Origin of the sequence: Rhodococcus sovatensis (genome assembly GCF_037327425.1) — a bacterium.
In the GTDB taxonomy this organism is placed as follows: domain Bacteria; phylum Actinomycetota; class Actinomycetes; order Mycobacteriales; family Mycobacteriaceae; genus Rhodococcoides; species Rhodococcoides sovatense.
This window is the reverse complement of record NZ_CP147846.1, coordinates 1149994-1265336: the sequence shown is the minus strand read 5'-3', so window position 1 is coordinate 1265336 and position 115343 is coordinate 1149994. Positions and strand designations below refer to the sequence as shown.

The 115343-nt window shown below is 63.1% G+C and carries 98 protein-coding genes, 4 tRNA genes and 6 pseudogenes (2 of these 108 only partly in view); 45 read left to right on the top strand and 63 right to left on the bottom strand.

Annotated features, from left to right (window positions below):
- Both WDS16_RS05845 and WDS16_RS05840 read right to left on the bottom strand, forming a co-directional pair.
- On the bottom strand, window positions 1–1050 hold the start of the coding sequence (locus WDS16_RS05845) for an FAD-binding and (Fe-S)-binding domain-containing protein (RefSeq protein ID WP_338891202.1). Its footprint begins 1914 nt before the window's first position; only the first 1050 of its 2964 coding nucleotides appear in the window; it begins with the start codon at window positions 1048–1050; the stop codon falls past the left edge of the window.
- A complete protein-coding gene (locus WDS16_RS05840) occupies window positions 1047–2312 on the bottom strand; it encodes an aspartate aminotransferase family protein (protein ID WP_338891201.1) in 1266 nt (421 codons plus the stop codon). The genes WDS16_RS05845 and WDS16_RS05840 overlap by 4 nt, the downstream gene beginning before the upstream one ends.
- A gap of 76 nt (window positions 2313–2388) precedes the next feature.
- On the opposite strand from WDS16_RS05840, the gene WDS16_RS05835 reads away from it, so the two are divergent.
- Entirely contained in the window at window positions 2389–3249 is an 861-nt protein-coding gene (locus WDS16_RS05835) for a ribokinase (RefSeq protein ID WP_338891200.1), read from the top strand.
- Window positions 3250–3291: 42 nt separating this feature from the next.
- Window positions 3292–4188 carry a LysR family transcriptional regulator gene (locus WDS16_RS05830; protein WP_338891198.1) on the top strand — a complete coding sequence of 299 codons (897 nt, stop codon included), beginning with the start codon at window positions 3292–3294 and terminating at the stop codon, window positions 4186–4188.
- 6 nt (window positions 4189–4194) lie between these two features.
- On the opposite strand, the gene crcB is transcribed toward WDS16_RS05830, so the two are convergent.
- Window positions 4195–4566 carry a fluoride efflux transporter CrcB gene (gene crcB, locus WDS16_RS05825; protein WP_338891197.1) on the bottom strand — a complete coding sequence of 124 codons (372 nt, stop codon included), beginning with the start codon at window positions 4564–4566 and terminating at the stop codon, window positions 4195–4197.
- Window positions 4563–5066, bottom strand: coding sequence for a CrcB family protein (locus tag WDS16_RS05820; RefSeq protein ID WP_338891195.1), 504 nt, complete (start codon window positions 5064–5066; stop codon window positions 4563–4565). Before WDS16_RS05820 ends, crcB begins: the two co-directional genes overlap by 4 nt.
- An 89-nt stretch (window positions 5067–5155) precedes the next feature.
- On the opposite strand from WDS16_RS05820, the gene WDS16_RS05815 reads away from it, so the two are divergent.
- The 6 genes and pseudogenes from WDS16_RS05815 to WDS16_RS05790 all read left to right on the top strand — a co-directional run bounded on the left by WDS16_RS05815 (window position 5156) and on the right by WDS16_RS05790 (window position 11671).
- Complete coding sequence (locus WDS16_RS05815; protein ID WP_338891193.1) at window positions 5156–7261, top strand: RecQ family ATP-dependent DNA helicase; 2106 nt, start codon at window positions 5156–5158, stop codon at window positions 7259–7261.
- A 239-nt stretch (window positions 7262–7500) separates the two neighbouring features.
- A pseudogene (ectA, locus tag WDS16_RS05810) lies at window positions 7501–8001 on the top strand (diaminobutyrate acetyltransferase); the annotation flags it as partial.
- Between the two features lie 48 nt (window positions 8002–8049).
- A complete protein-coding gene (gene ectB / locus WDS16_RS05805; RefSeq protein ID WP_338893257.1) occupies window positions 8050–9324 on the top strand; it encodes a diaminobutyrate--2-oxoglutarate transaminase in 1275 nt (424 codons plus the stop codon).
- 47 nt (window positions 9325–9371) lie between these two features.
- The gene (locus WDS16_RS05800) at window positions 9372–9770 is read left to right on the top strand and encodes an ectoine synthase (RefSeq protein WP_068378612.1); all 399 of its coding nucleotides are present in this window, start codon (window positions 9372–9374) and stop codon (window positions 9768–9770) included.
- A 36-nt stretch (window positions 9771–9806) separates the two neighbouring features.
- Entirely contained in the window at window positions 9807–10739 is a 933-nt protein-coding gene (locus WDS16_RS05795; protein ID WP_338891190.1) for a D-isomer specific 2-hydroxyacid dehydrogenase family protein, read from the top strand.
- Window positions 10740–10756: 17 nt separating this feature from the next.
- On the top strand, window positions 10757–11671 hold the full coding sequence (locus WDS16_RS05790; protein WP_338891188.1) for an NAD-dependent protein deacetylase: 915 nt from the start codon (window positions 10757–10759) through the stop codon (window positions 11669–11671).
- Between the two features lie 7 nt (window positions 11672–11678).
- Here the strand turns inward: WDS16_RS05790 and WDS16_RS05785 are convergent, their stop codons facing one another.
- The 13 genes from WDS16_RS05785 to WDS16_RS05725 all read right to left on the bottom strand — a co-directional run bounded on the left by WDS16_RS05785 (window position 11679) and on the right by WDS16_RS05725 (window position 29707).
- Window positions 11679–13376, bottom strand: coding sequence for an MFS transporter (locus WDS16_RS05785; protein WP_338891186.1), 1698 nt, complete (start codon window positions 13374–13376; stop codon window positions 11679–11681).
- 105 nt (window positions 13377–13481) lie between these two features.
- A complete protein-coding gene (proB, locus tag WDS16_RS05780) occupies window positions 13482–14618 on the bottom strand; it encodes a glutamate 5-kinase (RefSeq protein WP_338891183.1) in 1137 nt (378 codons plus the stop codon).
- Window positions 14619–14624: 6 nt separating this feature from the next.
- Window positions 14625–16073, bottom strand: coding sequence for a GTPase ObgE (gene obgE / locus WDS16_RS05775; protein ID WP_338891182.1), 1449 nt, complete (start codon window positions 16071–16073; stop codon window positions 14625–14627).
- Window positions 16074–16256: 183 nt separating this feature from the next.
- Window positions 16257–16520: a 50S ribosomal protein L27 gene (gene rpmA / locus WDS16_RS05770; RefSeq protein ID WP_068378603.1), complete on the bottom strand. Its 264-nt coding sequence runs from the start codon at window positions 16518–16520 to the stop codon at window positions 16257–16259.
- A gap of 66 nt (window positions 16521–16586) precedes the next feature.
- The gene (gene rplU / locus WDS16_RS05765) at window positions 16587–16898 is read right to left on the bottom strand and encodes a 50S ribosomal protein L21 (protein WP_032394581.1); all 312 of its coding nucleotides are present in this window, start codon (window positions 16896–16898) and stop codon (window positions 16587–16589) included.
- 221 nt (window positions 16899–17119) lie between these two features.
- A complete protein-coding gene (locus tag WDS16_RS05760; protein WP_338891174.1) occupies window positions 17120–20851 on the bottom strand; it encodes a translation initiation factor IF-2 N-terminal domain-containing protein in 3732 nt (1243 codons plus the stop codon).
- 530 nt (window positions 20852–21381) lie between these two features.
- Window positions 21382–21795, bottom strand: coding sequence for a nucleoside-diphosphate kinase (gene ndk, locus WDS16_RS05755; protein WP_338891173.1), 414 nt, complete (start codon window positions 21793–21795; stop codon window positions 21382–21384).
- Window positions 21796–21862: 67 nt separating this feature from the next.
- On the bottom strand, window positions 21863–22273 hold the full coding sequence (locus WDS16_RS05750) for a DUF4233 domain-containing protein (protein WP_338891171.1): 411 nt from the start codon (window positions 22271–22273) through the stop codon (window positions 21863–21865).
- On the bottom strand, window positions 22270–23694 hold the full coding sequence (gene folC, locus WDS16_RS05745; RefSeq protein ID WP_422395759.1) for a bifunctional tetrahydrofolate synthase/dihydrofolate synthase: 1425 nt from the start codon (window positions 23692–23694) through the stop codon (window positions 22270–22272). Before folC ends, WDS16_RS05750 begins: the two co-directional genes overlap by 4 nt.
- Window positions 23694–26363: a valine--tRNA ligase gene (locus WDS16_RS05740; RefSeq protein WP_338891169.1), complete on the bottom strand. Its 2670-nt coding sequence runs from the start codon at window positions 26361–26363 to the stop codon at window positions 23694–23696. The genes folC and WDS16_RS05740 overlap by 1 nt, the downstream gene beginning before the upstream one ends.
- A gap of 56 nt (window positions 26364–26419) precedes the next feature.
- On the bottom strand, window positions 26420–28381 hold the full coding sequence (locus tag WDS16_RS05735) for a S9 family peptidase (RefSeq protein WP_338893255.1): 1962 nt from the start codon (window positions 28379–28381) through the stop codon (window positions 26420–26422).
- A 118-nt stretch (window positions 28382–28499) separates the two neighbouring features.
- Entirely contained in the window at window positions 28500–29210 is a 711-nt protein-coding gene (locus WDS16_RS05730) for a SigB/SigF/SigG family RNA polymerase sigma factor (RefSeq protein ID WP_338891168.1), read from the bottom strand.
- Between the two features lie 74 nt (window positions 29211–29284).
- The gene (locus tag WDS16_RS05725) at window positions 29285–29707 is read right to left on the bottom strand and encodes an ATP-binding protein (RefSeq protein WP_338891167.1); all 423 of its coding nucleotides are present in this window, start codon (window positions 29705–29707) and stop codon (window positions 29285–29287) included.
- Window positions 29708–29958: 251 nt separating this feature from the next.
- On the opposite strand from WDS16_RS05725, the gene malQ reads away from it, so the two are divergent.
- Window positions 29959–32145 carry a 4-alpha-glucanotransferase gene (malQ, locus tag WDS16_RS05720; RefSeq protein WP_338891165.1) on the top strand — a complete coding sequence of 729 codons (2187 nt, stop codon included), beginning with the start codon at window positions 29959–29961 and terminating at the stop codon, window positions 32143–32145.
- Window positions 32146–32163: 18 nt separating this feature from the next.
- Window positions 32164–32988 carry a formate dehydrogenase accessory sulfurtransferase FdhD gene (fdhD, locus tag WDS16_RS05715; RefSeq protein ID WP_338891164.1) on the top strand — a complete coding sequence of 275 codons (825 nt, stop codon included), beginning with the start codon at window positions 32164–32166 and terminating at the stop codon, window positions 32986–32988.
- On the opposite strand, the gene WDS16_RS05710 is transcribed toward fdhD, so the two are convergent.
- Window positions 32978–33622: a CoA transferase subunit B gene (locus WDS16_RS05710; RefSeq protein WP_338891163.1), complete on the bottom strand. Its 645-nt coding sequence runs from the start codon at window positions 33620–33622 to the stop codon at window positions 32978–32980. The genes fdhD and WDS16_RS05710 overlap by 11 nt on opposite strands.
- On the bottom strand, window positions 33619–34365 hold the full coding sequence (locus WDS16_RS05705; RefSeq protein ID WP_338893254.1) for a CoA transferase subunit A: 747 nt from the start codon (window positions 34363–34365) through the stop codon (window positions 33619–33621). Before WDS16_RS05705 ends, WDS16_RS05710 begins: the two co-directional genes overlap by 4 nt.
- 183 nt (window positions 34366–34548) lie before the next feature.
- On the opposite strand from WDS16_RS05705, the gene pcaH reads away from it, so the two are divergent.
- Genes pcaH through WDS16_RS05675 form a run of 6 tightly spaced genes read left to right on the top strand, consistent with a single transcriptional unit; the run spans window position 34549 to window position 40498 of the window.
- Window positions 34549–35295 carry a protocatechuate 3,4-dioxygenase subunit beta gene (gene pcaH / locus WDS16_RS05700; RefSeq protein ID WP_338891162.1) on the top strand — a complete coding sequence of 249 codons (747 nt, stop codon included), beginning with the start codon at window positions 34549–34551 and terminating at the stop codon, window positions 35293–35295.
- A complete protein-coding gene (gene pcaG / locus WDS16_RS05695) occupies window positions 35288–35920 on the top strand; it encodes a protocatechuate 3,4-dioxygenase subunit alpha (protein ID WP_338891160.1) in 633 nt (210 codons plus the stop codon). Before pcaH ends, pcaG begins: the two co-directional genes overlap by 8 nt.
- Before the next feature lie 16 nt (window positions 35921–35936).
- On the top strand, window positions 35937–37274 hold the full coding sequence (pcaB, locus tag WDS16_RS05690; protein WP_338891158.1) for a 3-carboxy-cis,cis-muconate cycloisomerase: 1338 nt from the start codon (window positions 35937–35939) through the stop codon (window positions 37272–37274).
- Window positions 37271–38455, top strand: coding sequence for a 3-oxoadipate enol-lactonase (gene pcaD, locus WDS16_RS05685; RefSeq protein ID WP_338891157.1), 1185 nt, complete (start codon window positions 37271–37273; stop codon window positions 38453–38455). Before pcaB ends, pcaD begins: the two co-directional genes overlap by 4 nt.
- Window positions 38452–39282, top strand: coding sequence for an IclR family transcriptional regulator (locus WDS16_RS05680; protein WP_338891155.1), 831 nt, complete (start codon window positions 38452–38454; stop codon window positions 39280–39282). The genes pcaD and WDS16_RS05680 overlap by 4 nt, the downstream gene beginning before the upstream one ends.
- Window positions 39275–40498: an acetyl-CoA C-acetyltransferase gene (locus WDS16_RS05675; protein ID WP_338891153.1), complete on the top strand. Its 1224-nt coding sequence runs from the start codon at window positions 39275–39277 to the stop codon at window positions 40496–40498. Before WDS16_RS05680 ends, WDS16_RS05675 begins: the two co-directional genes overlap by 8 nt.
- Before the next feature lie 10 nt (window positions 40499–40508).
- Here WDS16_RS05675 and WDS16_RS05670 read toward each other — a convergent pair whose 3' ends face one another.
- From WDS16_RS05670 to WDS16_RS05645, 6 genes are all read right to left on the bottom strand, one after another.
- Window positions 40509–40793, bottom strand: coding sequence for a SelT/SelW/SelH family protein (locus WDS16_RS05670; protein WP_338891152.1), 285 nt, complete (start codon window positions 40791–40793; stop codon window positions 40509–40511).
- A 323-nt stretch (window positions 40794–41116) separates the two neighbouring features.
- On the bottom strand, window positions 41117–42397 hold the full coding sequence (clpX, locus tag WDS16_RS05665; protein WP_068378592.1) for an ATP-dependent Clp protease ATP-binding subunit ClpX: 1281 nt from the start codon (window positions 42395–42397) through the stop codon (window positions 41117–41119).
- 321 nt (window positions 42398–42718) lie between these two features.
- Window positions 42719–43360 (bottom strand): ATP-dependent Clp protease proteolytic subunit, encoded by a 642-nt coding sequence (locus WDS16_RS05660; protein ID WP_068378558.1) that lies wholly within the window; start codon window positions 43358–43360, stop codon window positions 42719–42721.
- Window positions 43361–43405: 45 nt separating this feature from the next.
- Window positions 43406–44056, bottom strand: a complete 651-nt coding sequence (locus WDS16_RS05655; RefSeq protein WP_338891149.1) for an ATP-dependent Clp protease proteolytic subunit — start codon at window positions 44054–44056, stop codon at window positions 43406–43408.
- 81 nt (window positions 44057–44137) lie between these two features.
- Window positions 44138–45514 (bottom strand): trigger factor, encoded by a 1377-nt coding sequence (gene tig / locus WDS16_RS05650; protein WP_338891147.1) that lies wholly within the window; start codon window positions 45512–45514, stop codon window positions 44138–44140.
- A gap of 149 nt (window positions 45515–45663) precedes the next feature.
- Window positions 45664–45737, bottom strand: a tRNA-Pro gene (locus WDS16_RS05645).
- Between the two features lie 185 nt (window positions 45738–45922).
- Between WDS16_RS05645 and WDS16_RS05640 the strand changes: the two genes are divergently transcribed.
- A tRNA-Gly gene (locus WDS16_RS05640) sits at window positions 45923–45993 on the top strand.
- A 228-nt stretch (window positions 45994–46221) separates the two neighbouring features.
- On the opposite strand, the gene WDS16_RS05635 is transcribed toward WDS16_RS05640, so the two are convergent.
- The gene (locus WDS16_RS05635) at window positions 46222–46974 is read right to left on the bottom strand and encodes a maleylpyruvate isomerase family mycothiol-dependent enzyme (RefSeq protein WP_338891145.1); all 753 of its coding nucleotides are present in this window, start codon (window positions 46972–46974) and stop codon (window positions 46222–46224) included.
- A 137-nt stretch (window positions 46975–47111) separates the two neighbouring features.
- On the opposite strand from WDS16_RS05635, the gene WDS16_RS05630 reads away from it, so the two are divergent.
- Window positions 47112–47945 carry a DUF1542 domain-containing protein gene (locus WDS16_RS05630; protein ID WP_338891143.1) on the top strand — a complete coding sequence of 278 codons (834 nt, stop codon included), beginning with the start codon at window positions 47112–47114 and terminating at the stop codon, window positions 47943–47945.
- On the opposite strand, the gene WDS16_RS05625 is transcribed toward WDS16_RS05630, so the two are convergent.
- Both WDS16_RS05625 and WDS16_RS05620 read right to left on the bottom strand, forming a co-directional pair.
- Window positions 47942–48739: an Fpg/Nei family DNA glycosylase gene (locus WDS16_RS05625; protein ID WP_338891141.1), complete on the bottom strand. Its 798-nt coding sequence runs from the start codon at window positions 48737–48739 to the stop codon at window positions 47942–47944. The genes WDS16_RS05630 and WDS16_RS05625 overlap by 4 nt on opposite strands.
- Window positions 48740–49219 (bottom strand): ribose-5-phosphate isomerase, encoded by a 480-nt coding sequence (locus tag WDS16_RS05620; protein ID WP_032379225.1) that lies wholly within the window; start codon window positions 49217–49219, stop codon window positions 48740–48742.
- A 16-nt stretch (window positions 49220–49235) separates the two neighbouring features.
- On the opposite strand from WDS16_RS05620, the gene WDS16_RS05615 reads away from it, so the two are divergent.
- Entirely contained in the window at window positions 49236–49913 is a 678-nt protein-coding gene (locus WDS16_RS05615; RefSeq protein WP_338891129.1) for a DUF429 domain-containing protein, read from the top strand.
- A 73-nt stretch (window positions 49914–49986) separates the two neighbouring features.
- On the opposite strand, the gene WDS16_RS05610 is transcribed toward WDS16_RS05615, so the two are convergent.
- Window positions 49987–50604, bottom strand: a complete 618-nt coding sequence (locus WDS16_RS05610; protein ID WP_338891128.1) for a DsbA family protein — start codon at window positions 50602–50604, stop codon at window positions 49987–49989.
- A gap of 162 nt (window positions 50605–50766) precedes the next feature.
- Between WDS16_RS05610 and pepN the strand changes: the two genes are divergently transcribed.
- Window positions 50767–53340 (top strand): aminopeptidase N, encoded by a 2574-nt coding sequence (gene pepN, locus WDS16_RS05605; RefSeq protein ID WP_338893253.1) that lies wholly within the window; start codon window positions 50767–50769, stop codon window positions 53338–53340.
- A 69-nt stretch (window positions 53341–53409) separates the two neighbouring features.
- On the opposite strand, the gene WDS16_RS05600 is transcribed toward pepN, so the two are convergent.
- From WDS16_RS05600 to WDS16_RS05590, 3 genes are all read right to left on the bottom strand, one after another.
- A complete protein-coding gene (locus WDS16_RS05600) occupies window positions 53410–53886 on the bottom strand; it encodes a DUF5130 family protein (protein WP_338891127.1) in 477 nt (158 codons plus the stop codon).
- Complete coding sequence (locus WDS16_RS05595) at window positions 53873–54124, bottom strand: hypothetical protein (RefSeq protein WP_338891126.1); 252 nt, start codon at window positions 54122–54124, stop codon at window positions 53873–53875. The genes WDS16_RS05600 and WDS16_RS05595 overlap by 14 nt, the downstream gene beginning before the upstream one ends.
- 127 nt (window positions 54125–54251) lie before the next feature.
- The gene (locus tag WDS16_RS05590) at window positions 54252–54899 is read right to left on the bottom strand and encodes an HNH endonuclease (protein WP_338891125.1); all 648 of its coding nucleotides are present in this window, start codon (window positions 54897–54899) and stop codon (window positions 54252–54254) included.
- 194 nt (window positions 54900–55093) lie between these two features.
- On the opposite strand from WDS16_RS05590, the gene WDS16_RS05585 reads away from it, so the two are divergent.
- On the top strand, window positions 55094–56065 hold the full coding sequence (locus tag WDS16_RS05585; protein ID WP_338891124.1) for a mechanosensitive ion channel family protein: 972 nt from the start codon (window positions 55094–55096) through the stop codon (window positions 56063–56065).
- Window positions 56066–56125: 60 nt separating this feature from the next.
- Window positions 56126–56521 (top strand): globin, encoded by a 396-nt coding sequence (locus WDS16_RS05580; RefSeq protein WP_338891122.1) that lies wholly within the window; start codon window positions 56126–56128, stop codon window positions 56519–56521.
- Window positions 56522–56524: 3 nt separating this feature from the next.
- Here the strand turns inward: WDS16_RS05580 and WDS16_RS05575 are convergent, their stop codons facing one another.
- Complete coding sequence (locus WDS16_RS05575) at window positions 56525–56986, bottom strand: cupin domain-containing protein (RefSeq protein WP_338891120.1); 462 nt, start codon at window positions 56984–56986, stop codon at window positions 56525–56527.
- Window positions 56987–57391: 405 nt separating this feature from the next.
- Here WDS16_RS05575 and WDS16_RS05570 point away from each other — a divergent pair, with 405 nt between their 5' ends.
- Window positions 57392–58999 carry an alpha-amylase family glycosyl hydrolase gene (locus WDS16_RS05570; RefSeq protein ID WP_338891119.1) on the top strand — a complete coding sequence of 536 codons (1608 nt, stop codon included), beginning with the start codon at window positions 57392–57394 and terminating at the stop codon, window positions 58997–58999.
- 4 nt (window positions 59000–59003) lie between these two features.
- On the opposite strand, the gene WDS16_RS05565 is transcribed toward WDS16_RS05570, so the two are convergent.
- From WDS16_RS05565 to WDS16_RS05530, 8 genes are all read right to left on the bottom strand, one after another.
- Window positions 59004–59690, bottom strand: coding sequence for a hypothetical protein (locus WDS16_RS05565; RefSeq protein ID WP_338891117.1), 687 nt, complete (start codon window positions 59688–59690; stop codon window positions 59004–59006).
- Window positions 59683–60147, bottom strand: coding sequence for an acyl-CoA thioesterase (locus WDS16_RS05560; RefSeq protein WP_338891116.1), 465 nt, complete (start codon window positions 60145–60147; stop codon window positions 59683–59685). Before WDS16_RS05560 ends, WDS16_RS05565 begins: the two co-directional genes overlap by 8 nt.
- Window positions 60148–60191: 44 nt before the next feature.
- A complete protein-coding gene (locus WDS16_RS05555) occupies window positions 60192–65051 on the bottom strand; it encodes an NAD-glutamate dehydrogenase (RefSeq protein ID WP_338891115.1) in 4860 nt (1619 codons plus the stop codon).
- Between the two features lie 121 nt (window positions 65052–65172).
- Window positions 65173–65592 carry an acyl-CoA thioesterase gene (locus tag WDS16_RS05550; protein WP_338891114.1) on the bottom strand — a complete coding sequence of 140 codons (420 nt, stop codon included), beginning with the start codon at window positions 65590–65592 and terminating at the stop codon, window positions 65173–65175.
- A 4-nt stretch (window positions 65593–65596) separates the two neighbouring features.
- On the bottom strand, window positions 65597–67276 hold the full coding sequence (ettA, locus tag WDS16_RS05545) for an energy-dependent translational throttle protein EttA (RefSeq protein ID WP_338891113.1): 1680 nt from the start codon (window positions 67274–67276) through the stop codon (window positions 65597–65599).
- A gap of 102 nt (window positions 67277–67378) precedes the next feature.
- Window positions 67379–68542 carry a lipase family protein gene (locus WDS16_RS05540; RefSeq protein ID WP_338891112.1) on the bottom strand — a complete coding sequence of 388 codons (1164 nt, stop codon included), beginning with the start codon at window positions 68540–68542 and terminating at the stop codon, window positions 67379–67381.
- Window positions 68543–68624: 82 nt separating this feature from the next.
- Window positions 68625–69134 (bottom strand): single-stranded DNA-binding protein, encoded by a 510-nt coding sequence (gene ssb, locus WDS16_RS05535; protein WP_338891110.1) that lies wholly within the window; start codon window positions 69132–69134, stop codon window positions 68625–68627.
- A gap of 216 nt (window positions 69135–69350) precedes the next feature.
- Window positions 69351–71162 carry an ABC transporter ATP-binding protein gene (locus WDS16_RS05530; RefSeq protein WP_422395814.1) on the bottom strand — a complete coding sequence of 604 codons (1812 nt, stop codon included), beginning with the start codon at window positions 71160–71162 and terminating at the stop codon, window positions 69351–69353.
- 103 nt (window positions 71163–71265) lie between these two features.
- Between WDS16_RS05530 and WDS16_RS05525 the strand changes: the two genes are divergently transcribed.
- Window positions 71266–71691, top strand: a complete 426-nt coding sequence (locus WDS16_RS05525; RefSeq protein ID WP_338891108.1) for a MarR family transcriptional regulator — start codon at window positions 71266–71268, stop codon at window positions 71689–71691.
- 10 nt (window positions 71692–71701) lie between these two features.
- On the opposite strand, the gene WDS16_RS05520 is transcribed toward WDS16_RS05525, so the two are convergent.
- The 4 genes from WDS16_RS05520 to WDS16_RS05505 form a co-directional block, all read right to left on the bottom strand.
- Window positions 71702–73735 (bottom strand): cytochrome c oxidase assembly protein, encoded by a 2034-nt coding sequence (locus tag WDS16_RS05520; protein WP_338891106.1) that lies wholly within the window; start codon window positions 73733–73735, stop codon window positions 71702–71704.
- A gap of 92 nt (window positions 73736–73827) precedes the next feature.
- A complete protein-coding gene (locus WDS16_RS05515; RefSeq protein WP_338891104.1) occupies window positions 73828–74946 on the bottom strand; it encodes an XdhC family protein in 1119 nt (372 codons plus the stop codon).
- Between the two features lie 60 nt (window positions 74947–75006).
- Complete coding sequence (locus tag WDS16_RS05510; RefSeq protein ID WP_338891102.1) at window positions 75007–76110, bottom strand: hypothetical protein; 1104 nt, start codon at window positions 76108–76110, stop codon at window positions 75007–75009.
- Entirely contained in the window at window positions 76107–77231 is a 1125-nt protein-coding gene (locus tag WDS16_RS05505; protein WP_338891100.1) for a hypothetical protein, read from the bottom strand. The genes WDS16_RS05510 and WDS16_RS05505 overlap by 4 nt, the downstream gene beginning before the upstream one ends.
- Before the next feature lie 232 nt (window positions 77232–77463).
- Here WDS16_RS05505 and WDS16_RS05500 point away from each other — a divergent pair, with 232 nt between their 5' ends.
- Window positions 77464–78102 (top strand): cutinase family protein, encoded by a 639-nt coding sequence (locus WDS16_RS05500; RefSeq protein ID WP_338891098.1) that lies wholly within the window; start codon window positions 77464–77466, stop codon window positions 78100–78102.
- Between the two features lie 77 nt (window positions 78103–78179).
- On the opposite strand, the gene WDS16_RS05495 is transcribed toward WDS16_RS05500, so the two are convergent.
- A tRNA-Arg gene (locus WDS16_RS05495) sits at window positions 78180–78252 on the bottom strand.
- A 164-nt stretch (window positions 78253–78416) separates the two neighbouring features.
- Between WDS16_RS05495 and WDS16_RS05490 the strand changes: the two genes are divergently transcribed.
- A complete protein-coding gene (locus WDS16_RS05490) occupies window positions 78417–79559 on the top strand; it encodes a N(5)-(carboxyethyl)ornithine synthase (protein ID WP_338891096.1) in 1143 nt (380 codons plus the stop codon).
- A 159-nt stretch (window positions 79560–79718) separates the two neighbouring features.
- On the top strand, window positions 79719–80387 hold the full coding sequence (locus tag WDS16_RS05485) for a YdcF family protein (protein ID WP_338891094.1): 669 nt from the start codon (window positions 79719–79721) through the stop codon (window positions 80385–80387).
- Between the two features lie 45 nt (window positions 80388–80432).
- Here WDS16_RS05485 and WDS16_RS05480 read toward each other — a convergent pair whose 3' ends face one another.
- From WDS16_RS05480 to WDS16_RS05465, 4 genes are all read right to left on the bottom strand, one after another.
- Window positions 80433–81515 (bottom strand): helix-turn-helix domain-containing protein, encoded by a 1083-nt coding sequence (locus tag WDS16_RS05480; protein ID WP_338891092.1) that lies wholly within the window; start codon window positions 81513–81515, stop codon window positions 80433–80435.
- 363 nt (window positions 81516–81878) lie between these two features.
- Entirely contained in the window at window positions 81879–82106 is a 228-nt protein-coding gene (locus WDS16_RS05475; protein ID WP_068378511.1) for a hypothetical protein, read from the bottom strand.
- A 45-nt stretch (window positions 82107–82151) separates the two neighbouring features.
- Entirely contained in the window at window positions 82152–83330 is a 1179-nt protein-coding gene (locus tag WDS16_RS05470; protein WP_338891090.1) for an acyl-CoA desaturase, read from the bottom strand.
- 67 nt (window positions 83331–83397) lie between these two features.
- Window positions 83398–84510 carry a ferredoxin reductase gene (locus tag WDS16_RS05465; RefSeq protein ID WP_338891088.1) on the bottom strand — a complete coding sequence of 371 codons (1113 nt, stop codon included), beginning with the start codon at window positions 84508–84510 and terminating at the stop codon, window positions 83398–83400.
- A 187-nt stretch (window positions 84511–84697) separates the two neighbouring features.
- On the opposite strand from WDS16_RS05465, the gene WDS16_RS05460 reads away from it, so the two are divergent.
- Window positions 84698–85348, top strand: coding sequence for a TetR family transcriptional regulator (locus WDS16_RS05460; protein WP_231912666.1), 651 nt, complete (start codon window positions 84698–84700; stop codon window positions 85346–85348).
- Window positions 85349–85360: 12 nt separating this feature from the next.
- On the top strand, window positions 85361–86188 hold the full coding sequence (locus tag WDS16_RS05455) for an alpha/beta hydrolase (RefSeq protein WP_338891084.1): 828 nt from the start codon (window positions 85361–85363) through the stop codon (window positions 86186–86188).
- A gap of 12 nt (window positions 86189–86200) precedes the next feature.
- Here WDS16_RS05455 and WDS16_RS05450 read toward each other — a convergent pair whose 3' ends face one another.
- Entirely contained in the window at window positions 86201–87523 is a 1323-nt protein-coding gene (locus WDS16_RS05450; RefSeq protein ID WP_338891083.1) for an MFS transporter, read from the bottom strand.
- A 133-nt stretch (window positions 87524–87656) separates the two neighbouring features.
- Between WDS16_RS05450 and WDS16_RS05445 the strand changes: the two genes are divergently transcribed.
- Genes WDS16_RS05445 through cmrA form a run of 3 tightly spaced genes read left to right on the top strand, consistent with a single transcriptional unit; the run spans window position 87657 to window position 91045 of the window.
- The gene (locus tag WDS16_RS05445) at window positions 87657–88184 is read left to right on the top strand and encodes a PadR family transcriptional regulator (protein WP_338891082.1); all 528 of its coding nucleotides are present in this window, start codon (window positions 87657–87659) and stop codon (window positions 88182–88184) included.
- Window positions 88181–90217, top strand: coding sequence for an NADPH-dependent 2,4-dienoyl-CoA reductase (locus WDS16_RS05440; RefSeq protein ID WP_338891080.1), 2037 nt, complete (start codon window positions 88181–88183; stop codon window positions 90215–90217). The genes WDS16_RS05445 and WDS16_RS05440 overlap by 4 nt, the downstream gene beginning before the upstream one ends.
- Before the next feature lie 24 nt (window positions 90218–90241).
- Window positions 90242–91045 (top strand): mycolate reductase, encoded by an 804-nt coding sequence (gene cmrA / locus WDS16_RS05435; protein ID WP_338891079.1) that lies wholly within the window; start codon window positions 90242–90244, stop codon window positions 91043–91045.
- Between the two features lie 5 nt (window positions 91046–91050).
- Here the strand turns inward: cmrA and WDS16_RS05430 are convergent, their stop codons facing one another.
- Window positions 91051–92820: a helicase HerA-like domain-containing protein gene (locus tag WDS16_RS05430; RefSeq protein ID WP_338891078.1), complete on the bottom strand. Its 1770-nt coding sequence runs from the start codon at window positions 92818–92820 to the stop codon at window positions 91051–91053.
- A gap of 85 nt (window positions 92821–92905) precedes the next feature.
- Between WDS16_RS05430 and orn the strand changes: the two genes are divergently transcribed.
- From orn to WDS16_RS05415, 3 genes are all read left to right on the top strand, one after another.
- Complete coding sequence (orn, locus tag WDS16_RS05425) at window positions 92906–93508, top strand: oligoribonuclease (protein WP_338891077.1); 603 nt, start codon at window positions 92906–92908, stop codon at window positions 93506–93508.
- Between the two features lie 87 nt (window positions 93509–93595).
- A tRNA-His gene (locus WDS16_RS05420) sits at window positions 93596–93671 on the top strand.
- A gap of 332 nt (window positions 93672–94003) precedes the next feature.
- Entirely contained in the window at window positions 94004–94750 is a 747-nt protein-coding gene (locus WDS16_RS05415) for a M23 family metallopeptidase (RefSeq protein ID WP_338891076.1), read from the top strand.
- A gap of 3 nt (window positions 94751–94753) precedes the next feature.
- Here WDS16_RS05415 and WDS16_RS05410 read toward each other — a convergent pair whose 3' ends face one another.
- The 8 genes and pseudogenes from WDS16_RS05410 to WDS16_RS05375 all read right to left on the bottom strand — a co-directional run.
- Complete coding sequence (locus WDS16_RS05410) at window positions 94754–95947, bottom strand: L,D-transpeptidase (RefSeq protein ID WP_338891075.1); 1194 nt, start codon at window positions 95945–95947, stop codon at window positions 94754–94756.
- Window positions 95948–96138: 191 nt separating this feature from the next.
- Window positions 96139–97623, bottom strand: coding sequence for an NAD(P)/FAD-dependent oxidoreductase (locus tag WDS16_RS05405; RefSeq protein ID WP_338891073.1), 1485 nt, complete (start codon window positions 97621–97623; stop codon window positions 96139–96141).
- 28 nt (window positions 97624–97651) lie between these two features.
- Window positions 97652–98518, bottom strand: a complete 867-nt coding sequence (locus WDS16_RS05400; RefSeq protein ID WP_338893251.1) for an SDR family oxidoreductase — start codon at window positions 98516–98518, stop codon at window positions 97652–97654.
- A gap of 120 nt (window positions 98519–98638) precedes the next feature.
- Window positions 98639–99400, bottom strand: a complete 762-nt coding sequence (locus tag WDS16_RS05395; RefSeq protein ID WP_338891072.1) for an IclR family transcriptional regulator — start codon at window positions 99398–99400, stop codon at window positions 98639–98641.
- Between the two features lie 150 nt (window positions 99401–99550).
- Window positions 99551–100942, bottom strand: a complete 1392-nt coding sequence (locus WDS16_RS05390) for a nucleobase:cation symporter-2 family protein (RefSeq protein WP_422395758.1) — start codon at window positions 100940–100942, stop codon at window positions 99551–99553.
- 9 nt (window positions 100943–100951) lie between these two features.
- A pseudogene (pucL, locus tag WDS16_RS05385) lies at window positions 100952–101593 on the bottom strand (factor-independent urate hydroxylase); the annotation flags it as partial.
- Between the two features lie 16 nt (window positions 101594–101609).
- A pseudogene (locus WDS16_RS05380) lies at window positions 101610–102537 on the bottom strand (IS5 family transposase).
- Between the two features lie 47 nt (window positions 102538–102584).
- Window positions 102585–102830, bottom strand: a pseudogene (locus tag WDS16_RS05375) (urate oxidase); the annotation flags it as partial.
- A gap of 52 nt (window positions 102831–102882) precedes the next feature.
- Here WDS16_RS05375 and WDS16_RS05370 point away from each other — a divergent pair.
- Window positions 102883–103810: pseudogene (locus tag WDS16_RS05370) on the top strand (IS5 family transposase).
- Between the two features lie 10 nt (window positions 103811–103820).
- Here the strand turns inward: WDS16_RS05370 and uraH are convergent.
- Together uraH and uraD are read right to left on the bottom strand one after the other, a co-directional pair.
- Window positions 103821–104150, bottom strand: a complete 330-nt coding sequence (gene uraH / locus WDS16_RS05365; protein ID WP_338891071.1) for a hydroxyisourate hydrolase — start codon at window positions 104148–104150, stop codon at window positions 103821–103823.
- Window positions 104143–104673 carry a 2-oxo-4-hydroxy-4-carboxy-5-ureidoimidazoline decarboxylase gene (gene uraD, locus WDS16_RS05360; protein ID WP_338893249.1) on the bottom strand — a complete coding sequence of 177 codons (531 nt, stop codon included), beginning with the start codon at window positions 104671–104673 and terminating at the stop codon, window positions 104143–104145. The genes uraH and uraD overlap by 8 nt, the downstream gene beginning before the upstream one ends.
- Window positions 104674–104915: 242 nt before the next feature.
- Here uraD and WDS16_RS05355 point away from each other — a divergent pair, with 242 nt between their 5' ends.
- The 8 genes from WDS16_RS05355 (at window position 104916) to WDS16_RS05320 (ending at window position 114561) form a co-directional block, all read left to right on the top strand.
- Window positions 104916–105305 (top strand): allophanate hydrolase-related protein, encoded by a 390-nt coding sequence (locus tag WDS16_RS05355; protein ID WP_338891070.1) that lies wholly within the window; start codon window positions 104916–104918, stop codon window positions 105303–105305.
- Window positions 105306–105332: 27 nt separating this feature from the next.
- On the top strand, window positions 105333–106175 hold the full coding sequence (locus WDS16_RS05350; protein ID WP_338891069.1) for a hydroxypyruvate isomerase family protein: 843 nt from the start codon (window positions 105333–105335) through the stop codon (window positions 106173–106175).
- A gap of 8 nt (window positions 106176–106183) precedes the next feature.
- Window positions 106184–107065, top strand: coding sequence for a 2-hydroxy-3-oxopropionate reductase (locus tag WDS16_RS05345; protein WP_338891067.1), 882 nt, complete (start codon window positions 106184–106186; stop codon window positions 107063–107065).
- Window position 107066: 1 nt separating this feature from the next.
- Window positions 107067–108866 carry a glyoxylate carboligase gene (gene gcl, locus WDS16_RS05340; protein ID WP_338891065.1) on the top strand — a complete coding sequence of 600 codons (1800 nt, stop codon included), beginning with the start codon at window positions 107067–107069 and terminating at the stop codon, window positions 108864–108866.
- A 2-nt stretch (window positions 108867–108868) separates the two neighbouring features.
- Window positions 108869–110017, top strand: coding sequence for a glycerate kinase (locus WDS16_RS05335; protein ID WP_338891063.1), 1149 nt, complete (start codon window positions 108869–108871; stop codon window positions 110015–110017).
- Window positions 110014–111060, top strand: a complete 1047-nt coding sequence (alc, locus tag WDS16_RS05330) for an allantoicase (RefSeq protein WP_338891062.1) — start codon at window positions 110014–110016, stop codon at window positions 111058–111060. Before WDS16_RS05335 ends, alc begins: the two co-directional genes overlap by 4 nt.
- Window positions 111057–112364, top strand: a complete 1308-nt coding sequence (gene allB / locus WDS16_RS05325) for an allantoinase AllB (RefSeq protein ID WP_338891061.1) — start codon at window positions 111057–111059, stop codon at window positions 112362–112364. The genes alc and allB overlap by 4 nt, the downstream gene beginning before the upstream one ends.
- A 925-nt stretch (window positions 112365–113289) precedes the next feature.
- Window positions 113290–114561: a glutaminase gene (locus WDS16_RS05320; protein WP_338891059.1), complete on the top strand. Its 1272-nt coding sequence runs from the start codon at window positions 113290–113292 to the stop codon at window positions 114559–114561.
- A gap of 72 nt (window positions 114562–114633) precedes the next feature.
- On the opposite strand, the gene WDS16_RS05315 is transcribed toward WDS16_RS05320, so the two are convergent.
- Window positions 114634–115272, bottom strand: coding sequence for an SDR family oxidoreductase (locus tag WDS16_RS05315; RefSeq protein WP_338891058.1), 639 nt, complete (start codon window positions 115270–115272; stop codon window positions 114634–114636).
- On the opposite strand from WDS16_RS05315, the pseudogene WDS16_RS05310 reads away from it, so the two are divergent.
- Window positions 115154–115343 (top strand): annotated as a pseudogene (locus tag WDS16_RS05310) (IS5 family transposase) (it continues 738 nt past the right edge of the window). The gene WDS16_RS05315 and the pseudogene WDS16_RS05310 sit on opposite strands and share 119 nt — an antisense overlap.

Genomic DNA, 115343 nt, shown 5'->3' with positions numbered 1-115343 from the left:
CTCCTTCAGACGAGCCAGCAACCGCTCGGCCTTCTCTTCCACCTCTGCGGGATCGTCGCCGTCGAGATCGACGTACAGCCATGCGTTGCCGGCTGGAAGTCCACGGACCGAGTCGATTCCGCGACGAGCCTGCATTGTCTCGACGATTTTCTCGTCGATGCCCTCGATTGCGGCCGGTGAGAACTCGAGGATCGTCATGACATCCTGCGCAGCTTCGACGACATCCGAGTAGCCGAGACTGAGCAGCAGGGCCGCCTTCGGCACCGGCACGAGCGCGACGGTCGCCGCGACGACGATCGCACAGGTACCCTCGCTTCCCACCAGGGCCCGGGCAACGTCGAACCCGTTCTCCGGGAGAAGATTCGACAGATGAAAGCCCGACACCTGACGCGGGATGAGGCCGAGTTCGAGGCGAAAGTCCGCCATGTTGTCTGCCACGAGTGCTGCCAGTTCGGCACCGATGCGGGCCGCGGCGTCCACGGAGCCGGAATCGCTCGGATCGACTGCGTGGATACCGGAACGTGTCGCCCGCAGCAGATGACCATCGGCAGTGACGATATCCAATGCGATCGTGTGATCTGCCGTCCGGCCGTATCGCACCGAGTGATTGCCGCAGGCGTCGTTGCCGATCGCGCCGCCGACCGTTGCGCGCGTCTTGCTCGACGGATCCGGCGCATACGTCAACTGACCGTCCGTGGCGGCCGACACGGCCGCAGCGAGCTCGGAGATCACAATTCCTGGCTGCACGACCGCGGACTTCTCGGACGCATCGACCGAGATGACCTTGTTCATGTAGCGCGAGAAGTCGAGCACGACGCCGGTACCGATCGCGTTGCCTGCCATCGAGGTTCCGCCCCCGCGGCTCACGATCGTCACTCCGGTCCGGGCGCATGCCTTCACTGTGGTTCGGACGTCGTCCGCAGTGCGCGGAAACACCACAGCCGACGGCGGAACCCGATAGTTCGATGCGTCGTAGGAATACTCGGCGAGCCGTCGTGGCGAGTCGTCGACCTCGATGTCTGCCCCACGCAGCAGGTCGAGGACTGTCACAGTGCTCGCTTCAGTGTTCGCCCGATGGCGTCCAAACCCTCCGCCATCTCGTCATCCGTGACCACCAGAGCCGGGATCACCCGAACGACGTTGCCGAGCGCACCGCAGGTCAGCAGCAACAGGCCCTCCGAAATGGCTGTCTGCTGTACGCGCGCTGCGGCGGCAGCGTCGGGCTTACCATTCTCGTCGACGAATTCGAGGGCCTGCATGAGGCCCAGGCCGCGGGCGTCGCCGATCGCCGAATACTGCTCCTTCAACGCCTTCAGCCCGTCGAGCAGAACAGCACCCTGCTTGGCAGCGTTCTCCACCAACCCTTCGTCTCGCACTACGTCGAGGGTGGCGACGGCTGCGGCCGCCGCTACGGCGTTGCCTCCGTAGGTTCCGCCTTGAGAGCCTGGCCACGCCTTGGACATCAATTCCGTCGACGCGGCGATCGCCGAGATCGGGAACCCGGACGCGAGTCCCTTGGCGGTGATGACGATGTCGGGCTTCGCGGCCGAATGCTCGTGGCCCCAGAACTTTCCGGTGCGGCCGACGCCTGCTTGGACTTCGTCGACGATGAGCACGATGCCATGCTCGTCCGCGCGGCGCCGAATACCCTCGAGGAATTCCGGCGGAGTCGGGAGGTAGCCACCGTCGCCGAGAACGGGTTCGATGATGAACGCGGCGGTGTCGGCGGGGCTGGACATCGTGGCCAACAAGTAGTCCAGCTCCTGCAGCGCGAACGCGACTGCGGTGTCCATGTCCCAGCCGTACCGGAATGCGTAGGGGAACGGTGCGATATGTACGCCGCCCATGATCGGCGAGAACCCGGATCGAAACTTGGTCCCCGCAGTCGTCAGCGAGGCTGCGGCGACAGTGCGTCCGTGGAAGCCGCCGTGAAATGCGACGATGTTCGGGCGACCGGTGGCCATGCGTGCAAGTCGGATCGACGCCTCGACGGCCTCGGATCCGGAGTTGGCGTAGAAGACGCTGTCGAAACCGTCAGGGAGAAAGTCACCGAGCTTCTCGGTGAGCGCGAGAAGGGGCTTGTGCATGACGGTCGTGTACTGCGCATGGATGATCTTGCCGACCTGCTCGCGAGCCGCTTCCACGACTCGGGGGTGACAGTGGCCCGTGCTGGTGACGCCGATGCCCGTCGTGAAGTCGAGGTATCGATTTCCGTCCGTGCCGTAAATCCAGCTACCGGCCGCGTAGTCGACGACAACCGGGGTGGCTTGCTTGAGTGCAGGGCTGAGGTGTGTGCGAGTCGACGCTGTCATGCAAGTCATCGTTGTCGAGGACTTGCAGATTGTCAACAATCTGCAACAAACGATTCACCTCCCCTAAGGTTGGGGCATGGCAGCAACACGGGTAGCCGTTCTCGGCAGCATCAACATGGATCTGACCACCCACACGGAACGGTTGCCTCGACCGGGCGAGACGGTGCTCGGCGACAGTTTCGAGAACTCGCAGGGAGGTAAGGGTGCAAACCAGGCGCTCGCTGCTGTCCGGTCCGGCGCCACTACGACGTTCCTCGGAGCGGTGGGCGACGACGCTTTCGCCGGGGAATTGCTACGCACTCTCACCGATTCGGGAGTCGACGTGCAGTTCACACGACGCACGACGGGCCCCAGCGGAATAGCCGCAATCGCCGTGGACGCGGCAGGCGAGAACACCATCGTGGTGGTCGCCGGGGCCAACGGTGCGATGCGTGACCTGACAGACGCCGAACGCGCAGTCATCGCGGACGCCGACATCATGCTGTGCCAATTGGAAATCCCTGTCGAGACCGTGCTCGCGGGCGCCACCCACGCACGCGCGAACGGCACTCTCGTCGTACTCAATCCGTCACCCGTACAGAAGCTGCCCGACGCCCTCGTCGATGCCGTCGATCTCCTCGTCGTCAACGAAGCCGAAGCAGCAGCGATCGGCAGCGACGTCACCGATCGCATTCCGCATGTCGTGACGACTCTCGGTGCAGCGGGTGCTCGGTACCGCGGACCGCAGTCTTCGGCCGACGTCGCTTCTCCCACAGTCGACGCCGTCGATACGACCGGAGCAGGTGACGCGTTCGCCGGCGCGTTGGCGGCGGAATGGTCCACCGGCGCCGAAGCGGCGGTTCGGTGGGCTTGTGCCGCAGGAGCATTCGCAGCCACCCGGCGCGGCGCTGGATCTTCCTCAGGACGCCGCGGCGACATCGAGCCTCTGCTCGCTTGATCGTGTCCACGCCCCAACCCCGTCCTTCGATACGGTGTGTCGATGACGCTCTCGCCTCGGGTACCCGACCTCGCCGCACTCGACGTCATGGTGTCGGTTGCGAGGCTCGGCAGCATGAGCGCCGCTGGACGTGAGCACGGGCTGAGTCAGCAGGCGGTCAGCGCGCGAGTACGCGCAGCCGAGCGCGACATCGGACTCCGGGTTTTCTCGCGAACCAACACCGGCGTAGGACTCACGCCCGAGGGTGTCGCCGTACTCGAATGGGCCGAGAATGTTCTGAACGCTGCGCAGAAATTCGCCACCGGCGTCGATTCGCTCCTCCGGGAAGACATCGCACACCTGACGGTCGCCGCGAGCATGACCGTCGCCGAGCACCTCGTCCCGGGCTGGATCGTGTTGATGCGAACCCGCCACCCAGCAGTCCGAACCCAGATGAGATTGATGAACTCTGCTGAAGCAGCTCAGCACGTGCTCGACGGGCGCGCGGACATCGGTTTCGTCGAGGGCCCGGACATCCCGAGCGGACTCGGCGTTCGCGTCGTCGCCACGGACGAGCTCGTCGTCGTGACCGGTCCTGAACACCGCTGGGCGACAACCGCATCCGTCACCGTGGAGGAATTGGCGTCTACGGCGCTCGTGCAACGCGAACCCGGGTCGGGAACCAGGACGACATTCGAGAACATCATCCACCCGACCGAACCGCCCTTGTTGGAGCTGGAATCGGTGACTGCGATCAAATCGGCGGTCGTAACTGCCGATGCGCCGAGCGTCCTGTCGTCGATGGCCGTGGAGGGAGATATCCGAGACGGACGATTGGTCCGTATCGACGTCGAAGGAGTGACGATGCCTCGTCAGCTCCGCGCGATCTGGAATCAGCAGGAGCAGCTGCGGGGCCCGAGCCGGGATTTCCTCGACATCGCACTCTCCCAACGCACGTAAGCGACGTCAGACAACGCTTGCAAGCGCGAATCCCGCAGCGCACGCCCCGCCCGCCACCACAAGCGTGCCGACGAGGTTGATCAATGCAAGCGAATGCCTACCGGACTGTACGAGGCGAACAGTCTCGACGCTCGCCGTACTGAATGTCGTGTACCCACCGCAGAACCCCGTTCCGATCACCATTTGCAGATCGGTCGAACCATCCTGCAGCACAACCAGTCCCGCGAGGAATCCGAGCAGCAACGATCCGGTGATATTGATGCCTACCGTCCCCCACGGAAACACCGCATTCTTCAGCTTCGATTTGACGAACGAATCGATCACGAACCGGCTTACCGCTCCGAGTGCGCCTGCGACCGCCAGGAGGACGACGATCATCGAGCGGTCCGGTTCCTGCGGGCACCGACGACGATTCCTGCCCACGCTGACAGCGCACCGAACACGACGGTCGACATCGTGTACGCGAAAGCCGTCGTCCAGTGACCATCCCTGGAGAGCACTACTGCCTCCAACGCGAATGTGCTGTATGTGGTGAATGCACCGCAGAAACCGGTGCCTGTAAGCAAGCGAACCCGTCGACGCGCGCCGACGTCGGGTCCGCGTCGCATCAGATGCTCGAGTACCAGACCCAGCAGAAACGCGCCGACCAGGTTGACCATGAACGTGGCGACAGGCCAGCCCGAACTGCGAAAAGGAATTGCAACTTCGAGGCCGTACCGCGCCAGGGTTCCGCCGACTCCCCCGACGAACACCAAAGCCAGCGCCGACGGTTGCAGATGTAGCGGCCTGGTCGGGTCGCCGACCATCGCTAGGTCGTCGACGTCCGGGTCCATCGGCAACTCGGCGAACGGATCACCGGCGTTGGGACTATCGGCCATGTCGCCTCTCCACTGAAGGTGTGCTCCTCGGACAGGCTAGCGGTCTCCGCGGAGCCGACGGTGTCGGAGGTATGCGGCACCATGGACCCATGACCACCGCATCGGAAGCTCCGACAGACCTGCGTACCGACGCCGAGCGCCTGCTCCGCGAACTCGCAGGCCCGGTTGCCCGCCTGCGGGAAGACCAGTGGATCGCCATCGAGGCCCTCGTTGTGCACCGGCGGCGCGCTCTGGTGGTCCAACGCACCGGTTGGGGAAAGTCCGCTGTCTACTTCATTGCGGCAAAGTTGCTCCGGCAGCAGGGCCTGGGCCCCACCGTCATCGTGTCGCCTCTGCTTGCACTGATGCGGAACCAGGTTGCCTCCGCCGAACGAGCAGGCGTCAAGGCGGCGACCATCAACTCCGGCAACATGACGGAGTGGGAAGACGTGCACGCCGATGTGGCGGCAGGACGGCTCGATGTTCTTCTCGTCAGCCCAGAGCGATTGAACAATCCCGACTTCCGCGACCAGGTACTCCCGTCGCTGGCAGGCGACGCCGGTCTGGTCGTGGTCGACGAGGCGCACTGTGTGTCGGACTGGGGTCACGACTTTCGTCCGGACTACCGGCGAATACGAACTCTCATTTCCGAGTTGCGTGAAGGGATCCCCGTCCTGGCGACCACTGCTACAGCCAACGATCGTGTGGTGTCGGACGTCGCAGCCCAACTCGGCGTCGGAGGCGGCGACACTCTCGTACTCCGCGGCGGCCTCGAACGTGAGTCGCTGCACCTGTCGGTGGTGAAGATCGAGAACTCGACCGAACGCGCAGCGTGGCTGGCTTCCCACCTCGCGCAACTACCCGGATCGGGAATCATCTACACGTTGACCGTCTCCGCGGCACGTGACCTCGCGAGTTTGCTGTCCGACCAGGGGCTCGCGGTGTCGGCGTACACCGGCCAGACCGACACGACCGAGCGAGAGACCCTCGAAGCCGAACTGCTCAACAACGACGTGAAAGCCCTGGTCGCGACGTCTGCGCTCGGCATGGGGTTCGACAAGCCGGATCTGGGTTTCGTCGTGCACATGGGGGCGCCGTCCTCCCCCATCTCGTACTACCAGCAGGTCGGCCGTGCAGGTCGTGCGACCGAGCGCGCAGAAGTGATTCTTCTCCCCGGCCACGAGGACAGGCAGATCTGGAGCTACTTCGCCTCCGTGGCGTTCCCGCGTGAGCATGTCGTCCGGCAGGTCATCGACAACCTGGACCCGGTCAAGCCGCAATCGACGCCAGCTCTGGAACCCTTGGTCGATCTCAATCGAAGCCGCCTCGAGATGGTTCTGAAAGTTCTCGACGTGGACGGAGCCGTTCAGCGCGTGCGTGGCGGCTGGATCTCGACTGGTCAGCCTTGGACCTACGACGCAGACCGCTACGAGCGCCTCGAGCAAGCCAGAGACGCGGAACAGCAGGCGATGCTGGACTACCAGCGAACCGATGGCTGCAGGATGGAATTCCTCCGTCGCCAGCTCGACGATCCGAACCTCGGCGACGGTAAGGCCGAGTGTGGCCGATGCGACAATTGCACAGGGCAGTCTTACTCTTCCCAGGTCGACGCCACTGCGGTCGAATCCGCGAAAGCCAGGCTCGACCGGCCCGGACTGGACCTTCCGCCGCGTAAACAGTGGCCCAGCGGGATGAAGAAGCTCGGAGTCTCACTCTCGGGGAAGATTGCCGACGGGCCCGAACCAGGACGGATCCTCGGGCGGCTCACCGACCTCGGATGGGGTGGCCGGCTGCGTGCTGTCCTCGACGGCCCCGACGGTCCAGCGCCGTCGGCCCTAATCGACGGGTGTATCGCGGTGCTGGCATCCTGGGACTGGAAGTCACGGCCGACGGCTGTGCTCGCCCTGGAGTCGGATACGCACCCCAAATTGGTCCAGTCGGTGGCGGGTGAACTTGCGCGCATCGGCAAGCTGACCGACCTGGGCGTGCTTCGACGGAGGCCGGACCACCCGCGCGTCACGGCCGCCAACTCCGCGTTCAGGGTCGCCGGTCTCGTCGACTCGTGGGACGTACCGGATCTGAGCGGCACAGATGGCCCGTTGTTGCTTGTGGATCTGACGACCGACACCGGCTGGACGTTCACCTGCGCCGCGGCGGCGCTCCGGGGCGCAGGGGCGGACGCGGTGCTCCCGTTTGCCCTGGCCACCCCCAAGTAGTCCGTAACCCCGAAGTCCACGCCCTTCAGAGGGGTGACGCTCGACGTTAAGTCCAGACTGTCCATCGGGAACGGAAGTGTCGCGAAGAATCACCGAATCGGTCCCGCTTTTACCACACGGCAGCAATTTGTGACCAGCGTCACAATCACCCTGTCACCTGCGCAAGCACGGGGGTTTCGGCAACCAATCTCGGAAGCTACGTGAAAAGCCATGCCCACCTTGTTACGTTTGTATTTCCTATGAAGCCTGCACAGCTGAGAGCGACCCCAGTCACTGCGCCGGACGCAGTGAACTTTCGTAGTCCCAAGATTTCCGACGGAGTCCGGCTCTGGGAAATTGCAAGAGATTCGAGAGTGCTCGATCTCAACTCGAGTTACTCGTACATATTGTGGTGCAGAGATTTTGCGGCCACATCCGTCGTCTCCGACGTCGATGGACGAGCAGTTGGTTTCGTCACCGGTTACCTCCGGCAAGACTCCCCCACAACGTTTTTCGTGTGGCAGGTTGCGGTCGATGCCGATCAACGAGGCAAGGGCCTCGCCGGACGGATGTTGAACGAACTGCTCGACCGCCTTACCCCGCAGGGCATCACGCACCTAGAAACGACGATCAGCCCGGACAACGAAGCATCCATCGCGTTGTTCACGGCCCTCGCCCGAACACGAGGGACCGAAATAAGAAGATCAGATCTGTTCGCGCCCAACGATTTCCCTGATAGCCACGAGGCAGAAGAGCTCTACACAGTAGGCCCAGCCGCCGTGCGCACAGACGAAAGGAACACGCAGAACATGACCGAGAAGACGAAAACCACAGAGAAGCCCGACATCTTCGAGACCGTCGAGTCCGCCGTCCGTAGCTACAGCCGCCAGTGGCCGGCCGTTTTCACGACCGCGAAGAACTCCACCATCGTCGACGAAACCGGCCGCGAGTACCTCGACTTCTTCGGCGGCGCAGGTGCGCTGAACTACGGACACAACAACCAGATCCTCAAGGACGCACTGGTCGACTACATCCAGAGCGACGGCATCACCCATGGACTGGACATGTCCACTGTTGCCAAACGCGAATTCCTGGAGTCGTTCAAAAAGAACATCCTCGATCCGCGTGGCCTGAACTACAAGGTTCAGTTCCCCGGACCCACCGGCACCAACACCGTCGAAGCCGCACTGAAGCTCGCTCGCAAGGTGACCGGTCGCGAAGCGATCATCAACTTCACCAACGCATTCCATGGCATGACACTCGGTGCGTTGTCGGTTACCGGCAACTCGATGAAGCGAGCTGGCGCCGGAATCCCGCTGGTACACACCACGCCGATGCCGTACGACAACTACTTCGGTGGAGTCACCGAGGACTTCCAGTGGTTCGAACGTGTCCTCGACGATTCGGGCAGTGGATTCAACCGTCCGGCCGCCGTGATCGTGGAGACCATCCAGGGCGAGGGCGGAATCAACGTTGCACGCCCGGAATGGTTGCGCGCCTTGGCCGAGCTGTGCTCGCGTCGCGACATCCTCCTGATCGTCGACGACGTCCAGATGGGCTGCGGCCGCACCGGTCAGTTCTTCTCCTTCGAGGAAGCCGGGATCGTTCCCGATATCGTCACGCTGTCGAAGTCGATCGGTGGATACGGCATGCCGATGGCGCTCACACTGTTCAAGCCCGAACTCGACGCCTGGTCCCCGGGTGAGCACAACGGAACCTTCCGCGGATTCAACCCGTCGTTCGTCACCGCGAAGACCGCGATCGACACCTACTGGTCCGACGACAAGTTCGAGAAGGAGGTTCTCGCCAAGGGCGAGCACATCCGGGACCGATTCATCAAGCTCTGCGCCAAGTTCGACGGAGTCTCGACGCGTGGACGCGGCATGGTTCAAGCCCTGGTCTTCGACGAGCCCGAGATGGCAAGCAAGGTCGCGGCGCTCTGCTACGACGAAGCACTGCTCGTCGAAACCGCAGGACCGTCCGACGAGGTCGTCAAGCTGCTTCCGCCGCTGACCACGACCATCGAAGAACTCGATCGCGGACTGGACATCATCGAAAACGCGACAGTTAAAGTGTGCTCCTGAGCCACTTCTCGTACGTTTGAGACAACGCCAGCCGAAGGGAGCAGCACATGATCGTACGCACCACCGAAGAAATCACCGGAACAGACCGCGACATCAGCAGCGAGGACGGAAACTGGCGCAGCAAGCGCATCATCCTCGGCGGCGACAAAGTCGGTTTCTCATTCCACGAAACCACGATCAAAGCCGGCACGGTGAACAACTTTCACTACGCCAACCACATCGAAGCCGTGTGGCTCATCGAGGGCGAAGGCACGCTCACCGATCGTGAGACCGGTGAGACCTACGAACTCGGAGCTGGGTCCATGTACCTGCTCAACGGCAACGAACGCCACACCGTCGAACCTCGGACCCAGATGCGCATGCTGTGCGTATTCAATCCACCCGTGGTGGGCAACGAGACCCACGACGAAAACGGTGTCTACCCCCTCGTCGAGGTGCCTGCCTAAACCTCGCAGGCTCCCGCAACGCGTATCCTCGAGAGCGTGACTTCGCCCCGTTCGAAAGCCATAGCCATCGGTCCCGAAGAAGACCGAAAGTTGGTGAAAGCGATCGAGCGGGGTGGAGCCGTCTCTACGCCCTTGTCCGATGCCTCCGCGTTGATCTGGTCGGCTGGTCCGTCCGATTTCCCCGCGTCACTGCCGGACGGTGTTCGCTGGGTGCAGCTCCCCTCGGCCGGTGTCGAGTCCTGGTTCGACGCGCGAGCCTTCGAGGCCCATCCCTCTGTGGAATTCACCTCTGCTGCAGGCGCTTTCGCGGCGACCGTTGCCGAACACGCGCTGGCCTTGCTGCTTGCCGGAGTGCGCGCGCTCCCTGAGCATCTCCAAGCGCGCAGCTGGGAGCAAGAGCACCTCATTGGCCGAGTGGGAACTCTGCGCGGCGCAACGGTCACCATCGTGGGCGCCGGCGGAATAGGTCGCGCGTTGATTCCGATGCTCGCTGCACTCGGCGCCGAGGTCGTTGCTGTGAATCGCTCCGGCCGCCCCGTTCCGGGAGCGATACGAACCCTGCCGGTGTCGGCGCTCGACGAAGTGTGGTCGAATACCGATCACGTCGTCGTCGCGGCACCCGCCACCCCCGCCACGCGGCACCTCGTCGGCTCTGCCGAGCTTGCAAGACTGCCGAGGCACTCCTGGGTCGTCAACGTCGCACGCGGATCGCTCGTCGATACCGACGCTCTGGTCGAGGCGCTGAGAACCGAATCGATCGCCGGGGCAGGACTCGACGTCACCGACCCCGAACCGCTTCCTGACGGCCACCCGCTGTGGAGACTGACCAACGCGATCATCACCCCGCACGACTCGAACCCCACCGTGCTGCGCGAGAACGCGTACGCCGAGCATGTGGCCGCGAACGTGGCACGCTTCGTCGCTGGTGAGGCCCTCATCGCTCGTGTGGATCCGACTCAGGGATATTGAGCGCTAATCTGGAGTGCGTGGCTTCACCCGTCCGCCCTGACGTTGCCTCAGCGCATGTCCAACCCTCGGCGCATGTCCAACCCTCGGCGCATGTCCAACCCTCGGCGCAACTGACTGCCATTGCGCGGTTGTTGGAGGGCAAGCGAGTTGCGGTCGTGTCCGGCGCCGGGATGTCCACCGATTCCGGAATTCCCGACTACCGCGGACCGGACTCTCCCCCGCGCAACCCGATGACCTATCAGCAGTTCGTCGGCGACGACGAGTTCCGCCGCCACTACTGGGCTCGCAACCACGTCGGCTGGCGTCACATGGATGCAGCGCGGCCGAACGACGGCCATCGTGCTCTCGCCGCTCTCGAACGCCGGGGCATCGTCACCGGGATCATCACCCAGAACGTCGACATGCTGCATACCAAGGCTGGGAGCAGACAGGTGATCGACCTGCACGGAGTCTATGCCCGCGTCCGATGCCTCGACTGCCAGCAGTTGATGTCACGCTTCACGCTGGCTCGGCGGCTCGATGCGAAGAACCCGGGATTCCTGGACAGTGTCGCCCCTGCCGAGGGGGTGGAGATAGCGCCGGACGCCGACGCGATCATCACCGATACGGCGCACTTTCACATGGTCGATTGCGAGCACTGCGGAGGGATACTGAAACCGGACATCGTCTATTTCGGCGAGAGCGTACCCAAGCCCCGTGTGGCGCAAGCCTTCGATCTGGTGGACAGCTCGGATGCGCTTCTGGTGGTGGGATCGTCGTTGACGGTGATGTCCGGGCTACGGTTCGTCCGTCGAGCAGCAAAGGCGGCGCTTCCGATCGTCGTCATTAATCGCGGCCCCACCAGGGGCGACGAGTTCGCGACGATCACGACCCAGGCAGGCTGCTCGGAGACCCTGGCCGCGCTGGTGGACGCGCTGCCGCCCCTCGACTAGACCTCGTTCACACTGAAACTTCCGCCTCGTCCTCCACCCGCAGCCTGCCTGGGAGCAGTGTGAATGCAGCGATGGCGCCGAGGAAGGCGCTCCCCGCAGCTGCGACCGAGGACACATGCATGCCGTGCACGAAGGCCGCTTTGGACTCGGCGACGAACGTCGTCAGCGTCTCCTCGGCGTTCTGCTTCTGCTCCGCCATGACATCGGCGGGAATCCCACCCGCCTGCGGCAGTGCGGCACGCGCTGTCAGCGCCTCCGCGGACCGGCCCGCAAAGTCGAGTGCACCGCCGATGGACTCACTCGCGTCGGCGGTCGCCAGCGGAGTGACCTGGACTTCGGTCGGCAGCTGAGAGACGATCTGCGACGGCTGATCCAGTGCGGACGCCACGTCGCTGGGGGTCGTGGCCCCCAGGTCCGCGCGGAATGCCACTGCGAGCAGTGACCCGAGCACCGCCACACCGAGCGCGCCTGCGACCTGCCGGACGGTGTTGTTGACGGCCGATCCCGCTCCAGCCTTGTCGCGTGGAACGGCCCCCATGATCGCGTTCGTCGCCGGAGTCATCGTCAACCCCATGCCGGAGCCGAGCACGAACATCTGAACCTCGACGATCCACTGTGGCGTGGTCTCTCCTACCAGTCCGTAGGACAGCATCGCCAGCGCGAAGAGGGTGAGCCCGCTGCCTGCTACGTACCGCGCGCCGAACCGGTCGGACAGCTTGGCAGCTTGACTGGCCGAAATCATGACACCCGCGGCGACTGCGATCAGTGCAACACCGGCAGCGAGCGGGGTGTACCCACGAATGGCCTGCAGATAGTAGGCCAGGTAGAAGGTGGCACCCATCAACGAAAAGAACACGAGCGCAATCGAAATGGTGCCCGCGGAGAACTGTCGGTTCTTGAACAACGTCACGTCGATCGTCGGGTGCACACTTCGACGCTCCAGCACTACGAACAGGGTCAGCAGGATCGCCCCGAGGACGATTGCACCCAGCGACCGCCACTGCAACCAGTCGTTGGTGTTGCCGCCCTCGATGATTCCGAAGACGAGCACCACCAGGGCCACGATGGACAGGATCACTCCGAACGGGTCGATCTTGCCTGGGTTCGGATCCTTCGACTCTGGAACCAGCACGAAGATCAATGCGACACCGATGATGACGATCGGCACGTTGACGAGGAAAACCGATCCCCACCAGAAGAATTCGAGCAAAGCACCACCGGTGATCGGACCGAGTGCAATGGCGATTCCCGACGCCGCAGCCCAGATGCCGATTGCCTTCGGCCGCTCGTCCGGTTCGAACACGTTCTGAATAATCGACAGCGTCTGCGGCTGAACGGCCGCCGCGCCGATACCCATGAGCGCCCGGTAGACGATGAGCTCGGTCGCACTGTCCGCCGTCGAGCACAGCGCTGACGTGATGCCGAACAGCACCATTCCGATGACAAGGGTCCGTTTACGCCCGATCCGGTCACCGGTGACACCCCACACGATCAGCAGTCCCGCGAAGACGACCGCGTAGCTGTCCACGGCCCATTGCATCGCGCTCTGCGACGCATCGAGGTCGGACTGAATAGTCTTCAGTGCGACGTTGAGGATGGTGTTGTCGAGGATGACGACCAGCAGGCACACGACCATGACCGCGAGAATGAGCCAGCGCCGCCGGAACACTGCATCCGCGTCGGTCGAGAAGTCGGTCCGGTCCATAGCGCTCCTAGATCACCTTCGGTGCACACCATCGAACTGCCGATTCATGTGCAGCGCAACACCTACGACCGAAAACGAACCGCTTTGTCCGGTATGGGCGGAAATCTAGGTTGCGACCGATACCAGGTCGTCGGCGTGAACGACGGGACGCTGCAATTCCGGCGAAAGATCGGAGCTGGACTTTCCGAGCATTCCGGTCAGCTCGGAGGCATCGTATGCGGCGACCCCACGAGCAACGACGAGTCCGTCGGGATCGCGCAGTGCAACGACATCGCCTCCGTAGAAGCGTCCGGAAATTCCGGTGATTCCCGCGGACAACAACGACCGCCGACCGCCGACCACCGCAGTGACCGCACCCGCGTCCAGATGGAGATCGCCCTGCACGTCGGCGGCGTGACGAACCCAGAATCGCCGCGAGGACAGCCGTACCGGTCGACCGGCGAAAGCCGTCCCGACGTGCGCTGTCGTCAATGCGACGTCGGCGTCCGCTGCCGCTGCGAGTAGGACGGGAACACCGGCGTCCGCGGCCAGGCGCGCAGCGGACAATTTGGATGCCATTCCGCCGGTACCGAGGGCTCCCCCGGACCCGGCCACGACTCCGTCGAGGTCTTCCGGGCTGTTCACCTCGGGAATCAGCACGGCGTGGCCCTTGCGGGGATCACCGTCGTAGAGACCGTCGACGTCGGACAGAAGTATCAGGGCCTCGGCGCCCGCGAGGTGCGCGACGAGTGCAGCCAGTCGATCGTTGTCGCCGAAGCGGATCTCGGCCGTGGCCACCGTGTCGTTCTCATTGACCACGGCGACCGCGCCGAGGGACCGCAAACGATCGAGGGTGCGTTGCGCATTGCGATGGTTGGTACGACGAGCGATGTCCTCGGCTGTGAGCAGCACCTGCCCGACGGTCCGTCCGTACCGCGCGAACGACGTCCCCCACGCATGTGCCAGTGCGAGCTGCCCGACGCTTGCGGCAGCCTGCTTCGTCGCCAGATCCCGTGGCCTCTTGGTCAGTCCCAGGGGCGCGATCCCAGCGCCGATAGCTCCGGAGGACACCACGATCACGTCGGTACCTGCCCGCATCCTGGCCTCGACGGCATCGGCAAGGAGGTCGAGGCGTCCGACGTCGAGACCACCGACGAGCGAGGTCAACGCGGAGGAGCCGATCTTGACCACGATCCGTTTGGCATCGGCAATGGTTGCCCTGGTCGCCGATACCCCGACAGCAGAATCGGATTCAGCAGTCACGTCCACTCACTCTTCGGTGTCGAGTCCGCGGCGGACTCGACGAGCATGCTTGCGTTCCTCCGCACCGATGCGCTCGACCTGATCGAGTCGAATATCGGTACCGCGACCCGTACGGGTGATCTCCACGCCGGCGGTCGTCTGTGGCTCCCAGTCGAACGACACGTCGCCGATGGTCACAGAGGCGCCCGGCTGAGCTCCCAGCTTGATGAGAGCGTCCTCGACGCCGAGGCGCGCCAGACGGTCCGCGAGGTACCCGACCGCTTCGTCGTTGCTGAACTGCGTCTGACGTACCCAGCGTTCCGGCCTGGTGCCCAGTACGACGAATCCACCCGGCACATCGGGATCCTTGATGACCTGGAAACCCTCTTCGTTGCGGGCAACGGGCCGAAGGACCGGTCGACGAGGTTCTGCCGGCGGGTGCGCGATGCGGTAGTCCTCGACCATCTTGCCGAGGGCGTAGATCAGCGGCTTCAGGCCTTCGTGACTCACAGCGGAGATCGTGAAGACAGGCCAGCCGCGAGCTTCGAACTCGGGGGTGACCATCTCTGCCAACTCGGCGGCTTCGGGGATGTCCGCCTTGTTGAGAACGACGATCCGCGGACGGTCGGCGAGGTCACCCAAGCTTGCGTCACCGAGCATCGCAGGCTTGTAGGCCGCGAGCTCGGCTTCGAGAGCGTCGACGTCGGAGACCGGGTCGCGGCCCGGATCCAGTGTGGCGCAGTCGACTACGTGAGCCAGGACCGCGGTTCGTTCGAGGTGCCGCAGAAAGTCGAGACCAAGCCCCTTGCCTTGGCTCGCACCGGGGATCAGGCCGGGGACATCGGCCACCGTGTAGGTCGTATCGCCGCTGGAGACGACACCCAGGTTCGGCACGAGCGTGGTGAACGGGTAGTCGGCGATCTTCGGCTTGGCGGCGGACAACACCGACACCAGCGAGGACTTGCCTGCGGAAGGGAACCCGACGAGGCCGATATCGGCAACCGACTTGAGTTCGAGTACCAAGTCGCGCTCGATGCCCTCCTCGCCGAGGAGGGCGAATCCGGGCGCACGACGAGCCTTCGACGCCAGCGCTGCATTGCCCAGTCCGCCGCGACCTCCCGGTGCAGCGTCGAATCGGGTGCCTTCGCCGATCATGTCGGCGAGAATGCGGCCGTTCTTGTCCAGGACGACCGTTCCGTCGGGGACCTTGAGGATCAGATCCTCACCGTTGGCCCCCTCTCGGTTCCCGCCCATTCCCTGCGTTCCGTTGCTCGCCTTGGCGTGCGAGTGGAAGTGGAAATCGAGAAGCGTATGGACGCTGCTGTCGACGACGAACACGACGCCGCCACCCTGACCGCCGTTGCCGCCGTCGGGGCCACCGAGCGGTTTGAACTTCTCGCGATGAACCGAAGAGCAGCCGTTGCCGCCTTTACCGGCACTGACATGCAGTACCACGCGGTCGATGAATCGTGACATAGCTGCCTTCGATCCTTCCTCGGTCGTTCTTACCGACCGAAATGTTCGATGCCCTAGGAAAGACGATAAGGGCGGACCCGGGTTGAATGACCCTGGTCCGCCCTTATCGACTGGCTTGGGCGCGTCGCTTGGTAGGTCGGACTTCTCCAACCTACGTATCGACGCAGATGATGCAGTGTAGGACTAGACCTCGACTGCGACCGGAACGATGTTCACGGTCTTGCGTCCACGCTTGGCGCCGAACTCGACTGCGCCTGCGGACAGAGCGAACAGAGTGTCGTCGCCGCCACGGCCGACGTTGACGCCGGGGTGGAAGTGAGTGCCACGCTGACGAACCAGGATCTCGCCTGCGCTGACCGTCTGGCCGCCGAAACGCTTCACGCCGAGGCGCTGAGCATTTGAGTCGCGACCGTTACGGGAGCTTGATGCACCCTTCTTATGTGCCATGTGCGTACCCTCCTCGGGTAAGAAGAACGCCAGCTCCGCGAGCAAAACCGGCTGTGAGAGAACTGGTTACTTGATACCGGTGACCTTGAGGACAGTCAGCTTCTGCCTGTGTCCCTGACGCTTGTGGTAGCCGGTCTTGTTCTTGAACTTGTGGATGCGGATCTTCGGGCCCTTGGTGTGCTCGACGATCTCACCGGCGACGGAGATCTTCGCCAGCTTGTCTGCATCTGTGGTCAGGTCGGATCCATCAACGACGAGGACCGGAGCAAGCGAGACAGCAGTGCCGGGCGCTCCCTCGATCTTCTCGACCTTGACGAGGTCACCAACAGCGACCTTGTACTGCTTTCCGCCGGTCTTGACGATCGCGTACGTTGCCATCGGAGGGCTACCCCTTGCTTCTTCGAACTTGCTCGCGCTGCCCACGGCAACACGACTGGTCTGATCTTGCATTGTTTCTTGCTACCGGGTGTGAACGTTTGCGTGGCACTCGAACTGGACCGCGAACGGAGTCAAGGCATAGCAGAACACTGTCACCGGGAGCGACTTATCAAGGTTACGGCAGACGGGCGGCCATGGTCAAACCGCCCGTCTCCGGCCCCCTACGCGTCGACCGGAGGCCCGGCCGGTCGCGCTGCGGCACGACGTCGACGAGGCTTGGTCACCGGCACCTCTTGGACAGTTTCAACGCTGTCCACCTGCGTGAAAGCCGGAGCAGTCACCGGTGCCGGCGCCGGCTCGTCGGCGTCCGTGCCAGCGTCCGAGGTAGCCGGAATCACGAACACGGTTCCTGCGTCGGGCGCTTCTGCAGCGGGTGCAGCCGCTTTCCTGGCTACACGCCTACCGCGTCTCGCCTTCACGACAGGCTCGGCTGCCGGCGAACCGGAGGGATCCCCCGCACTCGATTCCGACGCTGCAGAATCCGGCTCAGCAGAACCTGCCACCGCATCGGACACCGTAGGTTCGGGCGTCGTGGAGTCCTGAGCGACATCCGAGGGGACCTCGCCAGCGACTTCCGAAGAAACCTCGCCAGCGACATCCGAGGGGACCTCTACAGCGACATCCGAGGGAACCTCTACAGCGGGTTCCAGCGGCGCACCTGCGGGGGCCGCTGCGGCAGGCCTGGACGCCTTACGACGTCCGCTCCTACCGCCGCGGCGGGCAGGAACTTCGCTCGGCTCCGGTGCAGACGCCGTGCCGGCGGGTGCAGAGGACGAATCGGTCGCGTTCTCCTCGGGAGTGTCCGGTGAACTGTTGCCCTGGGCAGCAGCAACCTCCGAGGCGCCGATGATCTGCGGAGTCGACTCCGAGGCGGAGTCGGCCCCGTTGTCGATGGTCCCGTTGTCGATCACATCGGCAGGCGTGACATCGGCGACGACGTCGTCGTGATGGGCGGCCATGGCGAGTGCAACCGGATGCGCACGCTTGATCGAGGGGTCTGCCGTAGTTTCGGAATGCTCGGAGGAGCCCGCACTTCCGCCGGAACCGGCGTTGTCGGACTTGTCGCGACCACGCCGCTTGCGTGGAGTACTCGAGTCGCCCCGCGAAGAGTTGGACCGCGAACCGTCGTCCGGCTTGCTCTCGACCGGGAACGGATGAACGATGATTCCTCGGCCCTGGCAGTGCTCACAGTTGGTCGAGAACGCTTCGACCAGACCAGTTCCCAACTTCTTTCGTGTCATCTGGACCAGTCCGAGCGACGTCACCTCGGACACCTGATGACGCGTCCGATCGCGTCCGAGTGCTTCGGTCAGCCTGCGGAGCACAAGATCACGATTCTGCTCGAGAACCATGTCGATGAAGTCGACGACGATCATCCCGCCGATGTCGCGCAAGCGCATCTGTCGAACGACCTCTTCGGCAGCTTCGAGGTTGTTTCGGGTGACCGTCTCTTCGAGATTTCCACCTGCGCCGGTGAACTTGCCGGTGTTGACGTCGACGACGGTCATAGCCTCTGTGCGATCGATGACGAGGGTTCCGCCCGAGGGCAACCAGACCTTTCGATCCAGTGCCTTCGCTAGTTGCTCGTCGATCCGATGCGCCTCGAAGACATCCGGCTGGCCGGGCTCCACGACGTGCCGCTGAAGCTTCGGCAGCATGTCTGCGGCAACGGTTTCGATGTAGTTCGACGTCGTCGTCCAGGCCTTCTCACCCTCGATGACAAGCTTGACGAAGTCCTCGTTGAACAGGTCACGGATGACCTTGACGAGAAGATCGGGCTCTTCGTACAGGGTCTGTGGCTGGCTGCCCTTGCTCGACTCGGCCTTGGCCGATGCCTCTTCGATCGTCGCCCACTGCGCCTGCAACCGCGTGACGTCGCGTGCGAGTTCCTCCTCGCTGACCCCCTCGGCGGCGGTCCGAATGATGACCCCGGCCTCCGCAGGCACGATCTCGCGCAGGATTTCCTTCAGGCGCTTGCGTTCGGTGTCCGGAAGCTTGCGGCTGATGCCCGTCGAACTGCCACCGGGGACGTAGACGAGGTAGCGACCTGCCAGCGAGAGCTGGGTCGTCAAGCGGGCGCCCTTGTGCCCGACAGGATCCTTGCTCACCTGAACCAGTACCTGGTCACCCGGCTTGAGCGCCTGCTCGATCTTGCGCGAGTTGCCGCCCAGACCTGCGGCGTCCCAGTTGACTTCACCGGCATACAGCACGCCGTTACGACCACGGCCGATGTCGATGAACGCCGCTTCCATGCTCGGCAGCACATTCTGCACCCGGCCGAGGTACACGTTTCCGACCATGGAGGCCGACGCGCTGCTCGTGACGAAGTGCTCGACGAGCACGCCGTCTTCCAGGACAGCCACCTGAGTGGTATCACCGTGATCAGGGAACGACTTCTCGCGGACGACCATTACACGGTCGACGGATTCACGACGAGCCAGGAACTCCGACTCGGTCAGGATCGGCGGACGACGGCGACCGGCGTCTCGCCCGTCGCGGCGCCGCTGACGCTTCGCTTCCAGGCGGGTGGACCCGCTGATTCCCTGAACCTCGTCTTTGGTACGCGGCTTGTTGCGGGGCTCCCGCTCGTGGACCACCGTGTTCGGCGGATCATCCTCGGACGACGCAGCATCGGAGGACGCCTCTCCAGAACTGCGACGACGACGGCGCCGACGCCTGCGACGGCTCGAACCATCCGACTCGTCCTGGTCGTCGTCGGTGTCGTCGGCAGACGCGTCTGCCGCGGAATCCTCGGCGTCCGTCTCGGCGGGCGGAGTCGACTCATCCTCGGAGGACGAGTCGGCCGCTCTGGACCCCCCGCGCGATCGACTACGCCGACGCGAGCGGCGTTCACCACTGGGCTTGTCCTCGCTACCGGACTCCGAATCGGTCGACGAATCCCCGTCGGCCGATGATTCTTCGTCCGACTCCGAATCTGCATTCTCGACGGACGACTCCTGGCCGTCGGAACTTGCCTGACTCTCGTCGTCGCTGTCGCCGTCCTCGGAGGTTCCATCGCTCGACTGGTCGCCGCGACCGCGACCGCGGCCACGTCGTCCTCGCCTGCGACGTCGAGGCTGTGACTGATCGTCGCCGTCGTCACCCTCGTCGCCCTGACCCGAGGAATCCGACTCGGCACGGGCGTCGTCGGTATCGACGAGCTCATTGCCGGAACCCGTCTTCGAGTTCTCGTCGCTGGACTTCTTCGCGTCACTGCCTACCGTTTCGGGCGTAGCGGTGACCGCTGCGTCCGCAGTAGCGCCTGCGGACTCGGACGTGACACTTCCGGTCGACTCGGACATACCGTCGGTCGCATTGGCGTCGACTGCAGGGCCTGCAGCCTTCTTACTGCGCCGACGTGCACGTGGCGCCTCGGCGACAGCCTCGGGCTGCAAGAACAACGGTCCGGTGAATGCGGGACGGTCGCCTGGAGCACGCTCGGTGGCTACGGCGACGTCTTCGGTGGAGAACAACCCGGTCGGCTCGGCAACTGCCTGCGTGGGCTCTGCTGGCTTCGACTCTGCTGGCTTGTCGACAGCAGGTTCCTGAGCAGCAGGTTCCTCCCCAGCCTTCTCCTCTCCAGCCTTCTCCTCCACAGCCGGTGCATCGACCGCTACCGGCGCAGCCGCAGTGTCTTCAGGCGTCGTGAAGGCCGCATGCACGGTCTCGGCGACGTCGCGGCCGAGGCTGGATTGCGCGCTGCGTGCTTCGATGCCAAGGTCACCGAGCTTGGCGAGCACCTGCTTGCTGGTGACACCGATGATCTTGGCCAAAGCGTGCACACGCAGGCGGTCGGGGAACGACGGAGTTGCCACAGCGGACGCATCTGCGCCACCTGCAGAACTTCCCGTGTTCGAATTCTGTACATCTTCGGGCGGGGCTTGATCGGCCACGTATGTCTCCTCGGGCCCCCGGGCGCGTCCACCTGAAGTGTGACGCGGCCACGCGAGGGCAATCCTTGTGTCCTGACGAAAGGTTTGACGTCAGTGTCGTCTGGTCTTGCTCCGCACCTGGTGCACTGTCCACGGCAAGTGGCCGGTGCGCCGAGCGCGGTGCCTGGCTGGATGGCTTTTTGTGTCCTTCGAGTACGAGCGCCTGATCATCAAGCATGCCTGAGGCGGCAAGGGTGTCCCCTCGCCGTCGGCAGCGATGACGGGCATCGCACACTCCGGAGTCATCCGGTTGCTGTCACGAGAACGCCACTGTCGTGGCGTTCGATCGTCCTGCTGGTGTAGCAATCCTGCGGGTCTAGAAGTCCTGATTGTCTAGCGGTACTGGGCTGAAATTACTGCTGAAGCGTGTCCTTCGGTGGAACTCGAACTGTGAAGCAACCTTCACGAGTATCCCACACCGGAGTAGTGGTCCCGCCATACCGCCGAAGAAAGCACCATCGGCGGCGTGGCGGGCTGTGCCGTCCGCGGGATCAGGACAGGCCGGGGAACCAGAGAGATATCTCGCGTTCCGCGGACTCGACCGAATCGGACCCGTGCACGAGGTTCTGCTGACCGTCGAGGGCGAGGTCGGCGCGGATTGTGCCCGGCACCGCTTTGCCCACCGGGTCGGTACCACCCGCAATCTGACGGAACGCTGCGATGGCACGTGGGCCTTCCAGCACTGCGGCTACGACCGGGCCCGAGGTAATGAACTCGAGCAGGTCCGGAAAGAACGGCTTGCTCTCGTGTTCGGCGTAGTGGGCACTGGCCAGCTCGCGCGGAACGGACTTGAGCTCGAGTGCTGCGATGCTCAGTCCCTTCTTCTCGATGCGGCCGAGGATTTCTCCCACGTAGCGGCGGGCAACTCCGTCGGGCTTGATAAGTACAAGGGTGCGCTCAGTCACGACAACAGACAGTAGTAGACGGTCGGTCAGCGTCGCTCGTCAGTATCACTCTTGATCACTCTTGCTATCACTCTCGCTGGCCGTACAGCTGGCCACGCTCGATCCGACGGGTGATGTCCCGGCGCAAGTACAGAAGGTACAACCACACCGCCCCGAAGATCAGCCCGACGATTCCTATCGACAGATGGATGAACACCCCGAGCAACACAAGCACCTGAATTACGAGATTGATCTGCATGCCTTGTGGGCGACGCTGCATTCCGCTGGCCAGGACCATCAACACGGCAAGCCCGACGATGTAGAGAGTGGAGAACCAGCTCAGACCGCCTCCGACCGTCGACACGACGGGCAATGCCAGCAGCACGACGATCATCTCGAGTATGAGGGTGCCCGCGCAGACACCTCGGAATCCCTTCCACGGGTCGTTGATCGGCGGTTTGAACCTGGGGGCGTCGGTCTCCGAGCCGTCCTCACTCATACGGGTTCCTTTCCGAACAAACTCCTCGCAGCGCCGGCCGTCACGACCGAACCGGTCACGATCACTCCAGCACCCGATACAGCTTCGCCTGGGTCGCCCACTTCTTCGGCCAGCCCGATCGCCGTCTCCACGGCATCGGCGAGCGTCGGAGACACGACGACGCGTTCGTCACCGAATTTGGCCACCGCAATGTTGGCCAGCTCCTCGACGTCCATGGCCCGCGGTGATCCGTTGTGCGTGACCACTATCTCGTCGAACACCGGCTCGAGGACGGTAAGCATGGCATCGACGTCCTTGTCGCCCATGACGCTGACGACCCCGACAAGCTTGCGAAAGTCGAATTCCGCAGCCAAGGTTGCCGCGAGTGCCCGCGCCCCGTGCGGATTGTGGGCCGCATCGACGAATACCGTGGGCGCGTTGCGAACCCGTTCCAGCCGACCGGGATTGACGATCGATGCGAATGCTGCCTGCACGGTCTCCACGTCGAGTTGTCTGTCTGCGCCTGCCCCGAAGAACGCTTCGACGGCAGCGAGCGCCAGAGACGCATTGTGCGCCTGGTGCTCGCCGTGCAGCGGCAGAAAGATATCGGTGTAGACACCGCCGAGACCCTGCAATTCCAGCTGCTGACCGCCGACTGCGATTCTGCGGGCGAGCACCCGGAACTCCGAACCCTGGCGCGCAACAGCAGCATCGGCCTCGACGGCAGCGCGAAGGAGAACCTCGGCCACCTCAGGCTTCTGCTCGGCGATGATCGCGACAATATCGCGGGGCACAAGTCGTTCGGGAGCCTTCTTGATGATCCCGGCTTTCTCCCCTGCGATGCCAGCGAGATCCGAGCCGAGGAATTCGACGTGGTCGACGTCGATCGGCGTGATCACCGCAACTTCACCGTCGACGACGTTGGTGGCGTCCCAGCGCCCGCCCAAACCCACCTCGACGACGGCCACCTCGACCGGAGCCTCGGCGAACGCTGCGAAGGCCATCGCAGTGGTCACCTCGAACTTGCTCATCCTCGGGCCGCCTGCGGCCTCGGACTGCGCATCGATCATGTCCACGAACGGCGCGATCTCGTTGTAGGTATCGACATAGAGCCGAGGCGAAATCGGCTTGCCGTCGATACTGATGCGCTCGGTCGCCAGCTGCAGGTGCGGGCTAGTCGTGCGTCCTGTCCGACGGTGGAAGTGCGTCAGCAAGGCATCGATCATGCGTGTCACCGAGGTCTTGCCGTTCGTACCCGCGACGTGAATCGACGGATACGCCTTCTGCGGCGAACCGAGCAGATCCATCAACGCTGCGATCCGCGAGATGCTCGGCTCGATCTTCGTCTCGGGCCAACGCTTGTCGAGTTCCGCTTCGACGAGCGCCATCTCGGCGAGATCGACCGGGCCCGGATCGACGCTCGGTGTCTCGAATTCGCTCACTACTGGCCCATCGCTTCGAGGCGGGCCTGAATGCGCGCGATCTCCTCGGTGGCGATCTGCTGACGCGAACGGATCTTGTCGACGACGGCATCCGGCGCCTTGGCGAGGAACGCATCGTTTCCGAGCTTGCCGGTCGTCTGGCCGAGCTCCTTCTCCGCAGCCGCGAGGTCTTTGACCAGCCTCGCCCGTTCGGCGACGAGATCGACCGTTCCCGAGGTGTCGAGTTCCACCGTCACGGTTGCCTGAGACAGACGGACCTCGACCGAGGCCGTGGCATTGAAGCCGTCAGCGGGTTCGGTGAGTTTCGCGAGCGCACGGGTCGCGGGAACCTGCGCGACGAGGTCAGCCGCCTCGATCCCGATGAGCGTGGCAGCGACCTTCTGCGACGGCTTGAGGCCCTGGTCGCTACGGAATCGACGGACCTCGGTGATGAGCTTCTGCATGTCGGAAACACGTTGCGCAGCAAGTGCATCGGCATCGACCTCAGAGGCTGTCGGCCAGGATGCGACCACGATGGACTCTCCCCCGGTCAACACCTTCCACAGCGTTTCGGTGACGAATGGAATGACGGGGTGCAACAGCCGGAGCAGTGCGTCGAGCACGTTACCGAGCACTGCCCGGGTCGGTGCCGCCTGCGCCTCGTCGGAGAACTGCACCTTCGCGATTTCGAGGTACCAGTCGCACACCTCGTCCCAAGCGAAATGATAGAGAGCCTCGCATGCCTTGCTGAACTCGTATCGCTCGAACGCCGTATCGACCTCTGCCCGAACGTGATCGAGACGATCGAGTATCCACCGGTCGGCGTCGGTGAGCTCCACGCGCGCCGGAAGCTGCTCCGGCGCAGCGCCGTTCATGAGCGCAAACTTCGTCGCATTGAACAGCTTGTTGGCGAAGTTGCGGGAGGACTGCGCATGATCCTCGCCGACCGACAGATCCGCTCCCGGATTGGCTCCGCGCGCGAGGGTGAATCGCAGTGCGTCCGCACCGAAACGGTCGACCCAGTCGAGCGGATCGATGCCGTTGCCTCGCGACTTGGACATCTTCTTGCCGTGCTGGTCTCGGACGAGGCCATGCAGGAAGATGTCCGTGAATGGAACCTGACCGCCGCCCTCTCCGGCGGTGACCGACGCGTCGGAGGACACGTAGGTACCGAACATCATCATCCGCGCCACCCAGAAGAACAGAATGTCGTAACCGGTGACGAGAACAGACGTCGGATAGAACTTCGCGAGATCGTCGGTAGCTTGCGGCCATCCCATCGTCGAGAACGGCCACAGTCCGGACGAGAACCAGGTGTCGAGGACGTCCGGGTCCTGTTCCCACCCTTCCGGAGCAGTTTCGTCCGGACCGAGACAGACGGTTTCGCCGTCGGGTCCGTACCAGATCGGGATGCGGTGTCCCCACCACAGCTGGCGTGAGATACACCAGTCGTGCATGTTGTCGACCCAGGCGAACCAACGTGGTTCCTGACTTGCCGGGTGAATGACCGTGTCGCCATTGCGAACTGCATCGCCCGCAGCTTTGGCCAGACCGTCGACCTTGACCCACCACTGCAACGACAGTCTGGGTTCGATCGACTCACCGCTTCGCTCGGAGTGACCGACACTGTGCAGGTACGGTCGCTTCTCCGCCACGACCCGGCCTTGCTCGGCGAGAGCTTCGCGGACCTTCACCCTTGCCTCGAAGCGATCGAGACCGTCGAATTCGGTTCCGGTATCGGCGATTCGGCCGGCCTTGTCCATGATGGTCGGCATCGGCAGGTTGTGCCGCACGCCCATCTCGAAGTCGTTCGGATCGTGGGCAGGGGTGATCTTGACTGCGCCGGTACCGAACTCGGGGTCGACGTAGTCGTCGGCGATGATCGGGATCTGTCTGCCGGTGAAGGGGTGCTCGAGAGTTGTGCCGACGAGATGGCGGTATCGCTCGTCCTCGGGGTGCACAGCCACCGCGGTATCGCCGAGCATGGTCTCCACGCGAGTGGTTGCGACGATGACGTGCGGCTCGTCATCCTTCAGCGATCCGTAGCGAAGCGAGACGAGCTCGCCTTCGACGTCCTCGAACTTGACTTCGATGTCGGAGATCGCCGTCTGCAACACCGGGGACCAGTTGACGAGCCGCTCGGCACGGTAGATGAGACCGTCGTCGTACATCCGTTTGAACATGGTCTGCACGGCCTGGGACAATCCGTCGTCCATGGTGAAGCGCTCGCGGTTCCAGTCGACACCGTCACCGATGCGTCGCATCTGGCCCAGAATCGTCCCACCCGACTCGTGCTTCCAGTCCCAGACCTTGTCGACGAACAGTTCGCGGCCGAAGTCCTCTTTGGTCTTGCCGTCCACCGCGAGCTGCTTCTCGACGATGGTTTGCGTCGCAATGCCCGCGTGATCCATCCCGGGAAGCCACAGCACCTCGAAGCCGAGCATCCGCTTGCGGCGGCTCAGCGCATCCATCAACGTGTGGTCGAGTGCGTGGCCCATGTGCAGACTGCCCGTGACGTTCGGGGGCGGCAGGACGATCGAGTACGCAGGCTTGGTGCTGGACGGATCGGCCTCGAAGTAACCGGCGTCGACCCAGCCCTGATACAGCTTCGCCTCTACCTCGCTGGGGTCCCAGCTCTTGGGTAGGCGGTCTGCTGGGTTGTCTGGGGTCTCTGGCGCTGAACTGGTCACCGGTCGATTCTAGTGGTCCCCTCCGACCGCCCCGACACGCCCTTTTCTCGGCCGACTCAGCCCAGCGCCTCCGGCAACGTCGTTGGCTCGCCCAGAACGTGTTCGGACAGGAACGAAAAAACGACTTGGTACCAGATCTTCGCGTGCTGCGGCGTCAGCACCCAGTGGTTCTCGGATGGGAAGCAAAGCAGACGGTGATCGGTCTTTCCCTCGTCGTCGGCGGGCAGACCCGACTCGCTGAGCAGCTCGTACCAGAGCCGAAGACCTTCACCGATCGGTACTCGGTAGTCCTTGTCACCATGGATGACGAGCATCGGGGTGGTGATGTCGGCGACGTAGAGGTGCGGAGAATTCTCGACGGCCATCTCCGGCGACATCTCTCGGCCCCAGTAGTACGCGACGTCCGTGGTCGGCCCGAACTGATCGAGGGCCCACAGACCGGCATGGGTGACGATCGCATCGAATCTATCGGTATGCCCGGCGATCCAATTGGCCATGTACCCGCCGAACGATCCGCCCATGGCCGCGGTCTTCGTCGAATCGATCTCCGGCAGTTCGACGGCGGCGTCGGTGATCGCCATCAGGTCGGTGAACGGCTCCTTGCCCCATCTCCCCCAGCCTCGCTGCACGAAATCCTGGCCGTATCCGGTGGACAATGCGGGGTCAGGGAGCAACACCGCATACCCTCTCGCGACGAGCAGCCAGGGGTTCCATCGCCACGACCAGGTGTTCCACGAGCCCAACGGCCCGCCGTGCACCCAGAGCAGCAGTGGGGCCTTCGCTGCATCACCTGCGCCGGCCGGGAGCGCGAGCCATGCCCGGATCCGTCTGCCGTCAGCGGCGACAGCCTCGATCTCGGTGAGGTTTCCCGGCAGTTCCGGAAGCTCGTCGGCAAGGCGAAGCTGCCGAATACGCCCTGAGGACAGATCGATGCGCACTGGATGCGGCGGCTGCAGATACGACGCTTCGAGCGCGAAGATCGAACCGTCGGTGCAGGCATGGACGTGGGTGTACGCGGCATCGGTGTCGGTGATGCGTGTGGGCACACCGTCGCGTACCAGAAAAATCGGGGCGCGGCCGTTCTCGTCGGCTACGACGAGTATTCCGCTTCCGTCGGCCAACCACACCGGGTTCGTCGGCCACCGGTCCCATCCTGGCGCGGCGTCGACGACCGAACCGGTGGCGATATCGAGTTGCTGCAGGGTCATCCTGGGCGCCTCGTCGGGAGTGGACAGCGACTCCCTGACGAACGCGACCCGACGGCCGTCGGGTGAGATCGCGGGCGATCCGAGGTCGGCACCGTCGTCGTCGACCAGCACGGTCCGCTCATCGGTCGCGACATCGATCCTGACCAGCACCGCCCTGGATGTAGCGAGCGCACCGGGCACCGTCCAGGTGGACACGACGAACGAGCCGTCGGAACTGATGTCGTACGACGCCTCCCGCAGCGCACTCCCGGCGCCAGCCGTGATCCGACGGACCGCCTCTGTTTCGGGCGAATCGGATTCGCCAGCGAACAGTTGTGGAACGGCTGGACCGAGGTCATGGTCCCAGTACCGGATCGGGTACCCCGTGTGCAGAATCGCCGAGACCTTACCGTCCTTGCGCAGCAAACGGATTCGGTCGTCGTCGCCCTCTGTGTCGGCCGATGGGTGGACGTCGGATACGGCCACGAACACGCGAGCACCCGTTGCGGCTCGGATTCCGGCGAAGCCGGCCCCCCGGGAGGCGAGGACTCGTGCCTCGCCGCCGTTGCTGGGCAACGACCAGACTGCACTGGACTCGTCATCTTTGGTTGCACGCCGCAGAAAGAGCAGATCACCCATCGAGTCGAATGCGGGCCCACTCACCCCACCCTCGTCGAAGGTGAGCCGGCGGGCCGAATCGACCCCGGCCACATCGATGTCCCACAGCGCGGCGACATACTTCGTTCCGTCGGCGTTCGGCTCGGCAATCGCGACGACCGCCCTCGAACCGTCCCCCGAGACAGCGAAGTCGTTGACCCGCGGCGAGGACATGTACCTGTCGAGGTCGTCGAAGATTGCTGTTGACTTCTCTGACACTGGCGTTGCTCCTGGGATGAGAAGAGTCCGACGTTCGCTGTCGCGAATGCTACGGCGGGCCGACTCTCCTCGGTCAGCTCGGCCCGAGGTCCTCTCGCAACTGAGACAGCGTGCGCGCCAGAATTCGGGACACGTGCATCTGCGAGATGCCCATCCGATCGGCGATCTGCGTCTGAGTCATCGATCCGAAGAACCGCAGAATCACGATCTGCCGTTCACGCTCCGGCAGCTTCTCGAGAGCAGGGCGAACCGTCAGGTAGCTCTCCATCTTCTCGAGCTCCGGATCGTCCGCACCGAGCGTGTCCATCAGCGGAAGTCGATCGTCACTGACAACCGAGTCGACCGACACGGTCTGGTAAGCGCTCCGAGCGAGCAACGCCTGCGAGGCTTCCTTGACGTCGATGTCGAGCTCGGCTGCGATTTCGCTGGCCGTCGGTGCCCGACCGAGCTTCTGCGACAGCGTCCCCACAGCGCCGGAGATCATCGAGTTCAGTTCCTTCATCCGTCGAGGCACCCGCACCGACCACCCGGCGTCGCGGAAGTAGCGTCGCGCCTCACCCATGATCGTGGGTACGGCGAAGGACACGAAGTCCGATCCGCGCTCGATGTCGAAGCGATCGACGGCATTGACAAGGCCCAGTCTCGCTACCTGCAGTAGATCCTCGTGCGCTTCACCACGGCCTCCGAATCGCCGGGCAATGTGCTCGGCGAGCGGCAGACACCGAGTGATGATGCGATCCCTCAGCACCTGTCGCTGTGGTGAACCCACTTCCAAGGCCTGCATCTGCTGGATGAGAGGTACAACTTCGCTGTAGTCGTCCGATTGACGCCGCGTTGGTTTTTCGTACGGCACGGGCACTAGAGGTTGCTCCTCCGCTTGACCGCGTCGACGACCACGGCCGATCCGTCGTCGACCGACGATGCACTCAGAGAGATCGAGTCGGTCAACGTGTGCAGCACGTGCCATCCGAAGCTGTCCGACCTCGGAACGCGACCGGTATGCACCACCGACGTCGTCGTGATCCGCATACCCGCGTCACCGACCACGAACGAACAGCTCAGCTCGGCACCCTCGACGGCACCCGCGATCAACTCCGAGCACACCTCGTCCACCACGAGCTTGATGTCTGCAATGTCGTCGAGCGTGAAGTCCCCCAGCACTGCAAGCGTCTCTGCTACTGCGCGCACTACCGGCAACTGATCGGCGTCCGCGACCACTCGCAGCTCGACCGGTGCGCCGGAATTTCTTTCCAGCTCTTCGATCTTGCCAACGCCAGTCATTCGCGCTCCCTATCCGTTGTCTCGACTCTCCTCGTGGCTCACGCGTTCGTGCACCACCCTGCATTTCAAAACTTCGGGTCCGGCAGCGACTTCGCCACCGTGACCGCGATCAGACTACCCGGGCCCGTCCAAGTTCAATCCCAGCTGTCACCAGCGGCAAGTCGCTCGCGGCACTTGTCGTCCGGGCCTGCTGTCACCGCCCGAAACTCCTGCGAGTGACGTGAGCGAGTACGCCTGGCACGATCATTGGAGTGACCTACACTTCGCTACTGCGCGAGCTTGCTGGAAAATGTGGCGTGTCCACGTCGTACCGCGGATGGGACCACACCGAACACGAAGTGTCCGATTCGACGCTTCACCGCATTCTCGCCGCACGCGGGATCGACGCGGACACCGAAGACGACGTCGCCGCCTCGTTACGCGACCTCGACCAGGCGCCGTGGCGACGTACGCTCCCGCCAGTCGTCGTGATCGTGCAGGGCGAGTCCGATCGAGTGGAAGTCCATGTCCCGCATGGCGATCCGGTATCGGTTCATGTCACGACCGAGGACGGGGACCACGTCCCGCTCACACAGGTCCAGGTGTGGGTCGATCCTCGCGAGATCGACGGAGCCCTGGTGGGGCGCGCGACGTTCGGTCTGCCCGCCGATCTGCCGACTGGTTGGCACACCTTGACCGCGGACAGCGAGCTCGACTCCGCACATCGGACTCGTGCCCAGTGCCCCCTTGTCGTCACGCCGAGGCGCCTGTCCGCCAACGATGGACTGCTCGGCAAGCAGCGGAGCGGTCTCGCAACGCAGCTGTACTCGATTCGGTCGGACAGATCGTGGGGAGTCGGTGATTACGCCGACCTTGCCGACCTGTCCGCGATCGCAGGCGGAACCCACGGGTTCGACTACGTCCTCGTCAATCCCCTTCACGCTCAGCGTCCCGAACCCCCGGTCGAGGCGTCGCCGTACCTGCCGACGACGAGACGGTTTTTCGACCCGATGTACATCAGGGTCGAGGACATCCCGGAAACCTCCTACCTACCTCGTGACCAGTACGCGAAAGTGCGAGAGTCGGCGCGCCGCTTTTCGAAGGCGAACAAGCGCACGAGGAAGATCGATCGAGACCCATCGTTTCGCGCCAAACTTCGGGCACTGTCGAGGATTCACCGCGTGGCGTTGCCTGCGGCCCGGCAGGCCGAATTCGACGCCTTCTGCCAGCGCGAGGGGCACGGGCTCGACGATTTTGCCCTGTGGTGCGCTCTCGCCGAGAAGTTCGGCCCGGAAGACAAGATATGGAACGCAGAAGCAGCGCATCCCGGCACCGACTTCGCCACTGAATTTCGCGCGACCGCTGCCGATCGAATCGCGTTCCACAAGTGGCTGCAGTGGATCTGCGACCAGCAACTCGAGCGCGCCCAGCTGGCAGCGCGGCGCTCGGGCATGGACATCGGAATCATGCACGATCTCGCCGTCGGTGTGCATCGGCACGGCGCCGATGCGTGGACCCTCGGGGATGCGCTCACAACCGGGGTGACTGTCGGCGCTCCGCCCGACAATTTCAACCAGCAGGGCCAGAACTGGAACCAGCCGCCGTGGAATCCGGATCGCTTGCGGGAGTTGGGATATGGCCCCTATCGCGACATGCTGCGCACCATCCTTCGGCACGCAGGCGGCATACGTGTCGACCACATTCTCGGATTGTTCCGGCTGTGGTGGATTCCGCAGGAGGCGTCGACACCGGGCGAAGGCGCCTACGTCGAGTACGACCACGAAGCACTCATCGGCATCCTCGTGCTCGAGGCCGAGCGGGCGGGAGCTGTCGTGGTGGGAGAAGACCTCGGTGTGTTCGAACCGAGAGTTCAGGAGTACCTCGGTCAACGCGGCGTGTTCGGTACCTCGATTCTGTGGTTCGAGAACGATGGAGACGCGCCCATCCCACCCGAGAACTACCGGGAGCTGTGCCTGACATCGGTGACCACTCACGATCTACCACCGACCGTGGGGTACCTGCGCGGTGAGCACATCGCGCTGCGCTCGCGCCTCGGATTGCTCGAACGGGACGTGGACGCCGAAACTGCGCAGGACGCGGCAGGGCGCGAAGCAGTGCTCGACCTCGCGCGGACCCGAGGACTACTGCCGGCTGACGCCTCTGAGAAGGCGACCGTCGAGGCGCTGTACCGGTTGATTGCGCGGAGCCCGTCGAACCTCCTCGGCGTTGCGCTCGTGGATGCCGTGGGCGAGAACCGTATTCAGAATCAACCGGGAACGGACGAGACCCAATACCAGAACTGGCGGATACCGTTGGCCGACCACAAGGGTCGAGCGGTGTGGGTCGACGATCTCGTCGATCATCCGCGGATGGTGTCGTTGGTCGCGGCCCTGAACGCGGCCGCCCTGAACGCAGCGGCCCTGGACGCGAGATCGTCGCCGGCGTCGCCCATGGCGTAAGAGGCGCATAATCGATCCATGGGACGAATCACCGCTCGGCGTCCGGTCGTCAGAATCCGTGGACCACACGAGACGACTCGACCGGACACTCTCGTCGTCGAGGAACCACTCGAGATCCGAGTGAACGGATCGGCGCTTGCCGTGACGATGCGAACTCCAGGCCACGACATCGAACTCGCGCACGGATTTCTCCTCACCGAGGGTGTCATCGTCAGGCGCGAGGACATCTCGGTGGCCAGGTATTGCGACGGCGTCGACGACGACGGCCAGAACACCTACAACGTCCTCGACATCACGCTTGCACCTGGAGTGGCGCCGCCGGAGCCAGGGGTCGAACGCAACTTCTATACGACATCGTCGTGCGGAGTATGCGGCAAAGGCTCACTCGATGCTGTTCGACTGAAGACTCGTCACTCCCCCGCCGCCGACAAGACCGAGGTCAAAGCGTCGGTGCTGACTACCATGCCAGGCACACTGCGCGAGTCACAGAAGGCGTTCGACTCGACCGGCGGTCTGCATGCCGCTGCATTGTTCGATGTCGACGGCACGATGCTCGTCTCCCGTGAAGATGTCGGTCGGCACAACGCGGTGGACAAGGTAGTCGGGTGGGCGACGGGTGAAAGTCGGATTCCGCTCGCCGGCACGGTTCTGATGGTCAGTGGCCGCGCCTCGTTCGAGCTTGCTCAGAAGGCCGTGATGGCAGGCATTCCGATACTTGCGGCCGTTTCTGCACCGTCCTCGCTCGCCGTCGATCTCGCCGGGGATTCGGGATTGACCGTCGTCGGATTCCTACGCGGCGAGGACATGAACCTGTACTCGCATACGCACAGGATCACACGCTGAGTGCGGCGCCCGTCGCCGCCACGACCTGCTCTACGGTGATGCCGGGTGCGGTCTCGACCAATCTCAGGCCGTGTTCGGTCACGTCCAATACCGCCATATCGGTGATGATGCGCTGAACGCATCCGACGCCGGTGAGCGGAAGGGTGCACGACTGAAGAATCTTGGGCTCCCCCTTCTTCGACACGTGTTCCATCATCACGATGACTCGACGCGCACCGTGGACCAAATCCATTGCGCCACCCATGCCTTTGACCATGTGGCCGGGAATCATCCAGTTGGCGAGGTCACCCGTCGCGCTCACCTGCATGGCACCGAGTACCGCCACGTCGACCTGCCCACCACGGATCATGCCGAACGACTGCGAGGAATCGAAGTACGAGGCGCCGGGCAGAACAGTGATCGTCTCCTTGCCCGCGTTGATGACCTCGGGATCGAGCTCGTCCTCGGTCGGGTAAGGCCCTACTCCCAACACTCCGTTCTCCGAGTGAAGAATCACGGTGATATCGGTCGGCAGGTAGTTGGGTACGAGAGTGGGCATACCGATACCGAGGTTGACGTATTCGCCGTCCCCCAGTTCCAGTGCGACCCGCGCCGCCATCTGCTCCCGCGTCAGTTTGGGAATGTTCTCGCTCATGCTCGCACCGTCCGCTGCTCGATTCCTACGGTCACCTTGCCGACGTGCACAAGTCGCTGCACGTGAATCCCCGGCGTGTGTACGTCGTCGGGTCCGATCTCTCCGGGTTCGACCAAGTGCTCGACCTGAGCAATGGTGATTCGCCCCGACGCAGCGGCCGGAGGGTTGAAATTCCGTGCACTGGCGTGGAATACGAGGTTTCCATGCCGGTCGCCCTTCCACGCATGTACGAGCGCGTAGTCCGCGACGATCCCACGCTCCATCACGTAGGTGGTGCCGTCGAATTCACGCGTCTCCTTCGGTGGGCTCGCCAGCGCGATGCCGCCGTTGCCGTCGTAGCGCAGCGGTAAGCCGCCGTCAGCCACTTGAGTTCCAACGCCCGCAGGCGCGAAGAAGGCCGGAATACCCGCGCCGCCGGCACGCAGGCGTTCGGCGAGAGTGCCTTGCGGGGTCAGCTCGACCTCTAGTTCGCCGGCGAGATACTGCCGCGCAAACTCCTTGTTCGACCCGACGTAGGAGCTGATAGTTCGGCGGATTCGACGCTTCTCCAGGAGCACGCCGAGGCCGAAGCCGTCGGTTCCGCAGTTGTTGCTGACGATCTCGAGATCGGTCGCCCCCTGCGCCAGCACCGCGTCGATCAGAACTTCCGGAACTCCGACAAGACCGAAGCCACCGACCGCGACGGAAGCCCCGTCCGGCATGTCGGCCACTGCTTCGGCAGCACTCGTCATCACTTTGTCCATCATGCCGACGACCATACCGAACTTTGTGCGCATTGTGAACACATCGCCACTATACGAACATTCTGGCCGATTTCGTTGCTTGAAGCCCGTCGTGAACGTAATGTGGTTCGTATAGCGGCTAATTGTCCACATGACGAACACTCATACGCCGAAAACACGTAGCTCGAACGTGAGGAACAACCGATGCTCCAACTACCGCCAGACTTCACCGTCATCGGCGACAAGAACCGGCCGTACCGCGACCAGTCCGGGGTCAACGCACCCCGCGACTTCGACGAGTACCGCACCACCACACTGCGGCACCCGAAGCAGCCGCTCACCCTCCTGCCCCAGCGCCTGACCGAGATCACCGGGCCGGTCCTCGGCGAAGGCCGGGTCACTGCTGCGGACGCAGACCTCACGCTCGCACACGGCGGCGAAGCCCAGGGGCAGCGCATCATCGTCCATGGGCGCGTCCTCGACAGTGACGGACGAGCAGTACCGAACACGCTCATCGAGGTGTGGCAGGCGAACGCGGGCGGACGGTACCGTCACGCAGGCGACACCTGGCCCGCGCCACTGGATCCGCACTTCGACGGCGTCGGCCGAGTGCTCACCGATGCCACGGGCAACTACCGATTCACGACGATCAAGCCCGGCGCATACCCATGGGGCAATCACACCAACGCGTGGCGGCCGGCGCACATTCACTTCTCGCTCTTCGGTCAGGCGTTCACGCAGCGCCTTGTCACTCAGATGTACTTCCCGGACGACCCGATGTTCTTCCAAGATCCCATATTCAACTCGGTTCCCAAAGAGGCCAGGGGTCGCATGGTCAGCGCGTTCGACTACGAGGCCACACAGGACAACTGGGCCCTGGGCTTCCGCTTCGACATCGTCCTGCGCGGCCGCAACGCAACTCCCTTCGAAGGCGACGACCACGATGACTGACTTCGCTCCGAGATACCCTGTCACCCCGGGGATCGACTTCACGAAGGTTCCGTTCGGGCAGACACCGTCGCAGACCGTCGGCCCTTACCTCCACATCGGGCTGCCCTGGCCCGACGGCCCCGATGTAGTACCCACCGGCACAGAAGGTTCGATCGACATCACTGTCACCGTCTACGACGGACATCGAACCCCTATCGCCGACGCCATGATCGAGACCTGGCAGGCCGACGCTGCCGGGCGTTTCGACCACCCGGACGACCCGCGGGGCCGTGCCGAGCCGACGCCGGCTCGATTCCGTGGATTCGGCCGCGCCGTAGCGGATTCCACTGGAACTTCGACCGTGCGCACCGTCAAGCCCGGCCCTCTCTCTGCCGAGGACGGCTCGATCGAGGCACCCCATATCGATGTCGGCATCTTCGCCCGCGGCATGCTGGAGCGCCTGGTCACCCGGATCTACTTTCCGGACGAGACCGAACGGAACTTCTCCGACCCAGTGCTGTCGGGAATGGACCCACGGCAGCGCGAGAAGTTGATCGCAAAAGCAACACCCACCGGCTACCACCTCGATGTGGTAGTCCAGGACAGTGACCCGAACGGCGACGAAACTCCGTTCTTCGATCTGTGACGAACGAAAGCGATCGATGACGAACACCCGCGGATCCCTGTTCGACCCCACGTTCGGTAGCGGCGATGCTGCAGCACTCGTATCCGATCAGGCCTGGGTCGCGGCAATGCTCGACGTGGAGGCCGCGTTGTCACGGGCTGCAGCCCAGCACGGTCTGGTCGACGCAGCCCACGCCGAGATCGTGTCCGCAGTGTCGACCGAGCTCGGTGCACCTGGCGGCGTCGACATTGCCGAGCTGGGCGAACTCTCGGCTGCGGGCGGGAACCCTGTCATCCCACTGGTCGAGATCATTCGACGGGCGGTTGCGCCTCAGGGCGTCCCCCGAACCGCCGTACACCCGGGGGCGACGAGTCAGGACATCGTCGACACCGCTCTGATGCTGCTGACTCAGAGATCGCTGACGGCGATTCGATCCTCAATAGGCGACGCGATCACTGCAGGCGCGCATCTCGCTCAGGTGCACCGAGACACCCCGACTGCAGGTCGCACCCTCGGCCAGCAAGCCCTGCCGACGACGTTCGGTGCCGTCGTCGCCGGCTGGGTGGCGGGCTTGACCCGAGCCGATGATGCACTCGCACGGGCAGAAGACTCACTCGCAGTTCAATTCGGCGGCGCCGCAGGGACTTCAGCAGCATTGTTCCCCCACGGCCCGAACGTTGCCGACGCACTGGCCGACGAACTGGGGCTTGCACGTCAGGGGGTTCCCTGGCACACCGAGCGCACTCGGATGGGCGAGATTGCAGGCGCCCTCGGCGTAGTGGCCGGAGCAATCGCAAAGCCGGCCCTCGACGTCACACTCCTGGCCTCGACCGAAGTCGGCGAAGTCGAAGAAGCCGCCCCCGGCGGATCGTCTGCGATGCCACACAAGCGCAACCCGGTCGCTGCCATCACGGCACGTGCGGCAGTCAAGCGCGTCCCCGGTCTCGTCGCCACCCTCCTGAGTTCGATGGAGCACGAGCACCAACGAGCGGCAGGTGCGTGGCATGCGGAGTGGGAAACTCTCACCGATCTGCTCCGACTCGTCGGCGGTGGCGCCCACCAGGTGGCTGTCAGCATCACCGGGTTGACAGTGCATGTCGACGCCATGGCCCGAAACCTCGATATCACCCATGGACTCCTGCTGGCCGAACGCGTCACCACCGCGCTGTCCAGCCAGACCGACTCGGCCCGCGAGATCGTCACGGTCGCCTGTGCCTCGGGTCGCCCACTCGACGAGGACCCTTCGATCACCGAATTTCTCGATCCCAGCGTGGTTCGTGAACTACTCGATCCCGCACAGTATCTGGGCCACGCAGGCGACATCGTCGACCGCGTAGTTGCCGACGTCCACGCTCGAAGCAAAGGAAGATCATGACCGTCGAACTGTCCTACGACCTGGTAACCGGCTCATCGGGTGATTCGACCGTCGTGCTGATCGGATCGCTCGGATCGGACCGTTCGATGTGGGACCCTCAGATCCCGGGACTCTCCGGCGTCGCGGATGTCATTGCGGTCGATCTTCGCGGGCACGGAACGTCACCGGTTCCCCAAGGCCCGTACTCCGTAGCGGACATGGCCGAAGACGTTCTTGCCGTGCTCGACTCACTTGGTCGCGATCGCGTGCACCTCGTCGGGCTCTCGCTCGGCGGCGCGATCGCGCAGTGGATCGCCGTACATCGACCTGCCCGCGCACTCACACTCACGCTGCTGTGCACGTCCGCACGTTTCGGCGAACCGCAAGCATGGCTCGACCGCGCCGCAGCAGTGCGCGCGGACGGCACCGAGTCGCTGGCCGATGTCGTGCTCTCCCGCTGGTTCACGCCCGAACTGATATCGCGCGACAGCGAACTCTCGGCGCGACACCGGGCGATGGTCAGCGCGACTTCCGACGAGGGCTACGCCGCGTCGTGTGAAGCGTTGTCCCAGTGGGACAACAGAGCCGACCTGGGCCGAGTCAGCGTTCCGACGCTGGTCGTCGCCGGCGAGCAGGATCCGGCAACGACGCCCGCCGACATGAAAATCATCGCCGACGGTATTGCGAGGTCACGCTTTCACGTTCTGCCCAAGGCCGCACATCTCGCCAACGTCGAACAAGCAGGTCGCATCACCGCGCTTATCGTCGAAATGATCTCGGGCAGTCTGTACGACGCCGGCCGACAGGCCGCGCACGATGCGGGAATGGCTACACGTCGGTCGGTACTCGGCGACGCCCACGTCGAGCGCAGCATCGCGCGCACCACGGAGTTCACCGCACCTTTCCAGGACTTCATCACGCGGACGGCCTGGGGCGACGTGTGGACCAGAGAAGGACTCGATCATCACACCCGACGACTGCTCACCCTGGCGATTCTGACCGCAGTAGGCAACCAGCACGAACTGGACATGCACATACGTGCAGCGCTGCGAGCGGGACTGGACCCCAACGAGATGGCCGAGGTGTTCCTCCACACCGCGATCTACGCGGGTGTTCCCAACAGCAACTCCGCGTTCGCGATGGCCGACGTCGCTCTGAAAGAGACCCTGCCGACCGAGACCGTGCGATCGGAGACGTCATGAGCGAACGGCACGCACCTGAACCGCAGGCCCCGTCGCCTGACTACGTCCAGTCGCTCGCCCGCGGCCTCGCGGTCATCAGAGCCTTCGACGCCGAGCACCCCCGCCGAACGCTCTCCGACGTTGCCAAGACCACCGACCTGACCCGCGCGACTGCACGACGCTTCCTGCTGACGTTGGTCGAACTCGGGTACGTCCGAAGCGACGGGTCCATGTTCTGGTTGACTCCACGTGTCCTCGAACTCGGCTACAGCTACCTGTCGTCCCTCACCCTGCCGGACGTTGCAGGTCCGCACCTGGAATCCCTGGCGGAACAGGTCCGCGAGTCCTCCTCGGTGTCGATCCTCGACGGCGACGACGTCGTCTACGTCGCTCGTGTTCCCGTCAGCAGAATCATGACCGTGGCGATCACCATCGGAACTAGATTCCCGGCGTACGCGACATCGATGGGCCGCGTTCTGCTTGCTGGGTTGACCCCGGAGAAACTCGAGGACTACCTCGGCCGCGTCGAGCTCGCAGCGCTCACCGGGAATACGATCACCGACCCGGAATCGCTTCGCGCGGAACTGGATGAGGTACGAACACAGGGATACTGCCTCGTCGACCAGGAACTCGAGGAGGGGCTGCGGTCGATCGCAGTCCCGATTCGCGATCACACGGGCGAAGTCGTGGCCGCTGCCAACGTGTCGACGCAAGCCGCGAGACACAGTGCCGCCGCCGTACGCGAACACCTGCTGCCCGCGCTTCTGCAGGCGAGCAGCGCCATCGAAGCAGACCTCGATCGCGTGCACTCGCAATCGACCGACCACAAAGGAAGTCTTCATGCCTGACGCCGTCATCTGTGAGCCGCTACGCACGCCGATCGGGCGTTTCGGCGGGGTGTTCCGCGACATCACACCCGAGGCGCTCGCCGCCGCCGTCATCACCGAACTCGTTGACCGCACCGGCATTTCCGGTTCCGACATCGACGACGTCATCCTCGGTCAGGCGTCTCCGAACGGCGACGCTCCCGCCATCGGCCGAGTCGCCGCCCTCGATGCCGGCCTCGGCGTCGAAGTGCCGGGCCAACAGATCGATCGTCGCTGCGGGTCCGGGTTGCAGGCGGTGCTGCAAGCATGCATGCAGGTGCAGTCCGGCGGCAGCGACCTGGTTCTGGCCGGTGGTGTCGAAAGCATGAGTCAGGCCGAGTTCTACGCAACCGGAATGCGGTGGGGCGTCAAGGCCGAGGCCGTGGCGCTGTCCGACCGCCTCGCACGCGCCCGAGTCACCGCCGGCGGTAAGAACTATCCGGTGCCCGGCGGCATGATCGAGACCGCGGAGAACCTGCGTGCCGAGTTCGCCATCACTCGGGCCGATCAAGACGCACTCGCCGTTCAGTCCCACCAGAAAGCCGTCACTGCCCAGAAGAACGGTGTTTTCGCCGAGGAGATCGTCGGCGTCTCGGTTCCCCAGCGCAGATCCGACCCTCTGATTGTGGACACCGACGAACACCCCCGCGCCGATACCAGCGTCGAAACCTTGTCGAAGCTACGGGCTATCCGCGCGAAGATCGACCCCGAGTCCACGGTCACCGCAGGCAATGCCAGCGGACAGAACGACGGCGCCGCTCTGGCGATCGTGACCACGCCGGAGAAGGCCGCCGAACTCGGATTGCGTCCGATCGCCAAGCTCGTCAGCTGGGCAGTTGCCGGGGTTCCGCCGCGCACCATGGGTATCGGACCGGTCCCCGCGAGTGAGAAAGCGCTCGGTCGAGTCGGCCTCACACTCGCCGACATGGACGTCATCGAACTCAACGAGGCATTCGCTGCTCAGACTCTGGCGGTGCTGCGCACGTGGGGCATCGATCCCGACGATTCTCGTCTGAACCCCAACGGCTCCGGAATCTCGCTCGGACACCCGGTCGGAGCAACCGGCGGCCGGATCCTTGCGACGCTGCTGCGCGAAATGAGACGTCGCGACGCTCGCTACGGATTGGAAACGATGTGCATCGGCGGTGGCCAGGGACTCGCTGCAGTCTTCGAAAACCTAGGCAGTGGAACGTCCTAGCGAGACCCCGCTAGGACGTACGGTCGACGTGGCCGAGATCGCGCTCAGGCGCTACTCGGTCACGAACCAGCTGCTTCAACACGGTTATCTCGGGAAAACCACCGCGCTGCTTACGGTCCCAGATCACCTCGCCGTCGGCCTCGATACGGAAGACGCCTCCCGTACCCGGGATCAACGCGACTTCGGATAATTCCTGACCGAACGTGTTGAGCAGTTCCTGAGCCATCCATCCTGCTCGCAGCAGCCACTGGCATTGCGTGCAGTACTCGATCGTGATGCGGTTCGGCGAGGTCATACTCCAAGATTGTGCCCGGTGTACGCGACACTCGCGCTACGGCTGCAGCTGCCGTTGCTATGTGTCGTCGCTTCGCACGCCGATCTGCGCCAAGGCCGCGGACTACGTGTGGCTGGCGGTACCGAAGACCCACACGGTGCTGATCGATGCCGGACTCACCCCCGATACCGCAGCGAACATGAACGGTCTCGAGTACAACGGGTCTCCCATGGATCTCGTTGCGGCTCTTGGCATCTCCTCAGCAGATCGCCTGACTTTCGCCATCAACTGCAAAAAGACCCGGTCATCGACTTCGATGACCGGGTCTTTCGTGAGCTGTCTTGCTACGCCGACTTGTCTCGACGCTCCGGGCGCTCAGGCTTCCGCGGAACGATCGTGGGCAACACATTGTCGTTGACGGTCTCGGATGTCACGACGACCTTGGCCACATCGTCACGGCTCGGGATGTCGAACATCACCGGGTTGAGAACCTCTTCGAGGATCGCGCGGAGACCGCGAGCACCGGTGCCACGAAGAATCGCCTGATCGGCGATAGCCTCCAGCGCGTCCTTGGTGAACTCAAGCTCGACGTTGTCCATCTCGAACAACCGGCTGTACTGCTTGACCAGTGCGTTCTTCGGTTCGGACAATATGGTGACGAGCGATTCCTTGTCCAGATTGGTCACCGACGCGACAACCGGCAGACGACCGATGAACTCCGGGATCAGGCCGAATTTGATCAGATCCTCCGGCATGACCTCGGCGAAGTGGTCCTGCGTGTCGATTTCCGCCTTGGACCTGACCTCGGCACCGAATCCGAGCCCACGCTTGCCGACGCGATCGGACACGATCTTTTCGAGTCCGGCGAAGGCGCCTGCAACGATGAAGAGCACGTTCGTCGTGTCGATCTGGATGAACTCCTGATGCGGATGCTTGCGGCCACCCTGCGGCGGGACGCTTGCCTGGGTGCCTTCGAGAATCTTCAGCAGAGCCTGCTGCACTCCCTCACCGGAGACGTCGCGGGTGATGGACGGGTTCTCGCTCTTACGAGCGATCTTGTCGACCTCGTCGATGTAGATGATGCCGGTTTCGGCGCGCTTCACGTCGTAGTCCGCAGCCTGGATGAGCTTCAGGAGAATGTTCTCGACGTCCTCACCGACATACCCGGCCTCGGTCAACGCTGTGGCGTCGGCGATCGCGAACGGGACATTGAGCATCTTGGCCAACGTCTGTGCGAGGTAGGTCTTGCCGCAGCCGGTCGGTCCGAGCATCAAGATGTTCGACTTCGCGAGCTCGACGGTTTCCCCACGGGCGTCCCGTGCCTTGTCCCCGGCTTGAATACGCTTGTAGTGGTTGTAGACGGCCACGGCCAGCGTCCGCTTAGCGGTGTCCTGCCCGATCACGTAGTTCTCGAGGAAGTCCCTGATCTCGGATGGCTTCGGCAGATCGTCGAGCTTGACCTCGCTCGACTCCGCGAGCTCCTCCTCGATGATCTCGTTGCACAGGTCGATGCACTCGTCGCAGATGTACACACCTGGACCTGCAATGAGCTTCTTCACCTGCTTTTGGCTCTTGCCGCAGAACGAGCATTTCAGCAGATCGCCACCGTCACCGATGCGTGCCATGTTCGAGGTTCCTACTTCCTTGTCCGCGTCTGGTCGACGGACACCCAGCAGATGTCAATACGACCGTGAGCAACTTCTCGATCGACAGCGTTCGAGTCCTGATGCGACCGTACCCGTGTTCCGAAGAACCGGGCGAGTTGTTTCCGGTGATTCGTCGCCCGAATTCTTGACAATTCGAGCCCCGATCACCGAACTACGCCGCCTCCGTAGTCGCTCCGATGGCATCGAAGCGGTGCGGCTGTCCGTCTCCGAAGGTGTCGAGCGCTGGCGTGCGCCGCAACCCGACACCTTCGAGCGGTCCTGCGAAGATACCCGCTTGGGCTACTTCTGTGCCGACAACTTGCGGTACTCGAAGACAGTATCGATGATTCCGTAGTCTTTTGCCTGCTCGGCAGTCAGGATCTTGTCGCGATCGGTGTCCTTGCGGATCACCGCGGGGTCCTTGCCGGTGTGGCGTCCCAGCGTCGTCTCCATGAGTCGACGCATGCGCTCGATCTCTGCCGCCTGGATCTCGAGGTCGGACACCTGGCCCTGGATTCCACCGCTGGACGGCTGGTGAATCAGCACCCGGGCGTTCGGCAGAGCGGCGCGCTTGCCGGGGGTACCGGCCGCGAGCAGAACAGCCGCTGCCGATGCAGCCTGTCCGAGGCAGACGGTTGCGACATCGGCGCGGACGTACTGCATCGTGTCGTAGATCGCCATCAGCGAAGTGAACGATCCGCCGGGCGAGTTGATGTACATCGTGATGTCGCGATCGGGGTCGAGCCCCTCCAGCACGAGCAGCTGAGCCATCACGTCGTTGGCGGACGCGTCGTCGACCTGCACGCCGAGGAAGATGATGCGCTCCTCGAACAGCTTGTTGTACGGGTTCGACTCCTTGACGCCGTAGCTGGAGTGCTCCACGAAGGACGGCAAAATGTACCGCGAGGACGGCATCTGATTCGGTTCGAACAAGTTTGTCATCGTTTCTCCAAGAAGTGGGTTTTCGAGGTTCGGATACCGGGCGATCTACTCGCCGATGCCGCCTGCCTGCCGTGCCCGCGACACCACGTGGTCGACGAAGCCGTATTCCTTGGCCGCTGCTGCCGTGAACCACCGGTCACGATCGGAATCCTCGGTGATCTGCTCCACCGTCTGGCCGGTGTGCAGGGCGATGAGCTCGGCCATCTCGCGCTTGGTGTGCGCGAACTGCTCCGCCATGATCGCGATGTCGCTGGCGCTACCACCGATACCAGCGGACGGCTGGTGCATCATGATCCGCGCGTGCGGCAGCGCATAGCGCTTGCCCTTGGCGCCTGCCGAGAGCAGAAACTGCCCCATCGACGCTGCGAGGCCCATTGCGTAGGTCGCGATGTCGCACTCCGCGAACTCCATGGTGTCGAATATGGCCATGCCCGCAGTGACCGAGCCACCGGGTGAGTTGATGTACAGCGCGATGTCACGGTTCGGATCTTCGGCGGAGAGCAGAAGAATCTGCGCGCACAACTTGTTTGCGATGTCATCGTCGACTTGAGTACCGAGGAAGATGATGCGGTTTTGAAGCAGACGCTCGTACACGGAGTCGCTGAGATTCAAGCCGGAAGCGGCCGAAGTCATGACGGGACTCTGCTGTTGCGAAGCCGCCGGATTCTGAACAGTCACGGTACCTGCCTTTTCCATACGATCGTTGGTTCCTGATACAGACACTAACGAAAGACGGCGGCCCCGGAGTCCCGGAACCGCCGTCGTTCGCTGTCAGCGTTACTTCTCTTGTTCACCCTCGGCAGAATCGCCTGCTGCAGGCTCTTCCGTGTCTGAGGGACTACCGAAAAGCTCGGACGTGTCGACGGCTGCACCGGTGGAGTCGGTGACGTTCACGCGGTCCACGACCGAGGCAAGAGCCTTGCCGCGACGCACGTCCGCGAACACGGCACCGAGCTGGTTGGCCTGCTGCACCTGCTGGATGAACTCTTCCGGCGAGATGCCGTAGCGCTGTGCCTGGAAGATGATCCGCTCGGTGAGCTCGTCCTGGCCGACCTGGGTGCCCTCGGCCTCGGCAATAGCGTCGAGGAGCAGCTGCGTACGTACCGACTTCTCTGCCGTGTCCTTGATGTCCTTGTCGAACTCTTCGCGGCTGGAGCCCTGCGACTCGAGCAACTCGGCAAGCTTGGCTTCGTCGTGGTCCAGACCATGAATCGCCTCATGAATCTGCGAGTCGACCTCGGCCTTGACGACGGCCTCGGGAGCCGGAATCTCGAGCGTCTCGAGCAAGGTCTCGAGCACCTTGTCGCGGATCTGACCGGCCTGCTCGACCTTCTTCACACGCTCGACGCGGGTCTTCAGATCGGCGAGAAGCTCGTCGATCGTGTCGAACTCGCTTGCAAGTTGCGCGAACTCGTCGTCGGCCTCGGGCAGCTCGCGCTCTTTCACGGAGACGACCTTGACGGTGACGACCGCTTCCTTGCCGGCGAACTCGCCTGCAACGAGGGTGGAGGTGAAGTCCTTCGACTCGTCGACGGACACACCGACGATGGCGTCGTCGAGGCCCTCGATGAGCTGACCCGATCCGACCTCGTGCGAGAGCCCGTTTGCGGACGCTTCCTCGACGGTCTCACCGTCGACGGTGGCGGACAGATCGATCGATACGAAGTCCCCATCCTGAACCGGACGGTCGACACCGGTGAGGGTCCCGAACCGCTGACGCAGGGACTGAAGCTGCTCGTCCACTGCTTCGTCGGTGATCTCGAGCGGATCGACGGTGACGTCGATGGTCGAGTAGTCGGGAAGCGCGATCTCGGGGCGAATGTCGACCTCGGCGGTGAACGTGAGTTCTTCGCCGTCCTCGATCTTGGTGATCTCGATGTCGGGCTGGCCGATTACCTTGATCTTCTCGTTGGAGACAGCCTCGGAGTAGCGCGTGGGAAGGGCATCGTTGACGACCTGCTCGAGCACGGCGCCGCGTCCGACGCGGGCCTCCAGTAGCTTGGCCGGTGCCTTGCCCGGACGGAAGCCAGGCAGACGGATCTGCTGCGCGAGTGCCTTGTAGGCGCGGTCGAAATCAGGCTTGAGCTCCTCGAAGGGCACCTCAACGTTGATACGGACTCGCGTCGGGCTGAGCTGCTCGACGGTGCTCTTCACGGGACATGCTCCTTCTGGTGGTCGTGCCTTGCTGTCGGTCCGATTCACTCGTCACTCGCGGTAAGCCGCACGGTGACCGTCGGCGAATCCGTGGCGAAGTGAATCCTTCGCACGAAACCGGACCCGATGGATCCGGCTTCGTTCTTTTGTCGGGGTGACAGGAATTGAACCTGCGACCCTCCGCTCCCAAAGCGGATGCGCTACCAAGCTGCGCCACACCCCGTCTTACCGACGCCATTCAACGTACATGCACCATTGAACAGCAGACACTAGCGGTACCCGTAGCCGGGCCACCGCTGCCGTCTTCGAAGACTGTACATGCAGGCAATTTGTAATCCCGAACCGAGGTTATGTAGAGTTTCGAACTGCACGCGGCGCTGATGGCGATCCCATCGTTGTCGTGGGCACGCCGATGTAGCTCAATGGTAGAGCCCCTGTCTTCCAAACAGGCTACGCGAGTTCGATTCTCGTCATCGGCTCACAACAAAGCCCGCCCCGCATCACGCGGAGGCGGGCTTTGTGCTGTGTTGGGTGTGCGGCCAGCCCTCGTGGTGACCGAATGTCCGGTTCGGTCCCAACACAGGCTGACTGCGCACCTTCCAGCCCACGCGCAAGTTGCAACGTGCGCCCTCGCTGCAACCTGCGCGCCGGGCCGGTTCGCTCACCCAAAGGTGACCGAAAGGCTCATTCGGTCCCAATCAGGGCTCTCAGATCCGAACCCCGTCGTACAACGCCTCGGCTACCGACACGTCGCCGATGATGTCGAGGACGGCAAGCGGACGTCTGCGCCACACCGCGAGCAGCATGTTCTGGGCCGACCCACGCAAGGCCACGTCACCCTTGCGGTGTTCGCGCGTCACCGAGATCTCGGAACCGCCGAAGTCCACGAACAGCTCCAATCCGGTTCCGTCGTCGGTGTGCACGTGGACTGTTCTTCCGGCCAGTTGCGGAAGTTGTTCGAGCGGCACCCTCGTCAGGAACGATTCCGCCCATTCGGCGACGCCGTCTGCTGCACCGGCCGGGTCAGCGGGGTCCGGCTCGGCACCTCCCCGTGCATGCACCGCATCCTGCGCGTCGAAGCGGTGCACTGTGAGTTCGTGGAGCTGCCGACGAATCCAGTAGTCAGCCGTTCCCACTCCTGCCCACGTCGCGACTTCCTGCGCGGGGTCGACCGCAGAGTAGGCACCGAACATGACGTCAGCAGATTCGCGGTAGTCGTCGAACACGCGCGGTCCACGCTCCGGCCTCTCCACTCGTGCAATCACTTTCGCCATCCCATCAGCCGCGGGCGTATCGAGTGCAGCCAGCGCCATCCGGTGCACGAACGTGACGTGGCGGACCAACTTCTCCACCGTCCAGTCCGGCATCGACGGGATTGGGCTACTCGCATCGTCGAGAGTGAGCGAGCTCATCAAATTGCATTCGGCGGACAGAAGCTGCAACTGCTCGTCGGGAGTCATACCCGCGATCTTGCACCTGCCGAGCGTGGTTCACCGACTGATCGGACGCGTATCGTGAATCTATGTCCGATTTGTCCGCAGATCGGACATATCGGAAGTCCAGAATCTCGAAACGCGTCCAAAGGAAGCGGTAACCAGTGGAAGCACTCTTACTCGTTGTCATCATTGTTGCTGCGGTTGTATTTCTGGTCGTTCGTAGCCAGAAGAACAACGCGGCCAGATCCGCAAGTTCTTTGGAGGACGCAAAGGCGGATGCTCGCCAGTCAATCGAGCGACTAGCCGGTCAGATCTACAACCTCTCAGGAACCGACACCGCATCGAAGCAAGCACTCGCCGACGCGTCGGAACGCAACATCGCCGCCGGGTCGCAGATCGACCAGGCAAAGACCGTCGAACAGGCGCGGTTGGCCAAGCAGACTGCGCTGGAGGGCCTGTACTACATTCGGGCCGCACGACTGGCGATGGGGATGGACCCAGGACCGGAGATCCAGGGCATCACAGGCCAGAAGTCGGCCGGCCACGTCACGGAGGACCGCAAGGTCGATTTCGAAGGCCGACAGGTCGAGGCATCACCGAATCCGTCCGACCGCACCCCCAACTATTACCCCGGCGGACGGGTCGCCGGCCGGCCGGTCCCCGCCGGCTGGTACTCCGAGCCATGGTGGCGCCCAGCGCTTGTCGCAGGCGCGTGGGGTGTCGGTTCGATGTTCCTGTTCTCGGCGATGTTCTCCGGCATGGCAGGAGTCGGGTACGGCGAACAGGAGTTCGCCAGTGGGTCCGGTGACGGTTCCGAAGGCGGCGACATGAGTGGCGACGCAGGCAGCGACATGGGCGGCGGCGACGCAGGCAACGACATGGGCGGCGGTGAGGAATACGGCGCCATGGGTGACAGCGGCGGCGATTGGGGCGGCGGTGGAGACTTCGGTGGCGGAGGGGACTTCGGCGGCGGAGGGGACTTCGGCGGCTTCTAGGTCGCCTGACAGACCGGACACCAGAACAGGTTCCGCGCCTGCATTACCGAATGCAGGATCTCGGTTCCACAGATGCGACACGGACGCCCCGCCCTGCGGTACACGTAGGTGCGGGGTCGTCCGGCGCCGTAGCTCCCGTCACCGTGATCGTCCTCTGGGCGGATGGTGATGATCTTTCCCTTACGGACGCCGATTTTCATCAGGTCGACCAGATCGATCCACAGTGCATCCCACTCTGCGTGGTCGAGGTCTTTGCCTGGACGCATCGGGTTGATCCCGTGCCGGAACAAGATCTCGGCGCGGTACACATTCCCCACACCCACGAGCACCTTCTGATCCATCAGTAGTGTGCCGATAGCGGTGCGCGACTTACTGATTCGCTTCCAGGCCTGTTCCGGGTCTGCGTCCTTGCGAATCGGATCGGGGCCGAGCCGCGCAAGGAGAGAGTCGACCTGCTGATCGGTGTAGATCTCACATGCGGTGGGACCACGGAGATCGGTTCCGTACTTCTCCCCGACCATCCGCAGACGCACCGCCCCGACTGGCTCGTCCATCGGAACGGTCTGATCCGAGAACTTCCCGTACAGCCCCAGATGGATGTGCACGATCAGATCCGACTCGTATCGGTGCAGCAGATGCTTGCCCCACGCCTCGGCTCGTTCGAGCACCAGCCCATCGATCAGCGCGGCGCCGGAGGTGAAGCGTCCCTGTGGACTGCTCACTTCTACCGGTGCCCCGCCGAATCGTCGTTGATGAAGACGAGCCAGTCGATGCAGGGTGTGACCTTCGGGCACCTACGCGGGCTTTCCCGGCACCTCGGGAGCCTCACCGCTGCGCTCGTACTCGGACAGGATGTCGATGCGGCGCTGATGGCGTTCTTCCCCGGAAAAGGGAGTGCCGAGGAACGCATCGACGATGGCGAGGGCCTCGGGAAGCGTGTGCATGCGCCCGCCGATTCCGATCAGCTGCGCGTCATTGTGCTCTCGGGCGAGCTTGGCCGTTTCCACACTCCAGGCAAGAGCGCATCGGGCGCCCGGCACCTTGTTCGCGGCGATCTGCTCACCGTTGCCGGAGCCCCCGAGGACGAGGCCTCGGCTGCCTGGATCGGCGACGACGCGGCGGGCGGCGTCGATGCAGAACGCGGGGTAGTCGTCGACGGGGTCGTAGTCGAAGGCACCACAGTCGACGGGCTCATGCCCGGTGGCTGTGAGGTGTTCGATGATTTGATTCTTGAACTCGAGACCAGCATGGTCTGCACCCAGGTATACGCGCATGCATAGAGTCTGACAGGTGAGTTCGCGCACGGAAAATACGGTGGCCGGAGTCGACGGAGCGAAGGGCGAGTGGGTGATCGCTCGGTTCGACGGAGTTCGGGTGGACTGGACGGTCGAGCACGATCCCGAGCTGGTTCTCGCCGCGACTGCGTCGTGCAGAACGGTCGGCGTCGACATGCCCCTTTCGATGCCGACCAGCGGATACCGTGCCAGCGAAGTGGAGGCCAAGAGATTCCTCGGACCCGCCCGGTCGTCGATCTTCCATACCCCGGTTCACGCCGCGCTCGAGGCGACGTCCTACGCGGACGCTTGTGCGATCTCACGAGAGATCACAGGCAAGGCGATCAGCAAGCAGACGTGGTATCTGATGCCCGCGATTCGTTCCTGGCGGGCGAGTTCGTTCGACGCGGATCGAGTGGTGGAGGTTCATCCTGAGTGTTCGTTCCGGCTGATGACCCCGGATGTCACGTTCGCGTCGAAGAAGTCAGGACGCGGGGCAGGACAGCGAATGGCGGCACTGAGCCGATGGATCGACCCGCGCAACCTCGCTGACGGGCTGGCGGATCTGCCCTCCGGCCCAGCTCTCGACGATGCCCTGGATGCGGCGGCAGCGGCGTGGTCGGCGTGGCGATTCAGCCGCAGCGAACATCGGTCGTTCGGGACCGCGGACAGCTCGGATCGCATCGTCGCCTAAGAAGTCGGCTCCGCCTCCAGTGGCACGGATAAGCGCATTCCAATGCACTTTTCCGTGCCACTGGCGAGGAGCACTAGTCGAACTGCGGATCCTCGTTGCGGCTGCGCTTGAGCTCGAAGAAGTGCGGGTACGACGCGAAAATGACCGACGCATCCCACAGCTTGCCGGCCTCTTCGCCGCGCGGGATACGTGAGAGGACCGGGCCGAAGAATGCGACGCCGTTGACGTGGATGGTCGGCGTTCCGACGTCGGGGCCGACTTTGTCCATGCCGGCATGGTGGCTCGTCCGGAGGGCTTCGTCGTATTCCGAACTGTCCGCGGCCTTGGCAAGCTCGGCGGGCAGCGAAAGCTCGGCGAGCGCCTGCTCGATGACCTCAGGGAAATTCTTGTTGTCCTCGTTATGAATACGTGTACCGAGCGCGGTGTACAGCGGCGGCAGAATCTCGTCACCCTCGGACTGAGCGGCTGCGATTGCGACGCGCACCGGACCCCACGCCGTCTTCATCATTTCCGCGTAGTTCTCGGGCAGGTCGCGGCCCTCGTTCAGAACCGCAAGAGACATCACGTGGAAGTTGACGTCGATGTCGCGGACTTTCTCCACCTCGAGGATCCACCGTGAGGTGATCCAGCACCAGGGGCAAAGGGGGTCGAACCAGAAATCCGCAGTGTCCTTCTGCGCGCTGCCACTCACGTGAGGCTCCTTCGTGTTCGAGCGAATAGGTGTCCTGTCCGCACAATCAACCGCAGACACCGACGAAGCATTCCACGGTCTCCCTTGACCGGCATGCCGAACCCCAGACGTGATGGGATGGTGGCATCAAACGTTTCCTACTGGAGAAGGTGCTTGACTGACGTGGTTGCTCCCAACCTGACTCGCGATGACGCTGCAGCACGATCCGCCGTGCTCGGCAACCCCACCTACTCGATCGTTCTGGACCTGACCGACGGTTCCGGCAAACCGAGCGAAAAGACCTTCCTGTCGACGACGACCATCTCGTTCACGGCGACTCCCGGATCCTCGACATTCGTGGACATCGTCGCCGACGGCATCAAGTCGGCCGTTCTCAACGGAGCCGAACTCGACGTGTCCGGGTACGACGAGGAGACCGGTATCACCCTCGAGAACTTGGCCGAGAACAACGAGCTGACTGTCGTCGCCGATTGCCTCTACTCGCACACCGGCGAGGGACTGCACCGTTTCGTCGATCCCTCGGACGGTTCGGTCTACCTGTACTCGCAGTTCGAAACAGCCGACGCCAAGCGCATGTTCGCCTGCTTCGACCAGCCGGATCTGAAGGCGACGTTCGACCTGAAGGTGACTGCGCCCGACAGCTGGAAAGTCATTTCCAACTCGGCACATGCAACGGAACCCGCTGCAGGGGAACACGTCTTCGACACAACCCCGCTGATGAGCACCTACCTCGTCGCGTTGATCGCGGGGCCGTATGCCGAGTGGACCGACTCGTATTCCGACGATCACGGCACGATCCCCCTCGGCATCTACTGCCGCGCATCTCTCGCCGAGTACATGGACGCCGAGCGTCTCTTCACCGAAACCAAGCAGGGTTTCGGCTTCTACCATGCTAATTTCGGCACTCCGTACGCATTCGGGAAGTACGACCAGCTCTTTGTGCCCGAGTTCAACGCAGGCGCAATGGAAAACGCTGGTGCGGTCACCTACCTGGAGGACTACGTCTTCCGTTCCAAGGTCACCCGCTACTCGTACGAACGCCGCGCCGAGACCGTTCTCCACGAGATGGCACACATGTGGTTCGGCGACCTGGTGACCATGACGTGGTGGGACGACCTGTGGCTCAACGAGTCGTTTGCGACGTTTGCCTCGGTGTTGTGCCAGTCGGAGGCAACGGAATACACCAACGCATGGACGACGTTCGCCAACGTCGAGAAGGCATGGGCGTACCGACAGGACCAGCTTCCCTCCACACACCCGATCGCAGCAGACATCCCCGATCTCGCAGCAGTCGAGGTCAACTTCGACGGCATCACCTACGCGAAGGGCGCGAGCGTTCTCAAGCAGCTCGTGGCGTACGTCGGTAAAGAGGACTTCCTCGCCGGCCTCCGCAGCTACTTCGTCGACCATGCCTTCGGAAACGCCACCTTCTCGGATCTACTTGCAGCACTGGAGAAGTCGTCGGGCCGTGATCTTTCGGACTGGGGAAACCAGTGGTTGCGCACCACCGGCTTGAACACGCTGAGCCCGGACTTCGACGTCGACGCCGACGGCAAGTTCACCCGGTTCGCGGTGAAGCAGAGCGGCGCGGCACCGGGTGCAGGCGAGCATCGAGTGCATCGCATCGCCGTCGGCATCTACGACGACGAGTGCGGCAAACTGGTGCGCACCGAACGCGTCGAGCTCGATCTGGACGCAGCCGACAGCACCGACGTACCGGCTTTGGTCGGCGTGTCGCGCGGCAAGCTGGTTCTCGTCAACGACGACGATTTGACCTACTGCGCCGTTCGGCTCGATCCCGACTCTCTGTCGGTGCTTGTCGCGCGGATCGGCGATATCGCCGAGTCCCTCCCCCGCACCCTTGCCTGGTCGGCGGCGTGGGAAATGACCCGACAAGCCGAGATGAAGGCCCGTGATTTCGTCGCTCTCGTCCAGCGCGGAATCGGAGCGGAGACCGAGGTCGGGGTCGTTCAGCGACTCCTGCTGCAGGCTCAGACGGCGATCACCAGCTACGCCGAGCCCGGCTGGGCCGCTGAGCACGGTCAGCCCGAGTTCGCCGACACACTGCTCGAATGCGCGCGGGCCGCGGAGCCCGGTTCCGATCACCAACTGGCGTTCGTCAATGCACTGGCAGGTTCGGCATTGTCCGACCGCCATGTGGCCGTCCTGCAGGCGCTGCTCGAAGGTGACGTTGCTCAGCAGGGACTCGACGGTCTCGACGTCGACACCGATCTGCGCTGGCGGCTGGTGTCCGCACTCGCAGCAGCAGGCGCCATCGACAGCGACGGTCTGAGCTCCCCCGTCATCGACGCCGAGGCCGCCCGTGACAACACCGCCGCGGGCGCCCGTTCGGCCGCAGCGGCGCGGGCTATACGCCCAAACAGCGAGGTCAAGGAACAAGCGTGGACGACGGTGATCGACGACGACTCCGTTCCCAACATCACGGCCCGTTCGATCGTCGGCGGTTTCACGGGCCCCGGTCAAGCGGAGCTGCTGGCACCGTACGTGGACCGCTATTTCGCCGCGATCGAAGAGGTCTGGGCTCGGCGATCCAGTGAAGTCGCGCAAACCGTGGTGATCGGCCTATACCCCTCGTGGTCGATCGACGCCGATTCCGTAGCCGTTGCGGACAGGTTCCTGGAGAAGGATCTGGCACCTGCGCTACGTCGTTTGGTGATCGAGGGCCGCGCGGGAATCGTCCGTGCACTCGCGGCGCGAGAGTTCGACGCGAGCTGACCTACCGCAGAAACAAGAAATGCGCCGTTCGATTCGAACGGCGCATTTCTTGTGGGTCGGTGTGAGTATCTAGGGACTGACGATCGCCGCAGCCATGACGCGTACCGAGCTGACGAGCCCGTCGATCAGGTTTCCGTCGCGGAAGGGCCCGACGGCGGCAGTGATGCCCAGCTGCGCGACGCGATCGGTCGCGCGGTCGGACACTCGACGACCGGTGCGGATCTCGATCGCCTTGTTGTTGGGATCCACTGCGATCAAAATCGATCGGATCGCGTCCGGGGTACCTGGGAACACCTCGTTGGCACCGGCCGCGACATCGTCACCGAGATCGCCGACGTACACGTTGAAGCGAATCTGCGTCGCACGCGTCGCCTCAGCGAGAGCGTCGTCGAGGGCAACGAGATCTTGCGTCGCGAACGGAAGATGCGTCGGACTCGCGGTTCCGAACTCGTGCGCTGCCGATACTCGTCCGCTCGAGGTCAACGCAGACCCGTAGGGCAGGTTGTCGACATCGACGTGACTCTTGACCAGTTCACCACTTGCCACTTGCCGACCCTCCGATCGAATCCGCGGTGGATGCATGCGAACCGCCGTGCCCACCGTGCGGTGTCACCTCGTCGGTCGCGCTCCACAGCATTGGTTCACGTGTCCATTTCTCCGACAGCGTGTACGGCGTGACGTTCATGCCGGGCTGCCTGTCGGCGACGTAGGACAGTGCGCCGATGATTCCGACCAACGCGGCCGGTATCACGCCGAATAACACCAGTGTCTCGAGAATGCTCACAGGGTGTGACGTTAGCCGACTTTTCGCCGCAGGGCGACGCCGGGTCAAGTTCTGCGGCGAAGTCCACCGCACGCGGCGTGCATCGGACAAAACGGGCGCCGATGAATCGGGGACATACAGGCCCCGATCAGGCCGCACCTTCACCCAGGTAGGCCAACCACGACGGATCGAGTTCCTTGTTGCTCGCCAGCAGTCGCCAGTGTGGCCCTTTCGGCGGAACGAGTTGCGCGCGGAGCGCCCAACCCAGCTCACTGAGCATCTTGTCGGCTTTGCGGTGGTTGCACGGGGCACAACACGCAACACAGTTTTCCCATGAATGCTCGCCCCCTCGACTACGTGGAATCACGTGGTCGACGGTCTCCGCCTTCGCGCCGCAGTACGCGCATCGGAATCGATCGCGGTGCATGAGCGCGGCCCGGGTCATCGGGACTCTCGCCCGGTACGGCACACGGACGAAGGTTCTCAGTCGGATCACCGACGGCACCTGGACCGAGAAGTCGGCCGAGCGGATGTATGGCCCCGACGGGTCGTCGTGGACGACATCGGCCTTGTTGCAAACGAGCAGAACCACTGCGCGACGCATCGGCAGGGCGGTCAGCGGCTCGAAGGTGGCATTCAGAAGCAGCACCCGGCGCTTGACCCAGGCAGGAACGGAGTCCTCGCCAGGAGATACAACGTGCAGTGGAGAAGCCCCCGATATCCGTTCCCGCTGGTCTGCGGTGTCGTGAACATCGGTGGGCAGGAGTTGTCGATGACGGTGTTGCTTGTTCTTCATGGGTGTTCTCCCAAAAGATGTCGGCGTCCGCGCATGGCTTGCGTGGAACACGTGAGACAGTGGAACACGAAAACGCCGCGTCTGCACACCCCTTTCCGGCGCAATTGCGTTTGCCGAACCGTGAACTTCGGGCCAACGGAGCATCCGTCGGTCACGAAGGTGGCGAGATCGCGCGTCGTCCGTAGAATTTGGAAGTGTCTGTTTTTGCTTCGAGCTCATCCGTCCACCTGTCATCACTCGCCCTCGACACACGGGCGTTCGAACTGACCGAAACAGGCCGGGACTGGTTGGTGGACAGACCTTTACAGATCGCCGGCTATCTCGTACTCGCGATCGTGCTCCGGGTACTGCTGCACCGACTGATCACCCGCTTCACTCGGCGGACCGTCGTCGAATCCGGCAAACCGCCTCTGCTGCGCCCCTTGCGCGAACGCGCACCAGCGTCCATGCGAGGGGCGATTCTGTCGGAACGACGCAAGCAACGCGCCGAAACAATCGGTTCGGTCCTCAAGTCCGGCGTGTCCGTCATCGTGCTGACGTGGTTCGTACTGTCCGTGCTTGCCGTGGTCGGGGTCAATGTGACCCCCTTCATCGCCTCGGCAGGAATCGTCGGCGTTGCCCTCGGTTTCGGCGCGCAGAATCTCGTCCGCGACTTCCTGTCGGGGATATTCATGCTCTTGGAGGACCAATACGGAGTCGGCGATGTCGTGGACCTGGGTGAAGCAATCGGAACCGTAGAAAGCGTCGGACTGCGCGTGACGACCATTCGCGACGTCAACGGCACGGTCTGGTACTGCCGCAACGGCGAAGTTCTTCGGGTGGGAAACATGAGTCAGGGGTTCGCCGTCGCCGTTCTGGACCTACCGGTAGCCCACACTGCCAATCTCGACGAGGCATGCAAGGTAGCCGAGAAGACCGCACTCGACGTTGTCACGTCCGGTGCTTTCGAGGGTGACTTGTTGGGCGACCCGGAGATGCTGGGCGTCAACGCCGTGAGTTCGGATACCGTCACCATTCGAATTACTGTCAAGACGAGGCCTGGTGTGCAGTGGGCGGTACAGCGACGTTTGCATCGCGAAATTCTCCAGGCGTTCGACGACGCCGGAATCAAAGCACCGTATCCACAAGGCCGACAGGGTGGCGTCGTTGCCGACCTGGCAAAGTAGGACTGCTCGTACCGGCCGTGTAGTTCCCTGTTCGACAATTGCGACTGGAGAGAAAAGACGATGACCGAACCGCAGCAGACCTTCTATGACGCGGTCGGCGGCGCGGACACGTTCCACAAGCTCACGGCCAAGTTCTACGAGGAAGTGGCCAAGGACGAGATTGTTCGACCGCTGTATCCGGAGGAAGACCTGGCACCCGCCGAAAGGCGAATGCGGATGTTCCTCGAACAGTACTGGGGCGGTCCCCGCACGTACTCCGACGAGCGCGGACACCCCCGTCTCCGCATGCGACATGCGGGCTTTCAGATTGGTCCGATCGAACGCGACGCGTGGTTACGATGCATGCACATCGCCATCGCGTCGATCGACGACACGGTTCTCGATGAGACTCACCGCGCGCAGCTGGTCGACTACATGGAGATGGCAGCGAATTCGATGGTGAACTCGGCCTTCTGAGCGTCAGAGGCCTGACGGCACCGGCTCTTTCCGCCCGAGCCCCTTGGCCCGACGAAGAGCACCACGCACGTTGCCGGAGAACTTCAGAGCGAGCAGCAGCGAGGGCGGGAGGTGCTGGCGCAGTATTGCGTGCTTGCGCACGTAGTTTTCGACGTGCCATTCCGACCATGTACTGGCACGAAACAGGGCCGCGTCGCCCGCGACAAGCGTCCGCGCAGGATGATCGTCCGAGGACACAGTCACCGAGCCGTCCATGATGTGCACAATTTCGTCGACGGCGAAGAACCACCGGAACCGGCCCGCTGTGCAATCCCAGACGTTCGTGGTGGTGGTTCCATCCACACTGCGTGACCACTCGGCCATGCGGGCCTCCGGTTCACCGTCGAGGATCCAGTCCGGGTTGATGGGACTGGGCTGCAGCATCACTTCACTCAGGCGTACTGCCTCGATCGACTGTTCGGTCATTGTCTGTCGTACCCCTCGCTCCGGTTTCGTCCGAAACGGTACCTCATCTTTCGGACAAAGCGACTGTTTTTCCGTGCAAAACCGGCAGCGCGGTGTGTAATTGCGCACTTTTCAGCGCAGGCGTGCGTTGCAACCTGCGCACCCGCTGCAACCTGCGCTTTCGTCGCTCGAAGTGACCGAATGAGTCATTCGGTCTCAACCCCAGCCCAGCGCGCACTTTTCAGCGCAGGCACGCGTTGCAACCTGCGCACCCGCTGCAACCTGCGCTTTCGTCGCTCGAAGTGACCGAATGAGTCATTCGGTACGGCACGAGCCCTACGAGCACCATCCAGCCCGCTCGAACACCGAGGTCGCTCCGCCCATCCGAAGGCGTGACGAACATCAAGACGGTCCCTCATCGAGGCAATGGGTGATCGTTTGGCAGACTTGGCCACTGTGGCCGACCGACTCGAAACCGAACCATGGTGGAAAGATGCTGTCTTCTACCAGATCTACCCGCGTTCGTTTGCAGATTCCAACGGTGACGGCGTCGGTGACCTGGGCGGAGTACGCGACAAGCTCGGCTACCTCGAGTTGCTCGGTATCGATGCGATCTGGTTGAGCCCCGTGATGCGCTCGCCCATGGCCGATCACGGATACGACGTGTCGGATCCGCGCGCGATCGATCCACTGTTCGGCGACCTCGACGTCATGGACGCACTGATCGAGGAAGCGCATGCGCGCGACATCAAGGTCACGATGGACCTGGTTCCGAACCACACCAGCGATCAGCACCCGTGGTTCGTGGCCGCGCTCGCAGCGGCGCCGGGTAGCCCCGAGCGCGCGCGGTACATCTTTCGCGACGGCACCGGGCCCGACGGCGGCGAGCCGCCGAACAACTGGCCGAGCATCTTCGGCGGTCCGGCGTGGACACGAGTACGCGAGTCCGACGGGTCCCTGGGTCAGTGGTACCTACACATCTTCACCGCCGAGCAGCCCGATCTGAACTGGGACAATCCGGAAGTATTCGAGGATCTGACGAAGACACTTCGGTTCTGGCTCGATCGGGGCGTCGACGGTTTTCGTATCGACGTCGCTCACGGGATGGCCAAACCTGCGGGCCTGCCTGACATGAATCTCGAGCTCAACGCTCTGATGAGGAACGACGACGACGATCCGCGATTCAACAACGACGCGGTACACACTATTCACCGCGGAATTCGGAAGGTGATGGACGAGTACGAGCACTCGACCACCGTCGGGGAAATCTGGGTACAGGACAACGAGAAATTCAGCGAGTACATCCGACCCGACGAGTTGCATCTCGGCTTCAACTTCCGCTTGGCCGAGGCCGCATTCGACGCCGTGGCGATACGCGACGCGGTGTCCAACTCACTCGACGCAGTGTCGCGGGTGGATGGGACACCGACGTGGACGCTCTCCAACCACGACGTCGTGCGTGAAGTCACCCGCTACGGCGGTGGCAAGCGCGGAACAGCCAGGGCGCGGGCGATGATTCTGCTCGAATTGGCGCTTCCGGGTGCAGTATTCGTCTACAACGGCGCAGAGCTCGGTCTGCCGAACGCCGATCTACCCGACTCCGCTCTGCAGGATCCGGTCTGGGAGCGCTCGGATCACACCGAACGCGGCCGTGACGGTTGCCGAGTGCCGCTGCCGTGGGAAGGCTCGACACCTCCGTTCGGCTTCAGTACATCTGCCGACACTTGGCTGCCGATGCCCGCGGAGTGGGCGTCGCTGACGGTCGAGGAGCAACTGGAAGACGTCGATTCGATGCTCAGCCTGTACCGTTCGGCGTTCGAACTTCGAGCGTTGCGACCGGAGTTCGCCGGTCCGGGCCTCGATTGGTACGGGAGCCCTCCCGGTTGTCTTGCGTTCCGTCGACGCGGCGGACTGATCTGCGCACTCAACGCGACCGACGTACCCATACCGCTGCCTCCTGGCGAGCTGCTGATGTCGAGCGCCCCCGTGGTGGACGGCCAGTTGCCTGCCGACGCCGCAGCGTGGCTGGTCTGAGCCCTCAGCGCTCGACAGTCAACGAAAGCGGATTCCCACGTCGGCTGAACACCGAGCCGTAGCGGGCGTCGAGCCGCAACCACACCTTCGTTGCACGTACCCGCACGATTTCGTCCGCATCGATACGAGTGAGATCGACGGTTGCCGTCAACGGGTCTTGACCCGTGTGCGGAACGAAACCCATTGCGGTGAGGGCGAATACCGTCCTCATCGTGATCGACACTCCGTTGGCACCACCGTCGACGTGCAGGACCTCCTGATCGAGCAACGACACCGGTGGTCCGTGACTGCTTCCGTGCTCCTTGGCCAGCACTGCTCCGCGCTGCGCCAGATCGATCAGAACCCGAGCGGGCACGTCGTCGACGTGCTCGAAACCGTGCTCAGGCGGAAGCGCGCCGCGCCACGCAGAATCCATCGAGAAACCCGGATCCACTGCACCGTCGACGACGGAGGCGAGCGCCGCGAGCAACTGATCGGCGGCAGCGGACGTGTCGTCGGGTGAAATCGACCCTGACACGACCCGAACGGCAAGGGCGTCGAACCCCGTCGATGCCCACACCGCGAGTCTGCCGTCCGATCTCGTACGCATCCGCACGACCGCAGCATCGTCGAGCCTCACCGCCTTGCTCAGGAAGGCAGTGAGGTTTTCGCGTTCCACCGCGTCCGGAACGGTGAGGACTCGTTCAAACACGCTGCCAGCTCTGAAGGTATTCGCGTTCCTCGGCGGTGAGCCGCCGTAGCCGCTGCGCGTCGATATCGAACGCGGCGATCTGCGTCGACGCGACGATCGCCGCGGGCGTATCCAAGGACTGTCCTTTCGCACGAACCTCGTACCCGGCGACGAAGTCGACTGCCCGCACCTTGTCGACCCACATGAACACGTCCAGCGGCCCGTCCTCATGACGAAGCTGTCCGCGATATTTCACGTGTAGGTCGGCGATCACCGCCCCGTGGCGCAGATTCGCAGTCGGCTTGCCGTCGATCAGGAGCCACGGTATCCGCGCCTCCTCGAGCAGTGTCACCATGCGGGCATGGTTGATGTGCTGGTAGACGTCCATGTCCGACCAGCGCACTTCGACGCTGGTATGAAAACCGATGCGGCTCTCCGGATCTCGCCTATCGGACAGGTGGTCGGTAGGGACACTCACTACAGATGTCTCCTTTCGTTCGCGGTCGGAGTTTTTCGAGAACTCTAGGGAACCATGCTGCGAACCTGGCGTGCAGCGACGGACAGTGTCGCCAGATCCAGGGTGCCGGAATCGGCGATCTCGCCGAGCGCCGCACGGGCCCGGGCCAGCCGCGACGCATTGGTCGTTTCCCACTCCGCGATCTTCTCGGCCGCGCTCTCGTGCGGTTCACCTCCGAGTAGAACTTCCTTGGTGATCGCGCGTAGCGATGAATACAGGTCGTCGCGCAACGCCAGACGCGCCAGCGAATGCCAGCGATCCCCTCGTGCCAGTCCGGACACCGAGGTCAGCAGCCAGTCGACACCGATGTGTGCATCGAGTGCGAAATACAGTTCCGCAACTTCGTCCGGTTCGTGGTCGGTGATGTCCGCGACATCGATGACGTCGAGAAGGCAGAACACGTCGAGCAGCCGATACACCTTCGAAGCAAGCGCTCTCGGAGCGCCCCTGCTGACCGAGGACTCGACACGGCCGTCGAGATCTCGCGCTTGGTGACCGTCGATCCATCCTCCGACCAGGCCACTGAGTGCCGCGACTTTGCCTGCGTATCTGCTGATTTCGGCGCCCACTGCAAGCGGCTGCGGCCGATTTGTCAGCAGCCAACGGGCCACCCGATCGAGAACCCTCCTGGACTCGAGGAGCAATTCGTCCGACGACGCAGTGGGAATACCCGCCGATCGTATGTCCTCCCAGAGGTTTTCGAGGTCGAAGATCGCCGTCGCAGCAGCGAAAGCACGCACGGCATCGGTACCGGTGGCGCCGGCGTCCTCGGCCAATCGGTAGACGTAGGTGATCCCGCCTCGGTCGACGGTTTCGTTCGTCAGCGTCGTCGCCACCAGTTGCCGACGAAGCGCGTGCGAGGTGATCGCGTCGCGAAACGGCTCGCGTAGTGGCGCTGGGAAATACTTCGGCAATCTCGGAGCGAACGCGTCACTGTCGGGAAGCTCGCTGGCCAGAAGATCGCTCTCCAAACTCAGCTTCACATGCGCCATCAGTGTTGCGAGTTCGGGGGACGTCAGTCCGCGGCCCTCGCCTTTCCTCTTGCGGATCTCGGCTTTGCTCGGCAGAGCCTCGAGTTCGCGGTCCAAACCACGCCGAGCTTCCAGGTCGTCGATGACCCGGCCGTGGACAGTGAGCAACGCAGACGCATCGGACCGCGACGTGCCGAGCAGTTCGTTCTGCATGAAGTTGTCCCGCAGCACCAAGCGTCCGACCTCGTCGGTCATCGATGCGAGCAGCTGGTCGCGATCGCCGCGATCGAGCGTACCGTCGGCGATTGCTGCTTCCAGCAGAATCTTGATGTTGACCTCGTGGTCCGAGCAATCGACACCGGCCGAGTTGTCGACGGCGTCGGTGTTGATTCGCCCGCCGGACATGTCGTACTCGATTCGGCCGAGTGCCGTGGCACCCAAGTTGCCGCCCTCGCCCACCACCGTTGCTCTGATCTCGTTGCCGTTCACCCGAACAGCATCGTTCGACTTGTCCCCCACCTCGGCGTTCGATTCGCTCGACGCCTTGATGTAGGTCCCGATCCCGCCGTTCCACAACAGGTCAGCAGGTGCCATCAGAATGGCTCGGACGAGCGCGGGCGGCGACAACGACGTGACGCTCTCGCCCAGCCCGAGGGACGCACGGGCCTGGGGACTGATCGGAATCGATTTGACGGTCTTGTCCCACACCCCGCCGCCGGCGGAGATCAGTGAGGTGTCGTAGTCCGCCCACGACGACCGAGGCAGCGCGAACAACCGCTCACGTTCGGCGTATGCGCGCGGCCGGTTCGGGTTCGGGTCCAGAAAGATGTGTCGGTGATCGAACGCCGCGACGAGCCCGATGTGCCTGCTCAGCAGCATTCCGTTGCCGAAGACATCGCCACTCATGTCGCCGACACCGACGACCGTGAAATCCTGGGTCTGCGTGTCGACCCCAATCTCACGGAAGTGGCGTTTGACGCTCTCCCACGCACCCTTGGCGGTGATCCCCATTGCTTTGTGGTCGTAGCCTGCTGATCCGCCCGAGGCGAAGGCGTCTCCCAGCCAGAAACCGTATTCTGCGGCAACCGAATTGGCCATGTCCGAGAAGGTCGCGGTGCCTTTGTCCGCGGCGACGACGAGATAGGTGTCGTCACCGTCACGGCGAACGACCCGCTCGGGAGGGATGACGGACCCACTCGCTCGATCCAGATTGTCGGTCACGTCCAACAGACCCGCGATGAACAACCGGTAGCAGGCCTGGCCCTCCTGTGCCGTCGCGCTCCGATCCGCCGCCGCATCGCCCGTCACTGCGGGAGGCCGTTTGACGACGAATCCACCCTTGGCCCCCACCGGCACGATGACGGCATTCTTGACCATCTGCGCCTTGGCCAATCCGAGGACTTCTGTTCGGAAATCCTCACGACGGTCGGACCATCGCAATCCGCCTCGAGCGACCTCACCGAAACGCAGATGCACGCCCTCGACCCGAGGTGAGTACACGAAGATCTCGAACGTCGGTTTGGGCTTGGGCAATTCGGCGATCTGCTGCGGATCGAACTTGAGCGAGAGGAATTCGCGGCCGGTACCGGAGCTGTCGACGACGTAGTAGTTGGTCCTCAGCGTTGCGCGGATCAGTTCGAAGATCGCGCGCAGAATACGATCGGCATCGAGGCTGATCACCTCGTCGATCAGGGACCTCAACTCGGCATCGAGTGCATCGGACCGTTCGTCGGAGGCGCGCTCCGGGTCGAACTGCGCTTCGAACAATCCCACCAACAGCCGTGAGGTGCGCGGATGGGCCAGCAACACCCCTTCGATGTTGAACTGACTGTAAGGGAAAGCTGCCTGCCGCAGGTACTTTGCGTATGCCCGCAAAATCTGCGCCTGACGCCAATCCAGTCCGGCACGCATGACGAGCTCGTTGAACCTGTCTGCCTCTGCGCGCGCCTCCCACACTGCAGTGAACGCGTCGGTGAATCGAAGTTGTACGCGGGACTCGCGATCCGCCGAACCTGCGGCCTGCAATTCCGAATCCAGGTCTCCGTCGATCGCCGCCAACAACATCTCGCGCGATGCCGAGACTCCGAAATCGTATATCCAGCATTGCATTCCGTCCGGCCGAACAACCGGGTACGGCCGCTCGTCGTCCACCTCCACCCCGAGGCTCTGCAGAACCGGAAGGACCTGACTCAGGGACACCCCGCGTCCTCCGATGTACAGGCTGAACCGCCAGCTTCCGACCTCCGAATCGACATTTCGGTACAGCTGCATGTCGATGGCGCCGTCCGCCAGCTTCTCGAACCGTGCAATGTCGGACACGGCGCGCTCAGGGCCGAAGTCCTGCTTGTAGGCCTCCGGTAGGGCTTCTGCGTATCGCGAGGCGACTACGGAGTCGATAGCCTCGTTCTGTGAGACTGCTTCGGCAAGACCGTCTTCCCACGTTCTGATCGCCTCGGTGAGCAAGGATTCGATCCGAGCAATGTTGCTCCGCGAGAGATCCACCGTATCCGAACGGTCCTGATCGCGTCGCACCGTCACATGCAGCAGAGCGAGGTCCGATTCGGTCACGCGGGCGGTGTAGTCGATGCCCGAACCATGCAGTTCTGCCAGCAGGCGATTCTGGACTGCCAGCCGCACACGCGTCGTGTACCGGTCTCGGGGCAGGTACACCAACGCCGACACGAAGGCCCCGCCCGAATCCTCGCGGAGAAATATCTTCACTTTGCGCTTGCGGCCCAGGGCCAGCACGGCGGTCGCAGTCTCGTACAGCGCATCGACGCCGGTGGCGAACAGTTCCGAGCGCGGCATCGACTGAAGAACTTCGAGCATCGCCTGGCCGGAGAAGGATCCGAGGTCGTAGCCTGCGCGATCGATCACCGACCGCACCCGCCGTTCGATGACGGGAATATCGAGGACGTTCTCGTGTAGTGCCGTCACGGTGAATACCCCGACGAAACGGTGCTCCCCCAGTTCGGGCGCAGCGGAATCGAACAGTGTCACGAAGTAGGGGTAGACCGCGCGATGCACCGTCGCCGGGCTCGATCCCTGTGTGAGGGTGACAAGTTCCGTGTGGTCGTCCAAGGTCCACGAATCGGAGACACCCTGACGCTCCTGCCTCAATACGCCGAGACCACTGCCCTCCTCGGGCGCTGCCGTCACGGCACCGTCAGAGGACCTCGTCACGGTGTAGCGGCGATACCCGAGCAGTGTGTAGTGGCCGTCGGCGAGCCACCTCAGCAAGTCGGCTGCATCGCGCAGTTCGGCGGCAGCGCTCCCCTCTCGTTCGGCTGCCGCGTTCTCGAGAGTGTGCGCGACGGTCGTCTGGTTCTCCCGCATCGCGTCGGTGTCCCCGACGACTTCGCGGACGTCGGTCAACACTCGCGAAATCGCATCTTCGATCGAGTCGCGAACAGAGTTCGACACCGCAGGGTTGAGCTGCAGATGCATCCAGGATTCACGGATGGTTCCGGGCGTCGAACGCCCGTTTCCCGGCCCTACGTTTTCCAGCTTGCCGTTCACATCCCGCGATACGGACAGGATCGGGTGAACGATCTCGGTGACGTCGACACCGAGTCTCGACAGCTGTGACACGACCGACTCGACGAGCAGAGGCATGTCATCGGTGACGATCTGCAGCGCGAACCCCGCCGCGGTATTCGCGCCGTCGCCGTCGGGAACATGCAACCGCACGTTGGCCTGGCCTGGTTGTCGCAACGCTCCGAGTTGCAGGTGCAATCGGAACATCGTCTGTTCAGGCGCGACGACCGTGCCGTCGAGATCGGCGAGGTCGACGTGCGCAAAATATGCCGATCTCACCTCCGGCAACTTGGAGGAGAGCTCCCCCGGCAGTTCGTTCGTCCAGTCGATGTCCGTCGTACCCGCCGAGTTCGGCATGTGTTGAACCACTCCCTTGTGAGGATGATCGCGCCTGACGTGTGTTCGGCAGGCTCTTGACGACGAGACTAACGCCGGAACTGCTTCACAGGTGGCCAGCTGGGCCATCTGTCTGTCGACGTCACGACTGACCGGTGTCGGGGTACTCGGCAAGAACTGTCTTTTCCCGCTCGGTGAGCGCTCGAGACGCCTGCGTATCGAGATCGAACGCCACCATCACTGCCGAGGCGTCGGCGCACAACGAGCCGTTTCTGTCGCGCACGCGATGTCGAACGTCGAACGACGTTCGACCGATACGAGAGACCGCCACCTCGATGAGCAAGGGACCCGATTCGTCGAAAATGGGACGCAAGAAGTCGACGGTCAGCTTTCGCACGACTGTCGCTCCCCTGCTCCCCTCTGCTTCCATCAGGACCTGCGTGATGAAGAGTGCCCGCGCTTCCTGCAGATACTCGACGAATCGGGTGTTGTTCACGTGCCCGAGTCGGTCCGAGTCACCCCACCGAACTTGGAGGAGATGCTCGAATTTCTTACCGGTCAAGAACTCAGTCCCTGGTCAGCTTGCGGTGCGTGACGCGGTGAGGTCGAGCAGCATCCGGTCCGAGCCGCTCCACCTTGTTGGCCTCGTAGCCTTCGAAGTTTCCTTCGTACCAGTACCAGGCCGCTTCGTTGTCGCCGAAGCCACCTTCCCACGCCAGAATGTGAGTACAGGTCCGGTCGAGGAACCACCGGTCGTGCGAGATGACCACGGCGCAACCGGGGAACTCTTCCAGCGCGTTCTCGAGCGATCCGAGAGTCTCGACGTCGAGGTCGTTGGTCGGCTCATCGAGCAGGATCAAGTTTCCACCCTGCTTGAGCGTCATCGCCAGGTTGAGGCGGTTGCGCTCACCACCGGACAACACTCCGGCCGGCTTCTGCTGGTCGTGGCCCTTGAATCCGAACGAGCTGATGTACGCCCGCGACGGGAACTCGGAACTACCGACGGTGATGAAGTCGAGTCCCTCGGACACCGTCTCCCACACGGTCTTCTTCGGGTCGATTCCCGATCGGTTCTGGTCGACGTAGCTGAGTTGGACCGTCTGGCCGATCTTGACCTCGCCGCCGTCCGGTTCCTCGAGGCCGACGATCGTCTTGAACAGCGTCGTCTTACCGACACCGTTGGGTCCGATCACGCCGACGATGCCGTTGCGGGGCAACGTGAACGACAGGTCCTTGATCAGTACGCGGCCGTCGTATCCCTTGTCGAGGCTCTTGACCTCGACGACGACGTCACCCAATCTCGGCGGATTCGGGATCTGGATCTCGTCGAAGTCCAACTTCCTGGTCTTCTCGGCTTCCGCCACCATCTCGTCGTAGCGGGCCAGACGCGACTTGCTCTTCGCCTGACGTGCCTTGGCGCCGGACCGAACCCAGGCGAGCTCGTCCTTGAGACGCTTCTGCAGCTTCTGGTCCTTCTTGCCCGAGACCTCGAGGCGTGCAGCCTTCTGCTCCAGGTATGTCGAGTAGTTGCCCTCGTAAGCGTGGAGTCGACCGCGGTCGACCTCACAGATCCACTGTGCGACGTGATCGAGGAAGTACCGATCGTGAGTCACGGCGAGAATCGCGCCGGCGTACGCAGCGAGGTGCTGCTCGAGCCACAACACCGATTCGGCGTCGAGGTGGTTGGTGGGCTCATCGAGGAGGAGCAGATCCGGCTTGCTGAGCAACAGCTTGCAGAGCGCGACGCGGCGCTTCTCGCCACCGGACAGATTGGTCACCGGAGACTCGGGTGGCGGGCAGCGTAGGGCGTCCATCGCCTGTTCGAGCTGGGAGTCGATCTCCCAGGCGTCGGCGTGGTCGAGCTTCTCCTGGAGTTCGCCCATCTCCTCCATGAGTTCGTCGGAGTAGTCGGTTGCCATCAGCTCGGCGATCTCGTTGTACCGCTTGAGCTGGACCATCGTGTCGCCGAGACCGTCCTCGACGTTCTCGCGAACTGTCTTGGCGTCGTCGAGGACCGGTTCCTGCATGAGGATGCCGACCGAGGCGCCGGGATCGAGGAACGCCTCACCGTTTCCGGGTTGATCGATCCCCGCCATGATTTTCAGGATGCTGGACTTGCCGGCGCCGTTGGGGCCGACGACACCGATCTTGGCTCCTGGGTAGAAGCTCATCGTGACGTCGTCGAGGATGACCTTGTCGCCGTGCGCCTTGCGCACCTTCTTCATGGTGTAAATGAATTCCGCCATGCGGGCCAGCTTATCGGTCGGCGGCCCTGCCGACACCATCGCCCGAATCGCAGGCGGATGCCCCTGTCCTCGAAGTCGGCCCGCCCGGCTTTCAGGCGACCGCTAGCCCGCTGCGATCGGGTCGAGCAGGCGGTGGACGAACGGCGTGGAGTCGACCGTGGACGCAATCATCGTCCCCTCGTGGCCGATGAATTCACCGCCCGAGAACAGGTAGGGGATGTAGGTGACGTCCTGGCCGTTGTGGAGCAAACCGGCCAAGAGTGGCACCGACAGAGGTGACGGAACCATCGTGTCGATGACGCCTTGCCCGATGAAGATCGGCCTGTCGTATCCGTCGACAGGCACCGCGAGGTACTGCGTCAACGCATCGAACATCTCGGTTCCGGCTATCGGGCGGGCCAGCAGTGCGCCCACCGACCCGTGGTGCGTGCGCAGATCTCCCGGGCAGGTGCTCTCGACGCCATCCACCTCGGCCCGGCCGAGCGGCGTCAGGTAGCTGTCGACGTCCAGGTCCGGCTGCGATTGACGAAGTCCTGCCAATACGTAGGTAGCGAAGACATCGAGGCCGTCCAGACCTAGATCCGGAAGGAACGGCCCACCCAGTTGGAACGCGTACTCGAGGTTGGACGGTGCGCCGGTGGCCACCGCCCCGCGATAGTCGAGCTCCGGCGCATAGCTGGTTGCGATGTGTGCGGCATGGAGTACTGCATGGCCACCTTGAGATTGACCGATCGCCAGCCATCGATCCGCCAGTGTGGGCTCGACCGCACGCGCAGCGCGGACCATGTCGATCACGTTGCGGGCCGCCGACGACTTCTCGAGATACGCGTGCGCCCCGGGAGTTCCCAGCCCGGCGTAGTCGGTAGCGACGATGGCATATCCCTCGGACAACCAATGGGTGAGGTAGTCACGGGTGCGGCCCTCGTACGGGGTACGCGAGGGCGCACACTGATCTCCGACGCCGACTGTTCCGTGTGCCCATGACACGACCGGCCAGCCACCAGCGGGGGGCTCACCGGAAGGGACGAACACGGCTCCGGAGCTGAGCGCAGGGTCCTCGGTGGGGCCTGCCGACCAGTAGGTGATCCGGTGCGCCCCAGCGGTTCCGGGCAGACCGAAATCAGCAGCAAGCGGTTCCGCCGTTACGACGGTGCCCGGCACGGTGTCGACGGAATCAGGCTGCTGCGCGGTTGCAACTCCGGCAGTAGGGATCCCGATGAGGAGCGCCATCACCAGAGTCGTCCATGCACGTGATCCGCCTCGCATGCGATCACGATAGCGATGCGCATCGAGCGATGCCGAACCCGAGCCACAGTTGTTCGGGCCCGGCATACACTCCCCTGGCCTGCTAGACGGCCACGCCGACCGTCTCGGTGGTGTCGGACTCGATGTTGTGGGAGTCGATGGTGTCGGGCTCGGTGGAGTCGTCCGTGTCGTCGAACACGTCGTTCGCTTCGTCCATCTGATCGGTCGAATCCACCTGAGAGACCGGCACAGGACGTCCGCGCTCGAGCTTGACGATGCAGCGAGCGAGGTCCGGTCCGATCGCGCTCGCCGTCATCTCGACCCCGGATCGTTCGACACCTTCTCGTGTCGTGTACTCGTTGGTCTTCAATTGGCCATATGCGATGACCGGGTCGCCTTTCATCAGCGAACCACCGACGCCCTTGACCAGTCGGCGCCAACACGTCACCGTCAGGAACAGTGTTCCGCCATCCGTCCATTCCCCTGTGTTTCGGTCCTGTCGGCGAGCGTTGCTTGCCATCCGGAAGTTCAGCACTTCCTCTCCGGACGGCGTCTGCCGCTTGATCGGATTGGTGATGACGGTTCCCACCACTGCACATTGCGCTTCGTACATCTTCTGCCCCTTTGTCGTCGAGTGAACGAGTCGTCGGGTGACACGAGTCATTCGGTGAAACGGGCCGGCATCGCCGATCCGATGAGCCAAGTGTCTCGTGAAACGACGGCCTGAAATGGTGCCGATCGACATCTGTGGATGAACCGGTTTGCTGTGGATAACCCTGTTCCGGAGGAAGATTCGAGCGCGAGTGCGTCGGTGGGTTGTGCTAGGGCGCTACGCCGCGATCCGATCTGTGGTCGCGTTCGCTTCCGACGCGCGAATCAGCTCCGCATAGTGACCGTCGAGCGCCATCAGCTCGTCGTGGGTACCTGTTTCGAGAACGCGACCGCTGCCGAGAACGGCGATTCTGTCTGCCGATCGCACAGTCGAGAGCCGGTGTGCGATGAGGATTGTCGTGCGGCCGGCCATGAGCTCGTCGAGTGCATCCTGCAGCGCACGCTCGGTCCTGTTGTCGAGCGCACTGGTTGCCTCGTCGAGAACGAGCACCGGCGGGTTGCGCAGGACAGTCCTGGCGATCGCGAGCCGCTGCTTCTCGCCGCCGGAGAAGCGGTAGCCGCGCTCGCCCACGAGCGTGTCGTATCCGTCGTCCAACGCCGTGACGAAGTCGTGGATCTGTGCGATTCGCGCAGCATTTTCGATCTCCGCATCCGTCGCATCCGGTTTGGCGAACCTCAAGTTCTCGCGGATCGTTGCATGAAAGAGGTAGGTCTCCTGCGAGACGACACCGACGAGATCGGCGACCGTCGTGGTCTCCAGATCCCGAAGGTCGACTCCGTCGATGGTGATTCGCCCCGACGTCGGATCATGCAGCCTGGCAGCGAGATATCCCAGGGTCGTCTTGCCGGAACCGGTCGCACCGACGAGCGCCAAGGTGCTGCCTGCGGGAACGACGAGGTCGATATTTCTCAGTGTCGGAACAGTCGCCTCAGCGTAGGAGAAGTCGACATGGTCGAACTCGACATCGCCGCGTACGTCCGTGCGTGAGAGCGCCGTCGGGTCGAGCGGTTCGGCGATGTCGATCGGTAGATCCAGATACTCGAAGACCCGTCCGAACAGCGCCAGTGAGCTCTGGACTTCGACACCCGTGCCGAGCAGCTGCATGGTCGGCCGGAACAACTGGGTCTGCAATGTCGTGAAAGCGACGAGTGTTCCCACGGTGAGTGCACTGCCGTTTCCGATGGTGACGCCGGCGAACCAGTAGACGAGAGCGGGCATGATCGCGAAGCTGATCTGCATGCTGGCCATGCGCCACTTTCCCGCCATCATCGCTTTCAGCTCGACGTCGGCGACTTCGTCGGATCGTGCTGCGAAGCGATCGGTGAGTACGTGCGCGGATCCAGTGGTCTTGCCGAGCAGAATCCCGCTGACCGACAGCGATTCCTCGATCTGAACCGACAACTCCCCCAGCAGCTTCTGCCGCGTGGTGGAAATCCTGCGACGTTCGTTGCCGATCCGGCGTGCAATCCTGACGAAGACCGGCAGGATGGCGAGCGAGAACAAGGCCAGGCGCCAGTCGAGCAGGAACAGAGCGACCACGGTGGCGGCCACGGTCGTAGCATTCTGGGCGATCGAGGTCGCGGTGTTGGTGACCACCGATTGCATTCCGCCGATGTCGTTGGCAATGCGTGATTGCACCTCACCGGTGCGGGTTCGGGCGAAGAAGCCGAGCGATTGCTTCTGCAGGTGGCTGTACACGGCGACTCGAAGATCGTGCATGAGCTTCTGACCGACACCGTTGGACATCCAGGTCTGTACCACGCCGAGAGCATTGGTGATGATGGCGACTGCAATCATGCCCACCGCGATCAGCGTGACGAGTGTGACGTCGCGATCAGGGATGGCATGGTCGAGCAGTTCACGGAGAAGAAGGGGCGAAGCGAGCGCGATGATCGCGCTGAAGACGATGATGGCGGAGACCGCGGCGATTCGCGCGCGGTACGGATGGAAGAGTGCGAGAACTCGGCCGACTGGTGCTGGATCGGCGGCGGGTGCCGGCTTACTCGTGCGAGACGCAGATTCGGTGATGTTGTCGAGTGGGCTTTCCAAGTAGACCTCCAGGTTCGATGAACGACATAAAGCAGAGGTTACCTCATTATGAGGTACCGCGCAATGCAGCTATGCTGCTGTCATGCACACGGGAGACAGCCCGAATCTCGCCGACTCGTTCATGGCTGTTGCGAGACGGATACGCCACATACACATGGGCGCGCTCGAGCCGTTCGGTCTCAATCCGTCCCAAAGTCGGGCACTGCACGTTCTCGCTCGAGAAGAGCGTCCGATGCGACTCCGCGCGCTCGCCGACCACCTACGCATCGTCGCTCGCTCGGCCACGGACATCGTCGACTCCCTCGAAGCCGCGAATCTCGTCACCCGCGAAGACGATCCAGCGGACCGCCGGGCGGTTCTCGTATCACTGACCGACGAAGGCCGCACTCGACTGGACGCGATCGATTCTGCTCGCCGCGCTGTCGCGTCCGAATTGTTCGACAACCTCGACTCCGCCGAACGCGCCGAACTGCAGCGCATCCTCGGAAAGATCACGACCGAGAGATGACGGCTCCCGGCTACCGCTCCCCTTCGCGATCTCGACGGGCCAACTCGGCGAACATTGCGTTGTGCGCTGCGAGGTCCGCGTCGTGGTCACGATCAGCAGCCCGGTCCGTCCGCTGTGCGTTCCGATCGTCGCTGCGCGACCACTGAATCAGGAGCGCAAGCATGACGAGCACGAGCGGAATTTCGCCCGTCGCCCACGCGATGCCACCGCCCAGCTTCTGATCCCCCATCAGATCGCCGTTCCAGTCGAGGCCGAGTGTGCGGTAGTACCAACCGCCCATCACGGTGTTCATGCTCATCAATGCGACACCGAAGAACGCATGGAACGGCAGCGATCCGAACACCATGGCCAACTTGGTGATCGGTTCGATGTGACGCGGAGACGGATCGACGCCGATGACCACCCAGTAGAAGAGGTATCCACTGAGAATGAAGTGCGCATTCATCAATAGGTGCGCGGTGTGGTTGTCCAGAATCGCACCGAAGACTCCGCCCAGGTACAACGCGTAGAAACCACCGACGAACAACACTGCTGCGACGATCGGGTGCGTGAGGAATCTCGATACCGGGCTGTGCAGAGCTTGTAGCAGCCACTCACGTGGTCCGGGCACGCCGCTCTTGCCCGCCGCGGGTAGTGCCCGCAACGCGAGAGTGAGCGCTCCGCCGAGGGCGAGCAGAACGGGCACCAGCATCGACAGAGCCATGTGCGCGCCCATATGCACGCTGAACACCGCCGGCGAATACTTCCCGACGCCCGAGGAGGTCGCAACCAACATGGTCACGCATCCCAACACGAATGCCACTGTCCGGCCGACCGGCCACGAGTCGCCTCGTTTGTGGAGTCGACGAACTCCGAGCAGGTAGACCACGGCCAGAACGATCGACGCAGTCCCGAAGATGAGGTCGAACCGCCAGTCGAACATCAGGCGTGCAAGAGTCGGCGGCCCATCGAGGTCGTACCCGAGTGCCGCCTCGGTCAGCGACAGGTCAGGGTTCACATTGGACGGTGGCGGTGTACGTCCGAGTCCGACGGCCAATCCGATGGTGGCTGCCATGACCAGAACTTCGCCGCCGGCGAACCGGATGAGTGCGCCACGCGATTCGGGGTTCGCAGCGAGCGCAGGCAGTGATCGCCGCCGCTGCATCCATCCGAAGAGACCGAGGACGACGAGTGCAACGATCTTCCCCAGGATCAACCGTCCGTACAAGGTTCCGAACAAGTCCGAGACCGATACCCTGACGAGAGCGTTGATCACTCCGGACGCTGCCATGACCACGAAACACACGGTCGCGATCGACGAGAACCGCCTCGTCGCCACGTCCGTATAGGCACCTCGGCGACGTGCGTGCGCGAGCACCGCGAACAGGCCACCCGCCCAGAGCGTCGCGGCCGTCAAATGCAAGATCAGACTGTTGGTCGCGACGTCGTGGGATCCCCCCGAGGACGAGTGCCCGGTCACCGCGATCGGCATCAGCGTGCCGAGCGCGAACACCAGGAGCAGGGGGGTCCACGACCACCGCAACACCGCACGCGAGGCAATCGCGAGAACGACCGCGAGGATTGCCGTCCAACGCCAGGCGCTCGCGATTTCCACCTGGTCCAGAGCTACCCACAGATTGCTGGGTTGGATCGCCACGGTGAACGGCTGGCCGGACGTGTCCGACAGCGTGAGGGGAACCAGAACCAACGCACACGCTGCCCACACGATCACAGCTACCGATCCTGTTCGCACAGCTCGATAGCCGTCTACGTCGAGCACGCCACTCTTCTGCGGCGGAACCAGAAATGCAGCGAGAAGGAAGGAGCCGATGGCGATCGACACAGCGATTTCACCGATGGCGCGCACCGCAGGCAGGCCGTAGGTCGTTGCCGGGCCGGGGTCGGGAATACCGAGCAGGACCAGGGCGTCCGACGCGGACAGGCTGATGATGAGAGCAGCGACGACGGCCGCGATCAGACCCGCCGTCGCGAACACGGACGTCGACGCCGTGGGCGCGGGCTCAGTCGACGACGGTTCGATTGTCCCCACATCAGGTGCTGCCATGACAACCAGAGTAAGAGGTGTCTGGACTGGTGGGATACGCAGCATCCCGTAGTCCTACAGGTCGTCGTAGATGATGTGGTGTTGCACACCCGTCAATCGTGGTGGATGCGGCCTTGCTGACCGGCGAGCGGCTCACCTGATCCGCCCCATCGCCTCGCGACGATTTCCGCGGCGATGGACACCGCAGTCTCCTGCGGTGTGCGCGCCCCCAGGTCGAGCCCGATGGGACTCGACATACGGGCGAGTTCTACGTCGGTGAGACCGGCCTCCTTCAACCGCGCAACTCGGTCCTCGTGCGTTCGACGTGAGCCCATGGCTCCGACAAATGCGAAGTGCTCCTGGCGGAGCGCGATATCGAGTAGCGGCACGTCGAATTTCGGATCGTGTGTCAGTACACACACGATCGTGCGGTCGTCCAATGCCCCGGCGGCCAGTTGCTCAGCGAGATAGCGGTGGGGCCAATCGACGACGACGTCAGCTGCGGACGGAAACCGCTGCGACGTCGCGAATACCCCGCGTGCGTCACACACGGTCACTCGATAGCCGAGGAATGTCCCCTGCTCCGCGACGGCCGCTGCGAAGTCGATGGCCCCGAACACCAGCATCCGCGGCCGCGGCGCATAGGTGGAGACGAAGACGTCCATTCCGTCGCCGAGGCGCTCACCGTCGGGGCCATAAGTGAGCATTGCCGATCGTCCGGAGGCAAGGAGCCCACGAGCGTCGTCGACGACGGCTGCGTCGCAGCGCGGAGACCCCGTCGACCCAGAGGAATCCGTTTCGCCGAGCACGATATGCATGCCGACACGCTCCACGTCTCGATGACGCACCACTGTCGCGACGGCGATCGGACGATCGGTGGCGATGGCTTCGGCTACGGTTTCCAACTCCGGAAACGTTGACTGCGATACGGATTCGACGAACACGTCGAGTGTTCCGCCACAGGTGAGGCCGACTGCGAACGCGTCGTCGTCGCTGACGCCGTACCGTTCGAGCACTGGAATACCGTTGGCCGAGACTTCGGTTGCGACCTCGTACACGGTGCCTTCTACGCACCCGCCGGAGACCGAGCCATGGACCGAGCCATCGGGGGCCACCATCATCGATGCCCCCGCCGGGCGGGGTGCGGAGTGGAAGGTGCGAACGACAGTTGCCAGGCCTGCCGAACCTCCGGCACGCCACACCGCTACCAGATCATCGAGGACGTCGCGCATGCATCATCCTCTCACTCTGAATGTGCGTTGCGCCTACCGGCTGTGTCGCGCGGGTGGGAGCTACACCAATCCTTTCGGGTAGTTCAGCGCCAGCCCTGTCTCCCCGACGCCGAGTTCGAGGATCGCCCACTGATGCGGGTCGATGACGAGGAGTCCGTGATTGGAGATGATCAACGACGTTCCCCGAAATGCCACCGATGCGGGGGTCGAGTACGGGATCGAGCGGGTGACGCGCTCGACGACGGCCGGCAAGTCCGCAACCACTGAACCCGTCATCGGATCGACCACCTGGATCGAGTTGTCGAAGGGGTTCGAGATCGGCAGGTATATGCGACCACTGGATCCGATGGCCAACCCGTCGGCCTGGCCGACGACCGCCACCTTCTCGAGCGGACCGGGTGAACCGTTGGAATTCAGCGCGATTCGGTAGACGACGCCACGGAAGATGGAGGTGATGTCCGGGGTCAGCGACACCGTGACGACGAAATTCAGCCGGCCTTCTGCGTCGAATTGCATACCGTTGAGGCTGTAGATCGACGCGAAATCAGCATTCTGATACCAGATTTCGGCCGCACCACCGCCCGCTGGCACTTTCCAGATGGTGGCCTGATTCAGGTCGCTGACGTACATGGTTCCGTCGGGCGCGAAGGTCGCCCAGTTCGGCCAGGCCGGTCTATCGACGGGCGACGGTTCGCACGGAATGCCCGCTCCCCCCTCACAGGTCGGGAGATTCGCAAATGTCGCGTAGACCGTGTGCACTCCGGTCGCCGGATCGATACGGACTGCCCGCGCACCCGAGTAGTCGAGGGCGTACACCCGACCGTCCCCGTCGAGAGTGATCCCGTTGACGCCGTGTTCGGCAGGTACGTGATCCTCCAAGGAGTACGTCTCGAGCAGACGACCGTCGGCATCCCAATGCCACACGTCCGCGGACGAATTAGGCCGGTTCGACCCCGACCACATGCTGCCGTCCTCGGGATCGACTGCGATTCCCTCGGGCTGCCCGGGCAGCGGAACCACAGCAATGTCCCTGGTTTGCCCGTATTCGAGGGGAACGTCTACCGCGACCGGCTCGGCCACTGCCCCGGGTGCGGCTACGACCGCGCCCGAGATGCAGCTTGCCACCAATGCCAGAACGAGAACCCCGGTCCGACGTCCGGTCATCGAGGGGTGATGGGACCGAGGAACGACGTCGTCCAGATCGCCGAATTGGCAGATCCTGCTGCGTCGTTCGTCGGAACTAGACCGTTGAGCGTCACCTGTCCACCGGTCAGACCGAGCGCGGGCTGTGGCGGCAAGGTGAAGCCGCAGGACTGTTGCACGGTGCCTGGCTCGATCGCCAGCTCGGTGCGACGGCATTGCCCGGTGGACGTCGCCGTGAGCGCAGGCGTAACGCCGTAGCTCGTGATGCTCAGTGATGCACCGAAGTCCGGAGACGATGGATTCTGGTAGCAGATCGACGCCGAAGCGGAGACGTCCGCGGAGGGCTCGGTCGATGCCGCACCGGTTGCGGCGTCGACGGACACGGCGTGAATCTCGGTTGTGCGCACACCACCCGGGCATGCAGGAGTGCTTCCGGTCGAGACCGAGTTCACTTCGCGCCCGACGCTGTACTTCACCGAACCTGTCGGCTGCGGCGTTCCTGCAACAGGTTCGGGAACAGGAGCAGTGCCCTCACCGAGGGTGTACAGGGTCCACATCGACCCGGTGCGACCGTCCGGCAGACGAAGAGGGTTGGCGATCGAGTTGCTGGTCGCGACGCCGTCGGTGACCCCGGAATCATTGGGATTCACTCGCAGAACACAATCGACGGCTGCGCGTCCAGGGGAACCGATCATGAACTCGAGCCCGCACGGCCCGTACATGGATAGTTTGCCCAGGCCGGGAGCAGTGAGCGCGCCCCACTGATCGAGAAAGGCCTGACCATCGATGATCGGACCGTCGCACACGTAGATCGGTCCAACGTTCTGTGCAGTGGGGTTCACCAGGAAACCCGTCGACGGATCGTTGGTGAAGGTGTACATCCGCGCGTCGAGACGCTCGACCACGGTCAACGAGCGCGGGGAGCCGAAGTAGTCGTTGCACGCGGCGTTGTCCGACGCGGAGGGACGCTGACCGCTGTCGACGGTACGGAAGACACTGAAGCTACCCGGCCCGTCCTCGATGGACCCCATGAGTGTCGCTGGCGCCGGGCTCGGCGCAGGATCCGCCGATGCAGTCGCAATCGGACACAACGCAACCGCCGACGCAAACACCACGACGCTGCGCAACCACTGTTTCGACACTTGTATCCCCCGAAAAATTTGGATCCGCAATTGGTGCAGATCGGACTCACCCCGGTGAGGAGAGTAGCGCAACAGGCGTTGAGAAGCGATACTCTGGGAGGTCGCATCGGGCAGGGATTTCAACCACAGTTCCAGGATCAGTCGTGGGTCATTGCTGCGCTCCGCCCGGCCGACGCAGTTAAGGTTCGACAGGCATAGTCACCCATCGAGGAGTAGCTCTATGAACAAGCGTATGACCGCTTATACAGTTGCAGCACTGGCTGTTTCCGCATTTTTCGTGGCACAACCGTCGGGCATCGCGAACGCTGCCCCGTGTTCGGACGTCGACGTGTCGTTCGCCCGCGGAACCGGTGAATTCCCCGGCTTGGGCATCACCGGCACACCGTTCGTCGATCGGTTGAAGTCCGAGCTGTCGGACCGGTCGGTCAGCACCTATGCCGTGAATTACGCGGCGGACTTCACTCAGGCCAGCGCCGGCCCCGGATCACGTGACCTCGTTGCACACATGACGTCGGTTGCCGCCTCCTGCCCGTCGACAACGTTCGTGATTGCGGGCTATTCGCAAGGAGCCACCGTCGTGACCAACGCTGTGGGCGTGCGGACCACCAGCAGCATCACCGGTGCCGTCATTCCCGCCGACATCGCCGACCGCGTCGACGCAGTTGTCGTGTTCGGCAATCCGATCGGACTCCGTGGCAGCAAGCTCGAGACGGCCAGCAGCACTTACGGCTCGCGCGCACTCAGCTTCTGCAACTTCGGCGATCCAGTGTGCCAGATCGGCGGCTTCAACAGCTTCGCACACCTCCAGTACGGAACGAACGGCTCCACAACCCAGGGCGCACAGTTCGCGGCGTCGCAGGTACGTGGCTGAACCGCTAACGAACCAGGCGGGGCACTCCACAGTCGGACCTGCGCCTCGCGGCGCAGGTCCGACTGCGACCACTTCGGTGCCCCCGGCAGGATTCGAACCTGCGACCAAGGGATTAGAAGGCCCTTGCTCTATCCCCTGAGCTACGGAGGCTTTGCTCGTGCGGGGCGCAGGCCACGTTCGAGCACGGTGAACGAGTGTACCCGCTGGACCGACATGGCCTCGGGAAGGGCGTTCGAGCGGGCGTACGCAGCGGCTCGAGCGGGATCTTGCGGCTGCTCAGGTGTGGTTGACTGAACTCAACCGAAGGGGCCACTGTGCACCAGCTCACCCTCGGCGTCACGTCACGGTCATCCAAGCCGAACGAACGCCGCCTCCCGATTCACCCGCTACACATCGGGCGCATACCTCACGACATCCGAGACCGAGTCTATTTCGAGACCGGCTACGGACAACCCTTCGGAATCTCCGATGATCACATCGCATCGTTGACAGCAGGCATCCGATCACGACAGCAATTGATCGACGATTGTGACGTCATTCTGCTTCCCAAGCCGCAGGCCAGCGACCTCGAGTCGCTGCGGGCCGGTCAGATCCTGTGGGGTTGGCCCCACTGTGTTCAGGACTACGAGCTTACGCAGATCGCTATCGATCGCCGGTTGACACTCGTTGCATTCGAAGCGATGAACCATTGGAGCCCGGAAGGTGCCTTCAATCTTCATGTGTTCCACAAGAACAACGAACTCGCCGGGTACTGCTCGGTTCTCCATGCGCTGCAACTGATCGGATCCACTGGAGATTACGGTCGACGACTTCGGGCGGCCGTCATCGGATTCGGCGCCACAGCCCGCGGGGCCGTGACTGCACTCAACGCCCACGGAATTCACGAAGTCGACGTGCTCACTCAGCGGGGCGTCACCGCGGTCAGCTCACCGATCCACTCGGCCAGGATCGTCAATTTCGACCTCGATGGGGAGAACCCGCGGCGCAGTCGCGCATTGACCGACACCGGACGTGTACCTCTGTCCGAGTTCCTGGGAGATCACGACATTATCGTCAACTGCGTTCTGCAGGATACGAATTCGCCACTGACGTTCCTGGTGAACGACGATCTGCCCTCTATCGCCCCGGGAACCCTGATCGTCGATGTGTCGTGCGACGAGGGCATGGGCTTCGAATGGGCAAAGCCCACATCGTTCACCGAGCCGATGTTCACCGTCGGTGACAACGTCCGGTACTACGCGGTCGATCACAGCCCGTCCTACCTGTGGGACTCGGCAACCTGGGAGATCAGCGAGTCACTGCTTCCATTCATACGCACCGTCCTCGGCGGACCGGAAGCCTGGGGCACCAGCGACACCATCGAAAGGTCGATCGAGGTGCGCGAAGGCACTGTTGTCAACCCGAACATCCTCGCATTCCAGCACCGAAATTCGGAGTACCCACACCTCACGGCATAGCCGCATCGCCTAAATGCGTTGACTGTCAGTGCTTTACGCACATCGCCCGCCGAAGGTGTCCCATATCACAACGGAAGCCGTTGATTTTGTAAGCACTCACAGCCGCTGATGGTTGTGCCCCACCAACCCCCTGCTGCACGCTGATTCGAAGAGCATTCGATGAAAGATCGGCCGGGGGGCTACTCGATGACAGCTGGATCTTGTTCCACGTTCAGGCGTGCGGCGTTCGCATCGTTGATCACAGGGGGGCTGACGCTGGGACACAGCACGGCCGTCGCACACGCGGATATCACGCCGATTACCCTCGGAAACGGCATCATCTCCACGGTCGGGGGGTGCCTGTTCCCTGACCTGCCGGCCATCATCTGGTGCACACAGCAGGAAGTCCTCACCCAGCACGCACCCCTGATGCTCGACCTCAACCCTGTAGGCACTGCGATAGTGGTTCTCGGAGCAGGACTCTACGACGACGGCACAATTCGACCAGTGCTGCGGGAACGGCTCGATGCAGCGCTGACGCTGGCGCAGCGCTACCCTTCCTCGCAAATCATCACCAGCGGAGGCGTGCCCCGATCCGGGATCACCGAGGCACGCGCCATGAGCACGTGGTTGATCGCCAATGATATTGCGCCCTGGCGTATTACGGAGGAGAACGCCTCCAGGTCCACTGTCGAGAACGCACGCAATACCGCTGCGATCCTCGCAGAACGTGGCGCGCAGGGCGTCGTAATCGTCTCGAGCCCAAACCACGTCGAGCGTGCACTGATCGACTTCCGCAAGGCGATCTCCGGACGCTTTCCGGTGAGCGGCGTGGTCTCGGCCGGGTAAAGCCTCGCGGTGCCGGCCCGAACTTGGACGACCGGCACCGAACAGCTAGGACGCTTCGGCGATCACGTTCGACCCCGACGCTACTGACGCATCGGCGCGCGAGAGGCAATCGACGACAAGTGCCGCGTGCAGAGACATCAGACCGGCGGAACTCAGTGGGTCCACGCCGGTCAACTGTTCGATCCGCTTCAATCGGTAATCCACGGTATTCGGGTGGACGTACAGCGACTTGGCACTGGCCCGTCGATTCGCCTCGCTCGCAACAAAAGTCCTGAGCGTATGCATGAGCTCGGGGAACGCATCGAGGGGCGCGATGACAGATCTCAACCGCGATCTACCCGGGCCCGGACGAGACAGCTGGTACTCCAACGCCAAGTCACCGGTCCGATACAACCGCGGCTGCATGCGGAGCGATCGCGCCAAGTCGACCAATTCTCGACAGTGCGCAACGACATCCGCTATCGCACCCGGTACAGCCCGAGCTGTCGCTGCGACCACGTTGACGCGCAAGACCGAATTCAATTGGGCAATGCACTCTTCCACTGCATCGGCCCCAACAGACGGTACCAATATTATTCCGCCACTTGCACTGAGCGACAGCAACGGACCATGTGCGACGGTCGCCGAAGTCAGCGCGACTTCAGCCGCGGCGACCTTCGCGCTGTCGAGTGTCCGACCGAGAGATCGTTCGGAATCAGCAGCGTCTGCAACGAAGCGAAGGAACACGACGTCGTACTCAGCAGCGATGTCGATGCCGTGACGTTCCGCAACGGCACGTGCTTCAGGGTCGTCGGAGACAAGCAGATCGACCAATCTGGACGCCTGGTCGCCAGTCGTCCCCGAATCCTGCTTGCAATGCTCGATGTAGGCAGACGACACCGTGTTGCCCAACAGCTCGAGAACACGCATCATGAAGACCGCATTTCCGACGACATCGGCATCCGGCCCTCCCGATACACCGTCGATACTGCCCTTCAACCCGGCGCTCACCGCCAGGTGCACAGCGCGTTGCGCGTCACGAAGGGGGACACCACCCCGGACGAGGTGTTCCGACGAACGCCGAACGGGATCGAGTTCCGCGGGGGCGGGTAACGTCCCGACGCGGATACAGCCAGCAACGATCGCCACGCAGTGCGACTCCAGAACAGCCGTGGCGGGTGACGCCTCCCCGCTGGAGTTACCGGGCCGATGGGGCGTGCGATCCATCGCGTGATCGCTGGGGGTGCAGTGCGCGAACGATGTGTCCAACCGCATGTCGAGCCGCCTTTCATACCGCTGTGTGGTTCGTCGCGTAACGGTAACCCATTTTGCGATCTGGAAGTATGAAAATGGGCTTACAAACATTCTCGAGGTTTGTTTCGACGATGTAGAGGCAACGAAAACCGGGTCGCCCAGTCCCTTCGGACAAACGACCCGGCATCGAGTAGAACTACATGGCTTCCGCTGCAAGATTTCTCAGCGACGTAAAAGAACCCTCAGAGTCTCTCGAACTCACCGATTCTCGAACTCGCCGTTGATGACCTTGCCGACCGGTGCGTCGTCGCGGGCCTTCTTCGCCGCCTCGCGCATCTCGATTCCGTCGGAGACCCAGTCGCCGATCTCTCGAGTGACGTCGCGAACCGCTCCGGCGATGATTACGGCGATCTTCCCGACGTGATTCGCAGCGGACTCCGTCAGTTCCTGCACGGTGTCCTTGTTGCGCTCGAACTTGCCTACCACGACGACCACCCCTGATTCGGTATTCGATTCGATTGCACCGGCCACCTACGCAGCAACCTTCTTGCGCTCGACGATAACACCGACGGTCGGCTCCGAACCGGTCAGCGAATTCGGAAGGGCGAGCTTGAAGATCTTTCCCCACACCGAGCCGATCTGCTTGAAGAATCCGCCGGAGTTGTACGGGAGACCGTACTTGTCACACAGCACCTTCACTTCGGGGGCCAGTTCCGGGTAGCGATGCGCGGGCAGGTCGGGGAACAGGTGGTGTTCGATCTGGTGGGACAGGTTCCCGGACATGATGTGGAACAGCGGCGAACCTTCGATGTTGGCCGAGCCCAGCATCTGACGGACATACCACTCACCGCGCGACTCGTCGGCGGTCTCCTCCTCGGTGAACGTCTGGACTCCGGTAGGGAAATGTCCGCAGAAGATGATCGAGTAGGTCCACAGGTTGCGAATCAGGTTGGCACCGACGTTACCGACCAACGTGGTGACGAAGAACGGACCCGACAGCGCTGGGAAGATGACGTAGTCCTTGAGAACTTGGCGGCCTGCCTTGCGCCACATTCCCTGAAGCAGCGGCTTCACGTCGTGCCACTTGCGCTTGCCCTGGATGATGTTTTCCGATTCGAGGTCGTGCAGCATCACGCCCCACTCGAAGAATGTCATCAGCAGGAAGGCGTAGACAGGGTTTCCGAGGTAGTACGGATTCCACTTCTGCCCCTCGTCCATGCGCAAGATGCCGTAGCCGATATCGCGATCCTTGCCGACGATATTGGTGAAGGTGTGGTGCATGTAGTTGTGCGAGTGCTTCCACTGATCGGCCGGGCAGACAGTGTCCCACTCGAAGACCTCGGAATTGAAGCCCGGTTCGCGCATCCAGTCGTACTGGCCGTGCATGACGTTGTGCCCGATCTCCATGTTGTCGAGGATCTTCGACACACCGAGAGCTCCGACTCCAGCGAGCCAGACTGGCGGCAGGAAGGGAAGGTACATCATTGCGCGACCGGCGATTTCGAATCCACGCTGAGTCTTGACGATGTTGTAGATGTACTCACGATCGGTGTCACCGAGCTTGGCGACGGTGCGTGCGCGCAGTTCGTCGAGTTCGCGGCCGAGCTCCTGGACCTGCTCGTAGGACAGGACGGTCGGAGTGAGCGCCTCAGCCTTGGCCGAGGAACCGAAGAACGGCAAAGATACTGCAGACAAAGGTATTCCGAACATTGAAACACTCTCCGTTTCGATTGTCGAAAGGTTGTTCTCGGACGGGTTCGATACGTGGGCCGAGCTGTCAGATCTCGATGGAGACATCACCGACGGGCACCGTGACACAGAGTTGAATCTTCTTGTGCGGCTCGCTGTCCTTCTCACCCGTCTTGACGTTCGTAGTGCATCCAGAGGTCTTCACCGACGTGCAGGTGAAACAAATCCCCATTCGGCAGCCGTACGCGGGGGTCAATCCGGCGTCTTCCGCCTGCTCGAGCAGTGTCCGCCCGGAGTTGGACGCGACGACATCACTGTCGGAGAAGGTGACATCGCCCGCGGCATCCTCCGCGACGACTGCCACCGGGGCCGCGAATTCCTCGAGGTGGAGGTTCTCGCTCAGTCCAAGATCCGCGTACACACTCTTGACGCCGCGCATCAATCCCGGTGGGCCGCAGAGGTACGTTTCGGCGTCGGAATACCACGGGGCTACGGCGTCGAGGTGCTCTGTGCCGAAGAATCCGTGCAGATCGCCACCCGACTCCTGGTCGGTGTACGCAAGCACGATCCGAACGTTGTCGTTCTCGGCCGCGATAGCGTCGAGTTCGGCTCGGTACGAGACGTCGTTCTCTGTGTACGCGTAGTGCAAGAAAGTCAGGGCGCCGCTGTACCCCTCGTCCAGCAGCGTCCTGAGCATCGAGAGCACCGGAGTGATGCCGCTTCCGCCGCTGATGAGCAGAACACGGTCCGGCCTCGGTGACGGTAGATGGAAGGTGCCGTCGGCTTGCGAGAGACTCACCACGAGACCGACGTAAGCGTTGCCGTGAAGGTACTGCGAAACGAGTCCCTCCGGATGAGCCTTGATCGTGAGCTCGATTCGTCCGTCGTCGCGATACTGCGAGCAGGCGGGCGAGTAGCACCTGGTGTGCCGGACGCCGTCGATGACGACTCCGACCTGCACGAACTGACCGGCTTCGAAGCCCTGCCACTGGTGCGTCGGGCGAATGGTCAGCGTAACGGTGTCCGCAGTGGAGCGGTGTACAGCGGTAACCTCACCGCGGAGGTCCCTGACTGTTGTCATCGGGTCGACCAGTTCGAGGTACCGATCGAGAGCATGCGGAGTGGCCATTGCCTCGAACAGTGACAACAGCGAGAACTTGCTTCGGCTACTCGGGCGCCGAGTCTTCTGCTGGACTGTCATGTCGCCTCCCGTGTTCGTAACGAAACGAAGGACCGTTTCAGTGTACGGATGTGCACTAGAATCAAGTGTGGCAGATCCATACCGGGAACTGTCAACGCCAATGTGACCGCACCGACATGGTGCGCGTGCAAGTGACGACCATCACACACGTCGGCATTTCGAGGTCAGGACCGGAGGTGATCACACAATGGACGGCAATAAACTCGAACATGTGACAGAACCGGGCACCCGTGCCGAGCGCAAGGAGCGGACGAGGCAGGCACTCATCGACGGCACTCTCGACCTGCTGCGCGACCGCTCGTTCGCGAGTGTCAGCCTGCGGGAAGTCACACGATCTGCAGGAATCGTCCCTACTGCGTTCTATCGCCACTTCGCGTCGATGGAGGATCTGGGCGTCGCGCTCGTAGAGGACTCGATGCGGATGTTGAGGCAGATGCTTCGGGACGCACGCAAGGACCCCACTACCAAGAACGCGACCGAATCGTTGCGCATCCTCGTGCGTCAGGTCAGATTGCACGAGGACCAGTTCAGATTTCTCGCACGAGAACGCTACGGCGGAGTGACCGAGATTCGACGGGCGTTCGCAACCGAACTTCGCATGTTCGTCAGCGAGCTGACCATCGATCTCTCTCGCATGCCCGGCCTCGAATCGTGGGACATCGCCGATCTGGAGATGGCTGCGGACCTCATCGTGTCCACGATGCTGACCGCGACGGTGGGCCTGCTGGAAATCGATCGACCCAACAGTGCGAAAGAACGTGAACTCTTGCGCCGGACCGAACATCAAGTACGGCTCATCGTGCTCGGCATGGGAGGGTGGAAACGGAACCACGGCTGAGAGGACTCATCCATGACAGCAAGCGCCACCACAGTGACCGTCGACGGTCTGGTGTTCGACGTGTCTGTGGACGGACCCGACGACGGCGTCCCGGTCGTACTTCTTCACGGATTTCCGCAGACCTCGGCATGCTGGGACCGCGTCGTGCCAACTCTCACCGCCGCCGGCATTCGCACCATCGCACCTGACCAGCGCGGCTACTCCCCCGGCGCACGTCCCCTCGGGACCGACTCCTACCGGTCTTCTCACCTGGTCGACGACGTCCTCGCGATCATCGAGGCGTTCGGCCTCGAATCCGCGCATGTCGTTGGGCACGATTGGGGCGCCGCCGTTGCCTGGCAATTGGCCGCTACCCATCCTTTGCAGGTTCGTTCACTCACGGCAGTGTCGGTACCGCACACCGCCGCCTTCGGTTGGGCCGTCCGAGAGGATGCCGACCAACAGGAGCGGTCGTCGTACATCGGACTGCTTCGTCAAGAGGGCAAAGCCGAACAACTCTTGCTGGAGAACGATGCGCAGCGACTACGGGCGATGTTCTCCGACGACAGTCCGGACGACAGATACGTGAAGCACCTCGCCGAGCCGGGCGCACTCACGGCCGCTCTCGAGTGGTACCGGGCGATGACGAGCGAGTTCGGACGGTTGGGTCCGGTGAGTGTTCCGACGACCTTTCTCTGGAGCAATCAGGACTCGGCCATCGGCCGTGCAGGCGCCGAACGATGCGGCGAGTTCGTGGATGCGGAGTACAAGTTCGTCGAGCTCGACGGTGTGTCGCATTGGGTACCGGAGGAGGCACCGGACGGCCTGGCCTCGGAGATTCTTGCCCGCATATCGACCTGATCGTCGGTTTCGTCAGACCTTGTCCGGTGACTTGACCGCCAGAAGTGCGCCCAATCCGATGACCAGAACCACCAGCAATCCACCGATTCCGGCGCGGTCGGCGTCGAACATCCACACGAAAAGTCCGAACAGAGTCGGCGCCAGGAAGGACACTGCCCGACCCGTCGTCGCGTACAGGCCGAAGAACTGTCCTTCCCGACCGGGTGGAGCCAACCGCGCCAGATACGTACGAGAGGACGATTGCGCAGGGCCGACGAACAAGCAGAGAATCAGGCCGAACACCCAGAACATCAACGGACCTGACACGAACAGAAGTACAACACCCGCGAGAATCATCGCTGTCAGCGAGAACACGATGACCGCCTTCGGGCCCACTCGATCATCGAATCGACCCGCCGTGATCGCGCCCAGCCCGGCGGCTACATTCGCTGCAACGCCGAACAGCAACACGTCGGCGGTCCCGATTCCGTACACGCTCACGGCGAGTACCGCTCCGAACGTGAACACACCCGCGAGACCGTCGCGGAACAACGCACTCGCGGCCAGGAAGTAGACGCTGCGCCTGTCGGCTGACCAGAGTTCACGAAGGTCGCGGAACAAAACCTTGTACGACTCGAGCATTCCGGCTTTGGCGGCACCGGGATCGGCCGCCGTAGAAGGCAACTCGGGGACGGTGAGCAGCACCGGGATGGCGGATACGGCAAACCACACAGCGGCGAGGAGCGCGACGACACGGATGTTGAGACCACCGTCCGTCGTCAGGCCGAACAGTCCGCGAGTGTCTCCGTCTCCGACGATGAAGCCGACGTAGCAGATCAACAGCAGGACGATTCCGCCGAAATATCCCATCGACCAACCGAATCCGGAGACGCGGCCGATGTTCTCCGGAGTCGACACCTGCCTGAGCATCGCGTTGTACGGAATGCTGGCCAACTCGAACAGAATCGATCCTGCCGCCAGCAGCACGAGCCCCAGCCACAGGTAGTGGTAGTCGTCTTTGACGAAGTAGAGACCGGACATGCTCACGACCGTCAAGCCGGTGAGGAGCGCGAGCGAACGCTTCCTCTTGCCTCTGGCATCGAAGCGTTGGCCGGACACGGGCGCCAGCACCGCGATCACGACGCCCGCAATTCCGACCGACCAACTGAACCACGACGTAGCCGAGATCGATCCGGGGAGATCGTCACCGACGGCATCGGTGAGGTACACCGAGAACACGAAGGTGAGGATGACCGCATTGAACGCGGCCGATCCCCAATCCCATATCCCCCAGGCGAATACCTGTTTGCGCGCAGTCGCGACGCCGACGACGGCATTCTCGGCCCGAGTGTCCATGACGGGAAGCCTAGGCGAGTCGGGCTCGATGGACCTGCTACTCAGGTATCGGCTCGTCCGCTATGCCCTCATGCCAAGAATCTAGCTATGCACTCTGTTGCATAGTCAGTCCGTTGCATACATACTGGTTCGCGTGGCACTCGAACACGCGATACTCGTCTCCCTCACCGAACTGTCCGGCTCGGGGTACGAACTCGCGCGCAGATTCGACAAGTCCATCGGCTTCTTCTGGAGCGCCACACACCAACAGATCTATCGAGTCTTGACGCGAATGGACGCGGCGGGATGGATCGTCGGCACCGCGGTCGTTCAAGAAGGCCGACCGGACAAAAAGGTCTACTCGGTCAGCGTTGCCGGACGAAACGAACTCGACCGATGGATTGCCGAGCCGACCGAACCGAGTACTTTGCGCGAAGAACTGGCCGTGAAGATCCGCGGCGCCGCCAACGGTGACATCGCCGCGTTGACGGCCGAGGTCAGGCGCCACAGGTCGGTCCACGTCGAACGCCTCGAGCTGTACAGACTTATCGAGAAGCGCGATTTTCCCTCCCCTGACGACCTCACCGGAACTGCGTTGCACCAATACCTCGTGCTTCGCGGAGGGATCCGAGTCGAGGAAGGCTTTGCCGAATGGTGCGACGAGATCTTGGAGAAACTGTGACCACATCGATTAGATATCCGAACCTGCTCTCACCGCTGAACATCGGCAGAACGTCGTTGAAAAATCGCGTGATCATGGGCTCGATCCACACCGGACTCGAGGACCGGGCACGCGACACCGGTCGATTGGCCGAGTATTTCGCCGAACGGGCGCGCGGCGGGGTCGCGCTCATCGTGACCGGCGGATACGCGCCCAACCGAACCGGCTGGCTGCTTCCGTTCGGCGCGAAGCTGACCAATCGTCTCGAGGCGCGTCGACATCGCACGATCACCGACGCCGTTCATCGCGAAGGCGGCAAGATCGCGCTCCAGATCCTGCACGCCGGCCGGTACTCGTACCAGCCGTTCAGTGTGTCGGCGTCGTCGATCAAGGCTCCTATCAATCCCTTTCGTCCACGACGGCTCACCTCACGCGGGGTTCGGTGGCAAATCCGCAACTACGTGCGCTGCGCCCGACTGGCACAGTCGGCCGGATACGATGGCGTCGAAATCATGGGCGGCGAAGGCTATTTCATCAATCAGTTTCTTTCCGAGCGCACCAATCACCGACGCGACGAATGGGGTGGGAGTCCGTCGAACAGGCGCCGGATCGCAGTGGAGATCTCACAGCAGATTCGCGAAGCCGTCGGGCAGGACTTCTTGATCGTATTCCGACTGTCGATGGCCGATCTCGTGGAGGGCGGTCAGAGCTGGGACGACATCGTCGCTCTTGCACAGGAATTGGAACGCGTCGGCGTCGACATCATCAATACCGACATCGGTTGGCATGAGTCGAGAGTGCCCACCATCGTGACTTCCGTACCCCGCGCTGCATTCGCAGACATCACCGGAAAGCTCGACAAACACGTCTCCATCCCCGTCGCGGCGTCGAACCGAATCAACATGCCCGACATCGCCGAGGACATTCTCGAGCGTGGCGACGCGCAACTGATCTGCATGGCTAGACCTATGCTCGCCGACCCGTTCTGGGTGCGCAAAGCCGAGGCAGACGCCGCAGACAGCATCAACACCTGCATCGCGTGCAACCAGGCGTGCCTCGATCACGCGTTCGTACACAAGACTGTCTCGTGTTTGGTCAATCCACGTGCCGGACGTGAGATCGAACTGCAGCTACTTCCCACTCGTAGGCCCAAGAAGGTTGCCGTCGTCGGTGGCGGTCCCGCCGGGCTGTCTGCTGCCTTGGAGTCGGCCCGACGCGGACACGCCGTCAGCCTTTTCGAAGCGCGTCCCACTCTCGGCGGTCAATTCGGCATAGCACAGCGAATTCCAGGCAAGGAGGAGTTCGCCGAGACCATCCGCTACTTCACCAACGCGCTGAAAGACGCCGACGTCGCCGTACATCTGGGCCATCGGGTGACCGCGAACGAACTGCGCAATGGGGATTTCGACGAGGTCGTCGTTGCCACCGGCGTCGTACCTCGAATTCCGTCCATACCGGGCATCGATCACCCGTCGGTGTTGTCCTACGCCGAAGTGGTCGAGGACGGTAGGCCAGTGGGCGAGCGGGTCGCGGTGATCGGTGCAGGCGGCATCGGCGTCGACATCTCCGAATTCCTCACCACCGACGCGTCCCCCACCCTGGATCTGAAGGAGTGGAAGCAGGAGTGGGGCGTCACCGAACCCGAAGCAGCGCCCGGCGCACTCACGACCCCTGTCCCCGCACCCTCACCTCGCGAGGTCTACCTACTTCAACGCAAGAAAGGCAAGATCGGCGCCGGCCTCGCAAAAACCACCGGCTGGGTGCATCGTGCAGCGCTGAAAGCGAAAGGCGTGCACGAGCTGTCCGGAGTCAATTACGAGCGGATCGACGACGACGGACTCCACATCACGTTCGGTGACAAACACGAGCGTCCACGCACCCTGCACGTCGACACGATCGTCGTCTGCGCCGGACAGGAATCGGTCAGAGACTTGGTCGACGACCTGGAGTCCTCGGGGACCGCAACCCATGTGATCGGTGGCGCCGAGCTGGCGTCGGAGCTCGATGCCAAGCGAGCGATCGAGCAGGGAACAACTCTCGCGGCACGCATCTGATCCCATCCACTACCCTGTCTCACCGTGAGCCTGCCGAGTCCTGCACCCGAAGCCCGTGCCGTCGTCACCGGAGCCTCTTCCGGCATCGGAGAGGCGTTGGCCACCGAACTTGCCGCACGCGGCCATTCGCTGATCATCGTTGCCAGGAGAGGCGAGTTGCTCGAAGCACTCGCGAAGAAGCTCGAGGCCGATCACGGAGTGACCGTCGAAATCCGCGTTCTCGACCTGTCGGACCGGGACGCGCGCACTCCGTTTGCCGACGAGATTGCCGGCCGCGAGATCAGCATCCTGTGCAACAACGCCGGCATCGCGACATTCGGACCGGTGTCGGGACTCGACCCTGCCTACGAGCGCGACCAGGTCGAACTCAATGCCGTTGCGGTGCACGACCTGACGCTGGCGGTTATCCCGGGGATGATTGCTCGCGGCAGCGGGGGCATTCTCATCACCGGTTCCGCGGCGGGCAATATGGCCATCCCCAACAACGCGACGTATGCAGCGACGAAGGCCTTCGTCAACACGTTCTCCGAGTCGCTGCGGCTCGAACTGAAGGACAGCGGCGTCCACGTCACTCTTCTCGCGCCCGGTCCGGTCCGCACCGAGACGCCTGATCCGGCCGACGCGTCGATCGTCGACAAGCTCGTTCCAGACTTTCTGTGGATCGACAGCGCGTACACGGCGAAGCTGTCACTCGACTCGCTCGCCAAGAACAAGATGCGAGTCGTTCCCGGGTTGCTGAGCAAGGGCATGTCGATCGCAGGCCAGTACAGCCCGCGCGCCATCTCGGCGCCCATAGTCGGCAGCTTCTACAAGAAGCTGGGCGGCTAGCGGCATCACCTCTTGCGGCGGCGCCCGGTACCGAAGATGCTGCGTGAGATCTCCCGTCCTGCAGCAGAAGCCGCGGATCGCAAGAAACTCTTGACCGCTGGATTGTCCATGATCCGTTCGGCAGCGGACGGACCCTCCGGTACCGACGGCGGCAGGTCGGGCAAATCCGTCGGCAACGGCGGGTAGTCGAAGTTCTCTGCGGGAACGGGGGCATCCGCAACCCGAGCCTGCAGTTTTTCGTACGCCGACTCGCGGTCGATCGTCTCGCGGTACTGTGCGCTCAGCGGGCTTGCCGTCGCGGCAGCGGCGATGGCGTCGTTGCCGATGGTGTCCATGAGCGAGCGGGGCGGACGGATCTTGGTCCATGCCACCGGCGTCGGTGCACCCGTCTCGGACAGGACCGTCACGATTGCCTCACCGGTTCCCAGCGAGGTCAGTGCCTTCTCGAGGTCGTACGCCTTCGTCTTCGGATAGGTACGGACGGTCTTGTTCAGCGCCTTCTGATCGTCGGGTGTGAACGCGCGCAAGGCGTGCTGGATCCGCGCGCCGAGTTGAGAGAGCACTTCGTTGGGCACATCGGTCGGGAGCTGCGTGCAGAAGAAGATGCCGACCCCCTTGGACCGGATCAGCTTCACGGTCTGCTCGACCTGCTGCAGGAATGCTTTCGAAGCGTCCGCAAACAACAGGTGGGCCTCGTCGAAGATGAAGACGAGCTTGGGCTTGTCGACGTCGCCTACCTCAGGGAGCGTCTGGAACATATCGGCGAGAACCCACATGAGGAATGTCGAGAACATCACTGGTCGCGCCGCATGGGCTCCGAGTTCGAACAGCGTGATGACACCCTTGCCGTCGGCGCCTATGCGTAGGAGGTCCTCGGTCTCGAGCTCGGGCTCGCCGAAGAAGGTGTCCCCGCCGTCTGCTTCGAGGTTGACGAGCGCGCGCAGAATGACCCCAGCCGTCGCTGACGAGACGCCGCCGATGCCTTTCAGGTCCGCTTTGCCCTCGTCGCTCGTCAGATGTGTGATGACCGCGCGGAGATCCTTGAGGTCCAGCAGCGCGAGCCCCTGCTTGTCCGCCCAGTGAAAGATCAGACCGAGCGTCGACTCCTGAGTGTTGTTCAGCCCCAACACCTTACTCAACAAGATGGGACCGAACGCCGTGATGGTCGCGCGCACCGGTATTCCGATTCCTTCGGTGCCCAGGGAGAGGAACTCGACGGGATATCCGGTCGGAACCCAGTCCGACGCGCCGGTGTCGACCGCACGAGCGCGGATCTTCTCGTTGTCTTCACCCGGCGCCGACAGCCCGGACAGGTCGCCCTTCACATCAGCCATGACGACCGGTACCCCCGCCGCGGACAACTGCTCCGCGATGCCCTGCAGCGTCTTCGTCTTGCCGGTACCGGTGGCTCCGGCGACGAGTCCATGCCGGTTGAGTGTGGCGAGGGGAATACGGATCTTCGCATCCGGATCAGTCGACCCGTCGAGGACGACTGTGCCGAGTTCGAGTGCCGCTCCTTCCGATGCGTAACCGGCAGCGATCTCACCTGAGACGGTGCTAGCTTCGGCGACGGCTGGAACTGCAGCGACAGATTCTGCGGCTGCAGCTTCCTTCTCAGCGGCCTCGGCAGCCGCCAGTGCTTCCGCGGCGACCCGAGCGGCTTCGACGGCGGCAGCCTTGGCTACCTTCGCTTTCTCGGCAGGGGACAATTCGGCGCCTGTGGATGGAATCGCTACATCTGGGGTGAAATTCTCCGGTGCCGGATCGACCGTCATATCCGCATGCTCCTTCTCGGTTCGCTCACAGTGGATCGCCACCGCAAACCTTAGCGGTGAGCACGCTCGCACTAGTGTGTGTCTCGTGCAGGACAAACTTGTGTGGATAGATTGCGAAATGACCGGCTTGGATTTGTCGAAGGACAAACTCATCGAAATCGCGGCGCTCGTCACCGACAGCGAGCTCGAAATCCTCGGTGAGGGCGTGGACATCGTCATTCATGCCGACGACGACGCCCTCGCCGGAATGCCCGACGTCGTGAAGAAGATGCATGCCAAGTCCGGATTGACCGAGGAGGTGCGCGCATCCACGGTGAGCTTGGAAGAAGCTCAGCAGCAGGTACTGGCGTATATCCGTGAGCACGTGCCGGTTGCAGGGACCGTTCCGCTTGCAGGCAACTCGATCGCCACCGATCGCGGTTTCATCTCACGCGACATGGTCGAGCTGGACACCTACCTGCACTACCGCATGATCGACGTCAGCTCGATCAAGGAGCTCTCACGTCGGTGGTACCCGAGGATCTACTTCGGTCAGCCGGCGAAGGGGCTCGCACACCGCGCACTGGCCGACATCAAGGAGTCGATCAAGGAGCTGCAGTACTACCGCCAGACCGTCTTCGTGGCCCCTCCAGGCCCGTCGACCAGCGAGATTGCCGCCGTCGTCGAAGGTCTCGACACGCCAACCTGAGGGCGATTCGCAACTGAAGAAACGAACCGCTAGTATTATCTCCGCTGCTGATACAGAGCCCGAAAGGGCGAAGTGGAGGCAGTTATGGTGGGTGTAGTTCAGCTGGTAGAGCACCAGGTTGTGATCCTGGGTGTCGCGGGTTCGAGTCCCGTCACTCACCCCATAGAAGCAAGAAAGCCGGTCTCCACACGGAGGCCGGCTTTTTTGTGTCCTCGGCTGGCTCTGACGCCCACGAGTAGCTCAATTGCCCCCGACGCGTCGCTACCCGCACATGGACTGGAAAGGCGCACAACGAATTACGTTGTTGTAATTCAACTTTCGAGTTTCCTATGGGGTTCATGTGACGTACGGTTACAAATGGCACTTTTGGGGAAGAAAAGTACCAACGTTAAAGCTGTGAACGTTCAGCGTTGATTCGACGCGCCCCGAAACGCGCCACCGGTACGAAGCCCACATGGGATACATCTGTCGGGCAGAGACGAGGAGGCACTAGACGTGGGTCGAAGAGTTCACAGGGTTATTGCGGGTTCGGTGTTGTCGGCGGCGTTGTGCATCGGTGCCACGGGTCTGATCAACCCGGCTGTTGCAGCAGCGCAGCCGACCATCGACCTGCCCGAGGTCCCGATTCCGCAGCCTGACGCGCAGCAGCGGTCAGCAATCCTCGCCGCCGTCCTGGACGCCACGGGCGCACTCATCAGCGAAGTCGCCGGCGTCATTCTCGATTCCGACTTCGGCCCCGCGCCGAGCGAGGACACCGCCGCGGACGAGCCGGAGATCACGGCCGCTCCTCCAGCAGTCGGACTCGGCGGGTCAATTCTTCCGCTACCGGCGCGCAGCTACGAGATCACATCCGGATACGGCGGCCGCAACAACCCCACCGGCAACGGCGGCCAGTTCCACCAGGGCGTCGACTTCGCTGCACCGTCGGGAACTCCGATCTACGCCGTCACCGGAGGAACCGTCGAGCAGGCAGGCGACGCAGGCGACGGCTACGGCAATCTCGTGCGCATCAAGAGCGGCAACACGGTGACGTACTACGGTCATCAGTCGAGCATCGGTGTCGACGTCGGCGACACGGTCGCAGCGGGAGACCAGATCGGAACTGTCGGCAGCACCGGCAACTCGACGGGACCACATCTCCACTTCGAAGTAAGGAGCAACGGCTCCAGCATCGAACCCGTCGCCTATCTGAAGACACTCGGGATCGATCCCGCACGGTACGCGAAGGACGACAACCGCTAGCAGCTACACCGAGGTGGCGTTGCCTGCTTTCCATTCCTCCCACGGAATGTTCCAGTCGCCGAGCCCATCGGTACCGGACAGGGTGCCGCCCACGGTGTTCTTCACCACGACGATGTCACCGCGCTTGGTGTTGTCGTAGACCCACTTCGCGTTCGACGGGCTGAGATTGAGGCAACCGTGGCTCGCGTTCGAGTAGCCCTGCTGCCCGACCGACCACGGCGCCGAATGGAAGAAGATACCGCTGTAGGACATCCGGGTGGCCCAGTCGACGGGTGTGCGATATCCGCTTGCCGAGTTCACTGGCACGCCGTACGTCGACGAATCCATCACGAGGTGCTCGAAGCGGTCTCCGATGATGTAGACACCGTTGTCGGTCGGCGTGCTGTCTTTACCCATCGACGTCGGCATGGTGATGACATCTTGTCCGTTGACACTGAAAGTGACCTGTTTGGTGTTGTCGTCGGCGGTGGCGACTACAGCGTCGCCGATTGTGAACGACGTCGTCGCATTCTCCTGGCCGAAGATGCCGCCACCGAGATCGCGGCCGTAGACGTTGACTGCGACCTCCACGCGCGTGCCCGACGCCCAGTAATTCTGCGGGCGCCACCGAACCTCGCGGTCGTTGACCCAGTAGAACGCGCCTTCGACGGCGGGTGTGGTGGTCACCTGAATCGCGTTCTGTGCCGCGACCTTGTCGGTGATCGTCTCGTCGAATTGAACTGCAACCGGCTGGCCGATTCCGACGACGTCGCCCTCGTACGGCAATACGTACGGCTTGGTGAAGTTGCCCGGCTGGCTGGTGGTGAAGCTGCTGACGGTACTACTCGATCCGCCGAGACCATAGGCGTCGGCCTGCACTCGGTACTGCCGGTTGTACCCGAGCGGTTCGGTGTTGGTCCAGCTCATGCCGTCGGGCGCGATTGTTCCGGCTACCGGGACACCCTCCGGGTTCAGCATCGTCACGTTCGCCAACTTGCCGTCGGCAACTGTGACGGTCACTGGATCAGCAGGTGAGAATCCCACGGCACCATCGGCAACGGTCGAGGACAGCTTCGGCTTGAGGAGTTCGGCGATCGGGTTCGAGTCGATGGGTGCAGCAGCGGTTGTGCTATCCGTAGACGACGTGCAACCGGAAAGGGCGACTGTTGCCGCCACCGTCACCACCGCGGCCAAAACGACTCCGCGCGAGATCCTCATGAACACTCCACTTCCAGACCGACCGATTCCGAGCGTCTACCCGGGGCGGACACTTCGACGCAATACTGCCAGGCCACAGCCTGGGCATCCAACCGAAATGCCGCTTCCCGAATAACGATTCGAATACCAATCGCCCGGTTACGGGTCTGTGTTACGTCACACTGCGGATAGACCGTCGCAGTGAGGAGTCATCACCGCAAGCTCATGTTCTCGTCGACAAGCTTGCCGAACCGCAACGCGGGCAAGTCACGGAAGTAGTTCATCCGTAGCCGCCACGGTGCCACTGAACCTTGCTTGGGGAACGAATCGACAGACCTGAGCACGTACCCGGCCGCAAAGTCGAGGAAGGGCTCCTCCCCCACCGACGCGTCGCGTTGGAGTCGCACTTCACGGAAGCCGTTCTCGTCCATGTGTTCGAGGAGTCGAACGACGTAATCGCAGACGAGATCGGCTTTGAGCGTCCACGATGCATTGGTGTACCCAACGACGAAGGCGAAGTTGGGGATGCCGGTCAACATCATGCCCTTGTACGACATGGTGTCGGTGAGCTCGACCTCCCGCCCGTCGACCTTCAGGTTCACGTGTCCGAACGCGACCAGGTTCAGTCCCGTTGCAGTGACGACGACGTCTGCGTCGAGTTGCTTCCCCGACTTCAACGCGATACCGGTCTCGGTGAAGTGGTCGATATGGTCGGTGACGAGTTCGACCTCGTCCCGTCGGATCGATCGAAAGAGGTCGTTGTCCGGCACCAGGCACAACCGCTGATCCCACGGGTTGTACTTCGGGGTGAAGTGCGTGTCCAGGTCGTAACCCGCGGGGAGCCACCCTTCCTGAAGCTTGCGAATGCGCTTCTTCATGAACTTCGGATAGCGCTGGCAGAGAACGTACATGCCGATGGCGATGACCGCGTTCTTGACGCGAGTAACGCTGTACGCGGCACGAGAAGGCAGCAACTTGCGGAGGGCAAGTGCGATGGGATCCTTCGACGGCAGCGACATGATGTAGCTCGGCGAACGCTGCAGGAGCGTGACATGCGACGCCTCACGAGCGAGGTTTGGGGCCAGCGTGATCGCCGTTGCCCCGCTGCCGATCACGACGACCTTCTTGCCTACGTAGTCCAGGTCCTCCGGCCACTGCTGGGGATGAACGACGGTCCCACGATAGTTTTCGATACCGGCGAACTCGGGGGTGAAGCCCTTGTCGTAGTCGTAGTAGCCGCTGCAGCACATGAGGAACGACGCCCTCAATTGCACGGTGGCGCCGGTGTCCGACCGCAGTGCCGTGACGGTCCACTTGGCTTCCGCCGTGGACCATTCCGCAGCGACGACCTTGTGGTGAAACTTGATGTGACTGTCGATCCCACCCTCGCGGGCGGTGTCTTCGATGTACTCCCGGATCGATGCACCGTCGGCGATCGATTTGTCACCGGTCCACGGCCGAAAGTTGTATCCGAGGGTGTACATGTCGGAGTCCGAGCGGATTCCTGGATAGCGGAACAGGTCCCACGTGCCGCCGATCGCGCCGCGGCTCTCCAGAATGGCGTAGGTCTTGCCGGGCAGTTTCGACTGCAGGTGATGGGCTGCGCCGATACCGGACAGCCCGGCACCGACGATCAGGACGTCGACCGTTGCGATGTCGGCTTCGTTCCGCGCTTCGGAATGGGATGTCGTTGTCATCGAACAGCTTTCGTCAGAGTGGGCTGGATCAACGTGCAATGTTTCGCTTGCTCGTGGAACGGCCGAGTGCGGCCACCTCGGCGTCCATCTTCGGAAGCAACCGTGGCACGTGCTTCAGCAGCGCGCGGTCGGCGACGGCCGAATTGAGAACCGACCGGAAGTGGCCTGCGAACGCCACCCATCTGGGCACGTACACCTTGCGCTTGCGACCTTCCAACCCGTCGACGAAGGCGTCGACGCATTTGTCTACGGTCATCGTCTGCCCGAACGGTCCTGGCATCACGTCGAGCATCTCGCGGAATGCTCCGAGGTCTTCCTTGGCGTCCCGCACGAGCGGGGTGTCGATCCAGGCCATGTGAGCCGATCCCACGTCGACACCCTGGTGCGCGACCTCGAGACGAAGCGCGTTGGCGAACTGCTCGACCCCGGCTTTGCTTGCGTTGTACGCCGCGAGCCCCGGACACGGCGCGAAGGCTGCGAGCGAGGACACGACGAGGATGTAGCCGTTGCGTTCGATCAGCGACGGCAGTGTCGCGCGGACCGTGTTGAACACTCCGAGGATGTTGATGTCGAGCACTCGCGCGAATGTCTCTGGGTCCACCTGCAGCACGGAGCCGTAGCTGGAGATTCCTGCGTTGGCCAACACGAGGTCGATGCCCCCGAACTTCACGATTCCCTCGTCGACCGCGGCCTCCATGGCCGTCAGATCACGAACGTCAGCGACGACGGTCACGGCGGAGTCGCCGAGTTCGAGTCCCAATTCACGGAGCGGTGCCTCGTCCACGTCGGTAAGCACCAGCTTGCTGCCCTTGGCAGCCAGCGCGCGGGCGGTCTCGGCTCCGATTCCGCGTGCGGCACCGGTGATGAGCACGACCTTGTTCGAGAGTGTGGGCACTGCTTTGTTCGAGCGTGTGGGCACTGCCCGTCACCTCCAAGTTCCGTTCCCCCCGTTATTGGGAACTGTTACGTGTCACTTTCCATCTGATACGGACGGGTGTCAAGAACCACGGAGGAATCATCTGGGCTGTAAATCGCTGGAAAGGTCCTTCGACAGCCGTTCTGCAGCGGAGAGAAGTAGCGGCACGAACTGTTCGGCGGATTCGAGAGTCACCCGTGCGGTGGGGCCTGCAATGGACATGGCAGTCAGGGTGGGTGCGCCGACCACTGGCACCGCGAAACACCGAACGCCGATTTCCTGTTCTCCGTCGTCGATGGCATACCCACGAGTGCGAACCAGTTCGAGATCGGCCAGGAGCGCATCGAGCGTGCTCAGCGTGTTGACGGTCCGTGGCGTCATTCCGGTCCGCGACACCAGAGCGCGCACTTCGTCGTCGTCCAGTTGCGCCAGCAGAGCCTTGCCGACGCCGGTCGAATGCGGCAGGACACGCTGACCCACCTCGTTGAACATCCGCATGGCGTGCTCGGAGGGAACCTGGGCAACGTACACGGCCATGTCGTCCTCGAGGAACGCCATGTTCGACGTCTCGTGGGTCTGCCGAACCAATTCTGCAAGATACGGTTTCGCCCACCCGCCGATCAGTTTGGTGGCACTGTCGCCGAGGCCGATCAGTTTCGTTCCCAGCGCATACCGTCGAGTGGCCAGCCTGCGCACGTATCCGAGCGACACCAGAGTTCCGATCAATCGGTGCACGGTCGGCATGGGCAGATCGGCCGCGTCCGCGAGCTCACTGATTCCGATCGAGCCGCCCGAGGACGCCATGATGTCGAGCAATTCGAAAGCCCGCTCGACCGATTGCACGCCGCCGCTCGCTGCCACTGGCCACCTCTCACTGTCTAGTTCTATTCACACTATTCCACCAAGCGGAAGATTCGTCGTCTTCGCTGGCATGAGAGAGCGCCTGGCTGCACACTATCGTCCGGAATCGACGGCTTTTCGCCGATTCCGGACGATAGTGTGCAGTTCCGGTCAGCCCGAGTGATGCTTGGTGGCGACGGGGGGTGCAGCGGTCACCACGGACGGGGACGTTTTCTGCCCTCGCGTGAAGACATTGAAGAAGATGTTGAGCAACACCGCCACGATACTGGCCGCGCTGATACCGGAATCGAAGATCACGTGCACCCACTCGGGAAACGCCGCGTAGAAGCCCGGCACGGCAATCGGAATCACGCCGAATCCGATTGCGACAGCGACGATCACCAGGTTCAGGTTCCCATCGAAGCTCACCTTCGACAGCGTCCTGATGCCGCTGGCCGCCACCGATCCGAACAAGACGATGCCCGCTCCGCCGAGCACCGGCAGTGGTACTGCCGCCACGACCCGACCCAAGATCGGGAACAGCCCGAGGAACAGCAGCACCGATCCACCCGCTGCCACGACGTAACGACTCTTGATGCCGGTGACTGCGACGAGACCTACGTTCTGCGCGAACGCGCTGGCTGGGAAGGTTCCGAAGACGGGAGCGACAGTCGTGGCGATCATGTCGGCACGCAGCCCGTCGCCCACACGTTTGGCGTCGACCTCGGTGCCGACGATCTCACCGACCGCGAGGATGTCGGCGGTCGTCTCGGTCATGATCACGAGGATGACGACGACCATGGAGACGATCGCGCCGATCTGAAAGACGGGCGCGCCGAATGCGAACGGCTCGGGAATGGCGAAAACGCTGCCGTCACCGACATCGGAGAAGTCGGCCTTGCCGATCGTGAACGCGAACACGGTCCCCGCGACGATGCCGATCAGAATCGACAGGCGTGAGAGTGTGCCTTGCACGAGCCGACTGACCAGCAATACGACGCCGAGACTGAACCCGGCGAGCCCGATGTTCGACATCGACCCCCAGTCCGTCGCTTCCTGATCCCCGCCCATCGCCCACCGCACGGCGACAGGAAGAAGGGAGATGCCGATGACCGTGATGATCGTCCCGGTGACGACAGGGGGAAAGAACCGAACGATTTTGCTGAAGAACGGGGTGATCAGAATACCGATCGCGCCTGCGGCGATGATGGCGCCGAAGACCGAGTTCAGCCCACCCGGGCCACTGGCGATGGCGACCATCGTCGACACCGAGGCGAACGAAATTCCCTGCACAAGCGGCAGTTTGGCACCGACGTAGGGTAGTCCTAGAGTTTGGAGCATCGTTGCCGCTCCGCTGACGAACAGGGCTGCGGAGACCAGGATGGCAATCTCGGTTCCAGTCAGGCCTGCCGCACCGCCGACGATCAGTGGTGGTGCGATCACGCCGCCGTACATCGTCAGGATATGTTGCAGTCCATAGACGTACGACCTTCCGATCGACAACCGCTCGTCCTCGGGACGGGCGGGGTCATGATGCGAGCTTGCGCGCTTCGTCAGCTTCACGGCGCGCTCCTAGCAGAATCCGGGAACGGTATCCCAGACGCGGCCGGCGCCCGGAACGTCGTCCCTCTCGACAGTGGCTTCGATCAATCCGTACGGGCGATCGGCGACGTAGAACACCTCGCCTGGGTTGTCCAGTCCGAACGGTTCCAGGTCCACGAGGAAGTGATGAATGTTCGGCATCGAGAACTTGATCTCACCGATCTCGGGGTGCGCTTCGAGCACCTTGGTTCCCATCCGGAACAGACTCTGCTGCAAAGCCAACGAGTGGGTCGACGCGAAGGCGTCGAGCATGATCGCGCGGACGTCATCGAATGTCTTGTCGAAGTCCAGGTCCGTCGACAGGTACCGCCAACGAGCACTGACCGAGGTCGCCAGAATGCGATCCGTGGTCTCTTGCAAGGTCGTGTACCGGTCCTTGGGGTAACCCCAGAACTCCGACGCCGTCGAATTCAACACCACGAGATCGGTGATACCCGAGATGACCGTGGTCGTGTCACCGTCGATGGTCACGATGGTGTTGCGCTTCTCGTCGCTGGCTTTGACGAACGAGTGGTCGTATCCGTCGGTGCCCGACGGGATACGAGACCAGCTGTACTGCTCGATCTCCCACCGGCCACCGTCGATCCAGTCGAAACTGCCGGTGAAGTGTGCGCCTAGAGCGTGTCTCTTAAATTGGGTCCGTTTTCGTTTTCATCGCCGGGCGGTGGTTGTGGTTGCGGGAGTGCAGAACTGCCGCGCACAGGACAACGCCCCCGAGGAATGTCATGGCGTACTTGTCATATCGAGTGGCCACACCACGCCACTGTTTGAGCCGCCCGAAGCCACGCTCGACGGTGTTGCGGTGCTTGTACATCGTCGGATCGAAACCCGGTGGACGACCACCGGCGGACCCCTTGTCGGCCCGTCGCTGCTTCTGGTCGCTGCGCTCGGGAATGGTGTGTTTGATCTTGCGGCGACGCAGTTCGGTGCGGGTACTGGGATGGGTGTACGCCTTGTCGGCGAGCAATCGGTAGTCCTGGTCCCCACCGGCAGCTCGGTGGGCATCGAGCAACGGCACCAACTGTGGATTGTCCCCGGCTTGCCCACCGGTCAGCAGCATCGTCACCGGCGAGCACGTCAGGTCGGTCAGTGCATGGATCTTCGTGGTGAATCCTCCGCGAGATCGACCCAACGCGTGGTCAGCGGGTTCGTCGACGGATTTCTTGTAATTCGACAAGGCCCCCTGTGAGAGTGTCGGCTCGCGCACCGGCCGCATGCTGATGCGCCCGGACGCTGGTCGAGTCGATCGAGAGCACCGCCCCGATATCGCCGTCGAGTTCTTCCGGGTCGAGACCGAACACCTCGGCCACCGCGGCAAGCATCTCGTCGTAGGTGCCATCGAAGGACCATCGGTGGTGGCGTTTCCACACCGTCTGCCACGGACCGAAGTCCTCCGGCAGATCTCGCCACGGACACCCGGTACGGAATCGGTATGCGATGCCCTCCAGAATTCGCCGGTGCTCGGCGAACCGCCGCCCACGTTTTCCCACGTCGGTGGGTATCACTGGCTCGACGATCTCCCAGAACTCGTCACTGATCACTCCCACGCGCGTCATCGAAATATCATCGCTGACAGCACCTCTCAAATTTGGGAGACACGCTCTAGCCGCATCGCGAAGTCCTCGATGGCGCCGATGCCATCGCGTGCAAATGCATAGACGGTGTTCTTCTGTGTATCGGTGGCGACGACATGGCTGTTGTCGCCGACCGTGTGCACGGCATCGAGGTCGCCACGCAGCTGCGAAGTGACACTGACGTCGGTGATGCGGTGGCGCGGGGTGTCCCGGTCGATGCGTACGAGTCGGCATTCTGCTTTTCCGTACTGGTTTGCTCCGAGCACGATGCTCATGTCTAGAGCGTGTCTCCCAAATTTGAGAGGTGCTGTCAGCGATGATATTTCGATGACGCGCGTGGGAGTGATCAGTGACGAGTTCTGGGAGATCGTCGAGCCAGTGATACCCACCGACGTGGGAAAACGTGGGCGGCGGTTCGCCGAGCACCGGCGAATTCTGGAGGGCATCGCATACCGATTCCGTACCGGGTGTCCGTGGCGAGATCTGCCGGAGGACTTCGGTCCGTGGCAGACGGTGTGGAAACGCCACCACCGATGGTCCTTCGATGGCACCTACGACGAGATGCTTGCCGCGGTGGCCGAGGTGTTCGGTCTCGACCCGGAAGAACTCGACGGCGATATCGGGGCGGTGCTCTCGATCGACTCGACCAGCGTCCGGGCGCATCAGCATGCGGCCGGTGCGCGAGCCGACACTCTCACAGGGGGCCTTGTCGAATTACAAGAAATCCGTCGACGAACCCGCTGACCACGCGTTGGGTCGATCTCGCGGAGGATTCACCACGAAGATCCATGCACTGACCGACCTGACGTGCTCGCCGGTGACGATGCTGCTGACCGGTGGGCAAGCCGGGGACAATCCACAGTTGGTGCCGTTGCTCGATGCCCACCGAGCTGCCGGTGGGGACCAGGACTACCGATTGCTCGCCGACAAGGCGTACACCCATCCCAGTACCCGCACCGAACTGCGTCGCCGCAAGATCAAACACACCATTCCCGAGCGCAGCGACCAGAAGCAGCGACGGGCCGACAAGGGGTCCGCCGGTGGTCGTCCACCGGGTTTCGATCCGACGATGTACAAGCACCGCAACACCGTCGAGCGTGGCTTCGGGCGGCTCAAACAGTGGCGTGGTGTGGCCACTCGATATGACAAGTACGCCATGACATTCCTCGGGGGCGTTGTCCTGTGCGCGGCAGTTCTGCACTCCCGCAACCACAACCACCGCCCGGCGATGAAAACGAAAACGGACCCAATTTAAGAGACACGCTCTAGCTCCCTCGATAGGTGGTGAAGGCAAACGGGCTGAGAAGAAGTGGAACGTGGTAGTGGGAGGCGTCGGCAAGGACCTCGAACACGATATCTACTGCGGGATAGAAGGTTTCGATGTCTCGGTCGGCGAAGTAGCGGCCGGTCTCGAAGGTGAGACGGTAGCGGCCGGGAGGCAATGACGCGGGCCCTAGATCGGAGATCCGACCCTGGAAGTCCGTCACACCCGATCCTAGCTCACTGTCGGCGCCGAGGATCACCGAAATCCCTTGTGCTGGTGCACCAGTCGACGCATCCAGCACGTGCGTGCTGATGAGGCTGCGGTCAGACATCTGCAAGCCCTCGCACGAGCCGAAGCGCCGCGATCTCCCGCAACTCACGTTCTACGACGCGTAACTCGGTGCCGGGGTCGTTGTCGAGCCGCTGTTCGAGGGCAGCCAGGATCTCCGAACCATCGCGTCCGGCAGCTCGAATGAGAAAGACCCTGCCGAAGCGGCGTTCGTACTCGAGGTTGCCGTCCCGTAGCCGCCTCCGAACGTCCTCTTGGGTGATATCGACACCCGCCTGCTCCCCGCGTGCCTGCACGGCGTGCCCGCCGTCCCCGTCCGGGCGTTCACCGATCCGGGGATGGACCTGCAAGGCGCCCGAAATCTCGTCCTCGGTGAGCGGATCGGCCGCCGTGAAGACCGCGGATACGAGAGCGTCGTCGTTCAGATACGGACGTGCAAGCGCCATTGCCGAAATCCACCGAGGTACGTCGAGGCAGAGCTGCAATGCGCGGTGCATATCCGTGTCGGACATCGCGTTGAAGCGATCTGAGCACCCCTCGAGCTCAAATTCCGTATTGCGAAACATCAATTCCATATATTGAGCGTGACAGCCGTCACACGCGCTGTCAATAGGCAATCGACAGGAGGTATAGGTTTCACCATTTGGGTTCATACGCAGAAGATTTCGCATTGCGGAATCGATCTTGATCAGCAACCCAAGGTTGACAGGACCAAGTGCGTCACGTCACACTTGGTTCATTCGTGGAATTAATATTCCGCAATACGGATTTTGAAACCTCGATCGTCCAACCGAGAGGAGCTATCTTCATGACCGAGCTGTTCTGCAACGGCGGAGCGATGCGCGGAGGGAGCCTCCACCACAACGTGTCCTCCCACCCGTTCGTCGGCACTGTCCGCACTACGCCCAGCTACCGCTTCTTTTCGGTGCGCGACGAGTTTCCCGCGCTGCTTCTCGACAAGACGGCCGGCGCGGCCATCGAAGGCGAGCTATACGACATCCCTCTGGACGACATCAGGACAGCGTTTCTGCCGGACGAACCACCGGAGCTCGAACTCACCGTCGTTGCCCTCGACGACGGCCGCTCGGTACTCGGTGTGGGACTGAGGCCGGGTGTCCTTGCGGCACAACCCGACGAACTCACCGACATCACCCATACCGGGAGTTGGCGTCGCTACCGCGGGCTTCCGACACCGTAGACCTGAAAGGACCCGAAAGGAGATCGTATGCAGCACAATTCGTACACCGTCAACTGCTCCATTCTGTTCACCGACACCCCGCTCCTGGAACGACCGCAGCTCGCCAAGAACGCAGGTTTCGATTCCGTCGAGTTCTGGTGGCCGTTCGATTCCCCCGTGCCCGCCGATGCCGAAGTCGCGAAGTTCATCACCGCCGTCCGCGACGCAGGTGTCCAACTCACCGGCCTGAACTTCGCAGCCGGCAACATGCCGGCGGGCGATCGAGGCATTCTGTCCGATCCTGCCCAGGTCCAGACGTTCCGCGACAACATCGATATCGTCGTCGGAATCGGCGAAGCGTTGGGAACGAAAGCTTTCAATGCCCTGTACGGCAATCGAATCGACGAGCACGACCCGCTCGAGCAAGACCGGGTCGCCATCGAGAACCTCGCAGCGGCCGGAACTGCTGTGGCAAGTATCGACGCTGTCGTGCTGGTCGAGCCTGTCAGTGGCGCGCCTTTGTACCCGTTGAAGCATGCTGCCGGAGCTGTCGCGACCATCCGCCGTGTCGCACGCGAGCACGACGTGCACAATCTTCGGCTGCTCGCCGATCTTTACCACTTGGCCGTCAACGGGGACGACGTCAAGGCCGTTCTCGACGAATATCGCGATCTCATCGGGCACGTGCAGATCGCCGACTCCCCCGGTCGCGGGGAGCCGGGAACCGGCACGCTCGATCTCGACTCGCACCTGAAGCAACTTGCCGACAACGGCTACGACGGCTACATCAGCCTCGAATACAAGGCCACCCGCCCGAACACGTTCTCCTGGATCCAGTCAGATCGTTCCGCAGGCTCCACTCCGGGGCTCGCCCGCACCACCACGACGTAAGGACACTCATGAGCACCATCGCATTCATCGGTCTAGGAATCATGGGCAGTCCCATGTCCGTGCACCTCGCCAACGCCGGCCACCAGGTCGTCGGCTACAACCTCACACCCGATCGCACCGGGCCGCTCGTCGAAGCAGGCGGTGTCGCTGCTGACTCGATCGCCAAAGCAGTCGCCGACGCCGACGTCGTCGCGATCATGGTTCCCGACTCCCCCGACGTGCAGGACGTCCTCACCGGGAAGGACGGCGTGTTCGAGAATGCTCGTCGCGGCGCTCTCGTCATCGACTTCTCGAGCATTCGCCCCGATGTGACGGCCACTCTCGCCGAAGAGGCCGCGACCCGCGGCTTCCGTCTGATCGACGCACCCGTCTCGGGTGGTCAGGCAGGCGCCGAGAACGCCGCCCTGTCCATCATGGTCGGCGGCAGCACCGAGGACTTCGCCTCGGCCAAGCCGATTCTCGACGTCGTCGGCAAGACCGTCGTCCACGTCGGACCCAACGGGTCGGGGCAGACGGTCAAAGCAGCCAACCAGCTCATCGTCGCCGGCAACATTCAGGTCCTCGCGGAGGCCATCGCGTTCCTCGAAGCGTACGGAGTCGACCTGGCCGCATCGGTCGAGGTGCTCGGCGGCGGTCTCGCCGGATCGGCTGTGCTGAACCAGAAGGCGCAGAAGATCCTCGACCGCAATTTCGACCCCGGTTTCCGAATCGACCTGCATCACAAGGACCTCGGCATCGTCACCTCTGCTGCACGCGAAGCCGGCGTGGTCATCCCGATGGGCGCAGCCCTTGCCCAGCTGATGGCCTCGGCCCGCGCGAACGGTGATGGCTCACTGGATCATTCGGCTCTGTACCGCGGGGTCGCACGCCTTTCCGGCAAGGAGAACTGACATGGCGAAGATGCGCGCGGTCGACGCCGCCGTCAAGATACTCGAGCTCGAAGGCGCAACGACGGCGTTCGGACTGCCCGGTGCCGCCATCAACCCCTTCTATTCCGCGATGCGCAACCACGGCGGAATCCGGCACGTCCTCGCACGCCACGTCGAGGGTGCCTCGCACATGGCCGAGGGATTCACCCGCGCGGCCGCAGGCAACATCGGTATCTGCATCGGAACCTCCGGCCCCGCCGGAACCGACATGATCACCGGTTTGTATTCGGCCAAGGCGGACTCGATCCCGATCCTTGCCATCACCGGCCAGGCCCCTGTCGCCCGCCTGCACAAGGAGGACTTCCAGGCCGTCGACATCGCTGCCATCGCCGGACCTGTCACGAAGATGGCGATGACCGTTCTCGAACCCGCGCAGGTCCCCGGCGCCTTCGCTCAGGCATTTCACCTCATGCGCTCCGGACGCCCCGGCCCGGTTCTCATCGACCTGCCCATCGACGTGCAGCTCGCCGAGATCGAGTTCGATCCCGATACCTACCAGTCGCTGCCCGTGCACAAGCCGCTCTGTTCGCGCGCGCAGGCCGAGAAGGCGATCGACATGCTGGTTGCGTCCGAGCGACCGTTGATCGTGGCCGGTGGCGGAATCATCAACGCCGATGCGTCCGAATTGCTCGTCGAACTTGCCGAGATTCTCGACGTTCCCGTCATCCCGACGCTCATGGGCTGGGGAACCATTCCCGACGACCACCGTCTGGCCGCAGGCATGGTCGGACTACAGACCGCACATCGCTACGGAAATGCCACGATGTTGGCGTCGGACTTCGTGTTGGGCATCGGCAACCGCTGGGCCAACCGGCACACCGGCGGCCTCGACACCTATCGGAAGGGCCGCACGTTCATCCACGTCGACATCGAGCCGACGCAGATCGGCAGGGTGTTCGCTCCCGACTACGGAATCATTTCCGACGCCAAGGCTGCGCTGGAGCAATTCGTCGCCGTCGCCAAGGAACGCGCAGCCGCCGGCACACTGCGCAACCTCACCGGCTGGGTCGACGAGTGTGCCACCCGCAAGCGCACGATGCACCGGCGTACGCACTTCGACAACGTGCCCATCAAACCTCAGCGGGTCTACGAGGAGATGAACAAGGTCTTCGGTCGCGACACTCGGTACATCAGCACTATCGGACTCTCGCAGATCGCGGGCGGGCAGTTCCTGCACGTCTTCTCACCCCGGAATTGGATCAACTGCGGTCAGGCCGGACCGTTGGGATGGACCATTCCCGCTGCACTCGGCGCCGTCGCGGCCGACCCGTCCGCGGATGTAGTTGCCCTCTCGGGTGATTACGACTTCCAGTTCATGATCGAGGAACTTGCCGTCGGCGCACAGTTCAACCTTCCCTACGTGCATGTGGTCGTGAACAATTCCTACCTGGGACTGATTCGTCAGGCGCAGCGCGCGTTCGACATGGACTTCTGCGTGCAACTCGGTTTCGACAACATCAACACGCAGGAATCACAGGACACGCAGCCCGAGATCCCCAAGGGATACGGCGTCGACCACGTTCGGGTCGCAGAAGGGTTGGGCTGCAAAGCACTTCGCGTCACCGAGCCCGAGCTGATCGGCGAGGCGCTCGTGCGAGCCCGCACGTTGGCGTCCGAGCACAAGGTGCCGGTCATCGTCGAGGTCATCCTCGAACGTGTCACGAACATCTCCATGGGCACCGAGATCGACAATGTCGGCGAATTCGAGGAACTGGCCGCAACGTCGGCCGACGCACCTACCGCTCTGCTGTTGCTGGATTAGAGATGACACGAATTCTGCTTGCACCGGACAAGTTCAAAGGATCGCTGACGGCGCTGCAGGTGGCCGATGCCCTCCGAGACGGCATGTTGTCGGCGGATCCGTCTCTGGGCATCGTGTCCCTTCCTGTCGCGGACGGCGGTGACGGTACCGTCGCCGCCGCGGTCTCCGCCGGTTGGGAATCTGTAGAGGTGTCCTGCCTCGGTCCGACGGGGCTGCCGGTGGAGACGTCGTATGCACGTCGAGGTACCTCCGCGGTCGTCGAACTGGCCTCTGCTGTCGGCCTCGAGCTCGTGGACTCCCTTGATCCGCTCGGTGCAAGCACGTTCGGACTCGGAACCGTGATGGCACATGCGTTGAGCGCCGGCGCCGATCACATCGTCCTCGGCCTCGGCGGGAGTGCGTCCACCGACGGAGGTGCCGGCATGCTTCAGGCGTTGGGAGCGCGGATCCGGGGCGCCAACGGCAACGACGTTGCACGAGGCGGAGGTGCGCTGCGTGGCGCCACACGACTCGACCTGTCAGGGCTGCATCCGACACTTCACGGTGCTCGCATTCAACTCGCGCGTGACGTCGACAATCCACTGCTGGGCCCCACCGGTGCGAGCGCTGTGTACGGTCCGCAAAAAGGCGCAGGACCGCAGGATCTGCTGTATCTCGATCATGCGATGAAGCAGTGGGCGCATGTCGTGCGATCAGCGATCGGCCGGGATCTCAGCGGTGTGGCCGGAGCAGGCGCCGGCGGCGGCGCCGCGTTCGGTGCGCTTGCGGTGTTGGGAGCCGACGTCCGCCCCGGTATCGGGACCGTCCTCGATCTGATCGAGTTCCATCGTCGCCTGGCAACTGCAGATCTCGTCGTGACGGGCGAAGGTTCGCTCGACGAGCAGTCGCTGCACGGCAAGGCACCGATCGGGGTAGCACTGGCGGCGCGCAGCGCAGGCGTGCCGGTCGTCACCGTGTCGGGACGGCGAACCGTCGGAACCGACACGCTGCGCGAATACGGCGTCGTCGATTCCTACACGTTGACCGATCTCGAACCCGACACCGATACATCCATGCGTGACGCGGCGGATCTGCTGCGTCGCATCGGGGAATTCATCGCCATGTCCCCCGCTATCAGATCCACCATCCGTACATCCGAGGGAGTTTCATGAGTACCACCGACTTCACCCTGCTGACCGACCTCGCCTCGCGCGCGCTCGGCGGCAGTGTCTCCGCAGCCAACGACGAGCTGTTCGCGCAACGCGAGAATTTGATCAGACCCGAGGCGCCCTTCTTCGATCCGAACGAATTCGGGCACAAGGGCAAGGTTTACGACGGGTGGGAAACACGCAGGCGACGAGACGAGGGAGGCCATGACTGGGCCATAGTCCGCCTCGGTGCGCCTGGGATCGTGCACGGAGTCGTCGTCGACACGGCCTATTTCAAGGGCAACTACCCTCCGTTCGTGTCGGTGGAAGCTGCGTTCATCGAGGGCTATCCGTCGATCGAGGAGGTACTGAAGGCCGATTGGCAGACCATCGTCATCAAGGCACCGGCCGAGGGCGACACCGCCAATCGCTATGCAGTCGAGGACCGCCACCGATGGACGCACGTCCGGTTGTCGATCTATCCCGACGGCGGGGTAGCCCGGTTCCGCGTACACGGCCAGGTCGTGCAGGATCCGCGGTTCCTTTCCGGCACAGTCGATCTGCTGGCGGCCGAGAACGGCGGACGACTCACCGAGTGCTCCGACGCCTTCTATTCCTCCCCCGCGAACATCATCCTTCCTGGTCGCGCGCGCAACATGGGCGAAGGGTGGGAGAACTCTCGACGACGCAACGGCGGAAACGACTTCGCGATCTTCGAGCTCGCAGCCCCCGGAGTGCCGCGGCATGTGGTAGTCGACACAAGCTACTACGTGGGCAATGCTCCGGGATGGATTCGGCTCAGCGCCATCGACTCTCGTCGCCGCCACAAGGCCGACCACACTGCCTGGACCGAGATTCTTCCCCGCACGGCGGTACAGCCGGACACCCGTCATCGCTTCCTGATCGATCGACTCGACGCCTATACCCATTTGCGACTCGACGTCTATCCCGACGGCGGCCTATCCCGGCTGCGTCTGTTCGGAGAGCTCGATGGCGAGGCGCGCGACACCGTCGACCAGGCATGGCAGGCGTCGGCCTCGCAGTTGGTCGCGAGTGGAAAGCAATGAGGGACACTCTCGATCTGTTGATCAGAGCGCCGCGCGCGATCGTCGACGGCCGAGAGATCGCCGTTACGGTCGGCGTGCGCGCTGGACGAGTTGTTCAACTGGGTTCTTTCGATGCCGTGGTCGAAGCCATCGAGGTCGTCGAACTCGGCTCGGATGAGGTGCTGATCCCCGGACTCGTCGACACGCACGTGCACGTCAACGAACCGGGCCGCACCGAATGGGAGGGCTTTGCCTCAGCAACCCGGGCCGCAGAGGCCGGCGGGATCACGACCATCATCGACATGCCTCTCAACAGCATTCCGCCGACCGTCGACGTCGACGCACTCGAGATCAAGCGAGAGGTAGCGGCTGATCAGTCCGTTGTGAACGTCGGTTTCTGGGGTGGAGCAGTGCCCGGAAATCTCGATCAGCTGCGTCCGCTACACGATGCAGGTGTGTTCGGGTTCAAGTGCTTTCTGCTGCACTCCGGTGTCGACGAGTTCCCGCCGCTGTCATTGCCGGAACTCGAGAAGGCACTGATCGAGATCGCGTCGTTCGACGGGTTGATGATCGTCCACGCCGAGGATGCGGGCGTGATCTCCTCCTCGCCGCATCCCGCGGGGACCGCATACGCAGGGTTCCTCGAATCCCGTCCGCGCGCCGCGGAGAATATGGCAATTTCCCAGGTGATCGAGTTGTCCCGGCGCACGGGCTGCCGGGTTCACATTCTTCACCTGTCGAGTTCGGATGCACTTCCCATGATCGCCACAGCTCGACGGGACGGCGTCCGTGTCACCGCCGAGACGTGCCCGCACTACCTGTGCTTCGATGCCGAGGACATCCCCGCGGGTGCAACGCAATTCAAGTGCTGCCCGCCGATCCGGGAGGCCGGAAACCGAGAACTGCTGTGGCAGGGACTGTCCGACGGCATCATCGACACCGTCGTCTCCGACCACTCGCCCTCCACAGTCGATCTCAAGCGGCTCGACACCGGCGACTTCGGCGACGCCTGGGGCGGTATCGCTTCACTGCAGGTGTCGTTGGCCGCAGTCTGGACCGAGGCGTCACGTCGCGGGTTCGGCCTCACCGATGTCGTGCAATGGATGGCGACGAACACGGCCGATCAGGTCGGCTTGACCGACCGTGGCCGTATTGCGGTCGGTGTCGTTGCGGATCTGGCGGTCTTCGCACCCGACGAGGAATTCACTGTCGATGCGGCTCGGCTGCACCACAAGAATGCCGTCACGGCGTACGACAAGCTCGGCGTCCGTGGGGTCGTTCGTCGGGCGTGGCTCGCGTCGCCGGGCTTGCTCGTGCGTGCCTGACACACAACCTCACCCGAACGCCGACTCGGCTGTCTGCGGGACGGACTGCAACAATTCGAGGCCGATGGATAGGACAGACTGACAAACGTCAGTCTGTGCCGGCACTCGATGGCTATTGTTGCCAAGACGTACAGCGGTGAGGGGTTCGCGTGAGAAGAGTTCGATGGATACAGGTATGTGGCGTTGCCACCGCAGCCATCGCCACCGTCGGTCTGTTCTTCATCTTCGACGATGAAACGGCCGCACCGAGTCTCAGTCCTGCAATCGAGCACACCGAGGTACCGGAGGCAACCATGCACCCTGAACGGGAGCCACAAGATATGTCGGACCTGGAAGAACCGACCATCGACGGGCCGGAACCTATGACTCGCGAGGATTTTGTAAGAGACTCGCAGCCAGACTCGAACACCGCTCGGCAGCCACTTCAACCCATTGGTGAGCCTGACGACTCGGGCGACACGTCAACGGCTGAACGAACCGAATAGCGCATACGAGAGAACAAACGCCACGCCTGCGGGTTCTACGGCGGGTATGTCGATGTACTCCTCAGTGAAGTCCGCCTCGACTTCACAGTTCGATTCGCATCCGTCGACGACGTAGGCAGTGCGCTGGTGTCGGATAGTCCTCGTCGTCGAACCTAGCGAACACGTCCGCAGCAGTAGTAGTAGGTCCGGATTTGGTTGGCGGTGTAGTTGTCTGCCGAAATACGGACTGCTTTTCACTCGAATGACGTGGCGCCAAGCGCAAGGGGGGGTGCGCGTCGGGGGCCTGACGGGGCTGAAACTCATTGACTGACAACAACTGCAATGTCGGGACCTGACTTGCAGATAGTCCAATCTTTCGATACCGGCGAGGTCGCGCTTGTACTCCGACGAGCACCGCCGCCATTACGATCTGTGGGATAATTGTGAACGTGCAGACGCCTATGATCGATTACCTTCACCTGTTGCTCGAATCCGTCGGCGAGGACGCGGGCGAGGTCGCCTCGTACATCCCTGAGCTTGCGAATGCCGACCCAGACCGGCTCGCAGTCGCGGTTGCCACGCTCGACGGCGAGGTGTACGTGGCGGGTGATGCCGACACGGAGTTCACGATTCAGTCGATCTCGAAGCCGTTCACATACGCGCTCGCGATTGCCGACCAGGGCCTCGACGCAGTACTCGAACGCATCGATGTCGAGCCGTCCGGCGACGCATTCAACGAAATCTCCCTGGACCCCGATACCGGCCGGCCGAGAAACCCGATGATCAACGCGGGCGCGATCGCATCCCACGCGCTCGTGAGTGGCGACGACGCCGATGCGCGCGTCGAACGCATCCTCGATCTCTACAGTCGCCTCGCGGGCCGTCGGCTTTCGATCGCAGAGGACGTTTTCGAGTCCGAGCTTTCCGAAGCAGACCGCAACATGGCGCTTGCGTACATGCTGCGCACGGTCAAAACACTCAAAGGCGACCCCGCCGACGTGGTGCGCGGTTACACCCGGCAATGCTCGGTTTCGGTGACGGTGCGCGACCTCGCCCGCATGGCATCGGTGCTCGCCGCAGGCGGCAAGACACCTGACGGCGATCAGGTACTCGACCCCGCCGTCAACCTGCAGGTGTTGAGTGTCATGGCGACGTGCGGGATGTACAACTCCGCGGGCGATTGGCTGACCTCGGTCGGTATCCCCGCGAAGAGCGGTGTTGCCGGTGGCCTCATGGGCGTGCTGCCAGGCCAAGTCGGCATCGCTGTGTTCTCGCCCCGGCTCGATGCGCACGGCAACAGCACCCGCGGCGTGCGCATGTTCGAACGCATGAACCACGACCTGGGTCTGCACCTCATGGCCCCGGTGGAGTCCGCGCACTCGGTGTCCCGCCGACTGGTACGCGAGAGCGCTGCGGTGCACGAAATCTCGGGCGACCTCCACTTCATAGAGGCCGAGCGCGTCCTGCGCGGCTTCGCGCAGGAGCCTGTGGGCGATACACCCGTCGTCGTCGACCTCGACCGCGTGCACCGCGCCAACGACATCGCCAGACGCATGCTGCTCGAGGGCATTCGCCGCCTCTACATCGACGGCCACGACGTACGGATCGTGGACCCGTGGGGCGTGCTCGGCACCGCCGAGACCGGCTCGGGCGAGCTTGTCCGAGGGGAGCAGGCGCACGGCGGTTACGTGCCCGCAGCGTTCCCCGACGTCGCGAGCGCAGTACGCGGCTGAGGCAGCGGACGAGACACCCTCGCCCCGGAGTGCGGGCTACTCCGGGGCGAGGGTCAGTCCGGTCGCGGCCCGCTACCCCCAACCCTGTTTGGTCGAGACGACAACGAGTTCGTGCACGGCTACGCCCGCGGGTTGTCGCAGGACGAAGTCGGCGATCTCGGCAACGTCCTCGATGGCGATGAGGTCAGGGCCCAGGCGTGCGTAGTCGTCAGCGGTGAGCGATAGATCCTCGGCCCACGGCGAGCGCACGTAACCGGGGGCGATGTTGGCGACCCTGATCCGCTGCGGCCGTAGCTCACGGCGCAGATGTGTTGCGAAGGCTTTCAGTGCCGCCGATGCCACGCCATAGATCGTCGCACCGTCGTAGGAATTCTCGTCGCTTATCGAGCCGATCGTGAGAACGTCGGCGCGCCCGGACAACTCGGCCTCGCGCGCGAGACCGGGCACGAGCCCCTGCACCAGAGCGACCGTGCCGGCGACGTTCGTATCGAGCACCGCCGACCAATCTTCGATCGGCGAGTCCTCGAACCTCTGTGAGAGGCCTAGAGCGTGTCTCCCAAATTTGAGAGGTGCTGTCAGCGATGATATTTCGATGACGCGCGTGGGAGTGATCAGTGACGAGTTCTGGGAGATCGTCGAGCCAGTGATACCCACCGACGTGGGAAAACGTGGGCGGCGGTTCGCCGAGCACCGGCGAATTCTGGAGGGCATCGCATACCGATTCCGTACCGGGTGTCCGTGGCGAGATCTGCCGGAGGACTTCGGTCCGTGGCAGACGGTGT

Coding starts and splice junctions, on each gene's coding strand:
- WDS16_RS05405 (WP_338891073.1), bottom strand. CDS start 97,623: ATGACAACGACATCCCATTCCGAAGCGCGGAACGAAGCCGACATCGCA.
- crcB (WP_338891197.1), bottom strand. CDS start 4,566: ATGATCGTCGTCCTCCTGGCGGTCGCAGGCGCACTCGGAGCGGTAAGC.
- allB (WP_338891061.1), top strand. CDS start 111,057: ATGAGGGACACTCTCGATCTGTTGATCAGAGCGCCGCGCGCGATCGTC.
- WDS16_RS05840 (WP_338891201.1), bottom strand. CDS start 2,312: ATGACAGCGTCGACTCGCACACACCTCAGCCCTGCACTCAAGCAAGCC.
- WDS16_RS05410 (WP_338891075.1), bottom strand. CDS start 95,947: ATGAGGATCTCGCGCGGAGTCGTTTTGGCCGCGGTGGTGACGGTGGCG.
- WDS16_RS05670 (WP_338891152.1), bottom strand. CDS start 40,793: ATGACCTCGCCGAACCGCATCACGATCGAGTACTGCACGCAATGCCAG.
- WDS16_RS05730 (WP_338891168.1), bottom strand. CDS start 29,210: ATGCAGGCCTTGGAAGTGGGTTCACCACAGCGACAGGTGCTGAGGGAT.
- clpX (WP_068378592.1), bottom strand. CDS start 42,397: ATGGCACGCATCGGTGACGGTGGCGATCTGCTGAAATGCTCGTTCTGC.
- WDS16_RS05450 (WP_338891083.1), bottom strand. CDS start 87,523: ATGGACACTCGGGCCGAGAATGCCGTCGTCGGCGTCGCGACTGCGCGC.
- fdhD (WP_338891164.1), top strand. CDS start 32,164: ATGGGACGAATCACCGCTCGGCGTCCGGTCGTCAGAATCCGTGGACCA.
- WDS16_RS05660 (WP_068378558.1), bottom strand. CDS start 43,360: ATGACAAACTTGTTCGAACCGAATCAGATGCCGTCCTCGCGGTACATT.
- WDS16_RS05830 (WP_338891198.1), top strand. CDS start 3,292: ATGACGCTCTCGCCTCGGGTACCCGACCTCGCCGCACTCGACGTCATG.
- WDS16_RS05655 (WP_338891149.1), bottom strand. CDS start 44,056: ATGGAAAAGGCAGGTACCGTGACTGTTCAGAATCCGGCGGCTTCGCAA.
- obgE (WP_338891182.1), bottom strand. CDS start 16,073: ATGTCACGATTCATCGACCGCGTGGTACTGCATGTCAGTGCCGGTAAA.
- WDS16_RS05320 (WP_338891059.1), top strand. CDS start 113,290: ATGATCGATTACCTTCACCTGTTGCTCGAATCCGTCGGCGAGGACGCG.
- pcaH (WP_338891162.1), top strand. CDS start 34,549: ATGCTCCAACTACCGCCAGACTTCACCGTCATCGGCGACAAGAACCGG.
- WDS16_RS05485 (WP_338891094.1), top strand. CDS start 79,719: ATGAAAGATCGGCCGGGGGGCTACTCGATGACAGCTGGATCTTGTTCC.
- WDS16_RS05750 (WP_338891171.1), bottom strand. CDS start 22,273: ATGAGTGAGGACGGCTCGGAGACCGACGCCCCCAGGTTCAAACCGCCG.
- WDS16_RS05820 (WP_338891195.1), bottom strand. CDS start 5,066: ATGGCCGATAGTCCCAACGCCGGTGATCCGTTCGCCGAGTTGCCGATG.
- WDS16_RS05525 (WP_338891108.1), top strand. CDS start 71,266: ATGCACACGGGAGACAGCCCGAATCTCGCCGACTCGTTCATGGCTGTT.
- WDS16_RS05710 (WP_338891163.1), bottom strand. CDS start 33,622: ATGAGCGAGAACATTCCCAAACTGACGCGGGAGCAGATGGCGGCGCGG.
- WDS16_RS05635 (WP_338891145.1), bottom strand. CDS start 46,974: ATGACTCCCGACGAGCAGTTGCAGCTTCTGTCCGCCGAATGCAATTTG.
- WDS16_RS05520 (WP_338891106.1), bottom strand. CDS start 73,735: ATGGCAGCACCTGATGTGGGGACAATCGAACCGTCGTCGACTGAGCCC.
- WDS16_RS05675 (WP_338891153.1), top strand. CDS start 39,275: ATGCCTGACGCCGTCATCTGTGAGCCGCTACGCACGCCGATCGGGCGT.
- WDS16_RS05540 (WP_338891112.1), bottom strand. CDS start 68,542: ATGCGAGGCGGATCACGTGCATGGACGACTCTGGTGATGGCGCTCCTC.
- WDS16_RS05815 (WP_338891193.1), top strand. CDS start 5,156: ATGACCACCGCATCGGAAGCTCCGACAGACCTGCGTACCGACGCCGAG.
- WDS16_RS05680 (WP_338891155.1), top strand. CDS start 38,452: ATGAGCGAACGGCACGCACCTGAACCGCAGGCCCCGTCGCCTGACTAC.
- WDS16_RS05570 (WP_338891119.1), top strand. CDS start 57,392: ATGGGTGATCGTTTGGCAGACTTGGCCACTGTGGCCGACCGACTCGAA.
- WDS16_RS05345 (WP_338891067.1), top strand. CDS start 106,184: ATGAGCACCATCGCATTCATCGGTCTAGGAATCATGGGCAGTCCCATG.
- WDS16_RS05785 (WP_338891186.1), bottom strand. CDS start 13,376: ATGGACCGGACCGACTTCTCGACCGACGCGGATGCAGTGTTCCGGCGG.
- WDS16_RS05580 (WP_338891122.1), top strand. CDS start 56,126: ATGACCGAACCGCAGCAGACCTTCTATGACGCGGTCGGCGGCGCGGAC.
- uraD (WP_338893249.1), bottom strand. CDS start 104,673: ATGTTTCGCAATACGGAATTTGAGCTCGAGGGGTGCTCAGATCGCTTC.
- WDS16_RS05725 (WP_338891167.1), bottom strand. CDS start 29,707: ATGACTGGCGTTGGCAAGATCGAAGAGCTGGAAAGAAATTCCGGCGCA.
- WDS16_RS05800 (WP_068378612.1), top strand. CDS start 9,372: ATGATCGTACGCACCACCGAAGAAATCACCGGAACAGACCGCGACATC.
- ectB (WP_338893257.1), top strand. CDS start 8,050: ATGACCGAGAAGACGAAAACCACAGAGAAGCCCGACATCTTCGAGACC.
- WDS16_RS05555 (WP_338891115.1), bottom strand. CDS start 65,051: ATGCCGAACTCGGCGGGTACGACGGACATCGACTGGACGAACGAACTG.
- WDS16_RS05705 (WP_338893254.1), bottom strand. CDS start 34,365: ATGGACAAAGTGATGACGAGTGCTGCCGAAGCAGTGGCCGACATGCCG.
- WDS16_RS05835 (WP_338891200.1), top strand. CDS start 2,389: ATGGCAGCAACACGGGTAGCCGTTCTCGGCAGCATCAACATGGATCTG.
- rplU (WP_032394581.1), bottom strand. CDS start 16,898: ATGGCAACGTACGCGATCGTCAAGACCGGCGGAAAGCAGTACAAGGTC.
- WDS16_RS05430 (WP_338891078.1), bottom strand. CDS start 92,820: ATGACGGTCGATCCGGCACCGGAGAATTTCACCCCAGATGTAGCGATT.
- pcaB (WP_338891158.1), top strand. CDS start 35,937: ATGACGAACACCCGCGGATCCCTGTTCGACCCCACGTTCGGTAGCGGC.
- WDS16_RS05735 (WP_338893255.1), bottom strand. CDS start 28,381: ATGTCCTCGCCGCGGGTCAACGACTTCGCTGTCTCGGGGGACGGTTCG.
- uraH (WP_338891071.1), bottom strand. CDS start 104,150: ATGTCTGACCGCAGCCTCATCAGCACGCACGTGCTGGATGCGTCGACT.
- WDS16_RS05590 (WP_338891125.1), bottom strand. CDS start 54,899: ATGAAGAACAAGCAACACCGTCATCGACAACTCCTGCCCACCGATGTT.
- WDS16_RS05465 (WP_338891088.1), bottom strand. CDS start 84,510: ATGACAGTCCAGCAGAAGACTCGGCGCCCGAGTAGCCGAAGCAAGTTC.
- pcaD (WP_338891157.1), top strand. CDS start 37,271: ATGACCGTCGAACTGTCCTACGACCTGGTAACCGGCTCATCGGGTGAT.
- WDS16_RS05620 (WP_032379225.1), bottom strand. CDS start 49,219: ATGCGCGTATACCTGGGTGCAGACCATGCTGGTCTCGAGTTCAAGAAT.
- WDS16_RS05315 (WP_338891058.1), bottom strand. CDS start 115,272: ATGCCCTCCAGAATTCGCCGGTGCTCGGCGAACCGCCGCCCACGTTTT.
- WDS16_RS05455 (WP_338891084.1), top strand. CDS start 85,361: ATGACAGCAAGCGCCACCACAGTGACCGTCGACGGTCTGGTGTTCGAC.
- pcaG (WP_338891160.1), top strand. CDS start 35,288: ATGACTGACTTCGCTCCGAGATACCCTGTCACCCCGGGGATCGACTTC.
- WDS16_RS05510 (WP_338891102.1), bottom strand. CDS start 76,110: ATGACCGGACGTCGGACCGGGGTTCTCGTTCTGGCATTGGTGGCAAGC.
- WDS16_RS05355 (WP_338891070.1), top strand. CDS start 104,916: ATGACCGAGCTGTTCTGCAACGGCGGAGCGATGCGCGGAGGGAGCCTC.
- rpmA (WP_068378603.1), bottom strand. CDS start 16,520: ATGGCACATAAGAAGGGTGCATCAAGCTCCCGTAACGGTCGCGACTCA.
- ettA (WP_338891113.1), bottom strand. CDS start 67,276: ATGGCGGAATTCATTTACACCATGAAGAAGGTGCGCAAGGCGCACGGC.
- WDS16_RS05470 (WP_338891090.1), bottom strand. CDS start 83,330: ATGTTCGGAATACCTTTGTCTGCAGTATCTTTGCCGTTCTTCGGTTCC.
- WDS16_RS05575 (WP_338891120.1), bottom strand. CDS start 56,986: ATGACCGAACAGTCGATCGAGGCAGTACGCCTGAGTGAAGTGATGCTG.
- WDS16_RS05500 (WP_338891098.1), top strand. CDS start 77,464: ATGACCGCTTATACAGTTGCAGCACTGGCTGTTTCCGCATTTTTCGTG.
- alc (WP_338891062.1), top strand. CDS start 110,014: ATGAGTACCACCGACTTCACCCTGCTGACCGACCTCGCCTCGCGCGCG.
- gcl (WP_338891065.1), top strand. CDS start 107,067: ATGGCGAAGATGCGCGCGGTCGACGCCGCCGTCAAGATACTCGAGCTC.
- WDS16_RS05515 (WP_338891104.1), bottom strand. CDS start 74,946: ATGCGCGACGTCCTCGATGATCTGGTAGCGGTGTGGCGTGCCGGAGGT.
- ssb (WP_338891110.1), bottom strand. CDS start 69,134: ATGTACGAAGCGCAATGTGCAGTGGTGGGAACCGTCATCACCAATCCG.
- WDS16_RS05335 (WP_338891063.1), top strand. CDS start 108,869: ATGACACGAATTCTGCTTGCACCGGACAAGTTCAAAGGATCGCTGACG.
- WDS16_RS05460 (WP_231912666.1), top strand. CDS start 84,698: ATGGACGGCAATAAACTCGAACATGTGACAGAACCGGGCACCCGTGCC.
- WDS16_RS05350 (WP_338891069.1), top strand. CDS start 105,333: ATGCAGCACAATTCGTACACCGTCAACTGCTCCATTCTGTTCACCGAC.